Source organism: Paracoccus tegillarcae (genome assembly GCF_002847305.1).
GTDB classification, from domain to species: domain Bacteria; phylum Pseudomonadota; class Alphaproteobacteria; order Rhodobacterales; family Rhodobacteraceae; genus Paracoccus; species Paracoccus tegillarcae.
On the sequence record NZ_CP025408.1, the window covers coordinates 928290 to 1040615 of the forward strand.

Annotated in this window: 112 protein-coding genes and 1 tRNA gene (2 of these 113 running past the window's edge); 66 read left to right on the forward strand and 47 right to left on the reverse strand. The window is 62.9% G+C overall.

Translation table 11 applies throughout. The features are described from left to right. Nucleotides 1-736, forward strand: partial view of an L-threonylcarbamoyladenylate synthase gene (locus tag CUV01_RS04680; RefSeq protein WP_101459443.1) — the 3' portion only. The gene continues 215 nt to the left of window position 1, outside the view; 736 of the gene's 951 nt are visible here — the last part of the coding sequence; its start codon lies beyond the left edge, outside the window; its stop codon occupies nt 734-736. A gap of 81 nt (nt 737-817) precedes the next feature. Here CUV01_RS04680 and gltB read toward each other — a convergent pair whose 3' ends face one another. The 7 genes from gltB to CUV01_RS04715 form a co-directional block, all read right to left on the reverse strand. Beyond that, a complete protein-coding gene (gene gltB / locus CUV01_RS04685) occupies nt 818-5365 on the reverse strand; it encodes a glutamate synthase large subunit (RefSeq protein ID WP_101459444.1) in 4548 nt (1515 codons plus the stop codon). After that, a complete protein-coding gene (locus tag CUV01_RS04690) occupies nt 5362-5841 on the reverse strand; it encodes a GFA family protein (RefSeq protein ID WP_101459445.1) in 480 nt (159 codons plus the stop codon). Before CUV01_RS04690 ends, gltB begins: the two co-directional genes overlap by 4 nt. Next, a complete protein-coding gene (locus CUV01_RS04695) occupies nt 5838-6593 on the reverse strand; it encodes a hypothetical protein (RefSeq protein ID WP_232962521.1) in 756 nt (251 codons plus the stop codon). Before CUV01_RS04695 ends, CUV01_RS04690 begins: the two co-directional genes overlap by 4 nt. 8 nt (nt 6594-6601) lie before the next feature. Beyond that, on the reverse strand, nt 6602-8086 hold the full coding sequence (locus CUV01_RS04700) for an NAD(P)-dependent oxidoreductase (protein WP_101459446.1): 1485 nt from the start codon (nt 8084-8086) through the stop codon (nt 6602-6604). Between the two features lie 151 nt (nt 8087-8237). Continuing rightward, a complete protein-coding gene (locus tag CUV01_RS04705) occupies nt 8238-9041 on the reverse strand; it encodes an undecaprenyl-diphosphate phosphatase (RefSeq protein ID WP_101459447.1) in 804 nt (267 codons plus the stop codon). Continuing rightward, complete coding sequence (locus CUV01_RS04710; RefSeq protein WP_101459448.1) at nt 9041-10027, reverse strand: complex I NDUFA9 subunit family protein; 987 nt, start codon at nt 10025-10027, stop codon at nt 9041-9043. Before CUV01_RS04710 ends, CUV01_RS04705 begins: the two co-directional genes overlap by 1 nt. Nucleotides 10028-10128: 101 nt before the next feature. Further along, on the reverse strand, nt 10129-11634 hold the full coding sequence (locus tag CUV01_RS04715; RefSeq protein WP_338418338.1) for a GMC oxidoreductase: 1506 nt from the start codon (nt 11632-11634) through the stop codon (nt 10129-10131). Nucleotides 11635-11916: 282 nt separating this feature from the next. Here CUV01_RS04715 and CUV01_RS04720 point away from each other — a divergent pair. The 9 genes from CUV01_RS04720 (at nt 11917) to CUV01_RS04760 (ending at nt 17264) form a co-directional block, all read left to right on the forward strand. Then, nucleotides 11917-12001 (forward strand) — tRNA-Leu (locus tag CUV01_RS04720). Nucleotides 12002-12261: 260 nt separating this feature from the next. Continuing rightward, nucleotides 12262-12876, forward strand: coding sequence for a ribonuclease D (locus tag CUV01_RS04725; RefSeq protein ID WP_101459450.1), 615 nt, complete (start codon nt 12262-12264; stop codon nt 12874-12876). 73 nt (nt 12877-12949) lie between these two features. Beyond that, nucleotides 12950-13894: a KpsF/GutQ family sugar-phosphate isomerase gene (locus CUV01_RS04730; RefSeq protein WP_101459451.1), complete on the forward strand. Its 945-nt coding sequence runs from the start codon at nt 12950-12952 to the stop codon at nt 13892-13894. Between the two features lie 3 nt (nt 13895-13897). After that, nucleotides 13898-14470, forward strand: coding sequence for a hypothetical protein (locus CUV01_RS04735; RefSeq protein ID WP_101459452.1), 573 nt, complete (start codon nt 13898-13900; stop codon nt 14468-14470). Nucleotides 14471-14491: 21 nt separating this feature from the next. After that, nucleotides 14492-14974, forward strand: coding sequence for a lipopolysaccharide transport periplasmic protein LptA (gene lptA / locus CUV01_RS04740; RefSeq protein ID WP_101459453.1), 483 nt, complete (start codon nt 14492-14494; stop codon nt 14972-14974). Next, nucleotides 14974-15726: an LPS export ABC transporter ATP-binding protein gene (lptB, locus tag CUV01_RS04745; RefSeq protein WP_101459454.1), complete on the forward strand. Its 753-nt coding sequence runs from the start codon at nt 14974-14976 to the stop codon at nt 15724-15726. Before lptA ends, lptB begins: the two co-directional genes overlap by 1 nt. Nucleotides 15727-15889: 163 nt before the next feature. Then, nucleotides 15890-16465, forward strand: a complete 576-nt coding sequence (gene hpf, locus CUV01_RS04750) for a ribosome hibernation-promoting factor, HPF/YfiA family (RefSeq protein ID WP_101459455.1) — start codon at nt 15890-15892, stop codon at nt 16463-16465. Between the two features lie 81 nt (nt 16466-16546). Further along, complete coding sequence (locus CUV01_RS04755; RefSeq protein WP_101459456.1) at nt 16547-17011, forward strand: PTS sugar transporter subunit IIA; 465 nt, start codon at nt 16547-16549, stop codon at nt 17009-17011. A 64-nt stretch (nt 17012-17075) separates the two neighbouring features. Beyond that, nucleotides 17076-17264 (forward strand): hypothetical protein, encoded by a 189-nt coding sequence (locus CUV01_RS04760; RefSeq protein WP_101459457.1) that lies wholly within the window; start codon nt 17076-17078, stop codon nt 17262-17264. A 99-nt stretch (nt 17265-17363) separates the two neighbouring features. Here CUV01_RS04760 and CUV01_RS04765 read toward each other — a convergent pair whose 3' ends face one another. Both CUV01_RS04765 and CUV01_RS04770 read right to left on the reverse strand, forming a co-directional pair. Further along, nucleotides 17364-17753 (reverse strand): VOC family protein, encoded by a 390-nt coding sequence (locus CUV01_RS04765; protein ID WP_101459458.1) that lies wholly within the window; start codon nt 17751-17753, stop codon nt 17364-17366. Continuing rightward, nucleotides 17750-18619 (reverse strand): branched-chain amino acid aminotransferase, encoded by an 870-nt coding sequence (locus CUV01_RS04770; RefSeq protein WP_101459459.1) that lies wholly within the window; start codon nt 18617-18619, stop codon nt 17750-17752. Before CUV01_RS04770 ends, CUV01_RS04765 begins: the two co-directional genes overlap by 4 nt. A gap of 144 nt (nt 18620-18763) precedes the next feature. Between CUV01_RS04770 and CUV01_RS04775 the strand changes: the two genes are divergently transcribed. The 5 genes from CUV01_RS04775 to CUV01_RS04795 are packed head-to-tail and all read left to right on the forward strand — an operon-like array spanning nt 18764 to nt 25670. Further along, nucleotides 18764-19285 carry a MarR family winged helix-turn-helix transcriptional regulator gene (locus tag CUV01_RS04775; protein WP_101461873.1) on the forward strand — a complete coding sequence of 174 codons (522 nt, stop codon included), beginning with the start codon at nt 18764-18766 and terminating at the stop codon, nt 19283-19285. Further along, nucleotides 19282-20001, forward strand: a complete 720-nt coding sequence (locus CUV01_RS04780) for a response regulator (protein WP_101459460.1) — start codon at nt 19282-19284, stop codon at nt 19999-20001. The genes CUV01_RS04775 and CUV01_RS04780 overlap by 4 nt, the downstream gene beginning before the upstream one ends. A 24-nt stretch (nt 20002-20025) precedes the next feature. Then, nucleotides 20026-20886 carry a uracil-DNA glycosylase gene (locus CUV01_RS04785; protein WP_101459461.1) on the forward strand — a complete coding sequence of 287 codons (861 nt, stop codon included), beginning with the start codon at nt 20026-20028 and terminating at the stop codon, nt 20884-20886. 52 nt (nt 20887-20938) lie between these two features. Then, nucleotides 20939-22288 (forward strand): efflux RND transporter periplasmic adaptor subunit, encoded by a 1350-nt coding sequence (locus tag CUV01_RS04790; RefSeq protein ID WP_101459462.1) that lies wholly within the window; start codon nt 20939-20941, stop codon nt 22286-22288. Beyond that, nucleotides 22281-25670 carry an efflux RND transporter permease subunit gene (locus tag CUV01_RS04795; RefSeq protein ID WP_101459463.1) on the forward strand — a complete coding sequence of 1130 codons (3390 nt, stop codon included), beginning with the start codon at nt 22281-22283 and terminating at the stop codon, nt 25668-25670. The genes CUV01_RS04790 and CUV01_RS04795 overlap by 8 nt, the downstream gene beginning before the upstream one ends. Here the strand turns inward: CUV01_RS04795 and CUV01_RS04800 are convergent. After that, nucleotides 25615-26394 (reverse strand): protein-disulfide reductase DsbD domain-containing protein, encoded by a 780-nt coding sequence (locus tag CUV01_RS04800; RefSeq protein ID WP_101459464.1) that lies wholly within the window; start codon nt 26392-26394, stop codon nt 25615-25617. The two genes, CUV01_RS04795 and CUV01_RS04800, sit on opposite strands and share 56 nt — an antisense overlap. Nucleotides 26395-26499: 105 nt before the next feature. Between CUV01_RS04800 and CUV01_RS04805 the strand changes: the two genes are divergently transcribed. From CUV01_RS04805 to CUV01_RS04830, 7 genes are all read left to right on the forward strand, one after another. Beyond that, nucleotides 26500-27075 carry a YqgE/AlgH family protein gene (locus tag CUV01_RS04805; RefSeq protein WP_101459465.1) on the forward strand — a complete coding sequence of 192 codons (576 nt, stop codon included), beginning with the start codon at nt 26500-26502 and terminating at the stop codon, nt 27073-27075. Between the two features lie 81 nt (nt 27076-27156). After that, nucleotides 27157-27318 carry a hypothetical protein gene (locus CUV01_RS20015; RefSeq protein WP_232962523.1) on the forward strand — a complete coding sequence of 54 codons (162 nt, stop codon included), beginning with the start codon at nt 27157-27159 and terminating at the stop codon, nt 27316-27318. A 14-nt stretch (nt 27319-27332) separates the two neighbouring features. Further along, nucleotides 27333-27677, forward strand: coding sequence for a DUF1269 domain-containing protein (locus CUV01_RS04810; RefSeq protein WP_232962525.1), 345 nt, complete (start codon nt 27333-27335; stop codon nt 27675-27677). Nucleotides 27678-27779: 102 nt separating this feature from the next. Further along, the gene (mtgA, locus tag CUV01_RS04815; RefSeq protein ID WP_422385863.1) at nt 27780-28409 is read left to right on the forward strand and encodes a monofunctional biosynthetic peptidoglycan transglycosylase; all 630 of its coding nucleotides are present in this window, start codon (nt 27780-27782) and stop codon (nt 28407-28409) included. Nucleotides 28410-28478: 69 nt separating this feature from the next. Beyond that, entirely contained in the window at nt 28479-29165 is a 687-nt protein-coding gene (fzlA, locus tag CUV01_RS04820; RefSeq protein WP_101459467.1) for an FtsZ-binding protein FzlA, read from the forward strand. Between the two features lie 94 nt (nt 29166-29259). Then, nucleotides 29260-30234, forward strand: coding sequence for a tRNA epoxyqueuosine(34) reductase QueG (gene queG, locus CUV01_RS04825; protein ID WP_232962689.1), 975 nt, complete (start codon nt 29260-29262; stop codon nt 30232-30234). After that, nucleotides 30231-31151: a DMT family transporter gene (locus tag CUV01_RS04830; RefSeq protein WP_101459469.1), complete on the forward strand. Its 921-nt coding sequence runs from the start codon at nt 30231-30233 to the stop codon at nt 31149-31151. Before queG ends, CUV01_RS04830 begins: the two co-directional genes overlap by 4 nt. A gap of 9 nt (nt 31152-31160) precedes the next feature. Here the strand turns inward: CUV01_RS04830 and CUV01_RS04835 are convergent, their stop codons facing one another. The 3 genes from CUV01_RS04835 to CUV01_RS04845 form a co-directional block, all read right to left on the reverse strand. Continuing rightward, on the reverse strand, nt 31161-34193 hold the full coding sequence (locus CUV01_RS04835; RefSeq protein WP_232962527.1) for a M10 family metallopeptidase C-terminal domain-containing protein: 3033 nt from the start codon (nt 34191-34193) through the stop codon (nt 31161-31163). A 141-nt stretch (nt 34194-34334) separates the two neighbouring features. Continuing rightward, the gene (cobA, locus tag CUV01_RS04840; RefSeq protein WP_101459470.1) at nt 34335-35078 is read right to left on the reverse strand and encodes a uroporphyrinogen-III C-methyltransferase; all 744 of its coding nucleotides are present in this window, start codon (nt 35076-35078) and stop codon (nt 34335-34337) included. Nucleotides 35079-35154: 76 nt separating this feature from the next. Beyond that, nucleotides 35155-36795: an MFS transporter gene (locus tag CUV01_RS04845; RefSeq protein WP_101461875.1), complete on the reverse strand. Its 1641-nt coding sequence runs from the start codon at nt 36793-36795 to the stop codon at nt 35155-35157. A gap of 539 nt (nt 36796-37334) precedes the next feature. Here CUV01_RS04845 and CUV01_RS04850 point away from each other — a divergent pair. From CUV01_RS04850 to CUV01_RS04860, 3 genes are all read left to right on the forward strand, one after another. After that, nucleotides 37335-38192: a L,D-transpeptidase gene (locus CUV01_RS04850; RefSeq protein ID WP_101459471.1), complete on the forward strand. Its 858-nt coding sequence runs from the start codon at nt 37335-37337 to the stop codon at nt 38190-38192. A gap of 119 nt (nt 38193-38311) precedes the next feature. Beyond that, nucleotides 38312-39115, forward strand: coding sequence for a hypothetical protein (locus CUV01_RS04855; protein ID WP_101459472.1), 804 nt, complete (start codon nt 38312-38314; stop codon nt 39113-39115). A gap of 84 nt (nt 39116-39199) precedes the next feature. Further along, nucleotides 39200-40120, forward strand: coding sequence for a lytic transglycosylase domain-containing protein (locus CUV01_RS04860; protein WP_101459473.1), 921 nt, complete (start codon nt 39200-39202; stop codon nt 40118-40120). A gap of 18 nt (nt 40121-40138) precedes the next feature. Here the strand turns inward: CUV01_RS04860 and CUV01_RS04865 are convergent, their stop codons facing one another. Continuing rightward, nucleotides 40139-42355 carry a primosomal protein N' gene (locus tag CUV01_RS04865; protein ID WP_198731877.1) on the reverse strand — a complete coding sequence of 739 codons (2217 nt, stop codon included), beginning with the start codon at nt 42353-42355 and terminating at the stop codon, nt 40139-40141. Nucleotides 42356-42540: 185 nt separating this feature from the next. Between CUV01_RS04865 and fsa the strand changes: the two genes are divergently transcribed. From fsa to CUV01_RS04890, 5 genes are all read left to right on the forward strand, one after another. Next, nucleotides 42541-43194: a fructose-6-phosphate aldolase gene (fsa, locus tag CUV01_RS04870; RefSeq protein ID WP_101459474.1), complete on the forward strand. Its 654-nt coding sequence runs from the start codon at nt 42541-42543 to the stop codon at nt 43192-43194. A 44-nt stretch (nt 43195-43238) separates the two neighbouring features. Next, nucleotides 43239-43922 (forward strand): DUF484 family protein, encoded by a 684-nt coding sequence (locus CUV01_RS04875; RefSeq protein WP_101459475.1) that lies wholly within the window; start codon nt 43239-43241, stop codon nt 43920-43922. Then, on the forward strand, nt 43919-44854 hold the full coding sequence (locus CUV01_RS04880) for a tyrosine recombinase XerC (RefSeq protein WP_101459476.1): 936 nt from the start codon (nt 43919-43921) through the stop codon (nt 44852-44854). The genes CUV01_RS04875 and CUV01_RS04880 overlap by 4 nt, the downstream gene beginning before the upstream one ends. 144 nt (nt 44855-44998) lie before the next feature. Then, nucleotides 44999-45574, forward strand: coding sequence for a peptide-methionine (S)-S-oxide reductase MsrA (gene msrA, locus CUV01_RS04885; RefSeq protein WP_101459477.1), 576 nt, complete (start codon nt 44999-45001; stop codon nt 45572-45574). Further along, on the forward strand, nt 45574-46446 hold the full coding sequence (locus tag CUV01_RS04890; protein ID WP_101459478.1) for a 50S ribosomal protein L11 methyltransferase: 873 nt from the start codon (nt 45574-45576) through the stop codon (nt 46444-46446). The genes msrA and CUV01_RS04890 overlap by 1 nt, the downstream gene beginning before the upstream one ends. A gap of 105 nt (nt 46447-46551) precedes the next feature. On the opposite strand, the gene CUV01_RS04895 is transcribed toward CUV01_RS04890, so the two are convergent. Next, nucleotides 46552-46746: a DUF1127 domain-containing protein gene (locus CUV01_RS04895; RefSeq protein WP_101461877.1), complete on the reverse strand. Its 195-nt coding sequence runs from the start codon at nt 46744-46746 to the stop codon at nt 46552-46554. 436 nt (nt 46747-47182) lie between these two features. On the opposite strand from CUV01_RS04895, the gene CUV01_RS04900 reads away from it, so the two are divergent. The 4 genes from CUV01_RS04900 (at nt 47183) to CUV01_RS04915 (ending at nt 52780) form a co-directional block, all read left to right on the forward strand. After that, nucleotides 47183-48457: a nickel pincer cofactor-dependent isomerase, group 22 gene (locus tag CUV01_RS04900; protein WP_101459479.1), complete on the forward strand. Its 1275-nt coding sequence runs from the start codon at nt 47183-47185 to the stop codon at nt 48455-48457. A gap of 10 nt (nt 48458-48467) precedes the next feature. Continuing rightward, nucleotides 48468-49700 carry a nickel pincer cofactor biosynthesis protein LarC gene (gene larC / locus CUV01_RS04905; RefSeq protein WP_157994774.1) on the forward strand — a complete coding sequence of 411 codons (1233 nt, stop codon included), beginning with the start codon at nt 48468-48470 and terminating at the stop codon, nt 49698-49700. 184 nt (nt 49701-49884) lie between these two features. Then, nucleotides 49885-50814, forward strand: coding sequence for a TAXI family TRAP transporter solute-binding subunit (locus CUV01_RS04910; RefSeq protein WP_101459481.1), 930 nt, complete (start codon nt 49885-49887; stop codon nt 50812-50814). A gap of 58 nt (nt 50815-50872) precedes the next feature. Further along, on the forward strand, nt 50873-52780 hold the full coding sequence (locus CUV01_RS04915; RefSeq protein ID WP_101459482.1) for a TRAP transporter permease: 1908 nt from the start codon (nt 50873-50875) through the stop codon (nt 52778-52780). A gap of 7 nt (nt 52781-52787) precedes the next feature. Here CUV01_RS04915 and CUV01_RS04920 read toward each other — a convergent pair whose 3' ends face one another. After that, entirely contained in the window at nt 52788-53510 is a 723-nt protein-coding gene (locus CUV01_RS04920) for a FadR/GntR family transcriptional regulator (RefSeq protein WP_101459483.1), read from the reverse strand. Nucleotides 53511-53622: 112 nt separating this feature from the next. On the opposite strand from CUV01_RS04920, the gene CUV01_RS04925 reads away from it, so the two are divergent. From CUV01_RS04925 to CUV01_RS04935, 3 genes are read left to right on the forward strand one after another with little or no spacing between them, the layout of a single operon-like run. Next, a complete protein-coding gene (locus CUV01_RS04925; protein WP_101459484.1) occupies nt 53623-55314 on the forward strand; it encodes a thiamine pyrophosphate-binding protein in 1692 nt (563 codons plus the stop codon). Beyond that, nucleotides 55311-56735 (forward strand): FAD-binding oxidoreductase, encoded by a 1425-nt coding sequence (locus tag CUV01_RS04930; RefSeq protein WP_101459485.1) that lies wholly within the window; start codon nt 55311-55313, stop codon nt 56733-56735. Before CUV01_RS04925 ends, CUV01_RS04930 begins: the two co-directional genes overlap by 4 nt. Then, on the forward strand, nt 56732-57358 hold the full coding sequence (locus CUV01_RS04935) for a glutathione S-transferase family protein (RefSeq protein ID WP_101459486.1): 627 nt from the start codon (nt 56732-56734) through the stop codon (nt 57356-57358). The genes CUV01_RS04930 and CUV01_RS04935 overlap by 4 nt, the downstream gene beginning before the upstream one ends. An 8-nt stretch (nt 57359-57366) precedes the next feature. Here CUV01_RS04935 and CUV01_RS04940 read toward each other — a convergent pair whose 3' ends face one another. The 5 genes from CUV01_RS04940 to CUV01_RS04960 all read right to left on the reverse strand — a co-directional run bounded on the left by CUV01_RS04940 (nt 57367) and on the right by CUV01_RS04960 (nt 60324). Further along, entirely contained in the window at nt 57367-58257 is an 891-nt protein-coding gene (locus CUV01_RS04940) for an energy transducer TonB family protein (RefSeq protein ID WP_157994775.1), read from the reverse strand. Further along, complete coding sequence (locus tag CUV01_RS04945) at nt 58254-58655, reverse strand: ExbD/TolR family protein (RefSeq protein ID WP_101459488.1); 402 nt, start codon at nt 58653-58655, stop codon at nt 58254-58256. The genes CUV01_RS04940 and CUV01_RS04945 overlap by 4 nt, the downstream gene beginning before the upstream one ends. Next, nucleotides 58652-59050 carry an ExbD/TolR family protein gene (locus tag CUV01_RS04950; RefSeq protein ID WP_101459489.1) on the reverse strand — a complete coding sequence of 133 codons (399 nt, stop codon included), beginning with the start codon at nt 59048-59050 and terminating at the stop codon, nt 58652-58654. The genes CUV01_RS04945 and CUV01_RS04950 overlap by 4 nt, the downstream gene beginning before the upstream one ends. Further along, nucleotides 59047-59727, reverse strand: coding sequence for a MotA/TolQ/ExbB proton channel family protein (locus CUV01_RS04955; protein ID WP_101459490.1), 681 nt, complete (start codon nt 59725-59727; stop codon nt 59047-59049). Before CUV01_RS04955 ends, CUV01_RS04950 begins: the two co-directional genes overlap by 4 nt. Before the next feature lie 114 nt (nt 59728-59841). Next, a complete protein-coding gene (locus CUV01_RS04960; RefSeq protein WP_101459491.1) occupies nt 59842-60324 on the reverse strand; it encodes an SAM-dependent methyltransferase in 483 nt (160 codons plus the stop codon). Nucleotides 60325-60475: 151 nt separating this feature from the next. Between CUV01_RS04960 and CUV01_RS04965 the strand changes: the two genes are divergently transcribed. The 6 genes from CUV01_RS04965 to CUV01_RS04990 all read left to right on the forward strand — a co-directional run bounded on the left by CUV01_RS04965 (nt 60476) and on the right by CUV01_RS04990 (nt 65257). Further along, complete coding sequence (locus CUV01_RS04965) at nt 60476-61183, forward strand: ABC transporter permease (RefSeq protein ID WP_101459492.1); 708 nt, start codon at nt 60476-60478, stop codon at nt 61181-61183. Further along, nucleotides 61176-61940, forward strand: coding sequence for an ATP-binding cassette domain-containing protein (locus tag CUV01_RS04970; RefSeq protein ID WP_101459493.1), 765 nt, complete (start codon nt 61176-61178; stop codon nt 61938-61940). The genes CUV01_RS04965 and CUV01_RS04970 overlap by 8 nt, the downstream gene beginning before the upstream one ends. Nucleotides 61941-61992: 52 nt before the next feature. Continuing rightward, nucleotides 61993-62802, forward strand: coding sequence for an ABC transporter substrate-binding protein (locus CUV01_RS04975; protein ID WP_232962691.1), 810 nt, complete (start codon nt 61993-61995; stop codon nt 62800-62802). Nucleotides 62803-62849: 47 nt separating this feature from the next. Next, nucleotides 62850-63737: a helix-turn-helix transcriptional regulator gene (locus CUV01_RS04980; protein ID WP_101459495.1), complete on the forward strand. Its 888-nt coding sequence runs from the start codon at nt 62850-62852 to the stop codon at nt 63735-63737. Nucleotides 63738-64028: 291 nt separating this feature from the next. Beyond that, the gene (locus CUV01_RS04985) at nt 64029-65078 is read left to right on the forward strand and encodes a TIGR04086 family membrane protein (RefSeq protein WP_157994776.1); all 1050 of its coding nucleotides are present in this window, start codon (nt 64029-64031) and stop codon (nt 65076-65078) included. A 20-nt stretch (nt 65079-65098) separates the two neighbouring features. Continuing rightward, complete coding sequence (locus CUV01_RS04990) at nt 65099-65257, forward strand: YqaE/Pmp3 family membrane protein (RefSeq protein WP_101459497.1); 159 nt, start codon at nt 65099-65101, stop codon at nt 65255-65257. A gap of 87 nt (nt 65258-65344) precedes the next feature. Here CUV01_RS04990 and rplP read toward each other — a convergent pair whose 3' ends face one another. The 11 genes from rplP to tuf all read right to left on the reverse strand — a co-directional run bounded on the left by rplP (nt 65345) and on the right by tuf (nt 72506). Continuing rightward, nucleotides 65345-65758 carry a 50S ribosomal protein L16 gene (gene rplP, locus CUV01_RS04995; protein ID WP_101459498.1) on the reverse strand — a complete coding sequence of 138 codons (414 nt, stop codon included), beginning with the start codon at nt 65756-65758 and terminating at the stop codon, nt 65345-65347. Between the two features lie 12 nt (nt 65759-65770). Further along, nucleotides 65771-66481, reverse strand: coding sequence for a 30S ribosomal protein S3 (gene rpsC, locus CUV01_RS05000; RefSeq protein WP_101459499.1), 711 nt, complete (start codon nt 66479-66481; stop codon nt 65771-65773). Then, complete coding sequence (gene rplV / locus CUV01_RS05005; protein WP_101459500.1) at nt 66481-66861, reverse strand: 50S ribosomal protein L22; 381 nt, start codon at nt 66859-66861, stop codon at nt 66481-66483. Before rplV ends, rpsC begins: the two co-directional genes overlap by 1 nt. A gap of 5 nt (nt 66862-66866) precedes the next feature. Continuing rightward, nucleotides 66867-67145, reverse strand: coding sequence for a 30S ribosomal protein S19 (gene rpsS / locus CUV01_RS05010; RefSeq protein WP_101459501.1), 279 nt, complete (start codon nt 67143-67145; stop codon nt 66867-66869). A 3-nt stretch (nt 67146-67148) separates the two neighbouring features. Continuing rightward, nucleotides 67149-67988, reverse strand: coding sequence for a 50S ribosomal protein L2 (rplB, locus tag CUV01_RS05015; RefSeq protein ID WP_101459502.1), 840 nt, complete (start codon nt 67986-67988; stop codon nt 67149-67151). A gap of 115 nt (nt 67989-68103) precedes the next feature. Then, nucleotides 68104-68400 carry a 50S ribosomal protein L23 gene (locus tag CUV01_RS05020; RefSeq protein ID WP_101459503.1) on the reverse strand — a complete coding sequence of 99 codons (297 nt, stop codon included), beginning with the start codon at nt 68398-68400 and terminating at the stop codon, nt 68104-68106. Continuing rightward, nucleotides 68397-69017, reverse strand: coding sequence for a 50S ribosomal protein L4 (rplD, locus tag CUV01_RS05025; protein WP_101459504.1), 621 nt, complete (start codon nt 69015-69017; stop codon nt 68397-68399). The genes CUV01_RS05020 and rplD overlap by 4 nt, the downstream gene beginning before the upstream one ends. Beyond that, entirely contained in the window at nt 69014-69931 is a 918-nt protein-coding gene (gene rplC, locus CUV01_RS05030; RefSeq protein ID WP_101459505.1) for a 50S ribosomal protein L3, read from the reverse strand. The genes rplD and rplC overlap by 4 nt, the downstream gene beginning before the upstream one ends. A 12-nt stretch (nt 69932-69943) precedes the next feature. After that, complete coding sequence (rpsJ, locus tag CUV01_RS05035; protein ID WP_101459506.1) at nt 69944-70252, reverse strand: 30S ribosomal protein S10; 309 nt, start codon at nt 70250-70252, stop codon at nt 69944-69946. 215 nt (nt 70253-70467) lie between these two features. After that, nucleotides 70468-71238 carry a uracil-DNA glycosylase family protein gene (locus tag CUV01_RS05040; protein ID WP_157994777.1) on the reverse strand — a complete coding sequence of 257 codons (771 nt, stop codon included), beginning with the start codon at nt 71236-71238 and terminating at the stop codon, nt 70468-70470. Between the two features lie 92 nt (nt 71239-71330). Continuing rightward, nucleotides 71331-72506, reverse strand: coding sequence for an elongation factor Tu (gene tuf, locus CUV01_RS05045; protein ID WP_101459508.1), 1176 nt, complete (start codon nt 72504-72506; stop codon nt 71331-71333). A gap of 205 nt (nt 72507-72711) precedes the next feature. On the opposite strand from tuf, the gene CUV01_RS05050 reads away from it, so the two are divergent. The 4 genes from CUV01_RS05050 (at nt 72712) to CUV01_RS05065 (ending at nt 76297) form a co-directional block, all read left to right on the forward strand. Continuing rightward, nucleotides 72712-73671, forward strand: coding sequence for a tellurite resistance TerB family protein (locus tag CUV01_RS05050; protein WP_101459509.1), 960 nt, complete (start codon nt 72712-72714; stop codon nt 73669-73671). A 115-nt stretch (nt 73672-73786) separates the two neighbouring features. Next, nucleotides 73787-75154, forward strand: a complete 1368-nt coding sequence (locus tag CUV01_RS05055) for an NAD(P)H-dependent oxidoreductase (RefSeq protein WP_101459510.1) — start codon at nt 73787-73789, stop codon at nt 75152-75154. A gap of 149 nt (nt 75155-75303) precedes the next feature. After that, a complete protein-coding gene (locus CUV01_RS05060; RefSeq protein WP_232962529.1) occupies nt 75304-75708 on the forward strand; it encodes a c-type cytochrome in 405 nt (134 codons plus the stop codon). Then, entirely contained in the window at nt 75698-76297 is a 600-nt protein-coding gene (locus CUV01_RS05065; protein WP_101459512.1) for a cytochrome b/b6 domain-containing protein, read from the forward strand. Before CUV01_RS05060 ends, CUV01_RS05065 begins: the two co-directional genes overlap by 11 nt. An 18-nt stretch (nt 76298-76315) precedes the next feature. Here CUV01_RS05065 and CUV01_RS05070 read toward each other — a convergent pair whose 3' ends face one another. From CUV01_RS05070 to CUV01_RS05095, 6 genes are all read right to left on the reverse strand, one after another. Further along, nucleotides 76316-76726, reverse strand: a complete 411-nt coding sequence (locus tag CUV01_RS05070) for a PaaI family thioesterase (protein WP_101459513.1) — start codon at nt 76724-76726, stop codon at nt 76316-76318. Further along, complete coding sequence (gene ruvB / locus CUV01_RS05075) at nt 76719-77750, reverse strand: Holliday junction branch migration DNA helicase RuvB (protein WP_101459514.1); 1032 nt, start codon at nt 77748-77750, stop codon at nt 76719-76721. The genes CUV01_RS05070 and ruvB overlap by 8 nt, the downstream gene beginning before the upstream one ends. Next, on the reverse strand, nt 77747-78583 hold the full coding sequence (locus CUV01_RS05080) for a M48 family metalloprotease (RefSeq protein ID WP_101459515.1): 837 nt from the start codon (nt 78581-78583) through the stop codon (nt 77747-77749). Before CUV01_RS05080 ends, ruvB begins: the two co-directional genes overlap by 4 nt. A gap of 3 nt (nt 78584-78586) precedes the next feature. Next, nucleotides 78587-79291 carry a Holliday junction branch migration protein RuvA gene (gene ruvA / locus CUV01_RS05085; RefSeq protein ID WP_101459516.1) on the reverse strand — a complete coding sequence of 235 codons (705 nt, stop codon included), beginning with the start codon at nt 79289-79291 and terminating at the stop codon, nt 78587-78589. Continuing rightward, on the reverse strand, nt 79288-79776 hold the full coding sequence (gene ruvC / locus CUV01_RS05090) for a crossover junction endodeoxyribonuclease RuvC (RefSeq protein ID WP_101459517.1): 489 nt from the start codon (nt 79774-79776) through the stop codon (nt 79288-79290). The genes ruvA and ruvC overlap by 4 nt, the downstream gene beginning before the upstream one ends. Nucleotides 79777-79914: 138 nt before the next feature. Further along, nucleotides 79915-81081, reverse strand: coding sequence for a Hint domain-containing protein (locus tag CUV01_RS05095; RefSeq protein WP_101459518.1), 1167 nt, complete (start codon nt 81079-81081; stop codon nt 79915-79917). Nucleotides 81082-81382: 301 nt separating this feature from the next. Between CUV01_RS05095 and CUV01_RS05100 the strand changes: the two genes are divergently transcribed. The 6 genes from CUV01_RS05100 to CUV01_RS05125 are packed head-to-tail and all read left to right on the forward strand — an operon-like array spanning nt 81383 to nt 87424. Next, nucleotides 81383-84229 carry a monovalent cation/H+ antiporter subunit A gene (locus CUV01_RS05100; protein WP_101459519.1) on the forward strand — a complete coding sequence of 949 codons (2847 nt, stop codon included), beginning with the start codon at nt 81383-81385 and terminating at the stop codon, nt 84227-84229. Further along, nucleotides 84229-84663 carry a Na+/H+ antiporter subunit C gene (locus CUV01_RS05105; RefSeq protein ID WP_101461878.1) on the forward strand — a complete coding sequence of 145 codons (435 nt, stop codon included), beginning with the start codon at nt 84229-84231 and terminating at the stop codon, nt 84661-84663. The genes CUV01_RS05100 and CUV01_RS05105 overlap by 1 nt, the downstream gene beginning before the upstream one ends. Then, nucleotides 84660-86258, forward strand: a complete 1599-nt coding sequence (locus CUV01_RS05110; RefSeq protein WP_101459520.1) for a monovalent cation/H+ antiporter subunit D — start codon at nt 84660-84662, stop codon at nt 86256-86258. Before CUV01_RS05105 ends, CUV01_RS05110 begins: the two co-directional genes overlap by 4 nt. Then, nucleotides 86255-86746: a Na+/H+ antiporter subunit E gene (locus tag CUV01_RS05115; RefSeq protein ID WP_101459521.1), complete on the forward strand. Its 492-nt coding sequence runs from the start codon at nt 86255-86257 to the stop codon at nt 86744-86746. Before CUV01_RS05110 ends, CUV01_RS05115 begins: the two co-directional genes overlap by 4 nt. Then, nucleotides 86743-87012 carry a K+/H+ antiporter subunit F gene (locus CUV01_RS05120; RefSeq protein ID WP_101459522.1) on the forward strand — a complete coding sequence of 90 codons (270 nt, stop codon included), beginning with the start codon at nt 86743-86745 and terminating at the stop codon, nt 87010-87012. The genes CUV01_RS05115 and CUV01_RS05120 overlap by 4 nt, the downstream gene beginning before the upstream one ends. A 19-nt stretch (nt 87013-87031) precedes the next feature. Continuing rightward, complete coding sequence (locus CUV01_RS05125) at nt 87032-87424, forward strand: Na+/H+ antiporter subunit G (RefSeq protein ID WP_101459523.1); 393 nt, start codon at nt 87032-87034, stop codon at nt 87422-87424. A 13-nt stretch (nt 87425-87437) separates the two neighbouring features. Here CUV01_RS05125 and CUV01_RS05130 read toward each other — a convergent pair whose 3' ends face one another. Both CUV01_RS05130 and dnaE read right to left on the reverse strand, forming a co-directional pair. Further along, on the reverse strand, nt 87438-88487 hold the full coding sequence (locus CUV01_RS05130; protein ID WP_101459524.1) for a hypothetical protein: 1050 nt from the start codon (nt 88485-88487) through the stop codon (nt 87438-87440). A gap of 66 nt (nt 88488-88553) precedes the next feature. Beyond that, nucleotides 88554-92024: a DNA polymerase III subunit alpha gene (dnaE, locus tag CUV01_RS05135; RefSeq protein WP_101459525.1), complete on the reverse strand. Its 3471-nt coding sequence runs from the start codon at nt 92022-92024 to the stop codon at nt 88554-88556. Between the two features lie 94 nt (nt 92025-92118). Between dnaE and CUV01_RS05140 the strand changes: the two genes are divergently transcribed. The 9 genes from CUV01_RS05140 to lpxK all read left to right on the forward strand — a co-directional run bounded on the left by CUV01_RS05140 (nt 92119) and on the right by lpxK (nt 102363). After that, nucleotides 92119-93639 (forward strand): ABC transporter ATP-binding protein, encoded by a 1521-nt coding sequence (locus tag CUV01_RS05140; RefSeq protein WP_101459526.1) that lies wholly within the window; start codon nt 92119-92121, stop codon nt 93637-93639. Next, nucleotides 93636-94712 (forward strand): ABC transporter permease, encoded by a 1077-nt coding sequence (locus CUV01_RS05145; protein ID WP_101459527.1) that lies wholly within the window; start codon nt 93636-93638, stop codon nt 94710-94712. Before CUV01_RS05140 ends, CUV01_RS05145 begins: the two co-directional genes overlap by 4 nt. After that, nucleotides 94709-95068, forward strand: a complete 360-nt coding sequence (locus CUV01_RS05150; RefSeq protein WP_101459528.1) for a hypothetical protein — start codon at nt 94709-94711, stop codon at nt 95066-95068. Before CUV01_RS05145 ends, CUV01_RS05150 begins: the two co-directional genes overlap by 4 nt. Then, the gene (locus tag CUV01_RS05155; protein ID WP_198731878.1) at nt 95065-95952 is read left to right on the forward strand and encodes an ABC transporter permease; all 888 of its coding nucleotides are present in this window, start codon (nt 95065-95067) and stop codon (nt 95950-95952) included. Before CUV01_RS05150 ends, CUV01_RS05155 begins: the two co-directional genes overlap by 4 nt. Nucleotides 95953-95977: 25 nt before the next feature. Next, a complete protein-coding gene (locus CUV01_RS05160) occupies nt 95978-97057 on the forward strand; it encodes a BMP family ABC transporter substrate-binding protein (protein ID WP_101459529.1) in 1080 nt (359 codons plus the stop codon). Nucleotides 97058-97344: 287 nt separating this feature from the next. After that, the gene (locus tag CUV01_RS05165) at nt 97345-99294 is read left to right on the forward strand and encodes a Hint domain-containing protein (protein ID WP_101459530.1); all 1950 of its coding nucleotides are present in this window, start codon (nt 97345-97347) and stop codon (nt 99292-99294) included. 671 nt (nt 99295-99965) lie between these two features. Next, nucleotides 99966-100211 carry a DUF4170 domain-containing protein gene (locus CUV01_RS05170; protein WP_101459531.1) on the forward strand — a complete coding sequence of 82 codons (246 nt, stop codon included), beginning with the start codon at nt 99966-99968 and terminating at the stop codon, nt 100209-100211. Further along, the gene (locus CUV01_RS05175) at nt 100211-101386 is read left to right on the forward strand and encodes a 3-deoxy-D-manno-octulosonic acid transferase (protein WP_101459532.1); all 1176 of its coding nucleotides are present in this window, start codon (nt 100211-100213) and stop codon (nt 101384-101386) included. The genes CUV01_RS05170 and CUV01_RS05175 overlap by 1 nt, the downstream gene beginning before the upstream one ends. After that, nucleotides 101383-102363, forward strand: a complete 981-nt coding sequence (lpxK, locus tag CUV01_RS05180; protein WP_101459533.1) for a tetraacyldisaccharide 4'-kinase — start codon at nt 101383-101385, stop codon at nt 102361-102363. The genes CUV01_RS05175 and lpxK overlap by 4 nt, the downstream gene beginning before the upstream one ends. Nucleotides 102364-102419: 56 nt before the next feature. Here the strand turns inward: lpxK and pheT are convergent, their stop codons facing one another. Next, nucleotides 102420-104807: a phenylalanine--tRNA ligase subunit beta gene (pheT, locus tag CUV01_RS05185; protein WP_101459534.1), complete on the reverse strand. Its 2388-nt coding sequence runs from the start codon at nt 104805-104807 to the stop codon at nt 102420-102422. 224 nt (nt 104808-105031) lie between these two features. Here pheT and CUV01_RS05190 point away from each other — a divergent pair, with 224 nt between their 5' ends. After that, nucleotides 105032-105349 carry a TM2 domain-containing protein gene (locus tag CUV01_RS05190; RefSeq protein ID WP_101459535.1) on the forward strand — a complete coding sequence of 106 codons (318 nt, stop codon included), beginning with the start codon at nt 105032-105034 and terminating at the stop codon, nt 105347-105349. A 7-nt stretch (nt 105350-105356) separates the two neighbouring features. Here the strand turns inward: CUV01_RS05190 and CUV01_RS05195 are convergent, their stop codons facing one another. Next, complete coding sequence (locus CUV01_RS05195) at nt 105357-106529, reverse strand: pyridoxal-phosphate-dependent aminotransferase family protein (RefSeq protein WP_101459536.1); 1173 nt, start codon at nt 106527-106529, stop codon at nt 105357-105359. A gap of 132 nt (nt 106530-106661) precedes the next feature. On the opposite strand from CUV01_RS05195, the gene CUV01_RS05200 reads away from it, so the two are divergent. Continuing rightward, entirely contained in the window at nt 106662-108404 is a 1743-nt protein-coding gene (locus CUV01_RS05200) for an ABC transporter ATP-binding protein (RefSeq protein ID WP_101459537.1), read from the forward strand. 3 nt (nt 108405-108407) lie between these two features. After that, a complete protein-coding gene (ygfZ, locus tag CUV01_RS05205; RefSeq protein WP_101459538.1) occupies nt 108408-109136 on the forward strand; it encodes a CAF17-like 4Fe-4S cluster assembly/insertion protein YgfZ in 729 nt (242 codons plus the stop codon). Between the two features lie 111 nt (nt 109137-109247). Here ygfZ and CUV01_RS05210 read toward each other — a convergent pair whose 3' ends face one another. The 5 genes from CUV01_RS05210 to CUV01_RS05230 all read right to left on the reverse strand — a co-directional run bounded on the left by CUV01_RS05210 (nt 109248) and on the right by CUV01_RS05230 (nt 111887). Next, entirely contained in the window at nt 109248-109802 is a 555-nt protein-coding gene (locus CUV01_RS05210; protein WP_101459539.1) for a F0F1 ATP synthase subunit B, read from the reverse strand. Then, complete coding sequence (locus CUV01_RS05215; RefSeq protein ID WP_101459540.1) at nt 109799-110377, reverse strand: F0F1 ATP synthase subunit B'; 579 nt, start codon at nt 110375-110377, stop codon at nt 109799-109801. The genes CUV01_RS05210 and CUV01_RS05215 overlap by 4 nt, the downstream gene beginning before the upstream one ends. An 80-nt stretch (nt 110378-110457) precedes the next feature. Beyond that, on the reverse strand, nt 110458-110694 hold the full coding sequence (locus CUV01_RS05220) for a F0F1 ATP synthase subunit C (protein WP_101459541.1): 237 nt from the start codon (nt 110692-110694) through the stop codon (nt 110458-110460). 58 nt (nt 110695-110752) lie between these two features. Next, nucleotides 110753-111508, reverse strand: coding sequence for a F0F1 ATP synthase subunit A (locus CUV01_RS05225; protein WP_198731879.1), 756 nt, complete (start codon nt 111506-111508; stop codon nt 110753-110755). Between the two features lies 1 nt (nt 111509). Next, nucleotides 111510-111887, reverse strand: a complete 378-nt coding sequence (locus tag CUV01_RS05230) for an AtpZ/AtpI family protein (RefSeq protein WP_101459542.1) — start codon at nt 111885-111887, stop codon at nt 111510-111512. Between the two features lie 184 nt (nt 111888-112071). On the opposite strand from CUV01_RS05230, the gene CUV01_RS05235 reads away from it, so the two are divergent. Continuing rightward, nucleotides 112072-112326 carry the 5' portion of an ArsR/SmtB family transcription factor gene (locus tag CUV01_RS05235; RefSeq protein ID WP_101459543.1) on the forward strand. The gene runs 108 nt beyond the window's last position, so the window shows 255 of its 363 coding nt (coding positions 1-255); the start codon lies at nt 112072-112074; its stop codon lies beyond the right edge, outside the window.

A 112326-nucleotide genomic window follows, 5' to 3' on the forward strand; every position in this document is an offset into this window, starting at 1 on the left:
CACCATTGCCGATCTGCCGCCCGCCGCGTTGGAACTGGCGCAGGCCTTCTGGCCCGGCGCGCTGACGCTGGTGCTGCCCTTGCGCGCGGATGCTGGCATCGCCTCGCTGGTGACGGCGGGGCTGGATACGGTGGCAATCAGGGTGCCCGCCGCGCCGGTGGCACAGGCGCTGCTGGCCCAGTTCGACGGGCCGCTGGCCGCACCGTCTGCCAATGCTTCGGGGCGGATCAGCCCGACAACGGCGCAGCATGTGCTGGACCCGGATGGCGGGCTGGATGGCCGTATTGCTGCTGTGCTGGACGCGGGCCCCTGCCCCGTCGGGATCGAGTCGACGATCATCGGCTGGCCGCATGGCCGCGCCGCGCTGCTGCGACCGGGCGGCTTGCCCGCCGAGGCGATAGAGGCCGCGATTGGCGGAGCTCTGCTGCGCCCAGAGGCCGATCCCGATGCGCCCACCGCACCCGGCCAGTTGACCAGCCATTATGCGCCAAACGCCGCATTGCGCCTGTCCGCCGAGGTGCCCCGCGCCGGCGAAACCTATATCGATTTTGCCCGCGCCGGCGAGTTTACGCTGTCGGCCACAGGCGATTTGACCGAGGCCGCCGCAAGACTGTTCGACACGCTGCGCCGTGCGGACAGTATGGGCCAGCCCATCGCCGTGGCCCCGATCCCCGATCACGGCTTGGGTGCGGCAATCAATGACCGCCTGCGCCGCGCGGCTGCACCGAGGGGTTAGGCGGCAACATAAGCGGCGCGCAGTACGAAAAACGCGGCCCCCGGATCGAGGGCCGCGTTTTCATGTCATCAGGCCTGCGCCTTATTCTGCCGGCACAGCGTCCAGATCGCCGGTTTCAGACAGCGGATGCGGCAGATGTGCCAGCATCTCTTTCGGCGTGACCTGCAGGAAGTTCGGCAGTTCCTCATCCCAATTCTGCAAGATTTCTTCGGCCCGGCGCGATTGGGTTTCCTTGAGATGACGTTCGATCAGTTCCTTCAGCTCGGCCTCCCAATGAGCCTGGCCGACAGGGTTCATCACCAGCGATTCGGGGTTGATATAGGCACGCGCCAGCCCTTCAGGATCGTACAGATAGGCCATCCCGCCCGTCATACCGGCCCCGAAATTGGTGCCGATCCGGCCAAGAATGACAGCAACGCCGCCAGTCATGTATTCGCAGCCATTGGTGCCACAACCCTCGACAACGACGGTCGCGCCGCTGTTGCGCACCGCAAAACGTTCGCCCGCGCGACCTGCGGCAAAGAGTTGACCAGCCGTCGCCCCGTAAAGCACCGTGTTGCCGATGATGACATTTTCCGCCGCGTTCAGCGGGCTGATCATCGGCGGACGCACGGTGATGGTGCCCCCCGACAGACCCTTGCCGACATAGTCATTGGCATCGCCGCTGACCTCGAGTTTCAGGCCCGGCGCGGCAAACGCCCCCAGTGACTGGCCGGCACTGCCGGTCAGCCGCACGGTCAGGTGGTCGGGCTGCAGTTTGTTGCGCATCCCGAAGGTCTGCACGATCATGCTGGATGTGCGCGTGCCGATGGTCCGGTGCGTGTTCCGCACGGCATAGCTAAGCTGCATCTTTTCGCCGTCGCTGAAAAAGCGTTCCGCGTCGCGAATGATCTCGGCGTCCAGCGTGTCGGGCACCGCATTGCGCGGCTTGCTGCGGTCATAAACGATCTTGTCGCTGCCATCGACGGTGATCAGCAGTGGGTTAAGGTCCAGATCATCCAGATGCGCGGCACCGCGGCTGACCTGCGTCAGCAGATCAGCACGACCTATCACCTCGTCCAGCGAGCGTGCACCGATCTCGGCCAGAATTTCCCGCACTTCCTGCGCGTAGAAGGTGATCAGGTTGACCACCTTGTCGGCGCTGCCGTTGAACATCGCGCGCAGTTTTTCGTCCTGCGTGCAGACGCCCACCGGGCAGGTATTCGACTGGCACTGACGCACCATGATGCAGCCCATCGCGATCAGCGCGGCGGTGCCGATGCCGTATTCCTCGGCGCCCATCATCGCCGCCATGACGATGTCACGGCCGGTCCGCAAACCGCCATCGGTGCGCAGCGTGATACGGTCGCGCAGCCGGTTCATGGCCAGAACCTGATGTGCCTCGGTCAGACCCATTTCCCATGGCAGACCCGCGAACTTGATCGAGGTTGCGGGCGACGCACCCGTACCGCCGTTGTGACCCGAGATCAGGATCACATCGGCCTTGGCCTTGGCCACGCCCGCCGCAATCGTGCCAACGCCGCTGGAGGCCACCAGCTTGACGGTGATCTTGGCGCGCGGGTTGATCTGTTTCAGGTCATAGATCAGCTGCGCCAGATCCTCGATGCTGTAGATATCGTGGTGCGGCGGCGGTGAAATCAGCGTCACACCCGGCGTCGAGTGGCGCAGGCGCGCGATCAGCGCGGTGACCTTCATGCCGGGCAACTGTCCGCCCTCGCCGGGCTTGGCGCCCTGAGCGACCTTGATCTCCAACTCCTCGCAGGCGTTCAGATACTCTGCGGTCACGCCAAAGCGACCCGATGCAACCTGTTTGATCTTGGCCGACGGATTATCGCCATTGGGCAGCGGCGTGTGATGCGCCGGATCTTCGCCACCTTCGCCGCTGTCGGATTTAGCACCGATGCGGTTCATGGCGATGTTCAGCGTCATATGCGCCTCGGGCGACAGCGCGCCCAGGGACATGCCCGGCGTCACGAACCGCTTGCGGATCGAGGTGATGCTTTCGACCTCTTCGATGGGCACGGGTTTGCCAAACGGCTTGATGTCCAGCAGATCGCGGATGTGGATCGGCGGGTTGGCCCGCATGGTTTTGCTGAACTGTTTCCACGTGTCGTAGGACGCCCTTTCGCAGGCCACCTGCAACAGCTTCATGGTGTTGGCTTCCCAGGCGTGTTTTTCGCCGCTGCGACGCAGCTTGTAGAAGCCGCCAACGGGCAACAGATCCACGTTCTCGGTGTGGAAGCCTTTGTTGTGGATGTCCTCAAGCTTGGCCTGCAAACCGTGCAGACCGATGCCGGAAATGCGCGAATGCATACCGGGGAAATATTCCGCCACCATCGCACGGGACAGGCCCACGGCCTCGAAGTTCAGACCACCGCGATAAGAGGACAGGACCGAGATGCCCATCTTGGCCATGATCTTCAGCAGGCCCGCATCGACGGCGTCGCGATAGCGGCGCATATTGTCGATCAGGCTGCCAGCCAGCAGGCCACGGTCGATCCGATCCTGGATCGAATCCTGTGCCAGATAGGGGCTGACTGTGGTGGCACCGCCCCCGATCAGCACCGCGAAATAATGCGGATCGATACATTCGGCGCTGCGCACGTTGATCGAACAGAACGTCCGCAAGCCCTTGCGCGTCAGCCAACTATGCACGGCGCTGGTCGCAAGGATCATCGGCATGCCGATGCGGTCCGTCCCCTGCTCTTCGTCGGTCAGCACGATGTGACCGGCACCTGAACGCACGGCGTCCTCGGCCTCGGCGCGGATGCGCGCAAGCCCCTCGCCCAGAGCATCCTGGCCGGCACCGTCAGAGAAGGTACAGTCGATCACGGTGACCGAACTGTCGAACATCTTCATCATCTCGTCGAATTCGCCATTGGCGACGAACGGCGTCTCGAGCAGCAGGATCTCGGTCTGGCTGCTGCTTTCATCCAGCACGTTCTTGAGGTTTCCGAACCGGGTCTTGAGGCTCATGACGCGTTGTTCGCGCAAGCTGTCGATGGGCGGGTTGGTGACCTGGCTGAAATTTTGCCGGAAGAAATGCGACAGCGGCCGGTATTCTTTCGACAGGACCGCCGCGGGCGTGTCATCGCCCATCGAAGCCAGCGACTCCTTGCCATCCTCTGCCATGGGCGACAGGACGTGTTCCAGTTCTTCCATGGTGTAGCCGGCAGCGGTCTGACGGCGACGCAGTTCTTCGCCTGAATAGCGCGAAACCTCGGGCAGATCGCGCATTATGTCGTTCAACTGCACGACCTTTTCGATCCACTCGCCAAAGGGCTGGCTTTGGGCAAGCCGGTCCTTGATCTCGGAATCGCTGTAAAGCTTGCCGTCCCACATATCGACGGCGATCATCTGGCCCGGGCCAAGCGCGCCTTTTTCGCGCACCGCCGCCTCGTCGGATGGCACCATGCCGACCTCGGACCCGGCGATCAGCATGTTGTCGCCGGTAACCACATACCGCATGGGTCGCAAGCCATTGCGATCAAGACCACCACAGACCCAACGGCCATCGGTCATGGCCAACGCGGCAGGGCCGTCCCACGGCTCCATCACAGAGTTGCAATAGGCGTACATATCCGCCCAGGCGCGGGGCATATCGGTCGTCGCCTTGGACCAGGTTTCCGGGATCAGCATGGTCTTGGTCATCGGCGCACTGCGCCCCGAGCGAACCATCACCTCGAACACCGCATCCAGCGCCGCGCTGTCTGACGACCCGCCCGGCACGATCGGCTTGATATCTTCGGCCATCTCGCCAAATGCACCGCTGGCCATGCGAATTTCGTGGCTGCGCATCCAGTTCAGGTTGCCCTTCAGCGTGTTGATCTCGCCGTTATGGGCCAGCATGCGGAAGGGCTGGGCCAGCCACCATTGCGGGAAGGTGTTGGTCGAATAGCGCTGGTGATAGATGGCGAAGGCGCTTTCGAAACGCTCATCCTTGAGGTCGGGATAAAACTCCGCGACCTGCTCGGCCAGCATCATACCCTTGTAGATGATGCTGCGGCATGAGAGCGAACAGAAATAGAGGCTGCCCATCTGTCCGGCCAGTGCGGCCTTTTCGATGCGGCGGCGGATGATATACAACTCTCGCTCGAACTGGACATGGTCGATGTCCTTTTCGCAGCGGATCAGGATCTGTTCGATTTCCGGACGCGTGGAGTTGGCCTTTTCACCCAGCACCGCCGTGTTCACCGGCACATGCCGCCAGCCATAGATATAATGACCCATCCGCAGCACTTCGGATTCCACGATGGTCCGGCAGCGTTCCTGCGCGCCGAAGTCGGTGCGCGGCAAAAAGACCTGACCAACGGCGATCAGCTTGTCATTGTCGGGCTCGTGCCCGGTGCGACGGATCTGGTCATAGAAAAACGGCACCGGGATCTGCACATGGATGCCCGCGCCGTCGCCGGTCTTGCCATCAGCATCCACCGCGCCGCGATGCCAGATCGCCTTGAGCGCGTCGATGCCGTTCTGCACGACCTTGCGGCTTGGCTTGCCCTCGATATCGACCACAAAGCCGACGCCGCAGGACGAATGCTCGTCCTCGGTGCGATAAAGGCTGTTTTCGGCCATGAAATCGCGGCGGGCTTCTTCGTCGGCGACCCAATTTTCGTCAAACGCAGTCATGGCTTGCTCCTGTCTTGATCGCTGTCCAGCAGCGGAAATTTGGCGACGCAGTCGGCGCGCGTCAGCTGACGGCGCCCGGGCGCGCCTGCATAGGCAAAGCTGTCGGGCTTATGGTCGATATAGATTTCGCTGCTCAGCACAAATCCATTGGGATCATCGAACAACCCGAGCGGGATCGAATACTTGCCGCCGAATTCGCTGTCTCCCGTCATCCGGAAATACAGGTTCGAGCCGCAATCGGCGCACCACGTTCGTTCGGCCCAGTCACTGCTTTGTCGCCGGGCGATATGGTCCTGCCCCTGCCAATCGACCTGACCCTCCGGCACATCGACCTCCAGCAGGGCAGAGCCCATCCAGCGGCGACAAGTTTCGCAATGACAGACGCCAAGCGTCAGCGGGACATCACGCGCCGCAAACCGGACGGCCCCGCACGCGCAGCCACCCGTTGCTTTGGCCCGGACCTGCGCCGCGCTCACGCGTCGCCCCCGCGAACGGCCCGCGCCATCATCATGTCGCAGTCATATTTCGGCTCTGTCTCGCCAAAGCCCGGCTGCCCCGGAAAGCTGAAATCGACCGGGCTGTCATTCGTCGTGCCGGAATCACCGGTCCAGTCGCTGAACTGCTCGACCCCGCCATAAAACCGGCCATTGGCACGGCTGATGAACTGCTGGCCGCTGCGCTGGATCAGCACCTCGCCATTGCCGTCATAGGTGTTCAGTTCAAAGCGGGTCGTTTCAAGCTCGATCCCGTCGATCACAACCGTCTCTCCGATCAGGCGGTCATGCCCGACATGGCGCAGCCGTTCGCCGGTATTCGATTCGGTCCAAAAGTCGAAATCGTCGCGCCCCGTCGCCAGCAGTTCTGAGAAACTGGCATGGTCGTTGGCCTGCTCGACCAACGTGTCAACCACGCCGGTTTGCGGATTGCTGCTTTCGATCCAGCGCGTCTCGGCGTCTATGGTGGACATATGGATCATGCCGTCCTGCCCGAATATCGCCGAATGCTGTATGCCCGCGGGATCAGCCTCGCAGCGATAGATCTGGCTGACCGTGCAGCCCCGGTTCTGGATCGACATTTCCAGACGGCAGCCCTGCGGCGCGGTAAAGGTCGCGGCGCCGGCCTGCGACGCGAACAGATACGCCGTCAGCAGTCCCGCCCCAAGCGCGACTGCCGCCGCGCGGTTCCCGGATATGACTTGCGCCAATGCTGTGTTCTTGCGGTGCAACATGATCACCCCTATTCCGCAGCGACGCGGGCCTCGCCCGTCAAGAATGTCTCGATGGCATCGGCGGCCTCGCGGCCATCACGGATGGCCCATACAACCAGCGAGGCACCGCGCACGATATCGCCAACCGCATAGACGCCGGGAAGGCTGGTCCGGTGCGTGCTGAAATCGGCCTTGATCGTGCCCCAGCGTGTGACGTCCAACCCGTCGGTGCCCCACAGCTTGGGCAGATCCTCGGGTTCAAAGCCCAGCGCCTTGATGACCAGTTCGGCGGGCTCGTCATAATCGGCGCCTTCGATCAGTTCGGGGCTTTGGCGGCCACTCACGTCGGGCGCGCCAAGCCGCATCTTCTGAATGCGGACGCTGGCGATTTGGGCCACGTCATCGACATCGCGTTCCTGCGCCTCGGCGGCAACGCCGGTCACATGGCCGGTAAAGGCACCGGGTGCGGACAGCCAGACGAATTCCACGCCCTCTTCTTCAGCGTTCTGCACTTCGCGCTGCGAACCGGGCATGTTCGTGCGGTCGCGGCGATAGAGGCATTTCACCGATTGCGCACCCTGACGGATCGCGGTGCGGACGCAATCCATCGCCGTGTCACCGCCGCCGATCACGACGACGCGCTTGCCGTTGGCGTCCAGTTCACCATCCGCAAAATCCGGCACGTCATCGCCGAAATCCACCTTGTTGCTGGCAGTCAGATAGTCGATGGCACGCACGACACCGCCGGCCTCGGCATTGTCGATGTCCAGATCGCGGGTCTTGTAGACACCCGTCGCAATCAGCACCGCGTCATGCTTGCCACGGATCGCGTCAAAGCTGATATCCTCGCCAACATTGCAGTTCAGCACGAACTCGACGCCGCCATCCTCCAGCAGCTTGTTGCGGCGCAGAACGATGTCCTTTTCCAGCTTGAAGCCGGGAATGCCGTAGGTCATCAGGCCGCCCGCGCGGTCATAGCGGTCATAGATCGTGACCTGAAAACCCTTGCGCCGCAGCGAATCCGCCGCCGCCAGCCCGCCCGGCCCCGCACCGATGATGCCGATGCTTTCGGTCCGTTCGTGACGCGGTGAAACGGCCTTTACCCAGCCTTCTTCCCAGGCGGTATCGGTGATGTATTTCTCGATGGCGCCGATGGTCACGGTGCCGTGGCCGGACTGTTCGATGACGCAATTGCCTTCGCACAGACGGTCCTGCGGACAGATACGGCCACAGATTTCCGGGAACGTATTGGTGGACTGGCTGACATGGTAAGCCTCTTCCAGCCGGCCCTCGGCGGTCAGACGCAACCAGTCGGGAATATTGTTGTGCAGGGGGCAATGCGACTGGCAATAGGGCACGCCACACTGGCTGCAACGGCCCGCCTGCTCGGCCGCCTTGGCCGCCGCATATTCCTGATAGATCTCGTGGAAATCCTCGCTGCGCTCAGCCGCGTCCCGCTTTGCCGGCATTTCACGCTCGGTCGAGACAAACTTCAGCATTTTCTGCGTGGCCATGGCTGCGCACCTTCTTTTCCGGAAATCCCCACGGATCGGAATAAATCAGCCTGTCAGAGATTAAAAGTCAGTACTACTTACCTAAATGCAAGATATTCGCCTTGCCGGAGGAAAAAATTGCCACGCCGCAGCAAAATTAGGTCAGTACAAGTTACATACCCGCCGCCAAGGCCAGCAATGCAAGGCTGCCGACAATGATTCGCCACCACGCAAACAGTCGATAGCCATGCTGCGAGACATAGCCAAGCAGCCAGCGAACGACCAGAATCGCCGTCAGGAACGCGCAAACAAAACCCACGGCGATGTCACCCAGAGCCGCCGCGTCCAGCACGTCGCGATTCTTGTAGAAATCATAGACAAAGGCCCCCAGCATGGTGGGCATCGACAAGAAGAACGAGAATTCAGCAGCCGAGCGTTTGTCGGCGCCCATCAGCAAGGCGCCAACAATGGTCGCACCGGACCGAGAGACGCCGGGGATCATGGCAAGGCACTGGATCAGGCCGATCTTGAAGGCCATGGGCAGCGGGAATTCCTCTGCCTGATGATAGCGCGGATCGGTTGCCATCCGGTCGACGAACAGCAGCACGATCCCGCCCAGTATCAGCATCACGGCAATCAGCATCGGCGTCTCGAACAGCACCGTCTTGATGATGTCATGCGCCATCACCCCAATGACAGCCGCCGGCAGAAAGGCCAGCAGCACAGCCATGATGAACCGGCGCGCACGCGGATCATGCGGCGCGCTGCTGAAGATCCGCCATAGCCGCGTGGCATAGACGCCGAGGATCGCCAGGATCGCGCCCAGTTGGATCATCACCTCAAAGGCATTGCCGGGCGAGTCGAATCCAAGGAAATGGCCGGCCAGCAGGACATGGCCCGTCGATGAGACAGGAATAAACTCGGTCAGCCCTTCGAGCAGACCAAGGGCGGCGGCAACAATGGTATCGTGATTCATCAGTTTTGACGCATATTCTTCGCAGAGGCCTTGATCGCGTCATACTGACCCGAAGGCCGGAAGCGCCACAGATAGCTGTCGATCACAGCCGCGGGGGCAATCGGTTCGATCCCCAGATCGTCAAAGCCGGCAGCATCATCTGAGACGACGTTATCCTTGCGCAGCAAATGCAACTGGTCCCGCGTGATCAGCTTGTTCTTGAAAAGGCCGAAGGTAACGAATTGCAGGATATCCAGAATGCCCGCGCCAATACCCGCCAGCCAGAAGGGCAGGTTCACGATGGCCCGGCGGCGATCGACGGCCTTGACCGTCATCTGCATCAATTCGCGAACGGTCAGGATATCAGGGCCGCCCAGTTCATAGATGCCCGGCGCCGCCTCGCCATTCAGGCCCTTGGCGGCGGCTTCGGCCACGTCCTCGACATAGACCGGCTGCATGCGGCTATTCCCGCCGGCGATATTCACCACGGGACCAAAGCGGGTCATCCCGGCGAACTGGTTGAACAGTTCATCCTCGGGCCCAAAGATCACAGAGGGGCGCAGAACCACGGCATCGGGGCGATGTTCCAGCACCGCGTCCTCGCCGCGCGCCTTGGCGGCAACGTATTTGCTGTCGGACTCGGCATCGACGCCAATACCCGAAATATGCACCATCCGCGGCACGTTCATCTCGGCCGAGATCCGCGCGATGTTCTCTGCCCCCTCGACCAGAACATTCTCAAGGGTGCTTTTGCCCTGTTTCTCGGTCAGGTTGACGCAGTTGATGACGGCATCTGCTTCCTGCATCGCCAGTCGAACTGAATCCGCATCGCGAATATTGCAGAGCACAGGAACGACCTGACCAACGGCACCATAGGTGCGGGTGAACAATGCCTCGTCCGGGCGGCGGACCGCGATACGAACGCGCCAGCCCTGATGTGCCATCAATTGCGCGACATAGCGCCCGACAAAGCCCGACCCGCCATAGATCGTCACCAGTTTCGCCATGCCCTCGCCCCTTTTGCTGTCGTGCGGTGCTATTGGTTCAATACCCAAGGCCGGGGGGCGCGACAAGTCGGGTAGCCCCTTGAGCAGCAGAGAAACCGATATCAGCCGGTCTCAGTTGCGCGCTTATGCACCAGATCCGCCACGCGATAGGCGTTCGCAGCAATGGTCAGGCTGGGATTGCTGCCATTCGACGTCGGCATGAATGACGAATCAGTGACATAGAGATTGTCGATGCCGTGAACCCGGCAATCAGGGTTCAGCACGCTGGTCCGGGGATCAGTGCCAAAGCGCAGGGTGCCGCAGGGATGCGCAAAGTTCAGCACCGGGGCCTGATACAGAAACATCGTGCGATGCTTTGAAAAGGCCTTTTTCATGGCCTTGCGGAACGCCGCGCGGCGGCCAAGCAGTTCTTCGTTGAAACTGTACCTGATGCCGATACGGTCGGGGTCGGCAGGGTCGGCAATGATCCGGTTGTCGGCATATGGCAGGTCCTCCATCACGCCGACGAAAACCTTGGCCGGACCAAGCCCGCGCATGACCCACCAGGGCGCAAGACGTAGCAAGGGCCGCATCGGCTTTGCCCGGCGCAGCCGCGAGGCATCAAAGCGCTGGCGCAATGCATGCAGGATCAAGCCATAATCCGAATCTACGCCCATGGACTGGATCAAGCCGAAACGATTGCCGTCCTGGAAATACAGATCGCGCAGGCTGATCGCGCGGCTCGGTCCGGTCGAACGGACGCCGTCATTCGGCCAGATCGCAATCAGTTCACTGAGATGAAACATCAGGTGGCGGCCAACCAGATCATGCGCGTTGCCCAGGCCATCCGGCCAATCCACGCTGGTCGATCTCAGCATCAGCAGTGGCGACGCCGCCCCACCCGCCGCGAGAATGTAAAAGCGGGCGCTTAGCGAAAAGTCATGCCCGTCCCGCCGGCAGTGAACGCGCTGAACCTGCTGACCGGCCTCTATCCGCGTGACATCGCAGCGGTCCAGCAGTTCTGCCCGGCCGGTTGCAAGCGCGGGCGCCACCCCGGCCGAACGACCGTCCATCTTGCAGTTGCGCGGACAGGGATATCCAAAGCACTGAAGGCAATCTTCGCGAAACTCCGCCGCGATATGGGTCTGATACGGGTGCAGGCCCCCGGCGCGAAAAGACGTCGCCAGCGCCTGATCGATAGCCGTCGGCGCGCGCGGTGAACGCAGCATAGGTGCCGCGATGGTGCTCAGCGGGTCCGTCTCGCCGCTGATCAGAAAATTCCGCTCGGCGATGTCGAAATAGGGCTGCATTTCGCTATAGCCGACGGGCCACCCGTGGGTCGGGTGCGGGCGCTCTTGCGAATCGTCCAGATCATGCGGCTCGGGCCGTTCCAGCGTCGCGGCATAGGCCCGCGAGGTGCCGCCGACGCATGCCGACATGATGTTGTCCAGTTCCATCGCGCGGCCATCAACCACCGCCCGGACCGGCAGCGGCCAACGGCCAGCCGACAGGCGATCGTGTGGATCGGCCAGTTCGACGTCACTGGACACATGCGGCTGCCCATCGAGGTCTGGGCCCTTTTCCAGCATCAGCACCGACAGGCCGGCCTCGGCCAATCTGCGAGACACACTGCCGCCCCCGATACCTGTTCCGATAACGATGACATCCCAGTGCCGGGACGATATTTCGTCAAGCTTCACTTGGGCAGTCATTCCACTTCCAATCGGATACGCACGGATAGCCAGGCCCCATCACGGATCAAGAGGAACCATTTTCAAACCGTTCTGTCATCTGCATATTTAGTCAGGTTTACGGTCGCGCAAACAGGATGTGCAGATCTTTGCGAGTTTTCCTTGATCGACCATTGACACCCCCCAAGAGTAACCGTAATCACCGCCCTCACGCGACCTGCCCAGGTGGCGGAATTGGTAGACGCGCACGGTTCAGGTCCGTGTGCCGCAAGGCGTGGAGGTTCGAGTCCTCTCCTGGGCACCAAAAAACCCGCAACGCATTGTCGTTGCGGGTTTTTGCTTTTTTGGCGTGATCGCACGCCATCGCCCTGCCCCTCCCCTTCGATGCCTGCCGATGGCAGGCGAAGGCCGCTGGTCCAGCAGGGTTTGTCGTTGCGGTTTCGCGCATTAGGGCACGCGGGTTCCGCCTGCCCTCAACTGATCGCGAATTGCTCGAACAGACTGGATTTGCGTGAGCATTCGGGCCATAGGGGGCGCAACGCGACCAAGACGAGCAGAGAAAAGATGAGTATCCACCTGTACCAGAACGACCTGCCAGACGGCCTGGACCTTGGCCCGGTCGTGGCGATCGACACGGAAACCATGGGGCTGGATCCCCGCCGCGACCGCCTTTGCCTGGTTCAGATGTCCTCGGGCGATGGCGATGCGCATCTGGTCCAGATCGAGCGCGGCCAGACCGAGGCCCCCAATCTGGTGGCCCTGCTGATCGACCCCAAGGTGCAGAAACTGTTCCATTTCGGCCGCTTCGACATTGCCGCGCTGGAAAACGCCTTTGGCGTGGTGACCGCGCCGGTCTGGTGCACCAAGATCGCCTCCAAGCTGATCCGGACCTTTACGGATCGTCATGGTCTGAAATACCTGCTGAACGAGTTGGTCGGCGTCGATGTCAGCAAGCAGCAGCAGACCAGCGATTGGGGCGCGCCCGAACTGACGGATGCGCAGCTGGAATATGCGGCATCCGACGTGCTGTACCTGCACAAGCTGAAAGAGGCGCTGGAAGAACGGCTGAAGCGCGAAGGCCGGATGCGGCTGGCGCAGGCCTGTTTCGATTTCCTGCCCGCGCGGGCGCATCTGGACCTGCTGGGCTGGGGGGATGAAAAGGACATCTTTCATCACTAGATGACGGATCGGACCAGCGGCGCTTTGCCCCGGTCCGCAGAGAATATTCAAAGACCAAAGCAGGGGCCGCGACTTGGCTGACTATATCGAAACCGCCCGCAGGGTGATTGACACAGAGGCCGATGGGCTGGCGCAATTGTCCGCCGGCCTCGGCCCGGATTTTTCGCGCGCGGTCGAGGTCATTCTGGCGGCGCGCGGCCGGGTGATCGTTTCGGGCATGGGCAAGTCGGGCCATATCGGGCGCAAGCTGGCGGCGACGCTAGCCAGCACCGGAACGCCCGCGCAATTCGTTCATCCCGCTGAGGCGAGCCATGGCGATCTGGGCATGGTGACGCGCGATGATGTTGCGGTGGTTCTGTCCAATAGCGGCGAGACGCCCGAACTGGCCGATCTGATCGCGCATACGCGGCGCTTTTCGATCCCGCTGATCGGCGTCGCGGCCCGGCGCGATTCGACCTTGTTGCGGCAGTCCGATGTGGCCCTCGTGCTGCCTGCGGCAACCGAGGCCTGCGGCACGGGGATCGTGCCCACCACCTCGACCACGATGACGCTGGCGCTTGGTGATGCGCTGGCCATCGCGCTGATGGAGCATCGTGAATTCACCCCCGAGCATTTTCGCACCTTCCATCCCGGCGGCAAACTGGGGTCACGATTGGCCAAAGTCGGCGATCTGATGCACCCGGACGAGCCGCTGGTCGATGAGAATGCGGCGATGACCGATACTTTGCTGGTCATGAGCCAAAAGGGCTATGGCGTCACCGGCGTCACCGATGCGGGCGGGCGCTTGACTGGCATTATCACCGATGGTGACTTGCGGCGGCACATGGACGGGCTGCTGAACCACAGCGCCGCCGAAGTGATGACCCGCAATCCGCGCACCATCGAGCCGGACGCATTGGCCGAGGCCGCGCTGGCCGAGATGCAATCGCGCATGATCACCAGCCTTTTCGTGGTCGAGGACGGCCGGCCCATTGGCATTCTGCACATCCATGACTGCCTGCGGGCAGGCATCGTCTAGGTCATGACGCGCACCCGCATCGTTCGCTGGTTGCGCGTGCTGTTGCCGCTGATCGCGCTGGCGATCCTGTCGACATTGTTCCTGTTGTCCAAGGAACCCGACGAAGACCCGACCATTCCCTATGCCGATGTGGATGCCGCCGATATGGCGCGCGACCCGCGCATGACCTCACCGGACTATGCCGGTGTCACTGCCGATGGTGCCGCGATTACGCTGCGCGCCAACGAGTTGCGCAATGGCGACGGTGGCCAGGGCAGCGCCGATGGGTTGCGGATGACCCTGCGCGCCGCCGATGGGCTGGCGGCGGACCTGACCGCACCCGACGCCATGATCGAGGACGGCATGATCCGGCTGAGTGGCGGGGTACGGATGACCACTTCGACGGGTTGGGCGGTGACCACACCCAATATCGACAGCGCGACCGACCGCGCGCTGATCGAGGCCCCCGCCGAGGTGAACGCCTTTGCCCCGTTTGGACAACTCTCCGCTGGCGCGATGCAACTGACGCGCGACGCGCCAGATGGTGATCACGTCTTGAATTTCACCGATGGCGTCAATCTGATATACCAGCCCTGACCTGCCGAAAGGAACCAGCCGATGCTTCGCCCTGCCCTGATCGCCTGCATGCTGATGACCACCGCCCTGCCCGGCGCGGCGCAGAACGTCGCCTTTGGCGGAATTCAGGCCGATACCAGCGCGCCGGTCGAGATGTCGGCCGACAACCTGACCGTCAATCAGGCCGATGGCAGCGCCGTTTTCACCGGCAATGTGATTATCGCGCAGGGCGAGATGAAGCTGCAGGCGGGCGAGGTCACCGTGATTTATGCCGAGGGCGGCCAGCAGCGCATCGAATCGCTCAAGGCAACCGGCGGCGTGACACTGGCCAGCGGAACAGATGCCGCCGAGGCGCAAGAGGCGCTGTATGAAGTGGAAACCGGGATGATCGACCTGACCGGTGATGTGATCATGACCCAGGGCCAGAATGTTCTGACCGGCGACAAGATGCGCGTCAACCTGGCGGACGGGACGGCGCAGGCGCAGGGCCGCGTGCGCACCGTGTTGCAGCCGGGCGGGAACTGATGGCGCCGTCCGAGAGTACACCGCAGAGAAACGGCTTGCATGTCAGGGGCCTGCGCAAATCCTATCGCAACCGACCCGTGATCCGCGATGTCTCGATCGATCTGGCGCGCGGCGAGGTCGTGGCGCTGCTGGGGCCGAACGGCTCGGGCAAGACGACATGTTTCTATTGCATCGCCGGGTTGGTGACGCCCGACGCGGGCGAGGTCATCATTGACCAGCAGGATGCGACGGGCCTGCCCATGTTCCGCCGCGCCCGCATGGGCATAGGCTATCTGCCGCAGGAAATGTCGATCTTTCGCGGCCTCAGCGTCGAACAGAACATCATGGCCGTGCTCGAGGTGGTCGAGCGCGACGTCCATCAGCGCCGGATGCGGCTAGAGGAACTGCTGGGCGATTTCTCGATCGGGCATTTGCGCGGCGCGCCCGCCTTGGCGCTGTCGGGCGGCGAACGCCGGCGGGTGGAAATCGCGCGGTGCCTTGCCTCCAGCCCCAGCTTTCTGCTGCTGGACGAGCCCTTCGCCGGCGTCGATCCGATTGCCGTGGGCGAGATCAGGTTGCTGGTCCATGACCTCAAGTCACGCGGCATCGGCGTGCTGATCACCGACCACAACGTACGCGAGACGCTAGGGATCGTTGACCGGGCCTATATTTTGCATGACGGACATGTGCTTATGTCGGGCACCACCGAAGAGATCGTCCGCGATCCACGTGTCCGCGAGGTCTATCTGGGCGACAGTTTCAGCATGGCATGACGCGCCGGGGTCGGCACCGATGAAATCCCGTCTGACCGTTGACAGGTGCGCTGGACTGTCACCAAATGAGGGTAAGGGCGGTTGCGTTCCGTCCTCACTCGCGCCGTGTGGTTGCGTCACCCATGATGCCCCCTGCGGCCGGGCAACCGGAAAGGAAAAATAAATGCGCTATACGATCAGCGGAAAACATATCGACGTGGGCGAGGCGCTGACCTCGCATGTCAAGGAAGAGTTGGGCGAGGTGCTGGAAAAATACTCGCAGCGACCAACGGACGCGACGATCACCTTTTCCCGCGATGCGCATCAATTCCTGTGCGACTCGGTCGTGCACCTCTCGACCGGCCTGACCGTTCAGGCCAAAGGCACCGCCAACGAGATCTATGCCGCATTCGACGCCTGCCGAGAGCGCATGGACAAGCAGCTACGCCGCTACAAGCGGCGGCTGAAAGATCACCACAAGGACCGGAGTGGACCTGTTGAATTCGGAGAGGCGGGCATGTATGTGCTGGCCGCCGATGAGGATGAATGGGAATCGCAGGAAAGTGGCCTGCAACCGATCATCATCGCCGAGATGGAATCGCGGGTGCCAACCCTTTCTGTTGGCGACGCGGTGATGCAGATGGAACTGGCCGGGGCACCCCTGCTTGTCTTCCGCAACGAGAAACATGGGGGCGTCAATGTCGTCCACCGCCGCGACGACGGAAATGTAGGCTGGATCGACCCTCGCAGCAGCAAATAGTGCTGAACTGAACGACGCGCACCCTTTGCCCGCCAGAGCCATTCGGTCTCGGGCGGGCAATTCGCCCGAAAGGCAGACCCAATGCAACTTGGCGATATTCTGGAACAGGGGGCCGTACGGTCCCTGTCGCAGGTCACGTCGAAAAAGCGGCTTTTCCATGAATTGTCGGAACTGGCGCACACGGTTTACAAACTGCCAGCCTCTGAAGTTCTGGACGCTCTGCAGGAACGTGAAAGCCTGGGTCCGACCGGCGTCGGCCATGGCGTCGCGCTGCCGCACGCGCGCCTGCATGGGCTGGACAAGGTGGCCGGCCTGTTTATCCGGCTGGACAAGCCGCTGGATTTCGACGCCGTGGATCGCCAGCCGGTCGACCTGATTTTTGCGCTTCTGGCGCCCAAAAACGCGGGCGTCGATCACCTCAAGGCGCTGGCCCTGGTGTCACGAACCCTGCGCGATGCCGATCTGAGGGCCAAGCTGCGGGCCAATGACGATGCAACGACGCTGCACGCCGTTCTGGCCGCCGCTCAGGGCATCAAGGCCGCATGAGGGTTTGGCGCTAGCCCGATTCGGCCTTATATTGGGATCATCACGGCCTTGAGGAGGACCGAAGATGAGCAAGCATATCAACGACCAACCTCGCGAACAGGGTAATGCGCGACTGCGTGAATTCACCCGGCAAGAGCGTGAAACCGGCACCCACCCGGCGATCGACGCGCTGCGCCATCGTCCTAAGGATCGTGACGGCGACAGCAGAAAGACCGCTGAATACGCCCGGATCGAGCGCGGCCATACCGCCTGAGCAGCACCGTTGGGCAGCGTAGCCACAACCTTTAAGACATGCTCTGTTGCTGTTGCCCTGCGGCCTATCCCCGAATGACCTGATCACGCCGACGGCCCATCAGGGCCGCTGAATCAGATCCCAGAGATTTCCCCAGGGATCGGCGAACACCGCGACGCGGCCGTAATCCGCTGTTTTCGGCTCGCGCACAATGCGCGTTCCCGCCTCGCGCAACCGCGCGAGATCCGCGTCAAGATCATCCGTATCCAGAAACAGGAACACGCGGCCGCCGGTCTGGTTGCCGACGGCCGCGCGTTGGATGTCGTTGCTGGCGCGCGCCAGCAGGATCGAGGCACCGCCGCCCGCAGGCTGGACCAGCACCCAACGCTTGTCCTGTTCGGGCTGGTATTCGTCCTGGATCAGCCGAAAACCGACCACATCCACATAAAAGCGGATCGCGTCATCGTAATCGGGGACTACCAGTGCGATATGGGCCAGCCTCTGGCTCATGCACGGACGAGTTTTTCGTAATCCTCGGCGACCTCGCGGGTGATGCTGCCAACCTGGAAATTATAGTCGCCGATCTGGCCCACAGGCGTCACCTCGGCGGCTGTGCCGGTCAGCCAGCATTCCTGGAAATCGGCCATTTCCTCGGGCTTGATGCGCCGCTCGTGCACGGTCAGGCCCTTGTCCTTCAGCATCTGAATGACGGTCTGCCGGGTGATGCCGTTCAGAAAACGGTCGGCCAGCGGGGTATGGACCTCGCCATCCTTGACGAAAAAGATATTGGCACCGGTCGCCTCGGCGACAAAGCCCTCCCAATCCATGAACAGCGCGTCCGAGCAGCCTTTGTCCTCGGCGACGTGCTTGGACATGGTGCAGATCATGTACAGGCCGGCGGCCTTGGCGGCTGTCGGGATCGTTTCGGGGCTGGGGCGTTTCCATTTGGCAATGTCCAGCTTGGCGCCCTGCCATTTGGCATCGCCGTAATAGCTGCCCCATTCCCAGGCGGCGATTGCCATGCGGACCGGGTTCCGCCGTGCAGAAACGCCCATATCCTCGCCCGAGCCGCGCCACATCACCGCGCGCACATAGGCATCGGTAAAGCCACTGGCATCCAGCACCTCTGCCTTGGCGGCGTCGATCTGCTCGGCCGTATAGGGCGATTTCATATCCAGCAGCCGCGCCGATTCGATCAGCCGCAGCGAATGCTCGTGGCCCTTGAAAATCTTGCCGGAGTAGCAGCGCTCGCCCTCGAAAACCGAGCTGGCATAATGCAGCGCGTGGCTGAGGATATGCACATTCGCATCCCGCCACTCTACCAGTTTGCCGTCCATCCAGATCTTGCCGTCGCGATCGTCGTAAGCGCCCGCCATGTCACACCCCATCCCAAGCTTTGCGAATCTTGCGTATAATTTACAATCTTTTCAGATTAATTGCGCAAGACGGCTTGACGGCTAACAATGGAATCTTGGAAAGTCAACAAGACTGACATATCGCGGAAAGACGAAGGAACGATCATGCAGGAAAAGCTGCGAACAAGCGGACTTGGCGGCGAGAACCTGCTGTTTCTGACCGACGATCAGTTGCGTCGCGGCATCGAAGCGATGTTCTTTGCCTATCGCGCCTTCACCGCCGACCCTGATCTGATTCTCGCGGATATGGATTACGGTCGCGCCCATCACCGCGCCCTGCATTTCATCAATCGCGACCGGGGTCTGACCGTGACCGCCCTGCTGGATGTGCTGGGCGTGACCAAGCAATCGCTGAACCGGGTGCTGCGCACGCTGATCACCGACGGGCTGGTCGAAAGCCGCGTAGGCCGCCGCGACCGCCGTGAACGCCAGCTTTACCTGACCGACACCGGCACCGCGCTGGAACGCCGGTTGTCCGAGGCTCAGCGCGCGCGGATGCGGGCGGCCTATCGCAATGCCGGCCCGCAAGCGGTGGCAGGTTTCCGGGAGGTCCTGGAAGCAATGATGGACCCCGAGACGCGCTCGCAGTATCAGGCACTGAAAGAACTGCCTGATCCGCGGAAATGACCAGCATACCCGATACTCATATCCTGATCGTCGACGATGACGAACGTATCCGGGCGCTCTTGCGGCGTTTTCTGGAAAAGAACGGCTTTTTCGTCAGTCAGGCCCGCGACGCCCAGCAGGCGCGGCGGTTGCTGGGCGGGTTGGAATTCGATCTGATCGTTCTGGATGTGATGATGCCGGGCGAGGACGGCTTTGCGCTGACGCGCGACCTGCGCAAGACCATCGACACGCCAATCCTGCTGCTGACCGCCATGGGCGATACCGAAGACCGGATCACCGGGCTGGAAAGCGGCGCCGACGATTACCTGCCCAAACCCTTCGAGCCGCGAGAACTGCTGCTGCGCATCGCCGCCATCTTGCGCCGCATGCCGACAGTAGAGGCTGCGACGCCGAAATTCCTCAGCCTTGGCACCCTGCGCTACGATACCGAAAAGGGCGAATTGTGGCAGGGCGAAACCCCGCTGCGCCTGACCGGCACCGAACAGGCCTTGCTGCGGCGCCTGGCTGCCAGCCGGGGTCAGCCCGTCAGCCGCGCCGATCTGATCGATGATCTGGGCCGCGGCGGCGGAAACGGCAATGGTGAAGAGGCCGATAACAGCGAACGCGCCATTGATGTGCAGATCACCCGCCTGCGCCGCAAGATCGAGGCCGACCCGCGCGAGCCGCGTTTTCTGCAGACTGTGCGTGGCACCGGCTATATGCTGGTCGCTGATTAGGGGCTGCGCTAGATTAGCACTCGCATGGACGCGAATCCCACATATCACGGCCAGCCGGTAACGGCTGAAATCGCTTTGGCGCTGCTGCAATGGCAGGCCGAGATGGGCGCGGATGAGCCGATTCTGGACGCGCCGCTGGATCGCTTTGATCTGCCCGCAGCCAGCGAAACGCGCGCTGCGCCGCCGATAATGACCGCTGCACCCTCGCTGCCCGGCATTGACGCGCCCGCCACGGCGCCGGTGGCCCCGCGCCCCGCCGATGGCCCCGATATCGCAGCCCTTGTGGCGCAGGCGCAGGCACTGGCCGAAGGTGCCGATACGCTCGATGCGCTGGCCGCCGCGCAAGAGGGATTTGACGGGATCGAACTCAAGAAAGGCGCGCGCAATTTCGCCTTTGCCGATGGCAACCGCGATGCGCGCGTGCTGATCCTGGGTGAGGCCCCGGGTGACGAAGAAGACCGGCAGGGCCGCCCCTTTGTGGGCCGCGCGGGTCAGTTTCTGGATCGCATGTTCGCGGCCATCGGACTGGCGCGTGATGCCGTGGATGCGGAAAAATCGCTCTATATCACCAATGTTTTACCATGGCGTCCCCCGGGCAATCGCGACCCTTCGCCCGATGAAATGGCGATGATGCTTCCCTTTGTCCGGCGGCATATCGCATTGATGGATCCGCAGTTCATCGTGCTGATGGGCAACACGCCATGTCAGGCTGCACTGGGCAGAAGGGGCATTTTGCGCCTGCGTGGCACCTGGACCCAGGCCTTTGACAAGCCCGCCCTGCCGATGACCCATCCGGCCTATCTGCTGCGCAACCCGGTGGCCAAACGCGAGGCCTGGGCCGATCTGCTATCGCTTGCAGAAAGGCTGGACGCAGCCACCGTTTAGGGTTCATTTCCTATAGATGGGTTAGTCCCGTGCAAAACGGGCAGGTTCAAACATGCGCTTCTTGCTACGCAGCCTTGGCGGGCTGTTCATCACTGCCGTGACCTTCGGGCTGCTGTTTCTGGCGGCCTTTCAGGTGTGGCTGGCGCTGGAACAGTCGCGCACCGGCGGCGCCCGCGGGCCCGACGCGCAAGAACAGGCCTTTACCGTCCAGCTGCTGACGCTGGAGGCTGCCTCGATAAACCCGGTGATGCAGGTCTTTGGCACGGTCGAATCGCGCCGTCGTCTGGAACTGCGCGCAGGCGCATCCGGGCGGATCACCTATCTGGACCCGAACCTGCACGAAGGCGGCGCGGTTCAGGCCGGCCAACGGCTGGTACAGACAGATCCGTCGGCGGCGCAGGCGGCGTTGGATACGCTGTTGGCCGCCGAGGCCGAAGGCCAGGCTGCGCTGCAAGACGCCCGCCGCGCCGTGACGATTGCCACCGACGATCTGGCCGCCGCGCGCAATCAGGCAGACCTGCGGCGCGCCGCCGTCGACCGCCAACGCAACCTTGCTGATCGCGGGCTTGGGACCAGCGCCGATCGCGAGGCGGCGGAACTGGCTGCCTCCAGCGCGGATCAGGCGGTGCTATCGCGCCAATCCGCCCTGGCCGAGGCCGAAAGCGCCGTCTCGACCGCCGAACTGGCATTGCGCCGCAACATGATCGACCTGACAGAGGCGCGCCGGTCGCTGCAACTGACACAGGTTCAGGCCAGCTTTGACGGGCGTGTTACCTCGGTCACGGCGGTCGAGGGCGGTCTGGTCAGCCAGAACGAACAACTGGCCGAGATCATCGACCCCGACGCGCTGGAAGTGCAAATTCCGCTGTCGCTGCAACAGTATTCACGGCTGATCGCACGTGATCAGGGGCTGGACGGCACGCCGGTTCGGGTGGTGCTGGACGGATCTGCCGGGCGGATCACGGCGCCGGCCCATCTGGACCGGGCGGCGGCCTCGGTCGCCGAAGGTGCGGCGGGCCGCACCGTATTTGCGCGGCTGGACGAACCCGATGCGCGCCTGCGTCCCGGCGATTTCGTCACCGTCGAGATCGACGAACCACCGCTGCAACCGGCAGCCCTGATCCCGGCGGCTGCGGTCGGGCCCGACGGCGCGGTGCTGGTGGCCGATGAGGAAAACCGGTTGCGCGCCCACCCGGTCAGCGTGTTGCGCCGGCAGGGTGACCAGGTGGTGATTGCGGTGCCCGATGAACTGGCCGGCGCACGCATCGTGGCCGAACGCGCGCCGCAACTGGGCACAGGCATCCTGATCCGCGACGCCGCTGCGCCGGCAGAGAACGGCACGGTTGCCGGACCGGGCGACCAGCAGCAGGCACGCCGGCAGGGCGCACAGGCCGATGGCTGAGGGACGCGGCCTCCTGTCGCTGTTTGCGCGACACGCCACGCTGGCCAATCTGGTGCTTGCTGTCATGGTCATCGGCGGGCTGGTTGCCGCGCCCCGCATGCGCGCGCAGTTCTTTCCCGACACGGTGATCGAGCAGATCAATATCTCGATCCGGTGGGATGGCGCGGGCGCCGAGGATGTCGACCGTTCGGTCATCGCGGTGCTGGAACCCGCCTTGCTGGCCGTCGAAGGCGTCACCGAAGAGGAATCGCGCGCCACCCAGGGCTCTGGCCGGATCGAGTTGGAATTCGAGCCGGGCTGGGACATGTCTCGCGCCGTCTCTGATGTGGAAACAGCGCTGGCCACCGTCGACACCCTGCCCGAAGGCGCAGAGGAACCCGAGGTGTCGCGCGGCGCATGGCGCGACCGGGTGGCCGATGTGGTGATCTCGGGGCCGGTCGGCGTCGATCAGTTGAGCAGGCTGTCTGATGACCTGCTGAACCGGCTCTATGCCCGCGGCATCACACGGGCCACCGTATCGGGTCTGGCCGCGCCCGAGGTCGTGATCGAGGTCAGCATGGCGGATCTGGTCCGCTATGACCTGACCATGGATGCGATCGCCCAGACCGTCGCCGCGGCAGCCACCGCGCAGCCGGCGGGCGATGTTGCCTCGGGTGCGGCACGGGTGCGCACCGGATCAGAAGCGCGTGATCCGGCCGCGGTCGCCGCGCTGCCGCTGCGGCTGGGGGCTGACGGCTCCGAATTGACCATTGGCGATGTGGCAAGCGTCACCGCGACCAGCATGGACAGCGACGAGGCCTTTTATGTCGGACGCGATCCGGCAGTGGTGATCCAGGTCCAGCGCGCCGCCGCCGGCGACGCCATCGGCATGCAGCGCGAGGTCGAGGCCGCTGCCGAGGCGATGCGCCCCAGTCTGCCTGACGGCGTCCAGATCGAGCTGGTACGCGCACGCGCCGAAATGATCTCGGGGCGTCTGCAACTGCTGATCGACAATGCGATCCTAGGTCTGGGGCTGGTGGTCTGCCTGCTGTTTCTGTTCCTCAACGCCCGCACCGCGCTGTGGGTGGCGGCGGGGATCCCGGCCTCGCTGCTGGCGGCAATCGGGCTGATGTATATGTTTGGCATGACGCTGAACATGATCTCGCTTTTCGCGCTTATCCTGACACTTGGCATTATCGTCGACGACGCCATCGTGGTTGGCGAACACGCCGATTATCGTGCCCGCAAACTGCGAGAACCAGCGGTGGTCGCGGCGGAACGTGCAGCGCAGCGGATGGCCGCGCCGGTCGTGTCCTCGACCCTGACCACGATCATTGCCTTCGGCGGGTTGATGGCCATCGGCGGACGTTTCGGCAATCTGATCCTCGATATCCCGATGACGGTGATCATGGTGCTGGCGGCCTCGCTGATGGAGTGCTTTCTGGTCCTGCCCAACCACATGTCCCACGCCCTGACCCGCGCCGCCCGCAACCACTGGTATGACCGGCCCTCGCAATTCGTGAACAAGGGGCTGGACTGGATCACCCTGCATGCGGTGAGACCGGGCATGGGCTGGCTGATCCGGCTGCGCTATCCGGTCTTGGCCGCGACGATTGCCCTGTTTGGCTGGTCTGCCGCCTCTTTGATCACCGGCAAGGTGCCCTGGCGTTTCTTTGATTCGCCCGAACAAGGCAGCGTCGCGGGCAATTTCGCCATGCTGCCCGGCTCGACCCGCGATGATACGCTGCGCGTGCTGGGACTGATGCAAGATGCGGTCGCGGGCGTCGCCGCCGAGTATGAGGCCGAATACGGCGCCAACCCGGTTACCCATGCGATGGCTCAGATCGGCGGCAATTCAGGCCGCCCCCTGCCCGGCGCCGACACCAAGGACGCCGATCTGCTGGGCTCGATCCAGATCGAGTTGATCGACGCAGATTTGCGGCCCTATTCCAGCTTTGAACTGGTTGGCGATCTGCAGGCGGCCATGCCGAACGATCCGCGACTTGAAACGATCAGCTTTCGCGGATTTCGCGGCGGGCCGGGGGGGGATGCGATCTCGGTGCGCATGTCGGGCGCCGAGGCGCAGCGCCTGAAAGAGGCCGCCGAGGCACTGAAGACGCGGCTGTCCGCCCTGCCCGAGGTTTCGGCGCTGGAAGACAGCATGTCCTACGACAAAGAGGAACTGGCGCTGGAACTGACCGCGCAGGGTCGCGCGCTTGGCTTTACCACCGAGGGTCTGGCGCGCGAATTGCGGCAGCGCCTTGGCGGGATAGAGGCGGCGACCTTTCCCGTGGGCATTCGCAGCGGCGCAATCCAGGTCGAACTGCCCGAGACCGAACGGCGCGGCGACTTTCTGGACCGCATGATGATGCGCTCGACCTCGGGGCGGTGGGTGCCACTGGCCGATATCGTGACCGTTGGCAGCCGGGCGGGCTTTTCCACCATCCGACGCGAGAACGGCGTCCGAATGATCTCGGTCACCGGCGACATATCCGACGACAACCCCGCCCGCGCAGCCGAGATCACGGCGGATCTGCAAAACCTGATCCTGCCGCAGATCGCATCGGAATATGGCATCGATTTCGAGGCCACCGGGCTGGCGGAACAAGAGCGTGACTTTCTGGGCGACGCCATGCTGGGCTTTGCGCTGGCGCTGCTGGGCATCTACATGGTGCTGGCCTGGATCTTTGCCTCGTGGACACGCCCGCTGGTGGTGATGGCAGTCATTCCATTCGGGCTGATCGGCGCGGTTTGGGGGCATTCGATCTGGGGGCTGCCCATGTCGATGTTCTCGATTGTCGGGTTGATCGGCATGTCGGGCATCGTCATCAACGACTCGATCGTGCTGATCTCGACCGTGGACGAATATGCCAAGAATCGCGCCACGCGGCCCGCGATCATCGACGCGGTTTGCAACCGCCTGCGTCCTGTCCTGCTGACCACACTGACCACGGTTCTGGGACTGGCGCCGCTGCTGTATGAACGGTCTTCACAGGCGCTGTTTCTGAAACCGACCGTGGTCACGCTGGCTTATGGGCTGGGCTTTGGGATGATCGTCGTGTTGCTGGTCGTGCCGGCCGCACTTGGCATCGGCGAGGACATCGCCCATGCCCGCCGCGGCTTTCGGCGCGGTCTGCGTGCAGGGCCGCTGCGGATGCCGCTGCTGACGGGGTCGCTGGTGGCGGCACTGGGCTTTGTCGCGCTGCTGGTGCCGGTCACGCTGGTCCCGGCATTCGGCCTGTCGCTGCCCGAGTGGTGGCCGGTCGCCGGTTCGGCAAGTCAGGCGATGATGTGGTATCTGGCGGCTGTCCTGCTGGCGGTTCTGATCGCCGCCGTGACCCTGCTGGTCAGGTCGCGGCGCAGCCCTGCATCTGCACCGCCGGCCGATCCCCGATCAGCGTAAAGACCAGACCGTCCGTATCCAGATCGAAACGCGCGCCGTCCGGCTGCACCAGATCGGCGCTGGCCGTCAGTCCTGCTTCGCCATCCGGCGACAGTTCGGGAACCGATATCCATACCTCTGGCCGCGCCGGCAGTTCGACCGCGATGGCGCGAACCCAGCCCGCATCCGCCAGCGTCAGGTCCAGCCGCAGGCCGTCATCGATCCCGCTGACCCGACACTGCGGCTGATCGGCACTGCCCGAGGGCTGCTGGTTCAGCGCCGTCTGGATAACCGGGTCGGGCTGGTTCGCAGCAGGCGGTGCATCAAGGGTCAGATGCGCCGGCACGCAGATATTCTCGCACAATCCGAAATCCACGACGGTGGCCAGGTCAATCGGCTGGCCGGGCGTTTTCGGCACGATGCTGAACGGCAGCACCAGCCTGTCATGAAAGCCAAAGCTCAGTGAGCCACCCGAATCGATCAGCTCCGGCGCGGGCCATTGCACGGTGAGTTCACCAATGTTTTGCGAGGCGCCCCAGTCAAAGCTGGGCGGAATGCCGCTATCGCCGGGACTGCGCCAATAGGTTTTCCACCCCGGCTGCAAGCGCAGCTCTAACGCCGCGATCCGGTTGCCCTGTTCATCGGTCCAACCCGGCAGCAGCCGCGCATCAGTCAGGCCGGGCGGCAGATCTTGCGCATGGGCAGCAACCGCTGACAGCGCGAAAGCAAGGGCAAAAAGTTTCATGGGTCCAGCCTCTAAGGCGAGAACTGGCCGCCGAAAAGTCACAAAACCGCGTGGGGCTTGCAAGCGCGCGCCGCAATGTCGATCTTGTTAGCAACAGGAGTTTGCATGACCGACCACACTGATCTGACAGGAAAGATCCTGATTGCCATGCCAGGCATGCTTGATCCGCGCTTTGAACGCTCGGTCGTGCTGATCTGCGCGCATTCCGATGAAGGGGCGATGGGACTGGTCCTGAACCGCCCGCTGCCCGAGATCGAGTTCAACGACCTGCTGGGACAGTTGGGCATAGATGCGGACGACCAGACCCAGCAAATCGAGGTCCGCTTTGGCGGTCCGGTCGAACCGGGGCGCGGTTTCGTGCTGCATCACGCCGACCGCATCGAGGACGACGAGGCCGAAGGCATGATGCGCATCGGCACCGATCTGGCGATGACCTCGACACGCGACATTCTGGAAGATCTGGCCCATGGCAGCGGCCCCGGTCAGGCCGTTCTGGCGCTTGGCTATGCCGGCTGGGGGCCGGGCCAACTGGAGGACGAAATGCTGGCAAATGGCTGGCTGACGGGCGAAACCGGTGAGGATCTGATCTTCAGCACCGACAATGAGGCCAAGTGGGGCGCCGCGCTGCGGGCGCAGGGCGTGGATCCCTCGCTGCTGTCCGCCGCCGCAGGAAGGGCTTGATAAAAAACGATAAAACAGTTACAAAGACGCCTTCAAGCAGTCGAATAGCGAGCCTTCATCCATCAACGAAAGAGGTACATCATGTCGGAACTGATTGTCCTGGCCTTCGATAGCGAGCCTGCGGGCTTCGATCTGCGGACCGAATTGGTCAAGATGCAGAAAGATTATCTGGTCGAAATGGAGGACGTCGTCGTTGTCACGCGCGAAAGCGAAGAGGACATCAAACTGCATCAGGCCGTCTGACCGCTGCAGGGGCAGTGGGCGGCGGTTTCTGGGGAACGTTCATCGGCCTGCTGTTCCTCAATCCGCTGCTGGGGGCGGCCGTCGGCGCCGCATCGGGCGCGCTGGCCGGTCGGTTCTCCGATATCGGGATCGACGACAAGTTCATGAAGGAAGTGGCCCATGCCGTGCCACCCGGTGGCTCGGCCGTGTTTGTGTTGCTGCGCAAGATGACGGCCGACAAGATGCTCGAGCGTCTGACCGAGGTCGGACATGGCGGCCGCGTCCTGCGGACTTCGCTGTCGAACGAGCAGGAACAACAGCTGCGCGACGCACTGTCTGGCAGCGGCGAGGCCCCAGCACCGCCGCCGCCCTCTGCATAAGGCCGCTTGACGCGATGCCGGGCCGCGTGACAAACGCGGCCCATGGCCGATAACGCCCCAGCCACCCACAATCGACGTCAACGCCGCAGGCGGCGTTGGTCGGTGTGGCGGGCCCTGCGCTGGTTTGGCTTGCGCGTCCTGCTGCTGATGGTCGCACTGGTCGGGTTGTACGGCCTGCTCAATCCGCCAACCACATGGACCATCGCGCGCGAGGCGACCTATCCCCGTCAATGGGCCGATCTTGACCAGATCGCACCTGTAATGCCACGTTCGGTCGTCGCCGCCGAGGATGCGAATTTCTGTGCGCATTGGGGCTTTGACATGGCAGAAATCCGCAAGGTCATCGCCTCGGGCAGCAATCGCGGCGCCTCGACGCTGACGCAACAGACGGCGAAAAACGTCTATCTCTGGCAAAACCGCAGTTGGCCGCGCAAATTGCTAGAGACCGCCTTTACCCCGATGATCGAGGCGCTTTGGACCAAACGCCGCATTCTTGAGGTTTACCTGAACGTGGCCGAGTTCGGGCCCGGCGTCTTTGGCGTCCATGCCGCTGCCGAGTATCATTTTTCCACCACGCCCGACCGTCTCACGGCTGCTCAGGCCGCGCGGCTGGCCGCGATCCTGCCCGCCCCCAAACAGCGCGGCACCAGCCAAGGCAGCGCGCGCAGCCGGTCGATCGCCGATGGCGCGGCCACCATCGCGCGGGACGGACGAGCGGGTTGTTTCCAATAGCCCGGCCTTGCGGTTGAATCGCCCGCGTCGCAGGCGTATCAACCGGGAACCAAGCGACAAGAGCGACCCATGACGAGTTCCACCCAGACAACGCGCCTATATCACACGCCTCTATCCCCCTTTTCCCGCAAGGTACGACTGGTGCTGGCCGAAAAGCGGATCGAGGTCGAATTGGTCGAGGAACGCTATTGGGAAAACAATTCCGAGTTGCTGCGCCGCAATCCCGCCGGCATGGTGCCGGTGCTGCGCCATGACGGGCGGATGCTGTCCGAAAGCCAGGCGATTTGCGAATACCTGGATGAAACAAACCCCCAGCCCCCGCTGATGCCCAACAGCCCGGCCGAGCGCTACGAGGTTCGTCGCCTTTGCGCCTGGTTCGACGACAAGTTCAACCGCGAGGTTACGCGGCCAATCCTGGAACAGAGGGTCTGGAAGAAAGTCACGCGAACGGGATACCCTGACAGCCGCGAGGTCAAGGCGGGGCTGAAGGCGATCAAAGAGCACATCGATTATCTGACCGGGCTTTTGGAAACGCGACGCTGGCTGGCGGGCAACGCACTGAGCCTTGCCGATTTCGCCGCTGCTGCGCATTTCTCCTGTCTGGATTACATTTCGGACGTGGACTGGGACCGCTCGGAAATGCTGATGAACTGGTACGCAACGATCAAGTCGCGCCCGGCCTTTCGTGGGGTGCTGGCCGACCAGATTCCGGGCATCCATCCCGCCGCACATTATGCCGAGCTCGACTTCGGCTAAGGCCGGGGGCGCTTCGCCCCCCGGCCCCCCCGAGGATATTGTCCTGAAGAAGAAAGCACTGGCCGCACAAGCCCGCGCCGAGGGCTTTGCCAAGATGGGGGTGACGCGCCCCGATGCGGTGCCCGAGTTGGCCGGACGGCTGGCGGATTTTCTGGCAGCCGGGCGTCATGGACAGATGGGCTGGATGGCAGAGCGCACAGGCTGGCGCGGCGATCCGGCGGCGCTTTGGCCCGAGGCGCGGTCGGTGGTGATGCTGGCCGAGGTCTATTCGCCCGAGCATGATCCTCTGGCCGTTCTGGAACATGGCGAACGCGCGGCGATCAGCGTTTATGCGCAGGGCAAGGATTACCACGACATCGTCAAGAAGCGGCTGAAACGGCTGGGGCGCTGGTTGATCAAAACCTATGGCGGCGACATCAAGGTTTTCGTCGACACCGCCCCGGTGATGGAAAAGCCGCTGGCGCAGGCCGCCGGGCTGGGCTGGCAGGGCAAGCACACCAATCTGCTGGCGCGCGATCTGGGCAGTTGGTTCTTTCTGGGCGCCATCTTTACCACGCTGGAACTGCCGCCTGACGCGCCGGAGGTGGATCACTGCGGCACCTGCACTGCCTGTCTGGATATTTGTCCGACCAGTGCTTTTCCCGCCCCTTTTCAACTGGATGCGCGGCGCTGCATTTCCTATCTGACGATCGAGCATAAAGGTCCCGTCGATGTGGGCTTGCGCGGGTTGATGGGAAACCGGATCTATGGCTGCGATGATTGTCTGGCCGTCTGTCCCTGGAACAAATTTGCCCAGGCCGCCAGCGAGATGCGCTATCGCGGCATAATCGACGCGCCGCCCTTGGCAGATCTGGCGGTACTGGACGATGCCGGGTTTCGGTCACGATTTTCCGGCAGCCCGATCAAGCGGATCGGGCGGGACCGGTTCGTGCGCAATGTACTGTATGCGATCGGCAACTCTGCGCAGCCCGCCCTGCGCGGCGTGGCGCAGGTTTTGACCGAGGACGCCGATCCCGCCGTTGCCGATGCCGCGCGTTGGGCCGCCTTGCGGTTGGGGCGTGCGACATGAACCCGCTGCGCGGCATCCTGCTAAAGCTGGGAAGCGTGACAATCTTTGTCATCATGGCCTCGCTGATCAAGGCCACGGCGGATGAGGTGCCGCCGGGCGAGCAGGTCTTTTTTCGATCCTTCTTTGCGATTCCCGTAATCCTTGTCTGGCTCATGCGGCGGGGCGAACTGTCCTCGGGGCTGCGCACCGCGCGGCCGATGGGGCATGTCTTTCGCGGGTTGATGGGCACCGCCGCCATGGGGCTGGGCTTTGCCGGTCTGGGCCTGCTGCCCCTGCCCGAGGTCACCGCGATCGGCTTTGCCACGCCACTGCTGACGGTGATCTTCGCGGCGATGTTTCTGGGCGAAGAGGTCCGCACCTTCCGGCTGGCAACCGTCGCATTGGGATTGATCGGGGTGCTGGTCGTTCTGTCGCCGCGCGTCGGTGATGTCGGGGATGGGCTGTCCAGCGCGCAGACACTGGGCGCGGTGATCACGCTGATGGGCGCCATGTGCGCGGCGCTGGCGCAAATCTTTGTGCGCAAGATGGTGCATGACGAATCCACGGCAGCCATCGTGTTCTGGTTCTCGATAACCGCCAGCACGCTGGCCCTGTTCACCTTGCCCTTTGGCTGGACGGTGCCGTCGCCGGGCACGGCCGCGCTGCCTGTTCTGGCGGGATTGCTGGGCGGGGTGGGTCAGATCATGTTGACCTCTGCCTATCGCTTTGCCGATGCCTCGCTGGTGGCGCCCTTCGACTATGCCGCGATGCTGCTGGCGCTGATCATCGGCTATGGCGTGTTCCGCGAGGTGCCCACCGCGACCATGCTGACCGGCGCGGCCATCGTGATCGCCGCTGGTTTCCTGATCATCTGGCGTGAGCACCGATTGGGGCTGGAGCGGAACCGGCAGCGCAAGGCCATGACACCGCAGGGCTGAGGCGAACGGCTAAAGCAGCAGATCCGCGGCCCCAATGGCCTGAAGGCTGTCGATGCGGATGACCATATCGGCCTGACCGTCGCCGTCCAGATCCGCCTGCAGCAGTTGGTGGTCGTCCATCATGGACACACGCAACTGGCCCGCGCCCGAAAACGCCTGCTCACCGACCAATACGAGGTCAAGCGCGGACAGATCGATCAGATCGGCGCCGTGTTCGAAATCGGTGATGAAGTCCATCTGGAACTCGGTCGAGTCCGAGGCCGCCATAAAGACAAAGCGATCCGCCCCCTCGCCGCCCCACAACAGATCGGCACCTTCGCCGCCCATCAGCACATCATTGCCGTCTCCGCCGCGCAAATGGTCGTCGCCGGCCTGCCCTTGCAACGTGTCAGCGCCATCGCCCCCCATCAGCAGGTCGCGACCCGCATCTCCGCGCAAGTCGTCGTTGCCCGCGCCGCCGAACAGCATGTCGTCGCCTTCGCCACCATGCATGATATCGGCGCCGTCGTGGCCGAACAGCGTATCCCGGCCGCCGTCACCCCACAGCGTATCGGCCAGGCCATCGCCCTGCAGCAGGTCATCATCGTCGCCACCGGACAGCTGATTGCTGCCGCCCCCGCCGATCAGCGTGTCATGGCCCGCGCCCCCGGTGACCGTATCATTGCCCGAGCCGGCATAGATCAGATCGTCGCCACTGCCGCCCGAGATCCAGTCATTGCCGGTGCCGGCGTAGATGGTGTCGTCGTCGAAATCGCCATGGATCACATCATGGCCATCGTCGCCATAAAGCGTGTCGCTGCCAAATCCGCCTTGGATCGTGTCGTCGCCCGCATCGCCGCGCATCAGATCATCGCCGGCCCCGCCATGCAGGTCATCATTGCCGTCGCCGCCCATGACCTGATCGTCGCCTGAGCCTGCCAATACATGATCGTCTCCGGCGCCACCGAAGATCGTGTCATTGCCGCCGCCGGCCGTCAGCAGGTCAGCCCCGGCGCCGCCGTTGAGCAGGTCATTGCCATCGCCCGCTTGCAGACTGTCATTGCCATCGCCGCCGGACATGATGTTGTCGCCGGACAGATCGTAGAGCCAGTCGTCACCCGCGCCGCCCGAGATCGAGTCGTTGCCGGCGTTTCCGTTCAGCCAATCGTCGCCCGCGTCACCTGACAGATAATCGTCCCCGTTCGAGCCATGCAGGCTGTCATTCCCTGCGCTGCCAAACAGGGTGTCGTTGCCGCCGCCGCCATGCAGCTCGTCGTCACCCTCGTCACCGATCAGCATGTCGTGCCCGTCATCACCCTGCAGCAGGTCGTGACCGCTGCCGCCGCGCAGGCGATCATTGCCCGAACCGCCGGAAAGAGTGTCATCGCCATCGCCGCCCGAGATCGTGTCATTGCCGGCTTCGCCGATCAACAGATCCTCGACCAACCCGCCCAGCAGCACGTCATTGCCTGCGCGGCCGTAGATCTCAGAGCCGCCCTGTCCGGCATGGATCAGATCGTCGCGAACCGAACCGACGATGATGCTTTCGACCTGCGGCGGTGTGTAATGAGTGACCGCGAACATCTCGTTGGTGAACTGGTCAGCCGATAGCGGCCCGCCATTGGCTGAATGGATCTCGATCAGGGTATCGCCGAACCGGATGCGGATGCCTTTGGAAAAGGGCGAGAAACGCAGTTGTTCGACGCTGCGAATCATGCCCAGTTGCGTCAGATCCAGCCGGTCTTCGTCTGGATTGTAGTCCCAGATCAGGATGCGCCCGTCGATCGGCGTCGCAACGAACACGTCCCGGCCCGCGCCACCCCACAGCATGATGTCTTCGCGAAAGGTGATCAGCACGTCATCGCCGGCGCCACCACGCAGATGCGTCGTGCCGCGGCCCGCGCGCAGCATATCGTCGCGCTCGCTGCCCTCGACCGAACCGGGCTGCACCGCGCGATCGGTCAGGCCGATCAGACCGGGATCGACCGCAATCTGAGTGATCCCGGCTTCGGTTGCGCTGGACACGAACAGGACGATTTCTCCGTCCACCTCGGTTGCGGTGATGGCGCTGACATTGTCCAGCGTCATCGCGTCATCATCGACCAGCGTGCCCATATGCATCAGCCGCCCATCCGGCAGCAGCGAGAACATGGTGATCCCGTCATCCGTGCCACCGACAAAGACAAAGGCGCGACCGTCAATCTCGACCGTGGCAAGGGCGGTCGCGCCCTGGAACCGCGTGGTCAGTTCGTCGACGACGTGATCGACGGCGATCATGCTGCCATCCGGCAAAAGGCGCAGCGTCGTCAGCGAGGACGAGCGGTTCGACGTCACGATCAGATAGACCTGCCCGGCCACCGTCACGGCGGCCACATCATCTGGCACGTTGAACCCTGTGCCGTCGCCCACCTTCAGATAATCGGAACGAACGATCTGCCCTTGTGCATCAATCCGCTGCGTCGACAGGAAATTGCCTTGCCCCGATATGGCGACCAGCACAGTCTGTCCGCCCTGCGCAACGCTGATTATCTTGTCCAGCGAGGCGTCGGGCATTGTCGCAGCCCCCGGCATCACCGAGCGATCCGTCAACGTCAGCCCGCCACCCGGGCCCTCGCGATAAAGGTCAAACGATACCTCGCCCTGACGTGCGGCGTAGACATAGGTCTGGCCGCCCATCTCGAACTGGCCAAGCTGGGTCAGATCATGTGGCAGGCGATCATCTGCATAAAGCGATGTCAGCGCGCCGAAGCTGCCGTCGCCCGCCAGCGGCAGGATGTAATGCGCCGCGTTGCTGAGGCCCACCAATGTCAGGCCCGTTTCGCCCCCGACCGACAAACGCACAAGTTCCGGGTCGCGCATGTGACCGAAGGTCTCCGCATAGGTCCAACTGGCCTGCGGGCTGACGGGCAGATCGGCATCGGTGATCGCAAAGGTTGCCAGTCCGCCGGTGTTATAGGTCGCGCTGACCAGAACCGGCGTCCCGTTGATGTCGATCACCTCAAGATCAGTGATGCGAACGAGATGCGGGGATTGCCCGGAATGAATCGTCGTGACGTAACGCATGATGCAATTGCTTTGCCCCTGGAACAACATGTTGCTGGATCAATTCCCAGCACGCTCAGGATAGAGCAGACTTCGCGATTTCAGCCGCCTTATCTATTTTGCATTTTATGCAAGATCGCCTGAAATCCGCCGCGTCTCTGGCTAGTCGTCCTTGCCATGCGCAAGTGGGCCGTAAAGGATCAGCGCAGGCTGACTGATCGGTGCATCGGCCAGCATCGCGGCAAGCTTTTCAACCGTCGTGCGGATAAGGCGCTGATGCGGATGGCTGACGGCCTCGGCAAACAGGGCGGGCGTATCGCCGGGCAAGCCATGGTCAATGAGGCCCTGTGCCAGCTTGGGAAAGCTACGCTGCCCCATGAAAACTACGGTGGTCACGGCGGGATCTGCGATAGCGGCCCAGTTGATATCGGCGGGCAGCGCGCCTGTGACATCCGCGCCGGTCAGGAATTGCAGCCGCCGCGCAGTCAACCGACGCGTCAAAGGGATCTGAGCCGCCGCCGCCGCCGCGACGGCCGAGGGAACCCCGGGCACGATCTCGAAACCGATCCCCGCCTCGCGCAAGGCGATGATCTCTTCTTCCAGACGGCCAAAGATGCCCGCATCGCCGGATTTCAGCCGCACGACACGATGGCCCGCCCGTGCATGTTCGATCAGCAGCGCATTCACATGTTCCTGCCTGGCCGATGGTCTGCCAGCGCGCTTGCCGACGGCAATCAGTTCGGCCTGCGGGCCCGCCTGATCAAGTATCGGCCCCGAGGACAGATCGTCATAAAGGATCACATCGGCGTCGCGCAGCCTTGCCGCCGCCCGGATGGTCAGCAGTTCGGGATCGCCCGGCCCGGAAGAAACCAGCGATACAAAACCCGATCCACTGTTTACTGACATATCCCGGCCCTGTCTGTTCGCGCCTCTCTTTCCGGCATCCACCAAGGAAACGCAACTGCACGCTGGCGGCGCCGGATCAGGGCACTTCGATCTTGCCGACCAGCGGCTTGTCGTCATGCGGGCTGACGGTGTGCCGCTCGATCATGCGATGGACCACCGGGTCCGCGTCACCGCGGTTCAGCCGGTGCAGCGCGGTCGTCACCTCGGCATCCGAAGTGGTGCGGCGCATATTGTGGCGGACATAGTCGTCCCAGGTGGCGATGTGATAGGTTTCGGACCAGATCTCGGGATGCTCCAGATCACGCAGCAGCCGCCACCCGCGCGCGCCATCACGGCGCCGGATCACCCGGCGCTGGCGCATCAGGGCCACGAATTCCGGCACATCCTGTTGCGCGATCTGGTAATCCACCATGATCTTGATCGGACCCGACCGTCCACGCAGATCCAGGGCCAGCGACGGCTCGCGAAACCGGTTCACCGGGTCCAGATTGCGGTCTCCGAACTCGGGCGCCGGAAAGGCCAGCCCTATCAACAGACCAACCCCCATGACGACACCCGCGCAGACAAAGGCCGTGTCCAGACCATACGCCCCGGCGGTACTGCCCCAGATCCATGACCCGGCGGCCATGCCACCGAATGTCGCCGTCTGATACAGCGCCAGCGCCCGAGCCACGACCCAACGCGGCGTCGACAACTGCACGGTTACATTGAACAGCGACAGCGCCAGCACCCATGATGCACCAGCGGGCAACATGGCGAGCGCTTGCAACCAGATGCGATCCGTCAGCCCCAGAATCAGCGTGGCCGCGGCAAAACCGACGAAAGCCAGCCGGATGACATGCTCATTGTCCATCCTGGACCGGATACGGGGGTTCAGCATCGCACCTGCAATTGCACCAACGCCAAAGCAGCCCAGCAGCGCCCCGAACAATGTCGAGCCACCTTCGGGATGCGCCTTGGCGACCAGCGGCAGCAGCGCCAATATCGAAACCGCGCCAAAGCCGAACATCGCCGCCCGCAGGATCACCCGCAGCAGGTTGGGCGACAGCGCAACATAGCGCAGACCCGCACCGACCGCGCCGAAAAACGCCTCGCGACCATGCGTGGCGGGCCGGGGCGGCGGGTTCCAGCGCTGCAGGGCCGCCAGCAGCGGGATATAACTGAATGCGTTGACGGCAAAGGCCGCCGCCGCGCCAAAGCCCGCCACGATCAGCCCGCCCACGGCCGGGCCGACGCTGCGCATCAGATTGAACCCGACCGAGTTCAGCGTGACCGCCGCCGGCAGGTCCTCTCGTGGGACCAGATCGCCCATGCTGGCCTGCCAGGGCGGGTTGTAGAGCGCCTGCCCCGAACCGATCAGAAAGGTAAATCCCAACAGCAGCCAGGGCGTCAGCAATCCCTGCCATGCCACCACGGCCAGCAGCACGGACACCACCGCCATCAGACACTGCGCGCCCATCAGCAGGGCCTTGCGGGGGAACATGTCGGCCAATGCACCCGAGGCCAATGCCAGCAGCATGATCGGCAAGGTGTTCGAGGCTGCCACCAGCGCGATCAGGGTCGCGCTGTCGGTCAGCTGCGTCATCATCCAGGCCGCACCAACCTGCTGCACCAACCCGCCAAAATTCGACACCAGAGTCGCCGCCCACAGGGTACGGAAATCAGCGTGGCGAAACGGCGCAAGGGCAGAGGGCTGAGCAGAAGACAAGGCAGGCACCACGGTTCAATCTGGATGGTCACATTAGGCGGATGCCGGGCGGTGGGCAATGCAACAGCGACGGGGCGACACCGCTGATCCAGCGCCTTCGAGGCTCGGCCTGATAGCCGCAGCCCAGGCCCCGACAATTGCAGCCCCGGCTGACAGGTATCGCGCTTCATCGTCCAATTCCGACCCAAAGCTGTCACGATTTCGCCATTCACCCCGCCGCGCACGGCGTCGATCAGCCACAAAACGCGAAAAGCGGCTGGCCCACCGTCTCGTCGACACGGGCGTCCCCGGCCAACTGCGCCAACAATCGCTGGGGATGACGGCCTACGCGGCAATTGGCATCCGTACCCCAGCCGTTAAAGGACCCGATAGCCACAGTCTTTCAAGTATTTCCACGGTTTTCCGGTGCAAGCCTTGACGCAGATGGCCCCCAACTGGCTGATAAATGCCAGATCGAATCGTGCTGGCTCTGCCGTCAGCCGAATCGGACCTCGTATCCCTGCCAGGGGCCGGCCACGGCGCGGCCCACTGTTACAAAGGAAGATATTATGCGTTTCGCAGTCACTGCCGCTGCGCTGGCCCTTGGATTGGCCGCCTGCGCCCCTGAAACCCAGGAATCGACCGTCACTCCGACGCAAAGCCAGTCCCCGCTTGCGCCCGGCGCGTCCCCGGCAAGCGAAAGCCAGGTTTACGGCCCGCGTCTGGACCTGCTGCCCGGTGGCGAAACCTACACCATCCCCGCCGTCCGCCAGGCCTACCTGACCGAGCGCAATCGCCGTCAGCGTGTGGCCTATAACGGCTCGGAAAGCGCCGGGACGCTGGTCGTCGACCCCTTCGCCCGCGTGCTGTATCACGTGCTGGGCGGCGGCGAAGCAATGCGCTTTGGCATCGCAGTCGGGCGTCAGGGCAAGGGCTTTAGCGGCAATGCAACCGTGCAGCGCAAGCAGGCATGGCCCAGCTGGACGCCGACAGCCAACATGATCCGCACCGAACCGCAGCTTTACGCCGAATTCGCCGGGGGCGTTTCGGGCGGTCCGGACAACCCGCTCGGGTCGCGCGCGCTGTATCTCTATCGCGGTGGTCGCGATACCTATTACCGGATTCACGGCACCATGGACCCCTCGTCCATCGGCAAGGCAACCTCGGCCGGCTGTATCCGCCTGTTCAACCAGGACGTGATGGATCTGTTTGATGAAATGGCGATCGGCGCCCGCGTCCATGTGCGCGATCAGGCGGAAAGCGTGCGGCTGGAAGGCCCGATGATCAACACGCCCGAAGGCTATGTCGTCCCCGCCCGCGAGGCACAGGCCGCGACAGCCGCAGTCCCCGTCACGACGGTCTCAGCCCCTGTCGGGCAGGTTTCGGCCCCCGTCAGCCCGGTCGAAAGCGCCGTCCCGTCGCGCTGAGCGTGATGATGGTGGTAACCTTGAAAGGCTCCGGTATCACACCGGAGCCTTCTTAATTGCGAAGTCGTTAATTCTGGGCAAATATACCCCGTCGCCCCAGCCTTCCCAACGAGGAACCGATGCCAAATTTCGCCCAACAGGCCCAAGACGTCCTGACCAAAGACCAACTTGAGCTGGATCAACGCGCGCGCAAGCCTGCCATCACGGCCCTGTCCGACAGCGAAGTGATGGACCTTTTGGCCCATCTGGACACCGCCCATAGCGAGGCGAAATCGACGCCTGCCGCAGGCGCCGCGACCGGCAATGCAACAAGAATCAAGATCCTGAACGCCGCCTTGCAGCGCGCGCATGTCGAACGCCGCAGCCGCGGTCTGTCACCGTCAGGCTCAAAGGCTCGCACCGCGCCCGGCGGCAAGCCCAAGGCCTCTGCAACTGCAACTGCGGCCAAGGCGGCGCGACCACGGGCCGTCGGGACAAGCAAAACCGGCGCGCAGGCCAGCCCGCGCACGGCAGGGCGCAAGGCAGGGGCCGCGAAACCCGACACACGCACCAGCGCGCGTCGTGTCGTCAAGGCCATCGCCAAGCCTGCGATCGCTGCCTCTGAAGTCGCAGCCCAACCTCGCAAGACAAATCCCCCCGCAGCCGCCGAACCCGATGCCAAGGCCCTGAAACGGGCGGAGAAGGCAAAGGAAAAGGCGCGCGAGAAAGCCGCCATCAAGGCGAAGAAGCAGGCTGAAAAAGACGCGAAGAAAACCAGGAAAGAGGCAGACAAGGCCAAGATCGCCCGCAAGAAAGATGCGCAGAAGGCCGCCAAAAAGGCCGAAAAGCTTGCCCGGAAGAAGGCTGAAAAGAAGGCCGCTGAAAAGGCAAAGAAGAAGAAGGCCAAGGGCAAGGCCAAGAAAAAGTCCGGCAAGAAGGGCTGAACTTACGCCGCTGCGCCCCTTTAATGGCGTTTTCACGACCGCCACCGAATGGTAGTCAGCCACACGTCTATCTATCCGGGTCCAATGCGCCGTTTTGTTGTCACATGTTTCATTTTTCTGCTTGCCGCTCAGTCCGCGCTGGCGCGTCCGGCGGTTGACGCATATGTCGGCTATCCCCCGATCCGGGATCGCGAAGATCAGCGCTGCACAGATGACGGTCGCGATTGCATCAGGCTGGATCACTACGTCGACGATGTCTGCAAACTGATCGAACGGAATGCATCGCAGAACGATCTGAACCCGAATTTCCTGGCCCGCCTGCTATGGAAGGAAAGCCGGTTCGAACCCAGCGCAGTCAGCCCCGCCGGCGCGATCGGGATCGCGCAATTCATTCCTTCGACGGCAGAGCTTTACGACCTGCACGATCCTTTCAACCCCGCGCAGGCGATTTCAAGATCTGCCTGGTATCTGCGCTATCTGGCCAACCAGACCGGCAATATCGGGCTGGCGGCGGTTGCTTATAACGGTGGCGAAAATCGCGCCGCGCGTTTCATGGCGGGGCAGACGGTGCTGCCCTATGAGACGCAGGATTACGTTGAATCGATCACCGGGCATAACGCCTGGCGCTGGCGTGACAATCCGCCAATCGTGCCCGAACTGGACCTTGCGCTGGATGCCAAGAAACCCTTTCGCGCGGCCTGTGTCGAGATGGCCGGCAATCGCTCGCTGCGCGAATTCACGGTGGAGCCCCGCGTCTTTCCATGGGGCGTGATTCTGGCCAGCCATCCCAGCCGGTCAGGCGCGCAGCAGCAGGTGACGCGACTGAACCGGGCATTGCGCCCGATCCTTCAAGGCAAGCAGATCGGCTATGTGCGCAAACGCATGAGCGGGTCGGCACGCCTGCTTTATACGGCGCAGGTCGGCTATGATTCACGTGGCGAGGCCAACGCATTTTGCGTCCAGCTGAAACGGGTTGGCGGGCGTTGTATCGTGCTCAAGAACTGACGGGCGCGGCCACGTCGCCTAATAGAAACTTTGCGGATCGATATCGACGGACAGGCGCAAGTTCGTCGGCGGCTTATGCGGTGCCAGCCAATCGGCAATCGCGGACTGTATAGGTGCCTGACGTGCCGCCCGGATCAGCATACGGATGCGATGGCGGCCACGGATGCGGGCGATCGGCGCGGGCGCGGGCCCCCATAATTCGGCCCCGACTTCGTGCAGCGGGCCTGCATGGCGCGACAGCATCTGCGCGAAATCGGCCACGACGCTTGGATCAGGATGCGACAGGATGATGCCGGCCAACCGACCATAGGGAGGCATTCCCGCCGCCTGTCGTCCGCTGGCTTCGGCATCCCAAAAGCTTTCGTCCTCGCCCGAAAGGATCGCGCGGATCACCGGATGGTCGGGCTGATGGGTTTGCAGCAAGGCCTGCCCCGGCGCATCCCCCGGCTGCCGCCCGGCGCGGCCTGCCACCTGCCGCATCAGTTGAAAGGACCGCTCGGCGGCGCGCATATCCGCGCCTTGCAGCCCCAGATCGGCATCGATCACGCCGACCAGTGTCAGCCGGGGAAAGTTATGCCCCTTGGCCACCAATTGTGTGCCGATGATGATATCGGTATCGCCGTGCGCGATCTCGGCGATGGTTTCCTTGAGCGCGCGTGCCGAATGGAACAGATCGGACGACAGCACCGTCGCCTTGGCATCGGGAAAGCACGCCGCGACCTCTTCGGCCAGACGTTCGACGCCGGGGCCAACCGGCGCCATGCGATCCGCCACGCCGCATTCCGGGCAGGTGGTGGGAACGGGTTTGGTCTCACCGCATTGATGGCAGACCAGCCGGTTCTGAAACCGGTGTTCGACCATCCGCGCATCGCATTGATCACAGCCCGCTTGCTGCCCGCAGGCCCGGCAGACGGTCACCGGCGCATAGCCCCGACGGTTCAGGAACAGCAGCGACTGTTCCCCCTTGGCCAGCCGCGCCTGAACCGCGCGGACAAGGCTGGGCGAGATCCAGCGGCTGCCCGGCAAATTCTCGGCGCGCAGATCGATCGCAGCCATGTCGGGCAGTTCCGCCTCGCCATAGCGCGATCGCAGATCCAGCCGCTGATATTTGCCCTGCGCCGCGTTCACCCAGCTTTCCAGCGAGGGCGTGGCCGAGGCCAGCACGACCTGTGCCTCGGACATCGAGGCCCGCAGCACCGCCATATCGCGCGCGCTGTAAAAGACGACGTCTTCCTGTTTGTAGCTGTTGTCATGTTCCTCATCGACGACGATCAGGCCCAGATCGCGGAAGGGCAGGAACAGCGCCGAGCGCGCCCCGACCACCAGCCCGACCTCGCCGCGGCCCGCCATATGCCACAGTCGCCGACGCTCGGTCCGGGTGATGCCGCTGTGCCATTCGCCGGGCTGCGCACCGAACCGCGCCTCTACCCGATCCAGAAACTCGGCCGACAGCGCAATCTCGGGCAAAAGCACCAGTGCCTGACGGCCCTTTGCCAGACATTCGGCGACGGCCTCCAGATAGACCTCGGTCTTGCCCGATCCGGTGACGCCGCGCAGCAGCGTGGTGCCGTAGCGGCCGGCACGGATGGCGCCGCGCAGGTGATCAGCTGCCGTTTGCTGATCGACCGCCAGCGGTTTGCCGGGCAGGCTGGGATCCAGCCGGGGATAGGGCAGATCGCGCGGCGCGGCCATTTCCGCCAATGTGCCAGCGGCGACCAGTCCCTTGACGACCGAGGTTCCCACGCCCGCCAGTTGCGCCAGTTCCGAGGGCGCAAACCCCGCGCCTGCATGATCGGCGATGACCTGCATGACACGGGCGCGGGCCTCGGTCATGCGGGTGGGCGGGTCGCCTGACGGGGTGATCACGCGCCGCGCCGCCGGGGGTTTGTCCAGATCGGGCGCACGCGTCGCCATGCGCAACATCAACGGCATCGGCGTCAGGGTATATTCGGCGGCCCGCGCCAGAAACTCCAGAAAATCGGGGGGCAGAGGCTCGGCATCGATGCGGCGCTGGACAGGACGCAGCTTGGCCGCGTCGAAACCGCCCAGCCCCTCACCCCAGACGGCGCCGATGATGCGGCGAGGACCCAAGGGGCAAATGACCAGTTGACCGGTTGCGACACCGCCTTCGGGCGCCAGATAATCCAGCATGCCGACAGGCTCTGTCGTCAGCACCGCAATGCGGTGTCCGGCCGGGAAAAAGCCAGGATCGGGGATCAGCGGGCGGGTCGTCATGCGGTGCTATAAGGGGGTGCGCGGGCGGTAAATTCAAGGGCGGTTTCCACACGACAAGGGGCGCGCCACGATAATTCCGAGGCAAGCCACCCACTGCGCAATCAAGCCTCGGGGCACCCGCACCCTTCCCGCCAGCGCGCATCTGCGCTATCACCCGCACAACCATTTGGATCAGGGGAACTGCCATGAAATTCTTCGTCGATACCGCCGACACCGCCGCCATCAAGGAACTGAACGATCTGGGCATGGTGGATGGTGTCACAACCAACCCCTCGCTGATCCTGAAATCCGGCCGTGACATTGTCGAAGTCACCAAGGAAATCTGCGACATGGTCGAAGGCCCTGTCAGCGCCGAGGTCGTCGCCGAAAAGGCCGATGACATGATCCGCGAAGGCAAGAAACTGGCCGAAATCGCGCCGAATATCGCGATCAAGGTGCCGCTGACCTGGGACGGCCTGAAAGCCTGCCGCGCCTTTGCCGATGATGGGCATATGGTCAACGTGACGCTGTGTTTCAGTGCAGCGCAAGCCATTCTGGCGGCCAAGGCTGGCGCGACCTTTATCAGCCCGTTCATCGGACGGCTGGACGACATCCACCTGGACGGGATGGACCTGATCGCCGATATCCGCGAGATCTATGACAATTACGGCTATGAGACGCAGATCCTTGCGGCCTCGATCCGTTCGGTCAACCATATCATCGAGGCGGCGCGCATCGGGGCTGACGTAATTACCTCACCTCCGAACGTAATCAAGTCGATGGCCAGCCATCCCTTGACCGACAAGGGTCTAGCGCAGTTCAATGCCGATTGGGCAAAGACCGGTCAGAAGATCGGCTAACGACCGCGCGAATAAGCGCGGCGTAATCGGCAAAGGGCAGTGACATGGAAGCAGTTCTGGACGAAACGACGCGCGAAAAATTGCTGGCGGACCCGTCGGCAATCCTGGGTGATCGCGACCTGATGCGGGCGCTGGTCGCCGCGCGCGAGTCCGAAATCGGCCATAACGTGATCGACATTCGCGGTCGCGCGATGGAGGCATTGGAAACCCGGCTGGACCGTCTGGAAACCGCGCATGAAAGCGTGATCTCGGCGGCCTATGACAACCAGTCGGGCATGGCGGTGGTGCACCGCGCGGTTCTGGCGCTGCTGGAACCGCAGGATGCCGCCGGTTTCGTCGAAAACCTGCAGGCCGAGGTCGCGCCCTTGTTGCGCGTCGATACGCTGCGGCTGATCTTCGAGGCCAAAGAGGCACGCCCCGGGCTGCCCGATCAGATCCTGCTGGTGCCTCAGGGCACGGTCGGACGCGCGCTTGCCGGTGGGCGGCGCACGCCGCGCGGCGATGATATCATCCTGCGCAAGGTGGCCGAGGTCTCGCGCCCGTTGCATGCAACCGACGTGGCATCCGAGGCGCTGATCCCGCTGGATCTGGGCCCGGGCCACGCGCCGGCCCTGCTGCTGATGGGCAGCGCCGAAGTCGGGCGTTTCTCGGCCGCGCATGGCACGGATCTGCTGCGCTTCTTTGGGCAGGCATTCCGGCTGGCCCTGCTGGGCTGGCTGCGCGAATGACGGCGAACGGTCCGTTGGCCCTTGCGCCCGCAATGTCGGACGCTCTGGCCCGCTGGCTGGAAGTCGAGGCCGGAACGCGCGACCGATCCCCGCATACGATAAAGGCATATCGCGACGATCTGCTGGCCTTTCTGGGGTTTCTGGGCGGCTATCACGGCTGCCCTGCCCTGCCCGGCACTTTGGCGGAATTGAAGCAATCCGATATGCGCGCCTTTGCCGCGGCCGAGCGCGCGCGAGACTTGTCTCCGCGATCACTCGCGCGTCGGCAGTCGGCGGTGCGATCATTCTTGCGCTGGATGGCCGATCGCGAGGGCTTCGACGCCTCGCTGGCGCTGTCCACCCGCAGCCCAAAATATCAACGTTCGCTGCCCCGGCCACTGGCCCCCGATCAGGCGCGGCAGATGCTGGATATGGCCGGCGACGGCCATGACACGCCCTGGATTGCCGCGCGCGATCTGGCGGTGCTGACCTTGCTTTACGGCTGCGGGCTGCGGATTTCAGAGGCGCTTGGCCTTGATGGCCGCGCCTGGCCCTTTCGCGAGGCGCTGACCGTTCGCGGCAAGGGCGGACGCGAACGTCAGGTGCCGGTATTGCCGGTCACCCATCAGGCCGTGGCCGAATATCTGCGGCTGGCGCCCTATCCCCTGACCCCGGATCAACCGCTGTTTCGGGGCGCGCGTGGCGGGCGGCTAAGCCCCGGCATCGTCGCCACGACGATGCGACAGGCGCGGCAGGCACTGGGTTTGCCGCCCACGGCCACACCGCACGCCCTGCGCCACAGCTTTGCCACGCATCTGCTGTCGGCAGGCGGCGATCTGCGGACGATTCAGGAACTGCTGGGCCATGCCAGCCTGTCCACGACACAGGTCTATACCGGGGTGGACGACGCGCATCTGCTATCGGTGTATCGTGCCGCGCATCCGCGCGGCTAGCGCCCTGTCGACGTGATGCCTCTGGCAATTTGCGCATCGCACCGCCACATAGGCATCAACACATTGTCGCGGCGTGCCGAACCCGACGGGATGGCGGCGCGTTGACGGCTGAACCAATGAAGAGATCAATGGAAAGGATGCCTGATGACCGAGCATGCGATCTTTAACCGACCGATGGATGCGCCGATCCCGGCTGGCTATGACGAGGCGATCTTTGGCATGGGCTGCTATTGGGGGATCGAGCGACTTTTCTGGAAGCAGGAAGGCGTCTGGATGACCGAGGTCGGCTTTGCCGGCGGTCATACCGAAAACCCGACCTATCGCGAGACCTGCCAGGGCGACACCGGCCATGCCGAGGTTGTGCGCGTGGTCTTTGACAGCAGCCGCGTCAGCTATGACCATCTGTTGCAACTGTTCTGGGAAAACCATGACCCGACGCAGGGTAACCGGCAGGGGAATGACATGGGCAGCCAGTATCGCAGCCTGATCGTCGCGATGAATGACAGCCAGCGCGCCGCCGCCGAGGCTTCCAGGATCGACTATGGCAACCGGCTGGCGGTCGAAGGCTATGGCAAGGTCACGACCGAGATCACCGACAACGTTCCCTTCTGGCCCGCCGAAGAGGCACATCAGCAATATCTGCACAAGAATCCGGGCGGGTATTGTGCGATGAAGGGCACCGGCGTCGAATGTGCACTGCCAAATCCGGACCCCATCTGATGCCCACATGGACCGCCCTGACCCATACGGCGGGTCAAGCGCGCGCCGAAGCTTTGGCGCTTGCATGTGAAGAGGTACTGGAACCCGAACCCGTCGGCACCGGGGTTTTCGAGATCGAAGACGGCAAGGATCGGTGGGAGGTGGGGATCTATTTCACCGATCCCCCTGATGAGGTCGCGCTGGCATTGCTGGCCGCGGCCCATGAGGCAGAGCCGTTCGTGACCTCGGAATTGCCCGAGGTCGATTGGGTGTCGAAGGTTCGGCGCGAATTGACGCCGGTCCGGGCCGGGCGGTTCTATGTGCATGGCAGCCACGACGCAGACACCATCCCCGATGGCGTCGAGCCGCTGTGGATCGAGGCCGCAATGGCATTCGGCACCGGGCATCACGGCACCACCAAGGGCTGTCTCGAGGCCGCAGACCGGCTGGCTGTAGAGGGCTTTCAGCCGCATCGCATCGCCGATATCGGCTGTGGCACGGCGGTGCTGGCGATGGGCGCGGCGCGGCTGTGGCCGGTCACCGTGCTGGCCAGCGATATCGACGAGGTCGCGGTTGATACGGCGGCCGCCAATGTCATCGCCAACGGTCTGGACGGGCGCGTGATCTGCATGCAGGCGATGGGTTTCGATCATCCGACGCTGGACGAGGCCGCACCCTTTGATCTGGTCTTTGCCAATATCCTCAAGCAGCCACTGATCGACCTGGCCCCGGACATGGCGCGGCATGTGACGCCGGGCGGACGGATCATCTTGTCGGGACTGTTGACGGATCAGGCCGATGAGGTCGTGGCAGCCTATGCCGCACAGGATTTCGAGTTGCAGCGCCGCGACGATCTGGGCGAGTGGTCAACGCTGACCATGCGCAGGCAATAGCCGCAAACCCTGCGCGCCACTGAAAACCAGACATGCAAAAACCCCCGCTGCTACCGCATTCGGGGGTTTTACATTGGCCTCGCGCTGCGGGCCGTTCGGGCGCGTTCAGAACCGGCGTGCAATCCGTTCGATATCGCCGCGATCCAGACCGATATCATCCAACTCGCGATCAGACAGCTGGCTGAGCGTGTTGCGCGTGACGCGGGTATCGTTCCACGCGGTCAGCATGGCCAGCAGCCGGCCCAGCAGGCCGGATGATTGCGGATTGGAGCCAAGACGATTGATGTCAATCGCAGACATGATGTCACCTGTTTGATATAGCTTGCCCTGCATTCGGGCGGTTTCGGAATAATGCAGCAGCTACCCGTCGCACCCGCCGAAAGCCACGGATGATTGCGTATTCCCGTTATGCATCTGGCGCATAAGCCACTCTCATCGCTAAATTTTTACTGACACGCAGGCGCCGGAACCGGACGGCAAAGGGTCTGAAAAACGCGCGGCAGCTCAGGCAATTCGCCCGGTTTTTCGTCATTTTGACCGAGGCCCCCAAGTGGCAGTGCAGCGAACGGAATATGCGTGGTATTTGACCGATCCGACCGCTGACCCTTGGTCAAGCTGACCGACCGCTGACTTGCCCGAGAATCACCCCGGTGGTGGAGGTGTCTGGAACAAGAATTGGACATTCGCCGGGGCAGACGGCACTCTGCCACCGACAGCGGTGAGGGAACGAACGGCCATGGGCATTATCGGCAAACTGACGGCAGATGTGGCGATCCCTCCGATGCTGACCATCCGCCAGATCTTTGATGACAGCACGATCACCGACCTGCCCGCCGCCGTTCGGGCAGAGTTCGACCGTGCCGGTGCGGCACATGGCCTGCGCCCCGGCATGAGCATCGCTGTCGGGGTGGGCAGCCGCGGCGTGGCCGAACTGCCGGTCATCGTGCGCGCCACCATCGACGCGATCAAGGCACAGGGGGCGCTGCCCTTTATCGTGCCGGCCATGGGCAGTCATGGCGGCGCGACCGCTGAGGGGCAGGAAAAGCTGCTGGCCGGGCTGGGCGTCACCGCCGACAGTATGGGCTGCGAGTTGAGATCCTCGATGGAGGTCGACCAGATCGGCACCCTGCCCAACGGGCTGCCGGTTTTTATGGACCGGATCGCGCGGCAGGCTGACGGGATTGTCGTCATCAACCGGATCAAGCCGCATACGAGTTTCTCGGCGGAACTGGAAAGTGGGCTGTGCAAGATGATCACCATCGGGCTGGGCAAGCAGCGCGGCGCCGAAAGCTGCCATGCGATGGGCATGGGGCTGATGGGCCAGAACGTCCGCGACATGGCGGCGCTGAGCCTGAGCCGCGAAAAGGTGCTGTTCGGCATCGCCACGGTCGAAAACGCCTATGATCGCCCCTGCCATATCGAACTGGTGCCCGCCGATCACCTGCTGACACGCGAACCGGAATTGCTGGACATCGCGCGCAAGCGGATGCCGCGCATCCTGCTGAACCCGCTGGATGTGCTGCTGATCGAGCGGATGGGAAAGGAATATTCCGGCACCGGCATGGACCCGAACATCACCGGCCGCGCCAGCACGCCGCATATGCGCACCTCGCAGGTGGTTGGCAAACTGGCCGTGCTGGAACTGACCGGCAAAAGCGGTGGCAATGCCAATGGCGTCGGGCTGGCCGATGTCTGCACACAGCGGCTGTTCGACAAGATCGACTATGACGCGACCTATGCCAATTGCATCACCTCGACCATCCTGGCCAGCGCGCGCATCCCGGTGATCGCCGCAACGGACCGCGAGGCCCTGCAACTGGCGATCAAGACCTGCAACGCCGCCGATCCCGCAGCGCCACGCATCGCCTGGCTGACTGACACGCTGCATCTGGAAACCATCCGCGTTTCGCCCGCGCTGCTGCCAGAGGCCAGGGAAAACCCGCAGATCGAGGTGCTGGGCGACCCCAGCCCGCCCGCCTTTGACGACCACGGCAACCTGCGCATCGGCTGACGACATCACCATGCACGACCATCACGATCACCACGAAACCGCGATTCCGCAGCCCGAGGTTACGGATCGACCCCGGCCTGCAGGGCGTGCGCATCTGCATCTGGACCCGCTTGGCGGCATCGCAGGCGACATGTTCATCGCGGCCATGCTGGACGCTGCACCCGATCTGATCCCAGAGGCGCAGGATCTGGCCGCTCGGATCGGTCCCGGCATTGGGCTGAAGGCCCAGCAGCAGCGCGATAGTGGAATGCGCGGTCTGCATCTGGCGCTGACCCTGCCCGACAGTCAGCGCGGGCCACACCACTATGCCGACTATCGCGATCTGTTGGCCAAGCTTGCCCCCGACGCAGGCATCAGGGCGCGGGCGCTGGATATCTTGCTGAGGCTGGGTCAGACCGAGGCCTCGGTCCATGGCGTGACGCTTGAGCAGGTGCATTTCCACGAAATCTCGGACTGGGATTCGATTGCCGATATCCTGCTGGCCGCGCTGTGTCTGGAACGGCTGCAGGTCGGCTCCGCCAGTACCGCCCCGCTGCCCCTTGGCGGTGGGCGCATCCAGACCGAGCACGGGCAGATGCCGGTGCCGGCCCCCGCCACGCTGATGCTGATGCGCGGGCTGCCTGTGATCGACGACGGCATTCCGGGCGAGCGAGTGACACCGACCGGCGCCGCGATCATGGCGCATCTGGCCCCGGCGCTTGCCCTGCCCGACGGCGCCTTGCGGCTGGATCAGGTCGGGCACGGGCTGGGCACCCGCAGGATGCAGGGCATCGCCAACCTGTTGCGCGTGGGTCTGTGGCGCAAGGCGGATGCCGAGGCCTCTGCGCAGGACGTCGTTGGCGTCATCGCCTTTCACATCGACGACCAGACGCCCGAGGATCTGGCCGTCGGCCTTGACCGGCTGCGGGCCATGCCCGAGGTGCTGGACGTGCTGCAAGTGCCCGCAATTGGCAAAAAGGGGCGCATGATCACCCGGATCGAGGTGATCTGCCGCCGCGACGCCATCGACCTGGTCGCACGCGCCGCCCTGTCCGAGACGACGACCATCGGTCTGCGAATGCGCCAAGAGACGCGGATGATCCTGCCGCGCACCCAGGACACGGGCACGGGCGGCGTCGGGACCAAGACCCTGACCCGCCCCGACGGTACCCGCAGCATCAAGGCCGAGATGGACGATCTGGGTCAGGCAGGGGATCACGCGGCACGCCAACGCGCGAGGCGGCAGGCAGAGACACCCGATTGAAATGGCACGCCATCTTGTAAAGAAAGTTGACATGTCGGGGTCGATCTGTTGTCATTTCCTGACCGGCGCCGCCTTGGGAGGGATGCGGCTCTGGTCGGGCTGGCGCGTATCGTTGGCCGGCTGCCCGAAGCGTCAGCCATCAGGATAGCGACGCAAAAAAATCGACATCGCAGGGAGAGAAGACATGCGTATTCTTATCGCAACCGGCCTGTTCGCCATGGCGACGACCGGGATGGCACAGGCTCAGCAACTCAAGCTGATGACCGGACCGCAAGGCGGTTCGTGGTATCCGCTTGGCGGGGCGATACAGTCGATGGTGTCCGACGACGGCATCGGCATACAGGTTCTGCCCGGTGGCGGCGTCGCCAATGTGCAGGGCGTTCAGGGCGGTCAGGCCGATCTGGGGTTTGGCAACTCGATCTCGGTCGTTGATGCGATCGAGGGACGCGAGCCGTTTGAAGGCAAGGCCGATAACGTCTGCAATCTGGCCACGCTTTATCCGCAGTATTTCCACATCGTCGCGACGGCAGCCAGCGAGATCGCCTCGCCCGCGGATCTGGCCGGCAAGCGGCTGGTGACGCAGCCAGTGGGCAACACCGCCGAACAGGTGACCCGCGCGGTTCTGGAAACCGCCGGCAGCAGCTATGACGATATGCGCAGCGTCGATTATGTCTCGTATTCCGATGGCGTATCGCTGCTGCAGGATGGCAATGCCGATTACTTCACGCTTGGCACGACCGTGCCCGCCTCGGCGGTCATGGATCTGGCCAACTCCACCGACATCACCGTGGTCCCGCTAGAGCAAAGCTTCATCGACGACATGAAGGCAAACCTCAATCCGGGCTATGCAGCGCTGACCATCCCGGCGGGCAGCTATCCAGGTCAGGACGAGGACGTGCTGGCCGTTGGTTATGCCACGCAGGTCATTGCCCGTTGCGATCTGGAAAACGAGGTCGTCAAGACGATCCTGACCCGCATGTGGGAGAACCGCAACGATATGGTCGCGATCAGTGCGGCCATGGCAAACACGACGCTGGAATCGATGCAGGAAGATACCGGCGTGCCGCTGCATCCCGGCGCGACCGAGTTCTATGCCGAGCAAACGGGCGGCTAAGCACGGACATCTAGGCGGGGCCAAGACGGCCCCGTCTCTTTAGGGTGGAGATGCGGCCATGTTCGCCAACAAGACCTGGTTTCTGCGGCTGACGATGGCACTGGCCGTCGCCATGAGCCTGTTTCACCTTTATATCGCCTGGTTCGGGCCGCCCAACGCGTTTACCCTGCGCGCCACGCATCTGGGCTTTGCACTGGCGCTGGCCTATATGACCTTGCCGATCACGGCCGCGCGCAAGGATCGTTCGCCCAATCTGCTGGATATCGCCTTGCTGGTGGCCGCAATAGCCGCGACGGCTTATCCGATCATCAACCTTCAGTATTTCTCGACGCGCATGGCGTATGTTGGCCCCGTGTCGCTGGCCGATCAGGCCTTTGCGGTCGTAGCGATCGTGACCGTGCTCGAGGCCACGCGCCGCGCCGTCGGTCCGATCCTGCCAATCACCGCGCTGTTCTTTCTGGGATATCAGATCTTTTTTACAGACGCCGACATCACCCGGCTGCTGGAATATCAATACATGACAACCGATGCGCTGTGGGGCGTGCCTCTGCAGGTCTCGGCGACCTATGTGGTGCTGTTCGTGATTTTTGGCGCCATGGCCGAACGGTTCGGTATCGGCAAGCTGTTCATGGATTTCGCGCTGGCGCTGACCGGGCATACGGCCGGTGGCCCGGCCAAGGTGGCGGTGGTCACCTCTGGGCTGTTCGGGTCGGTGTCCGGCTCGGCAGTGGCGAATGTCATGACCACCGGCACATTCACCATCCCGCTGATGAAACGCATCGGCTATCCCGCCCCTTTCGCGGGCGCGGTCGAGGCCGTGGCGTCTACCGGCGGACAGATCATGCCGCCGATCATGGGGGCCGCCGCCTTTGTCATGGCCGAATTCATGGGCGTGGGCTACCTGACAGTCGCCGCCTATGCGCTGCTGCCCGCGCTGCTTTATTATCTGGCGGTGTTCCTTGCCGTGCATTTCGAGGCCCGCAAGCAAGGCATGAAGGGGCTGCCGCGCGCCGATCTGCCGCGCGTGGGCAAGGTCCTGAAGGACGAAGGCCACCTGTTCCTGCCGCTAGTCATCATCATCGCCACGCTGATGTCGGGCTATTCGGCCCCGTTCTCGGCACTGGCAGGCATTCTGTCCATCGTCCCGGTTGTGCTGCTGCGCAAGACGACGCGCAAGGAATTCACCTTCAGAAAGCTGATCGAGGCGCTGGAATCGGGTGCACTGAATTCGGTTATCGTGGCCATGGCCTGTGCAACAGCCGGCATCGTGATCGGGGTGATCGCGCAGACCGGGCTGGGGCTGACCTTCACCGGTTTGGTCAAGGCCGCCGCGCAGGACATGCTGCTGCCCGCGCTGATTCTGACGATGATGGCGGGGATCGTTCTGGGCATGGGGATGCCCACGACACCGGCCTATATCGTGCAGGTCGCGCTGCTGGTGCCAGCGCTCGTCAATCTGGGCGTCTCGATCCCGGCGGCACATATGTTTGTCTTTTACTTTGCCATCCTCTCGGCCATCACGCCGCCGGTTGCCATCGCCGTTTATGCGGCCTGCGGGGTTGCGCGAAGTCCGGTGGTGCCGACCTCGATTGCCGCCGTCAGGCTGGGGCTGACCGGCTATATCATCCCCTTCATGTTCGTCTTTGGCCCCTCGCTGCTGCTGATCGGCGAATGGCCCAAGGTGGTGATGACCGCCATCACCGCCTCGCTTGGCGTCACCTTTCTGTCGGCGGGGCTTGCGGGATATCTGTTTCGTCCGGCGGGCTTGCTGGTGCGCATCCTGCTGATCGCGGCGGCCTTTACGCTGATCAAGCCGGGCCTGCTGACCGATGCGATTGGATTGGGGCTGGGTGTGCTGGGCGTGCTGCTGAACCGGCGCGAGCCCGACCCCGATCACACCGCAGAGGTGGATCTGTCGGGCGACGAGCATGTCAAGATGAGTGACCTTGAAACCGGCGAGAACTGACCTGCCGCTAGACCTCTCGCCGTTGGTCGGTCACCCTCTGGCGGGCCTGCACCAGATGATAGCTCATCAGCAGCGCGGCACCGTCACCGTCGCGGGCGCGAATGGCCTCGGCGATCTGGCGATGTTCGGCGATGACGGCCTCGATCCGTCCATCTGATCCGTCGCAGGTCAGCGATTGCGCCACCGCAATGGCATTTTCCATCAAGCTGCGCGTGGTGGTCAGCATCTGCGCAAATATCTCGTTTCCGCTGGCCGTCGCGATGGCCAGATGAAAGGCAAAATCTGCATCCGGCTGCGCCTGGCGGCTGCGCATTTCGGTTTGCAGGCGATCCAGTGCCTCGTCGATCAGGGTCAGGTCGCCGGGACTGGCGCGCAGGGCGGCAAAGCGGGCGGCGGCGGGCTCGATCGCCAGTCGCGCCTCCATGCAGCGCATCAGCCCCGCCACATCATCCGCACCCGCAAAATCGATCAGGCCCTGCGGCGGGCGGCGACGCACAAAGCTGCCGATCCCGTGCCGCGCCACGATGATCCCATCATCGCGCAGCCGTGCCAACGCCTCGCGCACGACGGGCCGCGACACCGCAAAACGTTCGCTGATCTGATGTTCCGATGGCAGCTTGTCGCCCTCGGCCATCTGCCCCGAAGCGATCAGTTCCAGCACCCGACCATAGATCTGGTCGGCCAGCGACTCTCGCTTGCGGATCGGTTGTTTCAGCAAAGGATCGTTCATCGCCCCGTCGCCATCGCCATAAATTCGCCGGTTGGGCAATCAGTTACTTGTAAGCTTTGTTGACAAGCCTGTCCAGCTTGGGACATGACAAGGCGACTTAGGAGGATCGCACATGCCTGACAGCACCCCCCTGCAACCTCGCACCGCCGGCAAGGTCGTGGTCGATCAACTGCTGATCCACGGTGCGACCTGCGCCTTTTGCGTGCCTGGCGAAAGCTATCTTGAGGTGCTGGACGCAATCCACGATGTCAGCGACCGCTTTTCCCTTTACAACGCCCGCCACGAGGCCGGAGCCGCCGATATGGCCGAAGCCTATGGCAAGCTGACCGGCCAGCCCGGCATCTGCATGGTGACGCGCGGGCCAGGTGCCTGTCATGCATCCATCGGCGTTCACATCGCCCAGCAGGACAGCACCCCGATGATCCTGCTGATCGGTCAGGTCGGCCGCGACATGATGGATCGCGAGGCCTTCCAGGAGGTCGATTACCGCCAGATGTTCGGCCCGCTGGCCAAATGGGTGGCGCAGATAGACTGCGCCGAGCGGGTGCCGGAATACTTGGCCCGCGCCTTTCGCGTGGCCACCTCTGGGCGACCCGGTCCGGTGGTGCTGGCGCTGCCCGAAGACATGCTGACCGAAACCGTAACCGTTCCCGACGCCCGGCCCTATCAGGCAACGCAAGCGGCAGCGACCGAGGCCGATATCGACGCAATCTGCGCCCTGCTGGCCAAGGCCGAACGCCCGCTGGTGATGCTGGGCGGCTCGGGCTGGAGCGACCAATCCGCCAGGGATATCCAGCGCTTTGCCGAGGCGAACGGGCTGCCGGTTTGCACCTCTTTCCGCCGTCAGGACGCCATCGACAACCTTTCGTCCGCCTATGTCGGCGAATTCGGCACCGCCGTCAGCCCGACCATCGTCAAGCGCATCACTGATGCCGATATGCTGCTGGTTCTGGGCGCCCGTCTGGGTGAGATGACAACACGCGGCTATACCACACTGACACCACCGCAATCACAGCAGCGGCTGATCCATGTGCTGCCTGACGCCGACGAAATCGGCCGCGTCTATGGCCCCGATCTGGGTGTCTGCGCCGATATGGACAGCGTCGCGGCGGGGCTGGCCACGCGCGATCTGGGGCGCAAGCAGGCATGGGCTGAACGGGCCAGCGCCATGCGCGATGAATATCTGGCCGATACCGAACCGCCGGGCGACAACCAGTGGCAATTGGATATGGGCCGCGCCTTCTGCGCCATTCGCGACGATCTGCCCAAGGACATGATCATCACACTGGATGCCGGCAACCATACCGGATGGGCGCAGCGTTTCCTGCGCTTTGGCCGCCCCGGACGCGAGGTCGGATCGACCTGTGGGGCGATGGGCTATGCCGTGCCCGCCGCCGTGGCCGCATCGTTGCAGCACCCCGACCGGTTGGTGCTGGGGATGGTCGGCGATGGCGGCTTTCAGATGAGCGGCATGGAACTGGCAATGGCCGCCCAATATGGCGCGACGCCGATCATTCTGCTGTTCAACAACGGCATTTACGGCACTATCCGCATGCATCAGGAACGCGATCATCCGCGCCGCTTGTCGGGCACAACGCTGATCAATCAGGATTTCTGCCGCCTGGCCGAGGGCATGGGCTGCCACGCCGAGCGTGTGACCCGCACCGACGAGTTTGCCCCGGCGCTGGAACGCGCGCGCGCTTCGGGCAAGCCAGCGGTGATCGAGTTGGTAACCGATCCCGAACAGATTTCCAGTCGCACGACGATCACCAAACTGCGCGAACAGGCGGAAAAGCGGCGATGAACGACGCCCTGATAACCGATCTTCGCGCGGCGGTTGGTGACGCATATGTCTGGACCGAACCGGAACAGATGGCCCCGCATCTGCACGAAGATCGCGGCCGCTGGACCGGCACCGCCATCGCTGTGGCGCATCCCGGATCAACGGATGAGGTGGCAGCCTGTGTCCGCGCCTGCGCACAGGCTGGCGTGGCCATCTGCCCTCAGGGCGGCAATACCGGTCTGGTCGGCGGCGGCATGCCCGATGGCGGCGTGGTCATCGCGACCGGCCGCCTGAACCGCATCCGCAACGTCGACCCGCTGAACGCGACGATCACGGTCGAGGCCGGTTGCACCCTTGCCGCCGTACAACAGGCGGCTGACGAGGCGGGGCGTCTGTTTCCGCTGTCTCTGGCCTCGGAAGGCAGCTGCCAGATCGGCGGCAACCTGTCGACGAATGCCGGCGGCACTGCGGTCCTGCGCTATGGAAATACCCGCGATCTGGCGCTTGGGGTCGAGGTCGTCCTGCCCGACGGTCAGGTGCTGAACGCGTTGTCGGCGCTGCGCAAGGACAACACCGGATACGATCTGCGCGACCTGTTCATCGGGGCCGAGGGCACGTTGGGGATCATCACCGCTGCCGTGCTGAAGCTGTTTCCGAAACCTGCCGCCCGCGTCACCGCATTTGCGGGCTGTGCCGGCCCGGCGGACGCCCTGGCGATCTTCGACATTCTGCGCGCACGCGCAGGCGACAGCCTGACGGCATTTGAATATCTGGAACGCTTCGGCGTCGAGATGGTCCTGACTCACGCCCGGGGCGCCCGCGATCCGATGTCAGCGCCGCATCCCGCCTATTGCCTGATCGAGTTGTCCTCCCCCGACCCCGATGCCGATCTGGAGGCACGGATGGAAAACGCGCTGGCCGAGGCGATAGAGGCAGGGCTGGTCACAGATGCGGTCATCGGTGCGTCCGAGGCCCAGAACAACGCGCTATGGGCGTTGCGCGAGAACATGTCGGAAATGCAAAAGCACTATGGCGCGTCGATCAAGCATGACGTGGCCGTGCCGGTCGGACGTGTGGCCGAATTCATCACTCAGGGCGTCGCGGCCTGTCTGGATTACATGCCGACCATGCGCCCTTGCCCCTTTGGTCATTTCGGCGATGGCAATATCCATTTCAACCTGACCCGCCCCGAAGACATGAGCGACAAGGATTTCCTGTCGCATTACAGCGCCTTCAATCGGATCGTGCATGATCTGGTGGTCTCGATGGGTGGCTCGATCTCTGCCGAACACGGGATCGGGCTGGCCAAGCGCGAAGAATTGCTGCGTTATAAGGACCCGGTCGCGATGGCGCTGTTTCACAAGATCAAGCAGGCTATCGACCCACAGGGCCTGATGAACCCCGGCAAGGTGATCGCGCCGGAAAGCAAGGAACAGCCATGATCGACCTTTACACCTGGACCACGCCGAACGGGCGCAAGATTTCCATCCTGTTGGAAGAGCTGGGGCTGCCCTATGCCGTGCACGCCGTCGATATCGGCAAGGAACAGCAATTCGACCCGGATTTCCTGAAGGTCTCGCCCAATAACAAGATCCCGGCGATTGTGGATGACGGGTTGGCCGTCTTTGAATCCGGCGCGATCATGATCCATCTGGCCGAACGCGAGGGACGCTTTTTGCCGACCGACCCCAAGGCGCGTGCGGATGTGATGCAATGGCTGATGTGGCAAATGGGCGGCTTTGGCCCGATGCTGGGCCAGGCGCATGTCTTTATCAAGAACAATAAGGGGCTGGCCCCCGCCGCCGAAGAACGCTTCGCCAAAGAGGCACTGCGGCTTTACGGCGTGCTGGACCGCCAGCTTGAGGGGCAGGATTTCGTCGCAGGCGACTATTCCATCGCCGACATGGCGATCTTTCCCTGGGCGGCACGGCATGATTGGCATGAGGTCGATCTGCGCCAGTTCCCGAATGTGCTGCGCTGGTATCGTGCGCTGGCCGAACGTCCGGCGGTGCAAAAGGGGTATCAGGTGCCAAAGGATGTCGGCCCGATCCCGATGCCGGAATAGCCTCTGCCTCAGCGCAGATTGATCGGCAGCTGAAACGGATAGCTTGCCGCGTCCAGCCCGCGCGGCGCGGCCTGACAACGGCCCACACGGCTGGCAATCGTCACCGCCGCCTGATCCAGCGCCGGATTGCCCGAAGACCGCGCGACGCTTACGCCCTGAATGGCACCATTGCGTCCGATTTGCAGGTTCAGGATGACCTGACCGCCGCCGCGCACCGATGCGGGCGCGCGCGCCCGGCGGTTCAGGCAGGACGACAACTGCCGCGCCCATTGAGACATTAGCTGTCCGGTATTCACCCGCTGTGCGCGCTGAGGCGCGGGCTGTTGTGCGCCGCCCCCGCCCGACGCACCCTGCTGAGGTGCCGGTGCGGCAGGCTGCGATTGTTGCTGACGCGGGGCTGCCGCCTGCGGTGCGGCTTGCCGGCGCGGCTGTGGTGCGGGTCGTGCAGCCCGGGGGACAGGTCGTTCCGATTGCCGCAACGATAATGCCGACGGGATTTCAGGCGCAGCGGTCGGCAGAGCCAGCGCCTGTGCCATCGCAGGCCGCAAGGGCGGCAGCGCGATCTGCGGCGCGGCCTCGGCAGGCATCGGTTCGGGTGGCTTCACCTGCGGCTGCGGAATTGCGGGCGGCTGAACCGGCTCGATCTGGGGCGCCTCTGGCGGGATGGGATTTTCGGATTGTAGGGCCGCCAGTTCCTGCGGCTCTGTTAGGGCTGCGGGCGGTGCCTCCCAGCTTTTGATGGTCTCGGACATGGCGTCAGATGCCAGACCGATGGGTTGCCGGGATGGCGCGGCCTGTTCCGCGCCCAGTGCCCCGTTGTCGAGCAACACGACCGATGCAGCGAACAGCAATGCCCCCGATATGACGACATAGCACGCGATTTCGAGGGCGCGGTTCACGGCTGGCCCTCGCGCGGCTGGACCACCAGGGCCACTGCCGCATCCGTGGTCACGGCAACCTGTGACAGGATCGCGGCCAGTTCAGTAGCCGGCAGCGCCCCGTCTGCACGGATCGGCAATTCATTCTGCGCGTCGCGTCGGGCCAGCAGCGGCCAGATACCATCGCCCTGCGCATCGGCATAGGCCAGCCGCCCATCCGCTGCGATCAACAGAGGCGCGGTGATGTCCTCGGGCGTGTCAGCCTGCGCATTGGGGGGATCGACCTCCAATGCCTCTGGCGGGGTGATCGAGGCGCTGAGCAGAAAGAAGATCAGCAGCAGAAAGACCACGTTGATCATCGGGATGATCGGCTCTCTTCTGCCACGTCCTGGCTGCTGGGCGGGACCAAAGCGCATCATTCGGCCAGGACGGGCAGGCCAAGCTGCTGGGTTTTCATCAGATCGATCACATCGACCAGACGCTGCACATCCGCGCCGTCCTGCGCGCGCAATATCACCAGCGCGTCGGGATGGGGCAACAGCGGACGCAGGGCAGTGGCAAGATCCGCGTCGGCCATCTGCGCACCGTTCAAGGCCACACCCTCGGGCCCGACATCGATCAGGCGCGGCGCGCCCTGCCATTCGCTTGCCGCACCACCGCCCGTCCCCGTGACGATCGGCAGGACCGCATCGGCACCAAAGCGTGATGCCAGCATGAAAAAGATCAGCAGCAGGAAAACAACGTCGATCATGGCCGTAAGCGACATCCGGCGTGGATGGCGTCGCACGCCCAGATCAAAGCCCTGCGGGGTCATTCAGCAGCTCTGAGCCGCTGCATGGCGCCGGGTTGGGGGGCTGCAATAAAGATGCGAGTGGCCAGATCCTCAAGGTCGGTCTGCAGCCGGTCGGAAACCGATTCAAACCAGCTCAGCGCGACGCTGGCCGGGATCGCGACCGCCATGCCCGCCGCGGTTGTCAGCAATGCCTCCCAGATGCCGCCTGCCAGCGCGGTCGGATCGGCGCGGCTGCCCGATTGTTGCAGCACCTGAAAGGCCGCGATCATGCCCAGAACGGTGCCCAGCAAACCCAACAGCGGCGCGATGGTCGCGATCAGTTCCAGTGCCCGCAACCCGCCCCGGCTGCGCGACAGGGCCATACGGGCCACACGCTGCGTTTCCTCGCGCGCACCCTCATCGTCAAACCGCCCGTCGATCTGCGTGGCCATCGCCGCATAGGCGACGCGGGCGCGGACCGAGGGCCGTCCGGAAACCTCGGCCAATGCGGCACGCGGTTGCCCCTGACGCCACGATTCAAGTGCGCGGGCGGAATGCACACCGCCCCAGGCGCCCATGCCCCACAGCGCGACAATGCGCCAAAGAATGACCGCAAGCGTCGCCAGTGCCAGGACCGCGATCAGCCACATGGTCCAGCCGCCATCGCGCAAAAGCACCATGACGGGCAGCGAGGCAAAGGCCTGCGTGAGATCGGTCATTTTGGTCTCCGTCTGATGACGCGGTCGCCTTGACGACAGGATAGGCCAGCAGAAGCCAGCAGAACAGGGGCTCGCTAAAATACCTTAGTTATTTTGTCAAGCAATGAGGTTGCTTCAGTCGACGCCCGGCTTCGGCGGTGCCTTGGGGGTAAAGCTGCGGCGGTCGGGTTTGATGTCCAGCAGCGGCGTGCCGTCCAGACAATCCATACCGCGAACGATCACCTCGCGCCCCTCTATACACATCAGCCGCACGATCGAGGTCCCGATCGGGTTTGGCCTGACGGGTGAGCGCAGGGCAAAGGTGCCAATGATCCTGCCATCGCCCTTTGGGCTTTGCACGATCAGGTCACGGCGGCTGCGATCCAGCCAATACAGGACTTCGATCAGGGGGTAATCGATCAACCCTTCCAGCGCGGGCTGCCAGATCGGATCCAGTACCAACCGGCAATCCGGGCCATCATGCGATCCCTGACGCGGACAAAGCGCACGGTCCGACCACGGGGTACGGATCTCGCCAATAAAGCGCAGGCTTGCATCGGCGGCCGGGCGCAACGCAGCCACACGTTCGTTAGGCCTGACTGGTTTGTCCTCGCTCACAGATCACCTTGGAAAATTTGCACCACCTTGAATGCAGCGCCCGGCACATCAGCATTATTCGCCTTGTTTTACCGGAAAATCCAGACTTGAACTCTGCCATGCTGTCGGAATACGCTTTTTCCTGACGTAATTTACGATCTCGGGGGAATTTGTGCAAAATGTTGGCGAAGCTTTGGGGCTTGCCTGGCAGTTGGTGCTGTCCGGTGACGCCGATCTGGTCGAGATCGTCGCCCTGTCGCTGCGCGTCAGCCTGAGCGCGACGGCGCTTGCCTGCCTCATCGGCCTGCCCATTGGCGCACTGGTCGCCATCACCCGCTTTCCCGGACGCAACGCGGTGCTGATCCTGATGAACGCTCTGATGGGTCTGCCACCAGTGGTGATCGGGCTGCTGGTCTATCTGTATCTGTCGCGGTCGGGGCCGTTTGGGTTTCTGGGCCTGCTGTATACGCCCACCGCGATGATCATCGCCCAGACCATTCTGGTCACACCGATTGTCGCGGCCCTGTCGCGGCAGGTGCTGGAGGACCTGCACAAGGAATATGACGAACAGTTTCGATCCCTGTGCCTGAGCCGCAGCCAGATCATCGGCGCGTTGCTGTGGGACGGGCGTTATTCACTGCTGACCGTCGGGCTGGCGGGTTTCGGGCGCGCCGTGGCAGAGGTCGGCGCGGTGATGATCGTGGGCGGTAATATCGACCATCTGACACGGGTGATGACCACCGCCATCGCGCTGGAAACCTCCAAGGGCGACCTGCCTCTGGCCCTGGCGCTTGGGATCGTGCTGCTGGTGCTGGCGCTTGGCGTCAACGCGTCAGTGCAGGCGGTGCGGATGACGGCGGCGAGGCAGGCTTATGTCTGATCTGGGCGGCACATTGGCACATCGGCTGCCGGTTCTGTCGGCGGCGCAGGCGCGCGCCCCGATCCTGCCACTGAGCTTGCGGGGCGTCGCGCTGCAACGCGGAGGCCAGACGATCCTCGACAATGTTGATCTGACGCTCGGTCCACAGGGCTGCACCGTCATCATGGGACCGAACGGCGCTGGCAAAAGCATGCTGCTGAAGCTGCTGAATGGATTGATCGCGCCGACATCGGGCAGGATCAGCTGGGCCGGACTGTCGCCCGCACAGGCAATATCGCGGCAATCGCTGGTGTTCCAGAAACCGCTGCTGTTGCGCCGTTCGGTGGTGGCCAATCTGGACTTCGTCCTGCGCTCACGCGGCAAGGATCGCAGCCGCCGCGATGCCCTGCTGGATCATGTCGGGCTGCTGCACAAATCCGCCCAACCCGCCCGCCTGCTGTCAGGCGGAGAGGCACAGCGGCTGGCCATGGCCCGCGCATTGGCCACCGACCCCGAGGTCTTGTTGCTGGACGAACCGACTGCCAGCCTCGATCCGGCCTCGGTGCTGGCGATAGAAGAAATCGTGCGACAGGCACGCGACTGCGCGATCCGGGTGATCCTGGTGACCCATGACGTCGGTCAGGCCCGCCGGCTGGCAGATGACGTGGTGTTCCTGCATCGCGGCCGCGTCGCAGAACACGGTCCCTCGACCGACTTTTTCGCAGGCGCCGGCACCGGCGCAGCGCAGGCATTTCTGGACGGCAAAGTCGTCGTCTGACCGAACCCGAAAAACCGATCACACCTGAAGGAATGACACCATGACCAAACGAATGCTTGCCAGTGCTGCCGTGGCACTTCTTGGGCTGACCGGCGCAGGCTGGGCGCAGGATCAGTCGATCATCGTGCAATCGACGACCTCGACGGCGAATTCGGGCCTTTATGACTACCTGCTGCCGATCTTTACCGACGAATCCGGCATTACCGTGAACGTGGTCGCGGTGGGCACCGGGCAAGCGATCAAGAACGCCGAGAATTGCGACGGCGACGTGCTGCTGGTCCACGCAAAACCGTCCGAAGAACAATTCATCGCCGACGGCTTTGGCACCGAGCGCACCGACCTGATGTATAATGACTTCGTCATCGTCGGCCCCGAGGCAGATCCGGCCGGCATTGGCGGCATGACGGATGTCGAGGGCGCACTGGCCAAGATCGCCGAGGCGGCAGCCCCCTTTGCATCGCGCGGCGACGATTCCGGTACGCATCAGAAAGAGGTCGCCCTGTGGGAAGCATCGGGCGTCGATCCGATGGCCGCATCGGGCGAATGGTATCGTGAAACCGGCTCTGGCATGGGCGCCACGCTGAACGCGGGCATCGGCATGGGGGCCTATGTCCTGACCGACCGCGCCACCTGGATCAGTTTCGAGAACAAGCAGGACTACGCCGTTCAGGTCGAAGGCGACGACGATCTCTTCAACCAATATGGCGTCATCCCGGTCAGCGCCGACAAATGTCCTTCGGTCAAATCCGATGCCGCGCAGGCCTTTGCCGACTGGCTGATCTCGGAGGCGGGCCAAGAGGCGATCGCGGGCTACAAGGTCGATGATCAACAGCTGTTCTTCCCGAACGCACCCGATCAGTGATAGATTTGGCGGGCCGTCAACTCCGCGCGGCCCGCCAGACTGGACCCATGACCGAATCTGCCACCGCGACCCACGAATTCCTGACTGTCCGCGAACTGGCCGAGTTGCTGCGGATAAAAGAGCGCAAGGTCTATGATCTGGCCGCCTCTGGTCAGGTGCCCTGTTCAAAGGCGACGGGCAAGCTGCTGTTTCCGGAACGCGAGGTGCGCGATTGGATCGCCCGCAGCGGTTCGCGCGCAGACACCGCGCAGGCCGCGCGCCCGCCAATCGTGCTGGGCAGCCATGACCCATTGCTGGACTGGTCGATCCGACAGTCGCAATCCGGTCTGGCGACGTTCTTTGACGGATCGACAGACGGGCTGCAGCGTTTTGCCAAGGGCGAGGGCATTGCCGCCGGCATCCATATCTATGACGCCAAATCGGCCAGTTGGAACGTCGCGGCGGCAACGGCTGCGGCACGCGACCTCAATGCTGTGCTGATCAGCTTTGCCCGGCGCCGGCGTGGGCTGGTCATTGCCGAGGGTTTGGACCAGCCCGACGGTCTTGCCGATCTGGCTGGCCTGCGCTTTGCGCCCAGACAGGCCGAATCCGGCACAGCGATCCTGTTTCGCGAACTGGCCACGCAGGCCAGTCTGGATCCGGCCACCGTCACCATGACCGAAATGGCACGCACCGAAGATGAGGCCGTCGAGGCCGTGCGCCGCGGGTCAGCCGACGCCACATTCGGACTGGAATCCGTGGCGATCGGCTTTGGCCTGCGCTTTGTCCCGGTGATCGAAGAAAGCTTTGCCCTGCTTGTCGACCGAAAGGCATGGTTCGAACCTGCCTTTCAAAGCTTTATGGCCTTTTGCCGGCAGGACAGCTTTGCCAACCGTGCCAAGACGCTTGGCGGTTATGACATCTCTGACAGCGGCCAGGTGATCTGGAACGCTTGATCGGCGGTACATCAGGTCCGCACCTAGCGCGCTGGATGACACGGCTCTTGACCAGCAGCTTGATGGCGCCCGAAGGCACAATGCTGCGCGCGCAATGGCGTCGTTCACGCCGCCGATCCCCGACATGATCCGGCCTTGACGCCTTATGCCGGCAGTGATGATGCGGCCGGCTGCGAGAACGTATCAACCTGTGGTCACTGCTTTTTGTTGTATCGGAGACCACTTGACCGTTTCGGCATTTTTTTTGAGGGTATTCAGTAAAATCCAACAACCCAAAGAGGAGGATGACAGATGGTCGGCAGGGTAGCACAAACAGAAGAACGGCTTCACACGAGTCGCGTGTCATGGGGGGCGATCTTTGCAGGGGCTGCCTGTGCAATCGCGTTGCAGGCCGTTTTCCTGCTGTTTGCGGTCGCGATGGGTCTTGAAATTGTGGATGACGGCGACCTGACAGGATTTGGTGTGGGAACCGGCCTGTTCATCCTTATCACCAGCATCATGTGCCTGTTTGCCGGCGGCTCGGTCGCCGGGCGTTTATCGGGCGAGCCGTTTCTGCCTGCCGCCGTCCTGCACGGTGCGGTGGTTTGGGCGCTGGTGACCATCGTCGGCATCTACGCCGCAAGCGCCGTGACCTCCAAGATTGCCTCGGCGGCCGGTGCAACGCTGCAGACAGCAGGTTCCGCCGTGGGCGGCATCGCCAGTGGTGCCGGTCAGGCCGTGCAGGCGGTTGTTCCGGACCTGAGCGAAATGGACTTTCCTTCGGCGGGTCAGATCCTGCCGCCGTCCATGGAACAGGATCTCCAGCAACTTCTGCAGCGCGAAGGCATGACGCCAGAGCAACTGCGCCAAGAGGTCACGGCGATTACTGAGAACGTCTTTGACGAGCAGGACGCCAATCAGATCCGCTCGATTGCGACAACCGCAGGTCGCCGGATTCTGCAGAACCCCCAGAACACCGAGGAAATCGTTACCGCCGCGATCAATCGTCTGACCGACGGGGACAACGCCCCTCTTGGCGATCAGAAGATCGACAGACTTGCAGGCGTCTTGCAGCAACGCACCGGCATTTCCGAAACCGAAGCGCAGCAGCAGGTCGACAAGTGGCTGGGCGAATTTCAACAGGCGCGGGAAGAAGCCATCAGCACCTACAGAAATACGGTCGATGATCTCTCGCAAGAGCTGAACAACGCACGGCAACAGGTCGAAGAACAGGCGATGCAGGCCGCTGACGCCGCCTCCAGCTTTGCCTTCTGGAGCGCGATCGCCCTGATCTTCGGTCTTGGCGCTGCCTGCGTGGGTGCGGCTGTGGCCAATCCCGAAGAATTCGACAGATTGTCCTGAGCGCAGAAAGGAGCCAGACCATGAAACTCATCGAAGTGATCGTCGCCATCTTGCTGCCGCCCTTGGGCGTCTTCCTGAAGGTCGGCATCGGCAAGCAGTTCTGGATCAACCTGCTTTTGACGTTCCTGGGCTTTATCCCCGGCGTCATCCATGCGCTGTTTGTCATCATGTCGGACTGAAACGGACATAAGCCGACACAACAGAAAAGCCCCGCCGGATGAACCGGCGGGGCTTATTTCTTTTGCCTGTCTGTCAGCCCAAAGGGCTTACCAGTCAGCGCGCTCGATGATGCGGGTCTTGATCGGCAGCTTCATCGCGCCAAGGCGCAGGGCCTCGCGTGCGATGGCGTCGTTCACGCCGTCGATTTCGAACATGATCCGGCCCGGATGGACGCGGGCAGCCCAGAAATCGACAGAGCCCTTACCTTTACCCATCCGCACTTCGGTCGGCTTCGAGGAAACCGGCACGTCCGGGAAAATCCGGATCCAGACCCGGCCCTGACGCTTCATGTGACGGGTGATCGCGCGGCGGGCCGCTTCGATCTGACGGGCGGTGACACGCTCGGGCTCGGTCGCCTTCAGCGCATAAGAGCCGAAGTTGATGTCAAAGCCGCCCTTGGCTTCGCCGTGGATCCGGCCCTTGTGCTGTTTGCGGAACTTGGTCCGTTTCGGTTGCAGCATTGTTTCTACTCCTTACCGGCTATCGCGGCGCGGGCCACGAGATGCCGGGCCTTCTTGAGCCTCGGCAGCTTTGCGGTCGCGGGCCTGCGGATCATGTTCCATGATCTCGCCTTTGAAGATCCACACCTTGATGCCGATGATCCCGTAGGGGGTCATTGCCTCGGACAGCGCGTAATCGATATCGGCACGCAGGGTATGCAGCGGCACACGGCCTTCGCGATACCATTCGGTCCGTGCGATTTCAGCACCACCCAGACGGCCAGCAACGTTCACGCGGATACCCAGGGCACCCATGCGCATGGCGTTCTGAACCGAGCGCTTCATGGCGCGGCGGAACGAAACCCGACGTTCCAGCTGCTGCGCGATCGATTCCGCGACCAGCTGTGCGTCCAGTTCCGGCTTGCGAACCTCGACGATGTTCAGGTGCAGCTCGCTATCGGTGAACTTCGCAAGTTTCTTGCGCAGCGTTTCGATATCGGCGCCCTTTTTGCCGATGATGACACCCGGACGTGCAGCGTGAATGGTCACACGGCATTTCTTGTGCGGGCGTTCGATGATGACGCGGCTGATGCCGGCCTGCTTGGCCTCTTTGTGGATGAAGTCCCGGATCTTCAGGTCTTCAAGCAGCAGATCGCCATAGTCCTTGTCGTCCGCATACCAGCGGCTGTCCCAGGTGCGGTTGACCTGGAGACGCATCCCAATGGGGTTAACCTTCTGACCCATTACGCTTGCTCCTCAACTTGACGCACCTTGATGGTGATTTCCGAAAACGGCTTCATGATCTTGCCATAGCGGCCACGTGCCCGCGGACGGCCACGCTTCATCACCAGGTTCTTGCCGACCCAGGCTTCGGCGACGATCAGGCTGTCGACGTCAAGGCCGTGGTTGTTCTCGGCATTCGCGATAGCCGATTGCAGGCATTTCTTCACGTCGCCGGCGATGCGCTTGTGCGAGAAGGTCAGATCGGCCAGAGCCTTGTCGACCTTCTTGCCACGGATCAATTGCGCGACAAGGTTCAGCTTTTGCGGCGAGGTGCGAAGCATCTTGGTTTTTGCGAACGCTTCGTTCTCCGCCACGCGGCGCGGATTGTTTTCCTTACCCATGACGATTACTTCCTCTTCGCTTTCTTGTCGGCCGCGTGACCATAATAGGTGCGCGTCGGCGAATATTCACCGAACTTCTGGCCAATCATGTCTTCGCTGACATTCACCGGGATATGCTTGTGCCCGTTGTAAACGCCAAAGGTCAGACCCACGAATTGCGGCAGGATCGTCGAGCGGCGCGACCAGATCTTGATCACATCCGAGCGACCGGAATCCCGTGCTTTTTCGGCCTTCTTGAGCACATAAGCGTCAACGAACGGCCCTTTCCAAACAGAACGTGCCATAGATTAACGCCCCTTCTTCTTCGCGTGGCGCGACCGCAAGATATACTTGTCAGTCGTTTTATTGTTGCGAGTCTTCTTGCCCTTGGTGTCCTTACCCCAGGGCGTAACCGGCGTACGGCCACCCGAAGTACGACCCTCACCACCACCATGCGGGTGGTCGATCGGGTTCATTGCGACACCGCGAACCGAGGGACGGATGCCCTTGTGGCGGTTACGACCTGCTTTACCCAGGTTCTGGTTCGAGTGGTCGGCATTCGACACGGCACCGATAGTGGCCATGCACTCCTGACGGACCAGACGCAGTTCGCCCGAGCTGAGGCGGATCTGGGCGTAGCCACCGTCGCGGCCCACGAACTGGGCATAGGTGCCAGCCGAGCGTGCGATCTGGCCACCCTTGCCGGGCTTCAGCTCGACGTTGTGGACGATCGTGCCGATCGGCATGCCGCTGAAGGGCATGGCGTTGCCGGGCTTGACGTCGACCTTCTGGCCGGCGATCACGCGGTCCGTCACAGCCAGACGCTGAGGGGCCAGGATATAGGCCTGCTCGCCGTCTTCGTACTGGATCAGCGCGATGAAAGCAGTCCGGTTCGGGTCATATTCGATCCGGACGACGACGCCCGAGACGTCGAATTTGTTACGCTTGAAATCGACGATGCGATACAGGCGCTTTGCCCCGCCGCCCTGGCGGCGCATGGTGATCCGTCCGGTATTGTTCCGACCGCCCTTTTTGGTCAAACCCTCGGTGAGGGACTTGACCGGACGACCTTTCCAAAGCTCCGAACGGTCGATCAGAACCAGCCCGCGCTGGCCAGGCGTCGTCGGCTTATACGACTTCAATGCCATCTTTCTGTCTTCCGTTGCTTTGGTCCCCGGCCCTTCAGATGAAGGCAGTGGGGTCCGTTTCAGTAAATGCGCGCGGCCCCCACCAAGGCGGGGGCCGCAGAGTCGCGGCTAACTATCAGAGGCCAGTGCTGACGTCGATAGTGTTGCCTTCTTCCAGCGTCACATAGGCTTTCTTCACATCGCTGCGACGACCCATGATTCCGCGGAAACGCTTGGTCTTGCCTTTGGTGATGGTGGTGTTGACCGCCTTCACCTTCACACCGAACAGCGCCTCGACAGCATCCTTGATCTGCGGCTTGCTGGCATCTTTGGCGACCTGGAAAACAACCCCGTTGTTTTCCGAAGTCATGGTGGCTTTCTCGGTGATGATCGGCTTGACGATCACGTCGTAATGTTCAGCTTTCGCGCTCATTTCAAACGAGCCTCCAGAGCTTCGACACCAGCACGCGTGATCACCAGCGTGTCGCGCTTGAGGATGTCATAAACGTTGGCGCCCATCGATGGCAGGATATCCAGACCTTCGACATTGCGCGCGGCAAGGGCGAAACCTTGGTTCACCTCGGCGCCGTCGATCACCAGAACCCGCTTCCAGCCGTTTTCCTTGACCGCTTTTGCAACGGCCGAGGTCTTGGCGTCTTTCAGATCCAGGTTGTCAACGATCACCAGTTCGCCTGCGGTGGCTTTGGCCGACAGCGCGTGCTTCAGACCCAATGCCCGAACCTTCTTGGGAAGGTCAAAGGCGTGGCTGCGCGGGGTCGGACCCTTGTAGATACCACCACTGCGGAAGATCGGCGCCTTGCGGGAACCGTGACGTGCGCCACCGGTGCCCTTCTGGCGATAGATCTTCTTGGTCGAGTAGCTGACTTCCGAACGACCCAGAACCGAGTGCGTCCCGGCCTGCGCCTTGGCGCGCTGCCAGCGCACGACGCGCTGCAGAATGTCGCCGCGCGGCTCCAGACCAAAGATGTCATCGGCCAGGTCGATCGAACCGGCCTTGCCGGATTCCAGCTTGATTACATCAAGTTTCATTTGTCCTCTCCTTTCGGAGCGTCATCTTCTTTCGGAGCGTCAGCTTCGACGGCCTCGTCAATCACGCTGCCAGCCTGATCGTCTTCGGCCTTGTCGGCTTCGATCGATGCTTCGGCTTCGGCCAGTGCAGCAGCTTCCTGCTCGGCGGCCAGACGTGCGGCCTCCTCACGGGCTGCTTCTTCCTCGGCAGCAGCAGCGGCAGCGGCTTCTTCGGCCAGACGCTCTGCTTCCTTGGCAGCCGAACGCAGGGCGGCCGGATAGATCACGTTCTCGGGCGTGGCTTTCTTGACCGCGTCCTTGACGGTAACCCAGCCACCCTTGGAACCCGGAACCGAACCCTTGACCATGATCAGACCACGGTCGGCATCGGTGCGGATGACCTGCAGGTTCTGGGTGGTGACGCGCACGGCACCCATGTGACCAGCCATCTTCTTGCCTTTGAAGACCTTGCCCGGATCCTGACACTGACCCGTCGAGCCGTGCGAGCGGTGGCTGACCGACACACCGTGGCTGGCCCGCAGACCGCCAAAGTTGTGACGCTTCATCGCACCTGCAAAACCCTTACCGATCGAGGTGCCCGCGATATCCACGAACTGACCTTCGAAGTAATGGTTGGCGGTGATTTCTTCACCGACATTGATCAGGTTTTCTTCGGCCACGCGGAATTCCGCGATCTTGCGCTTGGGCGCAACCGATGCCTTGGCAAAGTGACCGCGCAGGGCCGCAGTGGTCCGCTTGGCTTTTGCTTCACCAGCGCCCAGCTGAACGGCGGTATAACCGTCACGCTCGGTGGTGCGCTGATCCACGACCTGCAGGCCGTCCAGTTGAAGAACGGTGACAGGAACCTGCCGACCGTCATCCATGAACAAGCGGGTCATGCCGACTTTCTTGGCGATAATACCAGTACGCAACATGGTTCTACCCCCTTAGACCTTGATCTCGACATCCACGCCGGCGGCGAGGTCGAGCTTCATCAGGGCGTCAACAGTCTGCGGGGTCGGATCGACGATATCCAGCAGACGCTTGTGGGTACGGATTTCCCACTGGTCGCGGCTTTTCTTGTCGATATGCGGGCCACGCAGAACGGTGAATTTCTCGATTTTGTTCGGCAGCGGAATCGGGCCGCGAACGGTTGCGCCGGTGCGCTTGGCGGTATTCAGGATTTCCTGGGTGCTGGCGTCCAGCACGCGGTAATCGAACGCCTTGAGCCGGATACGAATGGTCTGGCTTTGCATAAGTCATCCCTCTGATGGGGAGTTCCAGTTGAGAGGCTGACGACACACCACGCGGCGCCAGCTTCGAACCGTATAAAAAAGTGCAAGGCCGCCCCCATAGCGGGCGACCTTGGCAATGGCAACCGATTCCTGTGCAAAAGTCGCGGATTCGGATGCGATGGCGCTATTTGCACCAGGCACTGTAAAAGGTCAAGCAGCACTGCACCTGAAAGTGCTTACTCGGTAGCCGGGAAGATTGCGCGCCAATACCGGTCTACGCGAGCTTGCAGACGACCATCTGGATTGGCTTCATACTCCCTTTCGGCACCCTCCAGAACCCAACTCCGCTTATATCGCGCAGCGGGGTGCAGCACATGAACAATTGTTCTCGCTTCGCCATGATCGGCCAGTGCCCGCTTGGCGCGATCGCCGAAGGCGACGATTCGGACAGGCTGCACCTTGGCGATTTCTTTCGAAAGAACATCCGCGCAGATATCGTTCAATTCTGGCCCAATCCCACCATTCCGCGCAAAAAGCTTCACTGCATCAGTCAGCCAGACGGAGTACCCTTGATCCACACATCGCCTGACCAAATTCCACACAACACCGTAATGCCGCCTTGAATGCCTTAGCCGTTCGGAGTCGACGCCGAAAAATGTTCCCACCGTGAGCCCCGGTTCTGTCCCGTTTCGCAATGGGTCTTGGGCGCAGAACATGATTGTCCCCTTCGCGCTTTTTTCCTGCTTCGCGCTTTTTTCCTGCGAGATAAGGCACGGGAGGTCGTAGCCGGACGGTAAGTCGAAAAGTGGCGCCAGCAGTGGGGTCGATGCTTCCTCCCTTGGGATGTGAGGCATTCCGCGTCCTGGCTTGTGCCCTTCGTGGAAATCCCGCCGCAACCCATCAGACAGCCGTCGAAGTTCCGACATCGAAAAGAGGGGTGCTTGGGATTCGATCCAATTCTCCCAGGCACCTTCATTAAAAGACAGATCACCATCCAGCATTGTCAATTTTTCGTTCCCCTCCGAAAAAAAGGCCGCCCCTTGGGGCGGCCCTTCTGTCTTGTGCGGTGTGGTGGGGGCTGGCCCCACCGGCACCAGCCTTAAGCGATGATCTTCGAGACCACGCCGGCGCCGACGGTGCGGCCGCCTTCGCGGATGGCAAAGCGCAGGCCCTGCTCCATGGCGATCGGTGCGATCAGTTCAACTTCGAACTTCAGGTTGTCGCCGGGCATCACCATTTCCGTGCCCTCGGGCAGGTTCACGGTGCCGGTCACGTCCGTCGTGCGGAAGTAGAACTGCGGGCGGTAGTTCGCGAAGAACGGCGTGTGACGGCCACCCTCTTCCTTGGTCAGGATGTAGGCTTCTGCCTCGAACTTGGTGTGCGGGTTGACCGATTTCGGCTTGCACAGCACCTGGCCACGCTCGACGCCGTCACGTTCAATACCGCGCAGCAGAACGCCGACATTGTCGCCGGCTTCCCCACGATCCAGCAGTTTGCGGAACATTTCCACGCCCGTGCAGGTGGTTTTCTTGGTGTCGCGGATGCCCACGATTTCCAGTTCGTCGCCGACGTTCACAGCGCCGCGCTCGATCCGGCCGGTCACAACCGTACCACGGCCCGAAATCGAGAACACGTCCTCGATGGGCAGCAGGAACGGCTGGTCAACGGCGCGCTCGGGCGTCGGGATATAGGCGTCGACTTCCTTGAGCAGTTCGCGGATCGAGTTCTCGCCGATTTCCGGATCACGGCCTTCCAGCGCGGCCAGAGCCGAGCCTTTGATGATCGGAATATCGTCGCCCGGATAGTCGTAGCTGGACAGCAGCTCGCGGACTTCCATTTCGACCAGTTCCAGCAGTTCTTCATCATCCACCTGGTCGACCTTGTTCAGGTAGACGACCATGTAGGGGATGCCGACCTGGCGGCCCAGCAGGATGTGCTCGCGGGTCTGCGGCATCGGGCCGTCAGCTGCGTTCACAACCAGGATCGCGCCGTCCATCTGCGCCGCACCGGTGATCATGTTCTTCACATAATCGGCGTGGCCGGGGCAGTCGACATGCGCATAGTGGCGGTCGTCGGATTCATACTCGACATGAGCCGTCGAGATGGTGATCCCGCGGGCCTTTTCTTCCGGCGCGCCGTCGATCTGGTCATAGGCCTTGAAATCGCCGAAATATTTCGTGATCGCAGCCGTCAGCGTCGTCTTGCCATGGTCAACGTGACCAATGGTCCCGATGTTGACGTGCGGCTTGTTACGTTCAAACTTTGCCTTTGCCATGTTGGCCTCCTATCGCGGGGCGTCGGCGATCTCCGCCCCGGTTAAAACATCCGCCGCGATGTATAAGCACCGAGGGGAAAAATCAAGGGCAGGCGGCGTGCAGCCCGCGTCTCTTGCGCTTTGGAACCACAGCGGGCTGAATCGCGTTCAAATTCCAATAGATGCCGTCTGCAAAAGGCAAGACGGCACAATCCAGGAGGAAGCGATGAGCTTGATGAAAACCCTAGCCCGTGTGGCAGCCGGCGTGATGCTTGCAAAGGGAATCGGCACGGTGATGAAAAACGCGCAGGGCGGGACCACCAGCACCACAAACCGCAGCCAATCCAGCCGTCAGACCGGCGGTGGGATCCTGGGCGACCTGCTGGGCAATAATACGCCCGAAGGCGGCGGCTCCGGCGGCGGCCTCAGCGATATGCTGGGCAAGGTTCTGGGCGGCGGATCGCGCAGCGCGGGTCGCGGCCAGTCCTATGGCGGCCCGAATTCCACCGGCGCGCAAGGCGGGCTGGGCGGCATGCTGGACAATCTGACCAATCAGGCCCGCAACAGCCGCAGCGGCAGCAGTTCCGGCGGTGGACTGGGCGGCATTCTGGACCAGCTTTCGGGCGGCACCAAATCGTCGCGCAGCGGCAGCAGCTCCGGCGGCGGATTGGGCGACATTCTGGGCGCAGTGCTGGGCGGTGCGGCAGGCGGTGCAGCGGCCGGCAAGCTGGCTGAAAAAGGATCGCAATCTCAGAACGATGCCAGCTTTGGCGAGTTGTTCAACGACACGCTGTCGACCGGCGAGGAGCCCGAGGTCGCACCCACGCCCGAGCAGAACGCGGTGGCCGGCCTGATGCTGCGCGCCATGATCCAGGCTGCGAAATCCGACGGCAAGATCGATGATGCCGAAAAGCAGCGCCTGACCAGCGAGTTGGGCGAGATGGACGACGAAGAGCGTCAGTTCATCCGCGAGCAGATGGCGGCTCCGGTCGATCCGGAGGGTCTGGCCCGCGAGGTGCCCTCGGGTCTGGAGGGGCAGGTCTATCTGATGTCGCTGATGGCCATCGACTTCGACAGCAAGGCCGAGGCCGAATATCTGCACGCTTTGGCGCAGGGGCTTGGCCTGAACCAGCAGGTCGTCAACCAGATCCACGAACAGGTCGGGGTCCAGAACCTTTACGCCTGACGGTTGACCCAGCTTTGCCAAACGTGCCGCGCAGGGTTTGCCTTGCGCGGCATTTTCATTTTGCGCGGGGGGCAGCCGCCGCCGCGCGGACACGCAAACAGAAAAGAGGCCCGCAATGAACCTGTATCCAAAGCTGATGACACGCCAGCAAGAGGGCCGGCCGGTTCGTGTGGGTCTGATTGGCGCGGGCAAGTTCGGCTCGATGTTCCTGGCGCAGGTCCGGCACGTCCCGGGAATGCATCTGATGGGGCTGGCCGATCTGTCGCCCGAACGCGCCCGCGCGGCGTTGACCGCGACGGGCTGGGACACAGAGGCCGCCACGACAACGGATTTCAGCCAGGCCTTGCGTGACGGCACCATCTGCATCACCGACGACCCCGAGGCGCTGATCCGCGCCGATGGGGTGGACGTCGTGATCGACGCCACCGGCATTCCGGCCGCCGGCATCCGCCACGCCCTGCTGGCCGCCGAACAAGGTCGCCATATGGTCATGGTCAATGTCGAGGCCGATGTGCTTGCAGGTCCCTATCTGGCGCGGCAGTTTGCGCAGGCCGGTTTGGTGTATTCCATGGCCTATGGCGACCAGCCCGCACTGGTTTGCGAGATGATTGACTGGGCCCGCACCTGCGGATTCCGTGTCGTTGCGGCAGGGAAAGGCACGAAATATCTGCCCTCTTATGCAGGATCGACGCCCGACACGGTCTGGGATCACTATGGCCTGACAGCGGCCGAGGCCGAGGCCGGCGGGATGAACCCGCAGATGTTCAACTCTTTCCTGGACGGCACGAAATCTGCGCTTGAGATGGCGGCGATTGCGAACGCATCGGGGTTGGATGCGCCCCGCGACGGGTTGACCTTTCCTGCTGCAGGCACGGATCAACTGGCTGATATGTTGAAACCGCGTCGCGACGGCGGTTTGCTGGAGCAGGCCGGCCTGGTCGAGGTCGTGTCTTGCCTCAACCGTGATGGATCACCTGTCACCAATGACCTGCGTTGGGGGGTCTATGTCACCTTCGAGGCTGGCGATGATGCTGGGCCGGGTGCCGACTATGTGCGCCGTTGCTTTCGCGAATATCAGGTGGCGACAGATGCCACCGGTCGCTATGCCTCGCTGTTTCGTCCGTCGCATCTGATCGGGTTGGAACTGCCGGTCAGTGTCGCCAGCGCCGCCTTGCGCGGTGAACCCACCGGGGCGACACAAGCGTTCAAGGCCGATGTGGTTGCCGTCGCCAAACGTGACTTGCGCGCGGGCGAGCGGCTGGACGGCGAAGGTGGCTATACCGTCTGGGGCAAACTGATGCCGGCTCCGGCCTCGCTGGCTGCAGGCGCCCTGCCCGTTGGCCTGGCCCATGGCGTCACGCTGCGCCGCGATGTTGCCGCCGACCAGACGCTGGCCTGGGATGATATCGACGCCCCCGAAGAACAGGCGTTCAGCATTCGACGCCTCATGGAGCAGCAGGCACGGGCCGAGATTGCAGGTTAAAAGCGCAATCTCTGTCACAATTTCGCGTGCGATCACCTTGTAGTTGATCGATGCCCGCGCGGCTGCCACACTGATCCAGCGGCCTTGGGCCGCCCAGCAGGAGGTACCACATGAGACTGATTTTAGCCGCCGCAATCGCTGCACTGCCAATGATCGCCCATGCCGATGCCGCCGAAGACGCGCTGGAGGCGCGCCAAGGCTTCATGAAAATGCTTTCCATCAACATGGGCACGCTATCGGGTATGGCGAAAGGCGACATTGCCTATGACGAAGCCGCCGCAACCACCGCCGGCAACAATCTGGAGGCGCTGACCGGCTATGCCGTACCCGCGTTGTTCATCGAAGGCACATCCACGGATGACGGCGTCGAAACCGAGGCGCTGCCGGCGATCTGGGAAAACAGTGAGGACTTTGCCAGCAAGTTTTCCGGACTGCAGGAAGCCGCCGCCGGTGCTGGCGCCGCTGTAGCGGGCGGTCAGGAGAGCATCGGCCCGGTCCTTCAGCAGCTTGGCGGGGCCTGCAAAGACTGTCACGACGATTATCGTGAAGACTAGGCCGCAAGCACAGGGCCAGCCGGAAAAGGTCAAGCTGTGGGACCCGCTGCTGCGGCTGTTCCACTGGCTGCTGGCAGCACTGGTCATAGCGAACTGGCTTTTGGGCCAGTTCGGACCGACCGATATGTCGCTGCATTTCTGGTTCGGCTATGCCATTCTGGCGCTGCTCATTTTCCGGATTGTCTGGGGCTTCGTCGGGCCCGAGCCAGCGCGGTTTTCCAACTTTTTGCGTGGCTTTGGTACGATCCGGGACTATGCGCGCGGCATGTTTCGTCGTGAACCCAGCCTCTGGCCCGGCCACAACCCGCTTGGCGCGCTTGCGGTCGTGGCGATGATCCTCGCGCTGCTGTTTCAGGTTGTCACCGGCCTGATCTCGGACCCTGAGGACTTCATCAATGTCGGACCTCTGGCCGGCGCGGTTGGCAGCGATATCGCGACCGAAGCCCCGGGCTGGCACGCGTTCGGCGCCAATATCATCCTGATCCTGGTGCTGCTGCACATCTCGATCATCCTGTTCTACCGCGTCTGGAAGAACGAGGATCTGATCCGCCCGATGATCACCGGCTGGAAATGGGTGCAGCGGCGCTAAGCCGCCCCGCCCGACTGATCAGACCGGGATCATCGTGCCTTGCAAGATGGCGACATGTTTGCGCACACCATTCACCTCGGCCCAGACATCGGCCGACACGACGGTCAGCCGCCGGCCAGCGCGGATCACACGCCCCTCTGCCACCAGCCGATCACCCACGGCGGGCGACATCAGGTTGATCTTCATCTCGACCGTCATCACCTCGGCCCCGGGCGGCATCAGCGTCAGCGCGGAATAGCCAGCAGCCGAGTCCCCGATGCTAAAGGTCAGCCCGGCATGCCCCGCACCATGCTGTTGCTGCGATGCCGCCAAAATCGGCGCGACGATCACCACCCGCCCCTTGCTGACCTCAACCAGTTCCGCCCCAAGCGTCTGCATCATCGTCTGCCGCGCAAAACTGTCGCGGATGCGGGTTGCCACCTCAGTCATCGAGCAGGCTGCCCTGCCCTGCGGGTTGGGGCGCGTCCAGCCCCAAATGCCGCCAGGCGCGGGCGGCCAGTTGGCGGCCGCGAGGGGTTCGGGCGATCAGGCCCTGTTGCAGCAGATAGGGCTCGATGACCTCCTCGATGGCATCGCGGCTTTCGGACAGGGCGGCGGACAGGGTTTCAACGCCCACCGGGCCACCGCCGTAATGTTCGGCCATCAGCGCCAGGTATCGCCGGTCGGCACCATCCAGCCCCAGATCGTCGACACCAAGCCGGGTCAGCGCGTTATCTGCGATGGCGCGGGTCAGGCGGCCATCGCCTTCGACCAGTGCAAAATCGATGACCCGTCGCAACAGGCGACCGGCGATGCGGGGCGTTCCGCGCGCGCGCCGAGCGATCTCCATGGTGCCCTCGGGTTCGGCGTCGATGTTCAGTTTGGCCGCACCGCGCCTGACGATCTGGTTCAACTCGTCGATGGAATAGAACTGCAGCCGCGTGGGGATGCCGAAACGGTCACGCAGCGGGGTGGTCAGCAGCCCCAGCCGTGTGGTTGCGCCGACCAGTGTAAAGGGCTGCAACTCGATCCGAACTGTGCGGGCTGCGGGGCCCTCACCGATGACAAGATCAAGTTCGAAATCCTCCAGCGCAGGGTACAGCACCTCTTCCACCGCCGGATTCATGCGGTGAATTTCGTCAATGAACAGCACGTCGCGGGCTTCCAGATTGGTCAGGATCGCAGCCAGATCACCGGCACGGGCCAGCACCGGTCCCGAGGTCATGCGAAAGTTCACCCCCAGTTCGCGCGCCATGATCTGCGCCAGCGTGGTCTTGCCCAGACCGGGAGGTCCGTGAAACAGCGTATGGTCCATCGCCTGACCGCGCATGCGGGCGCTGTCGATAAAGACGCGCAGATTGGCCCGCAATTCGGCCTGCCCGATAAAATCGGTCAGGACTTGCGGACGAAGCGCGCGATCCTCGCTTTCACCCTCCAGCGGTTCGGGGCGCAAGGTGGGGTCGGGCTGCGTCATCCGCGCGCCATCGCCTGCAGGCGGGCGATGCGGTCTTCGGTTGGTGGATGGGTGGCAAACAGCTTGTCGGCGCGCAGGGCGTGCAGCGGGTTGATGATGAACATGGCCGCCGAGGCGGGGTTGCGCTCGGCCGGGACGTTGACGCTGCGGCCGGCCATTTGTGCGATCCGTGCCAGCGCATCGGCCAGCGCCGCCGGCTGGCCGCTGATCTCGGCACCCTCGCGATCGGCCTCGAATTCGCGTGTGCGCGACACGGCCATCTGCACCAGTCCGGCAGCCAGCGGGGCGACGATCATCGCGATAATGGCGCCGATGCCACCACCGCGTCCCTCGCGGCCGCCGCTGAAGATCAGCATATTGCCCATCATCGCGATTGCCCCGGCCAGCGTCGCCGTGACCGTCATGGTCAAGGTATCGCGGTTGCGGATATGGGCCAGTTCATGCGCGATGACGCCTGCCAGTTCGTCGCGCGGCATCGCCTGCAATAGACCCTGCGTGACGGCAACCGCCGCATTCTGCGGGTTGCGACCGGTGGCAAATGCATTGGGCTGTTCGGTCTGCAGGACGTAGACAGCGGGTGTCGGCAGATTGGCGCGTTGGGCCAGGGTTTCAACCATATCGACCAGTTCGGGCGCGGATGCTCGGTCCACGCGAACGGCGTTCTGCTGGCGCAACATGGCCTTGTCGCTGTTCCACCAGGCCCAGAGATTGGTACCGCCGGCAAACAGCAGTGCCAGAATCGCGCCGCCGCGACCGCCAAGCATCCAGCCCAGCCCGACCACCAAAGCGGTCATGACCGCCATCAGAACGAATGTGCGTGCATTTCCTGCCATCTTTTATCCTTTCGGTGCCAGGCTTTTCAGTGCTGCACGGATCAACGCAGAGGTTGTGGCATCGGGTTCCGAAGCCTGCGATTGCGCGACGGCGGCCGCGGCCTCGGAGGGAGCATAGCCCAGATTGGTCAGCGCCGATAACGCGTCAGCCGCAGCCTGCGCGGGTTGGGCTGTCGGTGCCGCCGGGCGGCGTGCCTCTGCTTCGGCCATCGAGGCCGGAGCAGAGGCAGCGGACGCGTCGGCCTCGATGGCCGGCTCGTCCGCACCCCCGGCCTCAACCGTCAGATCACCGCCGATCGCCATCACTGCGGGTGCTTTATCCTTCAACTCCAGCACCACGCGCTGCGCCAGTTTCGGGCCGACGCCTTGCGCCTTGCGCACTGCAGACCAATCGCCAAGCGTGATCGCCCGCGCCAGCCCATCAGGGCCAAGCGTCCCGAGGATCGCCAGCGACACCTTGGCGCCAACACCTTGCACACTGGTCAGCAGGCGGTGCCACTCTTTTTCCAGCATCGTCGGAAAACCGAACAGCTGCAGCAAATCCTCACGAACCAGAAGATCCGTATAGAGCGCCACGGCCTGACCCGCCGGGGGCAGACCAGCCGCCGTACGTTCGCTCACATGCACGATATATCCCACGCCGCGCACGTCGATCAGCACGTGATCGCGGGCGCGGTGCAGGATCACACCGGCAATGCGCCCGATCACGCGACCACCTTGACGTTGCGGCCCTGCATATGCCGGGAATGGCAAATCGCGATCGCCAGCGCATCAGCCGCATCCGGCCCTTCGAACTGAACACCGGGCAATTGCACCCGGACCATATGCTGCACCTGTTCCTTTGCAGCATGGCCTACGCCCACCACGGTTTTTTTCACCGCGTTCGGGGCGTATTCGCCAATGCTCAGCCCGGCCTCGGCGGGTGCCAGCAGTGCAATCCCACGCGCCTGGCCCAGTTTCAGCGTGCCGACTGCATCCTTGTTCACAAAGGTCTGCTCGACCGCGGCCGTGTCCGGGGAATGGGCCGCGATCACGGCACAGAGCCCCCGATACAGCGCGGCCAGCCTGACGCCCAATTCGCCGGTTTCAGAATGGATCACGCCATTTGCCACATGCCGCAGACGCGATCCATCCACCTCGATGACGCCCCAGCCCATGTTTCGCAAACCGGGATCGATGCCCAGAACCCGCATGCCTGCCCCTTTCGTTTTTCAACGAACTAGCACGAAACACGAACATCGACCAGAGGCTTTCCCAGCGGAAAACACGAATGCCGAAACCGCCCCAAGCGATTTCGGCATCCGCAAAGCCGCAATTGACCGGAACTTTGCTCAGCTATGTTGCAGGATGATCTGGTTCTGCAGGTGGCGCATGACCAGCTTGCGCCCCTTGCGCCCCGACGCCAGAAGACGCGCCGGAGCCGGTGCATCATCGCTGTGCAGTTCCGGGAAGATCGTGAACAACTCTTCTCTGGCGTTCTGGCTGATGGATTTCAGCGCCTCGGCGCCCGCATAAAGCGTTTCGGTCTCGGCACCGTTTGAATAGACGACATCATGCTGGTCGGTCATGAAGTGATAATAGGTCACGCCCTCGCTGGCCTGATCAATGTCGACGCCGTCGATCATCAGCAACTGCCTGGCGCCAACCAGAACCTCATCCGTCCCGAACATCCGCTGCGCGATACGCGACCGCACCAACACGCGATGCTGTGGCGATACCAGCAGATCGTTGGCGGGGGTGTTTTTCCCCAATGCACCAGCCGCAATGCGGATCGGGCGTAGCTTGGGCTGTGCGGCCAGCGCATCGCTGCTGAAATGCCGCGAACCGATCCAACGGATGGGCTGATGCCCATTGTCGCGGGTCCGGACCAGATCACCGACTTGCAGATCCTGAACCGGGATCATGCCTCCGTTGGTCTCAATCAGAGTATCTTGCGCGAAACACACGACTGTTTCGATATCGATGACTTCGCGGTTGTAGAACAAACCTGCAAACGTAGCGCCACCATTTGGCAGCGATGGACTTACAGGGGCGACCTGATTCAACGAAATGGACTGGATCGGCTGGTTATCAAGCGCTGCGGCACTTGCAGAATAACTGCTGGGCGGCGCCACCCACGTATTGCCGTCGGTGTCCTGCACGATGATCAACTGGACATTCTCGGTTGTGCCGTTCGCATAGGTGATTGTCGCATTGTAGAGTGCGGTCGCATCGAATGTATGTGCCGTCTGCCCACCGGCACTATCCGTTATCCGGAACGTGTCATTTCCAAAGCTATTGTTTTGATTATAGGTTTGAAATCTCGTCGATGATTGCGAAGAACTGCCGTCGCTACTGCTATAGCTGATAGGACTGAATTGTTCGACACTGTCGGGCGTGAAATTGTCATAGGTTCCAATAATTTGGCTCGCGGATTCCGCTGTACCATTGCCTTCCTGCGGATCGATAACAGTCAACTGGCCGAGATAAATGACATTGAACGTACTATTTGTGGGCATACCACTCTCCGAAATACAGACGCTGAAAACAAGTCGTCGACGCGGGCGTGACCCGCTCGTGCAATAAAAATCCTCTTCGCACAGGACGGCATCATGATCAATATGTCCGCAATGTTCTCTGAGCAGATTTTGTCAGCAGGCGCTGATCAAAAGGCCGATCTGGCGAACACATCAAGCAAGTGGATTTACTGCAGGGCGTTGCCCGAATGCCGCAGTGTCGGGTTGACACCCCTCGTCCCTTCTGGCCACAAAAAAGGTTAAGAAAAAACGTCACAAGAAACAACCTCGGGGATAGGCTCGCATGTCACCAGCTTTGATCGCCATGCTACCGTTCCTTGGCGCGTTGTTGCCCGGTCTGTTGATCCGTTCAGGGCGCAATGTCGCGGCGATCAGTTGTGGCACGACGACGACCGTGGCCTTGATCGGGCTGTTGCTGCACATCCCGGCAATCATGCGTGGCGAGGTGATCACCACCAGTTTTTCGTGGCTGCCGCAGATCGGGTTGTCCGCCAGTTTCCGCATTGATGGCCTGGGGCTGCTGTTCGGTATCCTGATCCTGGGGATCGGGCTGCTGATCATCACCTATGCGCGTTTCTACCTGTCGCGGCAGGACCCGGTGGGCAAGTTCTATACTTACCTGATGCTCTTTCAGGGCGCGATGATGGGCATCGTGCTATCCGACAACATCCTGTTGCTGCTGGTTTTCTGGGAGCTGACTTCGCTGTCGTCGTTCCTGCTGATCGGCTATTGGCGCCACCTTCCCGAGGGGCGTCAGGGCGCGCGAATGGCATTGACCGTCACCGGCGGCGGCGGGTTGGCGATGATCGCCGGGATGATGATCCTGGGCAATATCGCCGGCAGCTATGAGATCAGCGATATCCTTCTGGCCAAGGACGCGATCCAGTCCAGCCAGTGGTACGTGCCGGCGCTGATCCTGATCCTGCTGGGCGCCTTTACCAAATCGGCGCAATTCCCGTTCCATTTCTGGCTGCCCCACGCCATGTCGGCACCCACCCCCGTTTCGGCCTATCTGCACAGCGCCACCATGGTAAAGGCGGGTCTGTTCCTGATGGCGCGGATGTGGCCGGTGCTGTCGGGGACGCCGGAATGGTTCTGGATCGTGTCGACCGCCGGGCTGGTCACCATGCTGATCGGCGCGTTCATCGCGGTGTTCAAGGATGACCTGAAAGCCGTGTTGGCCTTTTCGACGGTCAGCCATCTGGGTTTGATCACCATGCTGCTTGGCTTTGGCACGCCCGAAGCCGCCATCGCCGCCGTCTTTCACATCATCAACCATGCGACCTTCAAGGCCGCGCTGTTCATGACCGCCGGCATTGTCGATCACGAGGCACATACCCGGTCCATCAAACGGCTGGGCGGGCTGCGCAAGCTGATGCCGATCACGTTCGCCATCGGCACCATCGCGGCCCTGTCCATGGCAGGCATCCCGCCGCTGAACGGCTTTTTGTCGAAAGAGATGATGCTCTACGAGGTCGACCATCTCAGCCGTGCGCGCGAGGTGTTCATGGTGCTGTCAACCATCGCGGCGCTGTTCTCGGTTGCTTATTCGCTGCGCTTCATCGTGCATGTCTTCCTGGGCCCAGAGCGCGATGACTATCCGCATCATCCGCATGATCCCGGACTGGGCATGTGGATCGGACCGGCGTTTCTGGCCACACTGGTCGTGTTGATCGGGCTGTTTCCCAATACCATGGCGGGCTGGCTGGTCGATGCCTCGGCCACGGCGGTCACGGGCGAGGTGCAACATTCGCATATCTACCTGTGGCACGGGGTCAATAACGCGCTGATCATGTCGATCATTGCCATCGCCGGCGGCGCTTTCCTGCTGTCGCTCTACAAGCCCGCCTATGCGATCTGGCGGGCGGGGCCACATCCCGACGCCAAGACCATCTTTCATACCCTGATCCGCTGGTCGGTCAGCGCCGCGCGATCGCTGACCAATGCGATCACGGATGGCTCGATGCCGCGCGCACTGGCGGCCTTTACTCTGGCTGCGGTGTTCTGTGGTGCGCTGGCCTGGTCAACGGGGGCAATCGGTCAGGCCACGCGCCCCTTGCTGGAATTCGAACTGGTGCCGATTATCGGCTGGACCATGCTGATGGTCGCCACCGGCTGCATGGTAGCGTTCCACCGCTATCGCCTGCTGGCACTGGTGCTGGTGGGCATTGTCGGGTTGATCGTGTCGGTCGGTTTCGCCTATTTCTCGGCACCGGACCTGGCGCTGACCCAGCTGTCGGTTGAGATCGTCACCGTCATTCTGCTGCTGCTGGCGCTGAACTTCCTGCCCAAGAAAACCGCCGTCGAATCATCCAATCGCCGCCGTGGCACCGACGCCTTCATCGCGACCATTGCAGGCGTCGGTTTCGGCGGGTTGGCCTATGCAATGATGCGCCGCGACTTCGCCTTTGACAGCATCTCGGGCTATATGCTGGAAAACAGCTACAAGAAGGGCGGCGGCGACAATGTCGTCAACGTCATCCTGGTGGACTTTCGTGGCTATGATACCTTCGGTGAGATCACCGTTCTGGGGATCGCCGCGCTGGTCATCTTTGCCCTGACGGAAACGCTGCTGCAGGGCAAATCATCGCGCCGCCTGCGCAACTGGGTGCATGATTACCGCCGCGCCGGCGACCGCCACCCGCTGATGCTGGTGGTGGGCACGCGGATGCTGCTGCCGATCTCGCTGATGGTGGGCGTCTACATCTTCCTGCGTGGCCATAACGAGCCGGGCGGCGGTTTCATCGCCGGTCTGGTCGTCGCCATCGCCCTGCTGATGCAATACATGGCCTCGGGCTTTGTCTGGGCGCAGGACCGCCAAAAGATCCCCTATCACGCGATGATCGGCGTGGGCGTTGTTGCCGCCGCGCTGACCGGCGTCGGGGCGTGGTTCAACGGGATGCCCTTCCTGACCTCGGCTTACGGCTATTTCAAGCTGCCCTTCCTTGAAGAGTTCGAGCTTGCAACCGCCATGGGCTTTGATCTGGGCGTATTCCTGTGCGTCGTCGGCGCGGTGATGCTGGCACTGAACTCGCTGTCGCGGATCGCGCGCCATGCGGGCGGCACCGTGAACGTTGCGCCAATGGATAATATCGACCCCAACGATGTCAAAACGATGGAGGCCGATTGATGGAAATCCTTGTCGCCACCGCAATTGGCGCGCTGACCACAGCCGGCGTCTATCTGATCCTGAGGCTGCGCAGCTTTGCGGTCGTGCTGGGCATGACCATGCTGACCTATGCGATCAACGTCTTTTTGTTCGTATCGGGCAGGCTGGTGGTGAATCAGCCGCCGATCCTGCGCGATCATTCGGGCGCGATCACCGGCTATACCGACCCGCTGCCACAGGCGCTGGTCCTCACCGCCATCGTTATCTCGTTCGGGATGACGGCAGTCGTCGTGATGATGGCACTGGGCGCGTTCATCGAAGGCGGAGACGATTACATCAACATGCCCGAAGACGATCGCAAGATGCCACCGCTGCAAACCCTTGAGAACCAATCAGAGCCATCCCCGGACGAGCCGACCGGCCCCCGAACTGAAGACAAGGGGCGCGACGCATGAACCATTGGATTCTCGCCCCGGTTCTGCTGCCCGCTCTGTTCGGCGCGCTGATCATCCTGTGGATGCGGCACGACATGTTGCTGCAACGGACCTTCGGGATCATGGGTACGGTCTTTCTGCTGGGGGTAGCGCTCTATCTGAACATCCTCGCCGCCGACGGAGAGGTCCATGTCTATCGCCTTGGCAACTGGTCGGCGCCTTTCGGCATCGTCCTGATGCTGGACCGGCTGGCGGCAATGATGCTGCTGCTGGCGGGCTTTCTGGCGCTTGCGGTGCAGCTTTATGCCTTTGGATCTGGCTGGGACCGCAAGGGCTGGCATTTCCATGCGCTGTGGATGTTCCAGATGATGGGCCTGAACGGCGCCTTTCTGACCGGCGACGCCTTCAACCTGTTCGTGTTCTTCGAGGTGCTGCTGATCGCCAGCTACGGGCTGATGATCCATGGCGGCGGCCCGATGCGTCTGCGCGCGGGCGTTCAGTACATCAGCTATAATCTCGCCGGCTCAACCCTGTTTCTGGCGGCGCTTGGCTGCATCTACGCGGCCACCGGCACGCTGAACATGGCCGATCTGGCCGTTCGCGTGGCCGACATGCCGCCCGATGACACGGCGTTGTTGCGTGTGGGTGCGGTGCTGCTGCTGATCGTCTTTTCGGTCAAGGCGGCGCTGGTGCCGCTGCATTTCTGGCTGCCCTCGACCTATGCCAACGCACCGGGTCCATCGGCTGCGCTGTTCGCGATCATGTCCAAGGTCGGCATCTATGCGATCATCCGCTTTTTCACGCTGGTCTTTCCCAGCGACACGGTGATCGAAACCATTGCCACCGACCTGCTGCTGCCCGCCGCACTGGCGACGCTGGCGCTTGGGCAGTTGGGGGTGTTGGGAACGCGCAGTCTCACGCGATTGGCGGCCTATGCGGCCATCGGCTCTATCGGGACGCTGACCATCGCGATTGCGCGCTTTGATCAAATCGGCCTGACCGCTGGCATGTACTACCTGATCCACTCGACACTGGCTGCCGGCGCACTGTTTCTGGTGGTCGACCTGATTGCCGCGCGGCGCGGCGGCGATGTCTGGCTGCGCCTGCGGCCCGCGATCCGCAATACCGGCATCGTCTCGGCGCTGTTCTTTGCAACGGCCATCGCCATCGTCGGCCTGCCCCCGCTGTCGGGCTTTATCGGCAAGCTGCTGATCCTTGACGCCACCCGCGACGACCCGTGGATGGTCGCCATCTGGGCCACCATCCTGGTCACCTCTCTGGTCGTGCTGGTGGGTTTTGGCCGCGCAGGCTCGATCCTGTTCTGGAAGGCGCACGAACTGGACCCAGAGCCGGGCAATGACACCGATGAAGGCGCGCGGCCCAAGAAGGGACCGATCCCGCATGAGCTGGACACTGACGAGCAAATTCAGGACGTAGGCGACAGCGCCTCGCCCGCGCTGGCCTTTTGCTCGGTTGGGCTGCTGTTGACCGGGCTGGCGGCGCTGACGATCTTTGCCGGGCCGGTGACTGGATATCTGGCCGATACCGCAGCGCAGTTGCATGACCCGAACAGCTATATCCAGCCGGTTCTGCAAATGCAGGAGGGCACGAAATGATCCGCCGCCTGTTCCCTCACCCGCTGCTGTCGATCCTGCTGATCCTTGTCTGGATGATGCTGGCCAACAGCTTTGCCTGGGGATCGCTGGTTTTTGCCGTCATCATGTCGATCATCATCCCGGCGATGATCGCCCCCTATTGGCCCGACCGGCCCCGCATCCACCGGCCATTCAAGTTCCTGCGCTATGGAATTCTGGTCGTCTGGGATATCATCGTGGCCAATATCGAGGTCGCCAAGATCGTGCTGTTCAAACCCAACCGCGATCTGAAACCGGCCTGGATCAACGTGCCGCTGGAACTGACCTCGCCCGAGGCCATCGCAGTGCTGGGCGGGACGATCACCCTGACCCCGGGCACCGTCACCTGCGATGTGTCCGAAGAGGGCAACGCGCTGCTGGTCCATTGTCTGCACGCCCCTGACCCCGATGCGATACGCGACGAGATCAAGGCGCGGTATGAGAACCGGCTGAAGGAGATCTTCGAATGATCGGTTATGCTCTGTATTTCGCCTTTGCCTGCTTTGGCATTTCGCAACTGTTCTGCCTTTATCGGGTGGTCTTTTCACCCGGCGTCAGCGACCGCGTGCTGGCGCTGGATACGATGACGATCAACATGATCGCGCTGATCACCCTGTTCGGCATCCTGCACGGCACCGCCATGTATTTCGAGGCGACGCTGCTATTTGCCATGGTCGGATTTGTCTCGACCGTGGCCTACGCCAAATTCATCCTGCGCGGCGACGTGATCGAATAAGAGAGAGGGCGAGCACAGCATGGAACAGATTGCGGAAATCCTGATCTCGGCGCTGCTGGTGATTGGCGGCGTGTTCGGTATTGTCGGCGGCTATGGACTGGTCAAGCTGCCCGATCCGATGACCCGGCTGCACGCACCGACCAAGGCCGCCACGCTTGGCGTGGGCAGCGTGCTGTGCGGATCGGTCCTGTGGTCGCTGGTCTTCGGCGAACATGGCAGCTGGCACGAATTCCTGATCATCCTGTTCATCTTTCTGACCGCGCCGATTACCGGGCTGATGATCGCCAAGTCGCATATCCACCGCAGCTGGCAGTGGAACGAACTGCCCTCGGCCGAGCCCGACGAGAACTGGGCAACCTGCGCGCCCGACCGGGCAGAACCCGACGCCACGACCAAACGCGAGCCGGGCTGACGCAGGCCCCTGGTCAGGCGGCTTTCAGACGGTCGATCGCCGCGCGTTCATCCCCAAAGGTCACGCCGCTTTTCAGCAGACTGATCAGCAGGTCGATAAAGGCCGGATCGTGCTGTTTCAGTCTGGCGATCCGCGCATCGCTGAGCAGTCGCACATATTCCAGCGCCACATCGTCGCTGTCGGTCGGATGCGCCTTCTTGAGCCGCTCGAAGATGGCGTTCAGCCGCCGCGTGTTGTCGCCCTGCTCGACGCAGAACCGCGCCAGCGCCTTTTCATTCAGACTGAAGGTCATGCCCCAGCCGCCCCAGCGGAACCGGTTGACCACGAATTCGCCATCATGCCTGGCATATTCCATGAAACCATGCGCGGCCTTGAAGCCGACCTTGCTGCTGGTCAGGTCCATGCGCAGATCGAGAAAGCTGACCCCGTCAAAAGTAAAGGCGTTGTTCACCCGCGCGATGCCCGGCGGCCAATAGCGGCAGGGCGAGCCAAAGCTGTTCACCTGCATCCCCGCAATCACATGCTTGCCCTGCGCCAGCGCAGCCGCTGTCAGCGCGTTCGAGGTGATCAGATTGCCCTGACTGTGGCAGTAGATCTCGACCCTGGTGCCGGTGCCGCCCTGCCCGACCAGCAGCGCATAAAGGGCATGGGTTGCCTTGTTGCCGGCGATCAGTTGGCCGACGAAATCGACCTTGTCCAATCCGGGCTTGCGTTGCCGTTCCACCCGATAGGCGGCATCGACGACCATATTCCAGTCTTCAAAGCTGATCATGGACTGGCTTTGCACCGTGCTGAGCGTCAGTTTGTCCTTGATACACTGGCCCAGATCCGACCAGAAACCGCTGGTATTGTTAAAGACACCCAACACGGTCGCGCCGGTCATCAGCGACAGTTCATTGCAGCTTTCGACATGGTTCTCGCCGGAATTGCCCATGCCGTTGACGAAGATGATGCGACGGGTCGGGTTGTACCAGCCCTTGTTCAGAACCTCTGGCGCGACGAACCGCGTCACATCACCATCATGTGCCGGCGTGCCGCCCTGCCGAATAGTCGGAGCCCTCATTTCGTCCCTCGCATCAACTGGTTAAGCTGACGGCACCCTAGACCGGCGACGGGACGCGACCAAGCCCTATTCCTCTATCACGTCCAGCACGCCGGGTACGGCACGCAGGGCCTGACGCGCCGGCGTATTGACCGGCACATCATCGGCGATCTGGATCTCTACCTGACGCTGCCCGTCCCTGACCCGCAGCCGGATCGCGCCGCGTGACCGCGACCCGACCTTGATCTCGTCCTGGATCCGCGCCAGCGTCTCGGCGACGCGGGCTGCCGCTTCGGCCTCGGCCAGTTCAACGGCAAGGCATCCCGCCCCAGCGTCGGCGACGGCATCGTCAAGCCGCATCACCGAATTGGCCAGCATCTTGACCTGATCGCCCTGCGGCTCGACCTTGACCTGCAAGACGACATTCTCGCCCGGTTCCAGCAAATCGCGCGCGCTGGAGAGCAGATCAGAGAACAGCGTCACCTCGTAAAGGCCGGTCGGATCCGACAGGCCGACAAAGGCAAAGGGCGTGCCCTTGGCCGATTTGCGTTCCTGCCGCGAGGCGACGGTGCCGGCAATCATCGCCACCATCGGGCCGCGCTCGGACTCGGCGGTGATCTCGGCCAGCGTCTGCACCTTCTTGCGCCGCAGGGCGGGCAGGTAATCGTCCAGCGGATGGCCCGACAGGTAAAAGCCGATGGCCTTGTGTTCCTCGCCCAGCTTTTCGGTGGGCAGCCAGACCTGCGCGATGGCCGGGCGCGGTGGAGGCAGATCCTCGCCGCCGCCAAAGAGCGATGACTGCGACGAGGCCGCCTGTTCCTGCACGGCTGCCGACCACGCCACCAGCGTATCCAGCGATTTCAGAACCCTTGCGCGATTGTCATCCAGCGCGTCGAACGCACCTGCGCGCGCCAGCATCTCCAAGGGACGTTTGCCCACGCGCTTCATATCCACACGCCGGGCAAAGTCGTGGATATCGGCAAAGGGCTGATCGCCGCGGGCTTCGTCGATCAGACGCATCGCCTCGATCCCCACGCCCTTGAGCGCACCAAGCGCATAGTGGATACGCCCCTTTTTCACGGTAAAGCGCGGCGCCGACTGGTTGACGCAGGGCGCGATCGTCTCGATCCCCATCCGGTCGGCCTCGCGTTTGTAGATCGCCAGCTTGTCGGTCAGGTGGATATCGCAGTTCATCACAGCGGCCATGAACTCGACCGGATGGTTGGCCTTGAGCCAGGCGGTCTGATAGCTGACCACCGCATAGGCCGCCGCGTGGGATTTGTTGAATCCGTAATTGGCGAATTTCTCCAACAGGTCAAAGACCTCGCCGGCCTTTTTCTTGTCTACGCCATTTGCAATCGCGCCATCGACGAATTTGGGCCGCTCCTTGGCCATCTCTTCGGCGATCTTCTTGCCCATCGCGCGACGCAACAGGTCGGCACCGCCAAGGCTGTAGCCCGCCATGACCTGCGCGATCTGCATCACCTGTTCCTGATAGACGATGATGCCCTGCGTTTCGGCCAGAATATGGTCGATGGTCGGATGGATGGATTCCAGATCGCGGACGCCGTTCTTGACTTCGCAATAGGTCGGGATGTTCTCCATCGGGCCGGGACGATACAGCGCGACCAGCGCCACGATATCCTCGATGCAGGTCGGACGCATCCGGCGCAGCGCGTCCATCATGCCGCTGGATTCCACCTGAAACACGGCGACCGTGCGCGCGCTGGCGAACAGGTCATAGCTGGCCTTGTCCTCCAGCGGGATGGCGTTGATCTGGTTCTCGGCGCCCTCGGGCGGATCGTAAAGCTGTGTCCCGTCCGCGCCGATATGCAGAGGACGCCCGCCCTCGTTGATCAAATCGACGGCGTTTTGGATCACCGTCAGGGTTTTCAGGCCCAGAAAGTCGAACTTGACCAGCCCCGCCTGTTCGACCCATTTCATGTTGAACTGCGTGGCCGGCATGTCCGAACCCGGATCACGATACAGCGGCACCAGCCGGTCCAGCGGACGATCCCCGATCACCACACCGGCGGCATGCGTGGATGCGTTGCGATAGAGGCCCTCCAGCTTTTCGGCATAGTCCAGCAGGCGGCCAATCACCTCTTCCTTGGCGGCTTCGCGCAGGCGCGGCTCATCGGCGCGGGCCTTGGTGATGCTGACGGGCTTGACGCCCTCGACCGGGATCATCTTGGACAGCCGATCCACCTGCCCATAGGGCAGTTGCAGCACCCGGCCCACATCGCGCACGGCGGCCTTGGACAAAAGCGCACCGAAGGTAATGATCTGGCCCACCTTGTCGGCCCCGTATTTGTCCTGCACGTAACGGATCACCTCTTCCCGGCGATCCATGCAGAAGTCGATGTCAAAGTCCGGCATGCTGACGCGTTCGGGGTTCAGGAACCGCTCGAACAGCAGGTTATAGCGCAGCGGGTCAAGGTCGGTGATGGTCAGCGCATAGGCCACCAGCGACCCCGCGCCCGACCCACGGCCCGGCCCGACGGGAATGTCGTGATCCTTGGCCCATTTGATGAAATCGGCGACGATCAGGAAATAACCGGGAAAGCCCATCTGTTCGATGATGTTCAACTCGAAATCCAGCCGCGCGTCGTAATCCGCGACGCTGACGGCATGGGGGATCACCTTCAGGCGTTCGGCCAGCCCGGCCTTGGCCTGACGGCGCAGTTCCTCGACTTCGTCATCGGCGAATTTGGGCAGGATCGGGGCATGCCGTGAGACGGCAAAGGCGCAACGCCGCGCGATCTCGACGGTGTTTTCCAGCGCCTCGGGCAGATCGGCGAACAGCACGGCCATTTCCTCGGCAGATTTGAAATAATGCTGCGGCGTCAGCCGGCGACGCGGCTGTTGCTGATCGACATAGGCCTTTTCCGAAATGCAGATCAGCGCGTCATGCGCCTCGTACATGTCGGGCTTGGGGAAATAGACATCGTTCGTGGCCACCAGCGGCAACGCCTTGTCATAGGCCATCTGGATCAACCCGGCCTCAGAGGCAGCCTCGGCGGCCATCAACTGACCGTTTTCGGACGGATGACGCTGCAATTCGACGTAAAGCCGCGTGTCAAAGGCCTTTGCCAAGCGCTCGACCAGCACCTCTGCATCGGCCTGCTTGCCCTGCGCGATCAACTGGCCCATCGGTCCGGTCGCACCGCCCGTCAGCAGGATCAGTCCTTCGGCGCGTTCGCACAACTCGTCCAGCGTCACATGCGGCAGGCCGCCATCGCGGCGAAGATAGAGGCACGAGGCCAGGGCCATCAGGTTCAGCCAGCCAGCCTGATCTTGCGCCAATGCGACGACCGGGCCGGTGGCCTCGGCGGCAAGCGTCAACTGGCAGCCAATGATCGGCTGCACCCCCGCATCCATCGCCTTGACGCTGAATTCCAGCGCCGCGAACATGGCGTTGGTGTCGGTCAGCGCCACCGCCGGCATGCCTGCCCCTGCCGCCAGTTTCGCCAGCTTGGCCACGGGTATCGCGCCCTCCAGCAAAGAGTGCTCGGAATGTGTGCGAAGATGGATGAATCGGGGTGATTTATCGGGCATGGGCAGACAGTATCCCCGACCTGTCGAACTGTGCAATTGCCTGATCGGGGATTTCCGCGCTATTCAGGTATGGATTTGACCACGGGGACAAAATTTGGGCGCGACGGAGGTCTTTCAGGCCGAGGGCATCGGCAAGTCATATCCAGGCGTTCGCGCCAATGATGACGTGTCCTTCACGGTCACCGAGGGCGAGATCCATGCCCTGCTGGGTGAAAACGGTGCCGGAAAATCCACGCTGGTCAAGATGATCTACGGGCTGGTGCGGCCCGATGATGGCCGCATGAGCCTGCTGGGCAAACCGCATGAACCCTCCGATCCGCGTGCGGCCCGTGCCGCCGGTGTCGCGATGGTGTTTCAGCATTTCTCGCTGTTCGATGCCTTGACCGTCGCAGAGAACATCGCTTTGGGAATGGAAAACCCGCCGCTCCGGCGCGAGTTGTCGGCGCGGATCACCGATGTCAGCAACGAATTCGGCCTGCCTCTCAATCCCGCACGACGCATCGCCACGCTGTCGGCAGGCGAACGCCAACGCGTGGAAATCATTCGCTGCCTGCTGCAAAACCCGCGCCTGCTGATCATGGACGAACCGACCAGTGTTCTGACACCGCAAGAGGCGGAATTGCTGTTTGCCACGCTGCGCAAACTGGCGGCACAGGGCACGTCGATCCTGTATATCAGTCACAAACTGGAAGAAATCAGGACCCATTGCGACCGCGCCACGATCCTGCGCGGCGGCAAGGTGGTCGACAGCTGCGATCCGCGCGCCCATTCCGCGCGCGAACTGGCGGCGATGATGGTCGGCGGCGAGATGCGCGATATCGACCGATCTGGCCGTCAGGCAGGCGAGGTTCTGCTGGAACTGAAAGACCTTTCCATGGCGCCAGCCAGCGTCGAAGGCACCGCGTTGAAGGCGGTCTCGTTGCAGGTGCGCGCAGGTGAAATCCTGGGCATCGGCGGCGTGGCCGGCAACGGGCAAGAGGAACTGCTGGCTGCCCTGTCTGGCGAGGTCCGCAATATGCCGGGCACCGTGGTGCTGGACGGGAATGACCTGTCGGCGACAGGTCCCGATCAGCGGCGCCTGGCTGGGTTGCTGGCCGCGCCCGAGGACCGCTTGGGCCATGCCGCCGTGCCCGATTTCAGCCTGACTGACAACACCCTGCTGACCGCTGGCACGCGCAAGGGGTTGGTCCGGCGCGGGATGATCGATCACAGCGCCGCACGCGCCTATGCCGAAGAGGTCATCGCCAGTTTCGATGTGCGCACCCCCGGCCCCGGCACCGCCGCACGCGCGCTGTCGGGCGGCAACCTGCAGAAATTCGTCATCGGGCGCGAGGTGCTGCAGGCGCCGCGCGTGCTCGTCGTGAACCAGCCGACCTGGGGCGTCGATGCCGCCGCCGCTGCCGCCGTCCGCCAGTCACTGCTGAACCTTGCTCGTGACGGGGCAGGCGTGATCGTCATCTCTCAGGATCTGGACGAATTGATGGAGCTATCCGACCGTTTCTGCGCCCTGAACGAAGGCCGCCTGTCCCCCCCGCGCCCAACCGAGGACCTGACCCTCGATGAAATCGGGCTGATGCTGGGCGGCGCGCATGGCATGGCCGAGGCGGCGATATGATCCGGCTGGTCCCCCGAACCGAGATCTCGAACGGTTGGCAAATCGCGACGCCGCTGCTGGCCGTGCTGGCCACGATGATCGCGGGCGGTCTGCTGTTCGCGATCATGGGCTACGATCCGCTGGCGGCCATCCGCACCATTTTTTGGGACCCGCTCTTCGGGCAGGCGGCGGCCTATTCGCGACCGCAGTTGCTGGTCAAGGCTGCGCCGCTGATCCTGATCGCCTCGGGCCTTGCCGTGGGTTTTCGCGCGGGCATCTGGAACATCGGCGCCGAGGGGCAGTACATCATCGGCGGCATCTGCGGCGCGGCGGTGGCGCTGGCCGCCTATCCGGGCGAACATTGGTGGCTGTTCCCGGCCATGGTCGCGGCAGGCGCGTTTGGCGGATGGGCCTGGGCGATGATCCCCGCAACGCTGCGCAACTGGTTCGGCGCCTCGGAAATACTTGTGTCGCTGATGCTGGTCTATGTCGCGCAAAATGTTGCCGCCTGGGTCGCATTCGGCCCGCTGAAGAACCCGGAGGGCTTTGGCTTTCCCGGTTCGCGGAACCTGCAGCAATACCCGTCAGCCGCGAACCCCGAATTGATCGCCGGCACCGGCGCGCATTGGGGCGTTGTTGCCGCAGCCATCGCGGTGCTTGCGATCTGGGTGCTGATGAGCCGCCATATCCGCGGCTTTCAAATCCGCGCCGCAGGTCTTGCGCCACGCGCGGCGCGCTTTGCCGGGGTGCGCCCTGAAACGCTGGTCGCGTTCTGCCTTGGCCTGTCGGGTGCGCTGGCCGGCATGGCCGGGCTGTTCGAGGCTGCAGGCCCCGCAGGCCAGATCACCGACAGCTTTGGGTCTGGCTATGGCTTTACCGCGATCATCGTTGCGTTTCTGGGGCGGCTGAACCCGTTCGGCATCCTGCTGGCGGGGCTGCTGCTGGCGCTGACCTATATCGGCGGCGAACTGGCGCAACTGACCCTGCAACTGCCCGCCGCAACGGTGCAGGTGTTCCAAGGGATGCTGCTGTTCTTTCTGCTTGGGTTTGACCTGTTGACGCGGTTTCGCATTGTCCGAAGGGTGGCCGCATGACCGGCACGACCTCGACTACGACGAGATCCGGCGTTCTTTTTGCCGCAGCCGGTTTTGCTCTGGGCATGATTATCGGCTGGTTTGCGTTGAACAGCTGGCTCGGCTTCGGCTTTCTCATCATCCTGGTGCTGATCTTTGTCGGCGCTATGGCGGACCTGGATTTCCTGGTAGATATCGCTGCAGCGATCAGCGAGCCGGTCTGGAAGATGATAGCGCGCGCAGGCGGAGACTGGGCAGGACTTGACCCGAGGAAGCCAGTCCCGATCTCGCAGCAGTTGATCTATGCGCTGGCCTTCCTGATTGGGCTGGCCACCATGTTATTGATCGAATTACCGTGGCTGTGGGGTGGCGAATGATCGACCTGACGACCCTGATCCCTGCCCTGCTGGTCGCGGCGACGCCGATCCTGTTCGCGGCGCTTGGCGAGTTGATCGTTGAAAAATCGGGCGTGCTGAACCTTGGCGTCGAAGGGATGATGATCACCGGCGCGCTGGCCGGCTTTGCAGCCGCCGTGGCGACAGGCAGCCCGATGATGGGCTTTGTCGCGGCCGCCTTGGCCGGGGCCGCGATCGCCATGCTGTTCGCGCTGCTGACGCAATATCTGCTGGCCAATCAGGTGGCCTCCGGGCTGGCGCTGACGCTGTTCGGGCTGGGCTTGGCCGCGCTGTTCGGCAAACCTTATGAGGGGATCAAGGCACCCGCGATGACATCCGGCCCCTTGGGCCTGAACTGGATGATCTGGGTCGGCATCGCCATGGTGCCGGTGATCTGGTGGTTCCTGAACCGCACACGGGGCGGGTTGATCCTGCGCGGGGTGGGTGAAAACCACGATGCCGCGCATGGCTTGGGTCACCCGGTGCGGCGTGTGCGCATCGCGGCGATTGGCTTTGGCGGCGCGATGGCGGGGATGGGCGGTGCCTTCATCTCCATCGCCATCGTGCTGCAATGGACCGAGGGCATGACGGCGGGCGCTGGCTGGATCGCGCTGGCCATCGTGGTATTTTCCAACTGGACCGCGCCGGGCGTGCTGGCTGGCGCCTGCCTGTTTGGCGGCGTCACGGCGCTGCAACTGCGCCTGCAGGCGGCGGGTGTGGCGGTGCCGGTGCAATTGCTGTCCATGGCGCCTTACCTTGCCACCATCGCGGTCCTTGTGCTGATATCGGCGCGACAGAAATTCAGCCGTCGCGCCGGCACGGGCGCGCCCGGATCACTGGGCCAGAATTTTCACGCACTGCGCTAAGACGCAGGCTCAACAGGAGAAGACAATGAACCGCAGACAATTGCTGGCCAGCGTGGCCGCTCTGACAACCATTTCGCTAAGCGTGCCCGCATGGGCGCAGAATGAACCGCTGAAGGTCGGCTTTATCTATGTCGGTCCCGTGGGCGATGGCGGCTGGACCTATCAGCACGATCAGGGCCGTCAGGCGATCGAGGCCGAGTTCGGCGACCGGGTCGAGACCACATTCATCGAAAGCGTACCCGAGGGTGCCGATGCCGAGCGTGCGATCACCCAGCTTGCGCTGGCCGGAAACAAGCTGATCTTTACCACCAGCTTTGGCTTTATGGACGCAACGATCAACGTGGCGCAGAAATTCCCGGACGTGAAATTCGAACACGCCACCGGTTACAAACGCGCCGACAACGTCGCCACCTATGACGCGCGTTTCTACGAAGGCCGCGCGGTGATGGGCACGATCGCGGGCCATATGACTGAATCGAACAAGATCGGCTATATCGGCAGCTTTCCGATCCCCGAGGTCATTCAGGGCATCAACAGCAGCTATATCCACGCCAAGAAGGTGAACCCGGATGTCGAGATCCGCGTGGTCTGGGCCTATAGCTGGTTCGACCCGGCAAAAGAGGCCGACGCCGCCGCCGCCCTGATCGCCGAGGGCGTCGACGTGATCTTGCAGCACACCGATTCGACCGCACCGCTGGCCAAGGCACAAGAGGCCGGCGCCATCGGCTTTGGTCAGGCCAGCGACATGTCGAATTTCGCGCCCAACCCGCGCGTCTCGTCAATCATCGACAACTGGGCACCCTATTACCTCGATCGCGTCGGCGCGGTGCTGGATGGAACCTGGGAATCAAAGGCGACCTGGGCCGGGATTGGCGATGGCGAGGTCGAGATCGGCGAAATCACCGATGCCGTTCCCGCCGAGGTCAAAGAGGCCGCACTGGCGCTGAAAGATCAGATCGGATCGGGCGAATACCATCCCTTTACCGGGCCGCTGAACAAGGCCGACGGCAGCGAATGGCTGGCCGAAGGTCAGGTGGCGACCGATGAGGAACTGTCGGGCATGAACTTCTTTGTCGAAGGTATCACCGCGCAGATTCCGGAATAAATCCGTGTCTGCCTGGAATTGACGCCCCGCCCGGTCTGGCGGGGCGTTTTCGTTTCATACAACCCAAACGCAAGCGCCGGGGTTTCTCTGCCGCCGGCGACTTGAAGCGTTTTGCCAGCCGGGCCAAGGCCTTCCCGCCACGGCTCGTTGTGCAAATTCAATCTGAGGTCGCGGGCTCTGGTCTATCCTCACAATCGCCCACCCAATTCTCACTAAGAGATTGTAATTACTTGCTTCATAACGTAGCTATGAACTTAAGCGTTTAATTCCGCCCTGCCAATATCCCCATGGAAGTGCTGGCCATGCCACTTAATGAAATAGACGACGCGACCTATACGACACAGACCGAGTCTAACCTGTTTTATTCGAACCACTCGTCTACGTTCTACATCGGGAACCAGCCCTATGTGGCGACGGCTCTGCAGGGTTCGGACGGCGGTTTGTACGTTTACCGCGTTGATCTGGATGCCAACAACGAGCCGAACTACGTCCTGACCGGCAGCATGCAAATGGACGACGGCAACAGCCGGGTTGTCGTGCTGGGTCCGACGAATGGTGGCGGCGAAATATACCTGAACGGCGTCCAAACTGACGTTTCGTCGACCATTTTGGCAGACACCCAAAATTACCAGGGGACTGACTCGACGATTTTCGGGGTGAGCGATGCGGCCCTTTACGGCGGCGGCGCACAGTATATCGAGCCGGTTGATATCAACGGCACGCAATTTCTGTTCGTGAACTCACAGAATGGTGCGGGCATTCACGTCTGGAGCGTCAACGACGATGGCGAATTGGCGCATGTCGGCGGGATGGATCTTGGCAATGGCCAGAACAGAACGGTCTACGGCATGGAGGTCTATACCGACACGCAGGGCACGACCCATGTCTATGTGGCTGAAACTGAACTAGGGGGGGCAACTGGAACGTTCGGACAGACGACCCAATATACGTTCGACCCAGCGACCGGCGATTTCTCGGACAAAACCAATGTGCTGACTTTGCCCGGCAACGCAAACGCGATGTTTGATACCGAAATCTATCATACCGCAGAGGGCGAGACATATCTTGTCGCCATCGGCCGGCATGGCATTACGTATAGGTTGATGGATCCGGCGACTGGCGAGGTTACAGGCCCCTCGAACAGCATCCTTCGCAGCGACATCTCTTCTGAGGACACCGGTGGACTAGGAACGATAACCGTCATGACCGACGAAGACGGTCTCGAGCATCTGGTCTATGGATCATACAACGATGACAAGGTTTTTTCGCTGACGCTGACGACCGACCCCACCACGCCCGGCACTCCGACATTGACGTTGGGGGATACGATTGACGCCAATGTCCTTCTTGATTTCGATACCCATACGTTCGACGACGGAACCGGTCCGCGAGAGGTTGTTCTAGTCAATACCGTTGACGCCAATGGGGTCAATAACGGCACCGCGATGTTTTATATGAATGCTGACGGAACATTTGATCTGTTCGACAGCACGACGATATTGACTGATGATACCGCGCCGGTTCTGATCCAGACGACGGATGGGACCTACTGGATTTCTGATCCCGACACGCAAAACAGTACAGGTGGTCCGCAGAAGTCGGTTTCCATTGTTTGCTTTACCGCTGAGACGAAAATTTTGACCCAGAATGGCGAAATCAGGGCGACTGATCTGCAAGTCGGCGACATGGTTCTGACCGAGGACAGGGGCTATCAGCCGCTGCGCTGGATCGGCAGGAAAACGATTGACCGCGCCCGTTTGCGCAGGGACCCCAGCCTGCTGCCGGTAACGATCGAGGCCGGCGCGCTTGGCCCCCATTTGCCGCGCGAGCGCTTGACCGTTTCAAGGCAGCACCGGATTCTGGTTCAAAGCGCCATCGTCAAGCGCACGTTCGGCGAAGATTCCGTCCTGATACCCGCGATCAAGCTGGCGGAATTGCCCGGCGTCTACGTCGACGAGAACGTCGAAGCGGTCGAGTATGTCCATATCCTTTTCGACAACCATGAGATCGTCACGGCAAATGGGGCGCGGGCGGAAAGTCTGTATCTGGCTGCCACGGCCCGAGACCAGCTAGGCGACGCGTCCATGCAGGAAATATACAACATTTTCCCTGAATTCCGTCAGCCAGAGAATTTGCCATCTTCTTGCCGGACAATAGTCGAACGCAAGAAGCTGACATCAAACCTGATCCGGCGGCATGTGAAAAACAACAAAGATCTCGTTCATACCGCGACTTGACCACGCTTATGACCCGACAGCTGTGACCAGCGTCGGGTCAATGATCCGTGCGGAGCGGACCCAGTCGGCAATCGCTGCGAATGCGATCCCGGCGGCGCCGCGTTCGTGATCGAGACAATCGACCAATGCGCTTTGAAAATCCATGAACAGCAGCCCAATGCAGGAAAGGGCGGTTCTCGATACAGCCCGAACAGCGACCACGCGTCGGAACCGAACCGCTGAAGTTTGCGCCCCGGCTTTTTTAGACCTCAGATCCGAAGATATTTTAGGGCGCCACAGTGCCCACCCGGCCATCAGCCAAAGCTCTGGGTTAGAAGGCCCCAAGCGCCGCGCCCCAAACCGCTGGCGAAGTACCTAAAAACTCGCTTGATGCAGAACCGGCGCGTATCGTCGGTCAGTCCCGCCGCCCCCTGAGACCACATGCAGAAAACAAAAGGGTTCCGGCCCACCCCAGTCAGCCGGAACCCTCCCCTTACACGCCCCAAGTCCACCGCGCGTATCCAATTCAGGGATCGAATTTCTCGGGCTGACCTTCTGGTCGCCGTGGGATCAGACATAGCGCGAACCGCGATTCCACGCAAATTCAAAGCCCTTAGGATTTTAGACGATCACGCTAGAGTTCGGCCTTTGTGCGGGTTAGGTTCGGCCTCAATCAAAGCACAGGAGTTTTCATGACCCAGCGTCTGCATCTTGTCTTCGGCGGCGAACTTGTCGACCCGCAGCGAACCGAGTTTCAGGATACCAAGGATATCCATGTCGTCGGTATCTTTCCCGATTATGCCAAGGCCTATGACGCCTGGAAGGCCGAGGCGCATCGCACGGTGGACAGCGCCCAGACGCGGTATTTCATCGCTCACCTGCATCGCCTGCGCGACGAGGAAACCGAGGTCAGCCCGACCGAGGAACTGGGTGCCTGATGGCCAGTTCTAGCCTGGGTTCGCTTGGGCTCTGGCTGGAACTGCGGCGCAAGCGTGGCGGGCGGCTGCATAACCTGCGCCTGCCGCCGGGCGACGGCCCGCTGCTGATCTTGCGCGCGACGCCCGAGGCACGGATAGCGGCCGGTCAGGTCCTTGAGGTCCTGACCCATGCCGTGCCGGCACTGAGGGTGCTGACCCTGGGTGACGGCGGGATGCCGGATGTCTCAGATGACCCGACTGCCGCGCCGCAACTGCTGGCCGAAGCGCAAGCCCAGACGATTTTGCTGCTGGGCGACGAGTTGCCTGTGGCGCTGATCCATGCTGCCCAAGAGGCCGGAACGCCCGTCATTCTGGGACAGTCCATGATCCGCGAGAAACGTGCCTGGGGTCTGGATCGAACCGTTCAGGCGCGCCTGCTGGCCGTGCCCGATGTTATCTGCGTGACCGACGCGGCCAGCCGCGAGGCAGCCCTGGGGCTTGGCATTGCAGCGGATCGTGTGCGGATGACCGGCCCGGTCACCGAGATCCGCGAACCCCTGCCCGGCTTCGAGGCAGAGCGCGCCATTCTGGCGAAGATGATGCGGGGCCGGCATGTCTGGCTTGCGACCGCCGTTCCATCCGCCGAGGAAGAGGCGGTCTTTCAGGCACATCTGGCCGCGCTGCGCCATTCACATCGCGCGCTGCTGATCATCAACCCCGCCGATCCTGCGCAGGCCAATGACATGGCGGATCGCTTTGAGGCCGGTGGGCTGGTCGTGGCCCGTCGCAGCGCGGACGAAGAACCCACCGACGAGGTGCAGGTTCAGTTCGCCGATGACCCGCAAGAGCTGGGGCTGTGGTATCGTCTGGCGCCACTGTGTTTCATGGGCGGCACATTGTCAGGCGATGATGACGCGGCGCGCCATCCCTTCGAGCCTGCGGCACTGGGTGCGGCGATCATTCACGGGCCCAACAGCGCCCGCCATCAGACCGAATGGCAACAACTGTCCGGTGCTTCGGCATCGCGGCAAGTGCGCGACGCCGACGAATTGGCCAATGCGGTGACACAGCTTTCGCAACCACAACAGGTCGCGACCCTTGCCGCCAATGCCTGGGCGGTCAGCACCGGCGGCGCGGGTGTCGCCCTGGACATCGCCCGGCCCGTCGCGGAACGACTGAAAAGGGTTCCCGCATGAGCCGGGCTCCCGCCTTTTGGTTTCACCGACCGCTTGCATTGACGGCGCGTGTGCTGGCCCCGCTTGGCGCGATCTACGCATGGGCGACGGCGCGGCGGCTTGCATCCGGCAAACGAGACGGTGTCGGTGTACCGGTGCTCTGCATCGGCAACCTGAATGCGGGCGGGACCGGAAAGACCCCCACAGTGATCCATATCCTGCAGGCCTTGCAGGCGCGCGGCGTGGACGCGCATGTCGTCTCGCGCGGCTATGGCGGTTCGGCCGAGGGGCCGTTGCGTGTGGATGAACGTCGCCATGACGCCGCGCTGACCGGGGATGAGCCGCTGCTGGTTGCAGCCTTCGGTCCGGTCTGGGTCGCCAAGGACCGGCTGTCGGGCGCGCGCGCCGCGGTTGCAGCGGGGGCGCAGGCGATCCTGCTGGACGATGGGTTTCAGGACCCTGTACTGGCCCATGATCTATCCGTGATCGTGGTCGATGCAGCCAAGGGGTTTGGCAACGGGCTTTGCCTGCCCGCCGGACCGCTGCGCGAACCTGTGGCAGTGGGACTGGCACGCGCCGATCTGCTGCTGTCGATCGGGCCTGCGGCGACGCAGGCGGGCTTTGACGCGCCCGCCGGTGTGCCGCATCTGCGGGGCGCATTGGAGCCGTTGCAGACCGGGATCGACTGGCAGGGCCATCGTGTGCTGGCCTTTGCCGGGATCGGTCACCCCGAGAAGTTCTTTGCCACACTGACCGGGCTGGGCGCCGATCTGGCGCGGGCCGAAGCGTTGGACGATCATCAGCCCTTTACGCCCGCACTGCTGAACCGGCTTGAGACCGAGGCACGGGCCGTGAACGCGCAGATGGTCACCACCGAAAAGGACGCCGTGCGCCTGCCGCGCGATTTTCGCCCCAAGGTCCTGGCCTTGCCGGTGCGCCTGCAGATCGAGGATCCCGCGGCGTTGAATGCGAGGCTGGATCGCTTGTTTCCGGCCTAGCGCCGGGGGCTTCGCGCCCCCGGACCCCCGCGGGATATTTGTATGAAGAAGAAAGCTCAGGCCCGCAGCGTTCCCCCGGTGGCCTTTTGCACCTTTTCGATGATCTTCTGGCTGACCGCTTCGATCTCGGCATCTGTCAGCGTCTTGTCGCGCGGTTGCAGGCGGGCCGTGATGGCAATCGATTTCTTGCCATCATCCAGTCCGGTGAACTGGTCAAAGACAGTGACGCGCTCGATCAGCGCCTTGTCGGCACCTTGCGCCGCGTTCACCAGAGCCAGTGCCTCGATCTGCCCGTCAACGACAAAGGCGAAGTCGCGTTCAACGGCCTGCAGCCCCGAGGCTTGCAGCGCGGGTCGGGTTGGCATTTTGGACTTGGGGAAGGGCACGCTGGCAATGTGGATCGTAAAGCCGACGGCAGGACCTTTGACGTCCATTTCGCGCAGGACCTTGGGGTGGATTTCCCCGAAAGTCGCCAGCACATTGGGACCAAGCGCGATGTTGCCCGCACGGCCCGGATGCCACCAGCCGTCGAGCTTGCGGTTGATCTGCGCCTTGGCGGGTGCGCCGATGGTTTGCAGGATCGCCTCGGCATCGGCCTTGGCGTCATACAGATCGACCTTGCGGCGGCTGGCAAAGGGATCACGCGGCGCGGTCGCACCGACCAGCAATCCGCTGAGTTGGATCGCCTGATCACCCGGCTCGCCGCCACTGAAGACCGGGCCAATCTCAAAGAGCGCCAGATCGCTGAAACCACGCGCCTGGTTGCGCGCGGCAGCGGCCAGCAGGCCCGGCAGCAGATCGGGGCGCAGATGGGTCATCTCGCTGCTGATCGGGTTATCGACCTTGACGGCGTCACTGCCTCCACCGAACAGTGCCGCTGCTGGCTGATCGATGAAGCTGTAGGTCACACATTCGTTGTAGCCAAGCGAGGCGGCCATCCGGCGCGCGGTCTTTTCACGAACCTGCAGCGGCGTCAGCACAGGCAGTGGAACACCTGCCTGCGGGCGCGGCAGGGGTTTGCCCTGCAGCTTGGTCAGGCTGGCGATCCGGGCGATTTCCTCGACCAGATCGGCCTCGCCCAGCACATCGGGGCGCCAGCTGGGCGGGTGGGCCATATTGCCGTCCAGCCGGAAACCCAGAGCCTCCAGCGTGGCGCGCTGCGTGGCCTCCGGGATGTCCAGCCCGACCAGACTGGTGGTGCGGGCCGGGTCCAGCCGGTAGGCCCGATCGGTGTCGGGGATGGTGCCTGCGGTGACCACCTCGGACGGCTCACCGCCGCAGAGATCGATCACCATCTGCGTTGCCAGATCAAGGCCCTGAAGGGTGAATTCCGGGTCTATGCCGCGCTCAAAGCGATAGCGGGCGTCCGAGTTGATGCGCAGCGCGCGCCCTGTTGTGGCGGTGCTGATCGGATCGAAATAAGCGGCCTCGATGAAGACGTCGGTGGTGTCATCCTGCGATCCGGACGCCGCGCCGCCCATCACGCCTGCGATACTTTCGGGGCCGTTATCGTCACAGATGACCACCGCGCCTGCGGGCATGGTATAGGTCTTGTCATCCAGCGCGGTTATTTCTTCGCCCTCAGCCGCCGCGCGCAGGCGCAGATCGCCATGGACCTTGGCCGCGTCAAAGACATGCAGCGGGCGGTTCAGGTCGATGGTGAAGAAATTGGTCATATCGACCAATGCGCTGATCGGGCGCAGACCGATCGCACGCAGACGCTTTTGCAGCCATTCGGGCGACGGGCCATTCTTGACCCCGCGCACGACACGTCCACTGAAGAACGGGGCCTTGCCTGCGATGTCCTCGTCGATGGTCACGCCGATGGGCGACGGAAACTTGCCCTCGATGCCAGCCGCCTTGAGCGGTTTGAGAACACCCAGCCCCCGCGCGGCAAGATCGCGGGCAATGCCGTGAACGCCAAGCGCGTCGGGACGGTTTGGCGTGATCTTGATATAGATCATCGGGTCGATCTTTTCCGGCGCATTCGCCGCCAGCCAGTCGGTGAACGGCTGGCCGACCTCGCCCGAGGGCAGTTCGATAATGCCGTCATGTTCCTCTGACAGTTCCAACTCGCGTTCGGAGGCCATCATGCCATGGCTTTCGACGCCGCGGATCTTGCCGACACTCAAGGTCACGTCGATGCCCGGTACGTAATCGCCCGGTTTCGCCAGAACACCGATCAGCCCTGCTCGCGCATTCGGGGCGCCGCAAACGATCTGCTTTTCGCCCTCATCCGTGGCGACCTTCAACACCCGCAGCCGGTCTGCATCGGGGTGCTGAACGGCATCCAGCACCTTGGCGATGGTGAATTGCTTCAGCTTTGCCGCAGGATCGGTGAGTTCCTCGACCTCCAGTCCAAGATCGGTCAGCGCCTCGAGGATCTGATCAAGGGTCGCGGTGGTATCGAGATGCTCTTTGAGCCAGGAGAGGGTGAATTTCATTGTGCTTACCGTCGCTGCCGGCCAGGGCCGTGTCTGCTTTGGCGCGGGTCTAGCGCAAGCGCGCGGGGATTGGTAGGGCGCAAGGGACATGGACGCGGCAAGCCGCGCGGACAAGACCAGGCAGCAGAGCGGAATCCACGATGCGGTTCTTGTCTGCCGCCGAAGATTTCCTATGTGATGCTCATCAACTTTCCTGACTGGTCGATGAAAGGACCCCAAGGCTGATGACCGTGCAAGAGCAATTGCTGATCGAGCAACGCGTGACGAATGAGGCGAAATCCTCGATCGTCGCCTATCTTCTGCTGATCTTTCTGTGGGGTTGCGGCGTGCACCGGATGTATCTGGGCCGGTGGGTCAGCGGCTTTGTCATGCTGGCGCTGTGGGGTCTGGGCTGGCTGACAGCGCCGATCCTGATCGGATGGCTGCCGATTGCCTTTGTCACGCTTTGGGTGGTGGTGGACCTGTTCCTGATCCCCAGCATGATCCGCGAGGACAACGCCGTGAACCGTCAGCGCATTGCAACCGAGTTGGCGCGGTACTAACGCAGCCTCAGGCGGTTTCCGCAATCACCTGGGCCGCGGCATCCACGCCGCCCTTGCCGTGATCGATGTTCAGCGCAATCATGCCCGCCTGCATCGCCGATAGCGTGCCCAGCAGCATCGGCGCATTGCAATAACCCATATGCGCCACCCGCAAGGCATTGGCGGGATCGGCGGCACCCAGTCCGATGCCAAGGGTCACGCCCAGCCGTTGCGACAACCAGCCACGCAGCTTTTCGGCGCCCGGCAGAGCCGCCGCCGTGACCGAGGACGCGCGGCGATCGGGGTCGCGCACCAGCAGCCGGATCGCGGGGTTACCTGCGCCCCAGGCATCAAAGGCCGCCCAGGTGGCCTGCGCCAAGGCACGGTGGCGTGCCCATGCGGCCTCTAGCCCCTCATCCTCGAGCAGCATCTTCAACGCTTCGTCGAGGCCATAGACCAGTTGCACCGGCGGGGTCCCGCCCCAGAACTGCCATGATGCCTCGGCGCGGGCGCGCGGATGCCAGTCCCAATAGGGCGTGGTCAATCCGGTCGGGCCGCGCTGCGCCACCCGGTCCGAAAACCATGCGAAACAGGCTCCGGGCGGGCACATCAGCCCCTTTTGGCTGGCCGCAATCAACACGTCGATGGCCCAATCGTCCATCTTGATCGGCGCGCAGCCAAGCGAGGCGATGGCATCGACCACCAGCAGCGCCGGATGATCGCCCATCGCGGCGCGGATCGCCGGAATATCGGCCTGCGCCGAACTGGCCGTGTCGATATGGCAGATGCAGACGGCCTTGATATCCTTTGCATCGGGGCGTGCCAGACGCTGTGCCAGCCGCTCGGGATCGGCGGGCGCCAACCCGAAATCCATTGCTTCGACCGCCACACCCATGCGTGACATGATGTCCGTCCAACTGCGACCGAAATGGCCTGACTGAAGGACCAGCACGTGATCGCCGCGCTCAAAAAGGTTCGCCGTCACCGCCTCCCAGCCCGCATGACCGTTGCCGATATAGGGCGCCACATGCCCGCTGGTGCCGGCGACACGGCGCAAGCCGTTCATGACATTCTGGATGACCGCCAGGATGGCGCCGTCATAGATGTCAGGCGATGTGCGGTGCATAGCGCGCAGCACCCGATCAGGCGAGGGCGACGGTCCGGGAATGGCGATCAGGGGATGTCCGGTGGCAAGCGACATAAGAACCTCGGCAGCAATACCGAAACCGCTAATCCGCTTGCGCTGCGCCGTCAACGGAGGACGCCAAACAAGAGCGCCTTGCCGCCATGCCTCGGCTTGGGATAACACAGGTCAGGTTTACAGCGGACAGGCATGAGCAACTCTGACACCAAGACACCCGGCCTGTTCTCCCGGATGTGGCGCGACTATTTGCGCCAATACTGGCCAACAATGAGTGTGGCCTTCTTTTTCATGATGATCGAAGGCTCGACGCTGGCGGTGCTGTCATGGATGCTCAAGCCGCTTTTTGACCGTGTATTCGTCGGCGGCGATACCGGCGCGATCTGGTGGGTCGGCGGCATCATCTTTGCCCTGTTCTGCACCCGCGCCATGACGCTGATCATCAACCGGACGCTGTTGACGCGGGTCTCTCTGTCGGTCTCGACCGCGATGCAGACCGACCTGCTGCGCCATATCCTGACACTGGATTCGCGCTTCTTTCAGGAAAATCCGCCCGGCGCCCTGATCGAGCGTGTGCAGGGCGATACCATCGCCGTCCAGGGACTGTGGTCCACGCTGATCGCGGGGGCGGGGCGTGATCTGGTGGCGCTGGTGTCGCTGTTTACAGTGGCGCTGCTCATCGACCCGTGGTGGACGCTGGCGGCCCTGATCGGCGCGCCGATCCTGATCGCGCCGATGCTGCTGGTGCAGCGCTATATCCGGCGCAAGATGCGGCAGACGCGGGAACAGGCCAGCGCGCGGGCCACCCGGCTGGACGAAGTGCTGCACGGCATCCGTGCGATCCGGCTGAACCGGATGGAGGATACGCAGGTCAGCCGCTTTGCCCGGATCGTCGGGCGGATCCGCAACGCCGAGGTCAAGATGGCCACGACCGGCGCGACCATCCCGGCTCTGATCGACGTGGTGACCGGGCTGGGCTTTGTCGGCGTGCTGGCTCTTGGCGGGGCCGAGGTCACGCGCGGTGAGCGGACGGTGGGCGATTTCATGTCCTTCTTCACGGCCATGTCACTGGCCTTCCAGCCGCTGCGCCGGCTTGGCCTGCTGGCCGGCACTTGGCAGATGGCCGCCGCCAGCCTCGAACGGATCTACCAACTCTTTGATACCAAACCGACCGTCTTTTCGGGACCACGAACAGAGCCACCCGGCGATACGACGATCCGTCTGGACGATGTCTGGCTGTCCTTTGATGGCCACCCTGTGTTGCAGGGCCTTGGCTTTACCGCCGAGGCCGGGCAGACCACCGCGCTTGTCGGGCCCTCGGGCGCAGGCAAGTCGACCGTGTTTAACCTGATCACCCGAATGATCGACCCCGACCGCGGCGAGGTCACCATCGGCGGGGTGCCGGTGCAGGACTTTACCCTGCCGGCGTTGCGCGATCAGTTCTCGACGGTGGCGCAAGAGGCAGCCCTGTTCGACGAAACGCTGCGCGAAAATATCCTGATGGGTCGGCCGGATGCCGATGCGCCCACCTTGACCCGCGCCGTCAAGGCAGCCCATGTCGCTGAATTCACCGACGGGTTGCCCCTGGGGCTGGATAGCCCGGCGGGACCACGCGGTTCGAACCTGTCGGGCGGTCAACGTCAGCGCGTGGCGATCGCGCGCGCGGTGCTGCGCGATGCGCCGGTGTCGCTGCTGGACGAGGCGACCAGCGCATTGGATACGGCCAGCGAACGCATGGTGCAGGATGCGCTGGACACGCTGTCCTCCGGGCGCACGACGCTGGTCATTGCGCACCGGCTGTCCACGATCCGTCAGGCCGACAAGATCGTGGTGATCGAGGCCGGACGGGTTGTCGAAGAGGGAACGCATGACCAATTGACAGCCATGGGCGGCGTTTACGCGCGTCTGGTTCAGCTGCAATTCGGGGAAAACTGATCAATGGATCGCACGATTATCCGCGTCACGGGCGATGACCGCCTGCCCTTTCTGCAAAACCTCGTCACCAATGAGGTGGCTCGCGGGCCGGCCTGGTCGGCGCTGCTGACGCCGCAGGGCAAATATCTGGTCGATTTCCTGACCGTGCCGGATGGCGACGGCATCCTGCTGGATGTCGACGCCCGTCTGGGCGATGACCTGTTGCGCCGGCTGACCATGTACAAGCTGCGCGCCAAGGTCGCACTGGAAGCCAGTGATCTGGGCGTCACGCGGGGCACGGGCGACGCACCGGCTGGCGCCATCGCGGACCCGCGCCACGCGGCGCTTGGCTGGCGGCTATATGGTGACAAGACGGGTGACAGCGATGACGGCAGCGATTGGGATGCGATCCGGGTGGAACACATCATTCCCGAAACCCTGATCGAGCTGATCCCAAACGACACCTACCCGCTTGAGGCTGGCTTCGATCGCCTGCACGGCGTCGATTTTCGCAAGGGCTGCTATGTCGGCCAAGAGGTCACCGCGCGGATGAAGCACAAGACCCAGTTGCGCAAGGGCCTGCGCCGCCTGCGGATCGAGGGTGCCGCGCCGATAGGAACCAGCATCACCCGCGAGGGCCGCGAGGTTGGCACGCTTTTCACGCAATCGGGCGGGCACTGTATCGCGCATGTCCGGTTCGACCGTCTCGGCGACGATATGCAAGCGGACGAGGCGCGGCTGTTCGACGTTTAGTCACTGTCCGTTCAGCGCGACTGCAGACAATCGCAACCCCCGGCAGCAGCCAATGAAAAACCCCGGCCATCGCTGGCCGGGGTCAAGGTCACTGTCCCGTCGTTCAAGACGTCAGTTCAAACGGCGCGCCACATCTTCGATGGCTTCGTCGATCCCTGCTGACCGCTGACCCGAGCCGACCTGTTTGCCCAGGATCTCGGATGCGGCGGCGATGGCTGTCTGCACCGCACGGTCGCGCACTGCCTTGACGGCATCGCTTTCGGCGCTGCTGATCTGGTCCTCGGCAGCCTTGAGGCGGCGCGCGATGGACTGTTTCAGGTCTTCACGGGCCTTGGCGGCTTGTGCCTCGGCCTCGCGTTTGGCGTTCGCTACGATCTCGTCAGCCTGGGTTTTCACCTCACGCTGGCGACGCTCGTAGCTGGCATAGATTTCCTGCGCCTCTTCGCGCAGGCGCCGGGCTTCGTCCAGATCAGCGCGAATGCCTTCGGCACGCTTGTCCAGCAAACCGCCAATGATCGACGGGATCTTGAAATAGATCAGGATGCCGACAAAGATCAGAAAGGCGATGGTGACGATAAAGTCGGTGTTCCGCAGCGAAAAGAACGGACCCGTCGCGGCAAAGGCCGGGCTGGCAGTCAATGCCAGCAGAGCGATCAGCTTTTTCATTGCAGGCCCCCTTTCAGACGGCTTTCAACGGCACTGTCGACCTGACCCTGATCGGCATTGCCACCAAAGGCGCGCACCAGTTCCGCGGTGACGTCCTTGGCAACAGTCTGCGCGTCGGTCTGCGCGGAAGAGCGGATCTCACCGATGCGCTTTTCCGATTCGACGGTCCGCGCGGCGATCTCTGAATCGGCCTCGACGATGGCAGCATCCAGTTGCTTCTGGATTTCCTGCTTGTTCGCAGCGACGATCTTTTGCGCCTCGGTGCGGGCCTCGGCCAGTGCCGCGTCATAGGCAGCCTCGGCCTCTTTGGCCTTTTGCTTGAATTCCTCGGCGGCCATCAGGTCGCCAGTCATCGCGCCCTGCCGGTCGGACAGAACGGCGGCGATGCGCGGCAAAGCGATCCGCGACAGCACCCAATACAAAACCAGCATCGTGACCACGAGCCAGAAGATCTGGTTCGGGAACGTGCTGAAATCGAGCTGCGGCATACCCGGTGCGCTTTCGGCACCGTGTTCGACGATCTCTTCGCTATGTTCGGCCGCGGTCGTGGCGGCCTCTTGCAACAGGCTGAACATATCCTACCCCTTGGCCTTTCAGGACACGATGGGGTGGCGACGCTGAACGCGCCCCACCCCGCCGCAAGGATGGGGCTGGATCAGACCGCGAACATCAGCAGAAGCGATACGAGGAATGCAAAGATCCCCAGAGCTTCTGCGAAGGCGATGCCGATGAACAGCGTCGCGGTCTGGCCGGCAGCAGCCGACGGGTTGCGCAGCGCACCAGCGAGGAAGTTGCCGGCAACGTGGCCCACACCGATGGCAGCTGCGCCCGAACCGATAGCGGCCAGACCTGCACCGATGTACTGCCCCAGTTCTGCGATATTCCCTTCCATGAGTGTCTCTCCTTGCGGTTGGAAGTTGTAGATTGATGATCCCGTCTGCGACGGGCCGTTAGTGGCCCGGATGCAGCGCGTCTTTCAGATAGACGCAAGTCAGGATGGTAAAGACGTATGCCTGGATAAAGGCGACCAGCACCTCCAGCCCGTACATGGCGACGACGGCGGCGATCGACAGCGGCGATACCAGCGCGATGGCGGCGAAGCCGGCAAAGACCTTGATCACGGCGTGACCGGCCATCAGGTTGCCGGCAAGACGAATCGAATGGCTGACCGGGCGCACGAAATAGCTGATCACCTCGATCACAGCCAGGATCGGCCGCAGCGCCAGCGGCGCGGACTTGACCCAGAACAGACCCAGGAAATGCGTGCCGTTCTTGACGAAGCCAAGCACCGTGACGCTAAGGAAAACGGCCATCGCCAGAACGCCCGTGACGGCGATATGCGAGGTGACGGTAAAGGCTTTGGGCAGCAGGCCCAGCATGTTCGCGAAGACGATGAACAGGAACAGGCACATGATATAGGGGAAATATTTCAGGCCATCCTTGCCCGCCACATCCTCGACCATCTTGTGCACCATGCCGTAACCCAGTTCGGCGATCGACTGGACCCGGTTGGGAACGATGGCGCGGCCGCGCGTGCCCATGACGAACAAGCCGACGACGCATAGCAGGATGATGCCCATCCACAGCGTTACGTTCGTGGGGGTATACCAATGCACCGCACCGTCACCGAACAACGGCTTGACGATGAACTGATCCATCGGGTGGAATTCCAGACCCGTGCTTTCGCCATGCGCTTCGGTCGCCACGTCAGCCCCTCTCGTCCTTCTCGGCCGTCTTGGCCGGTTGTGCCGTATCGTCGGCTGTCTTGCCCGACGTTTCGTTCAGTTCGGCCGCGGTGCGCATCATCGTCTTGATGCCGGCCGCGAAGCCGAGAAAAATAAACAGGATCAGCATGACCGGCATGGTGCCGAGCAGCAGGTCCAACCCGTAGCCGATGCCAAAGCCGATCCCCAGCCCCGCCACCAATTCGATCACCATGCGCCAGGCGATATGCGCCTGATCATGTGTCGCCATTGGCTTTGGCCCGTCACCGACCCGCGTCTTGCGTGTCAGCCGGTCCTCAAGATCGCGCAGACGGGCAGCATCTTTCGCCCTTTCTGCATTCTCCAAAGGCCCTTCGGCCATCTCTCACGCCCTCGTTACAGGTTGGCCGGGTGATAGGCTGGCAGGCACGCCGAGTCAAGCAACGCCACGAAAATATCAACCCATTGTTTTAAAATGACTAATTTAATCGCCCCGCGACACTTGATCTGCTTGCATTCGCAATCCTGCCCGGCGATAGTCAACCGCCCGGTTGACTATTAATCCCATGAACCACACAGAAAACGCACGCCTCGACCAGATTTTCGCAGCCCTTGCCGACCCGACGCGGCGCAGGGTGCTGTCGATGTTGCTGGAAGACGACATGGCCGTCAGCGATGTGGCCGAGCCGTTCGAGATGAGCCTGGCCGCCGTGTCCAAGCATCTGGGCATCCTTGCCGCAGCCGGTCTGATCCGTCAGGAACGGCACGGGCGGATCAACTGGTGCAAGCTGGAACCGACCGGGATGCGGGCGGCCACGGTC

Excerpts from the sequence above, each read along its gene's own strand:
- gltB (WP_101459444.1), bottom strand. The coding sequence starts at position 5,365 with ATGACTGCGTTTGACGAAAATTGGGTCGCCGACGAAGAAGCCCGCCGC.
- CUV01_RS04695 (WP_232962521.1), bottom strand. The coding sequence starts at position 6,593 with ATGTTGCACCGCAAGAACACAGCATTGGCGCAAGTCATATCCGGGAAC.
- CUV01_RS04700 (WP_101459446.1), bottom strand. The coding sequence starts at position 8,086 with ATGGCCACGCAGAAAATGCTGAAGTTTGTCTCGACCGAGCGTGAAATG.
- CUV01_RS04705 (WP_101459447.1), bottom strand. The coding sequence starts at position 9,041 with ATGAATCACGATACCATTGTTGCCGCCGCCCTTGGTCTGCTCGAAGGG.
- CUV01_RS04710 (WP_101459448.1), bottom strand. The coding sequence starts at position 10,027 with ATGGCGAAACTGGTGACGATCTATGGCGGGTCGGGCTTTGTCGGGCGC.
- CUV01_RS04725 (WP_101459450.1), top strand. The coding sequence starts at position 12,262 with ATGAGTATCCACCTGTACCAGAACGACCTGCCAGACGGCCTGGACCTT.
- CUV01_RS04735 (WP_101459452.1), top strand. The coding sequence starts at position 13,898 with ATGACGCGCACCCGCATCGTTCGCTGGTTGCGCGTGCTGTTGCCGCTG.
- lptA (WP_101459453.1), top strand. The coding sequence starts at position 14,492 with ATGCTTCGCCCTGCCCTGATCGCCTGCATGCTGATGACCACCGCCCTG.
- lptB (WP_101459454.1), top strand. The coding sequence starts at position 14,974 with ATGGCGCCGTCCGAGAGTACACCGCAGAGAAACGGCTTGCATGTCAGG.
- hpf (WP_101459455.1), top strand. The coding sequence starts at position 15,890 with ATGCGCTATACGATCAGCGGAAAACATATCGACGTGGGCGAGGCGCTG.
- CUV01_RS04755 (WP_101459456.1), top strand. The coding sequence starts at position 16,547 with ATGCAACTTGGCGATATTCTGGAACAGGGGGCCGTACGGTCCCTGTCG.
- CUV01_RS04760 (WP_101459457.1), top strand. The coding sequence starts at position 17,076 with ATGAGCAAGCATATCAACGACCAACCTCGCGAACAGGGTAATGCGCGA.
- CUV01_RS04765 (WP_101459458.1), bottom strand. The coding sequence starts at position 17,753 with ATGAGCCAGAGGCTGGCCCATATCGCACTGGTAGTCCCCGATTACGAT.
- CUV01_RS04770 (WP_101459459.1), bottom strand. The coding sequence starts at position 18,619 with ATGGCGGGCGCTTACGACGATCGCGACGGCAAGATCTGGATGGACGGC.
- CUV01_RS04775 (WP_101461873.1), top strand. The coding sequence starts at position 18,764 with ATGCAGGAAAAGCTGCGAACAAGCGGACTTGGCGGCGAGAACCTGCTG.
- CUV01_RS04780 (WP_101459460.1), top strand. The coding sequence starts at position 19,282 with ATGACCAGCATACCCGATACTCATATCCTGATCGTCGACGATGACGAA.
- CUV01_RS04785 (WP_101459461.1), top strand. The coding sequence starts at position 20,026 with ATGGACGCGAATCCCACATATCACGGCCAGCCGGTAACGGCTGAAATC.
- CUV01_RS04790 (WP_101459462.1), top strand. The coding sequence starts at position 20,939 with ATGCGCTTCTTGCTACGCAGCCTTGGCGGGCTGTTCATCACTGCCGTG.
- CUV01_RS04795 (WP_101459463.1), top strand. The coding sequence starts at position 22,281 with ATGGCTGAGGGACGCGGCCTCCTGTCGCTGTTTGCGCGACACGCCACG.
- CUV01_RS04800 (WP_101459464.1), bottom strand. The coding sequence starts at position 26,394 with ATGAAACTTTTTGCCCTTGCTTTCGCGCTGTCAGCGGTTGCTGCCCAT.
- CUV01_RS04805 (WP_101459465.1), top strand. The coding sequence starts at position 26,500 with ATGACCGACCACACTGATCTGACAGGAAAGATCCTGATTGCCATGCCA.
- CUV01_RS20015 (WP_232962523.1), top strand. The coding sequence starts at position 27,157 with ATGTCGGAACTGATTGTCCTGGCCTTCGATAGCGAGCCTGCGGGCTTC.
- fzlA (WP_101459467.1), top strand. The coding sequence starts at position 28,479 with ATGACGAGTTCCACCCAGACAACGCGCCTATATCACACGCCTCTATCC.
- queG (WP_232962689.1), top strand. The coding sequence starts at position 29,260 with ATGGGGGTGACGCGCCCCGATGCGGTGCCCGAGTTGGCCGGACGGCTG.
- CUV01_RS04830 (WP_101459469.1), top strand. The coding sequence starts at position 30,231 with ATGAACCCGCTGCGCGGCATCCTGCTAAAGCTGGGAAGCGTGACAATC.
- CUV01_RS04835 (WP_232962527.1), bottom strand. The coding sequence starts at position 34,193 with ATGCGTTACGTCACGACGATTCATTCCGGGCAATCCCCGCATCTCGTT.
- cobA (WP_101459470.1), bottom strand. The coding sequence starts at position 35,078 with ATGTCAGTAAACAGTGGATCGGGTTTTGTATCGCTGGTTTCTTCCGGG.
- CUV01_RS04850 (WP_101459471.1), top strand. The coding sequence starts at position 37,335 with ATGCGTTTCGCAGTCACTGCCGCTGCGCTGGCCCTTGGATTGGCCGCC.
- CUV01_RS04855 (WP_101459472.1), top strand. The coding sequence starts at position 38,312 with ATGCCAAATTTCGCCCAACAGGCCCAAGACGTCCTGACCAAAGACCAA.
- CUV01_RS04860 (WP_101459473.1), top strand. The coding sequence starts at position 39,200 with ATGCGCCGTTTTGTTGTCACATGTTTCATTTTTCTGCTTGCCGCTCAG.
- CUV01_RS04865 (WP_198731877.1), bottom strand. The coding sequence starts at position 42,355 with ATGACGACCCGCCCGCTGATCCCCGATCCTGGCTTTTTCCCGGCCGGA.
- fsa (WP_101459474.1), top strand. The coding sequence starts at position 42,541 with ATGAAATTCTTCGTCGATACCGCCGACACCGCCGCCATCAAGGAACTG.
- CUV01_RS04875 (WP_101459475.1), top strand. The coding sequence starts at position 43,239 with ATGGAAGCAGTTCTGGACGAAACGACGCGCGAAAAATTGCTGGCGGAC.
- CUV01_RS04880 (WP_101459476.1), top strand. The coding sequence starts at position 43,919 with ATGACGGCGAACGGTCCGTTGGCCCTTGCGCCCGCAATGTCGGACGCT.
- msrA (WP_101459477.1), top strand. The coding sequence starts at position 44,999 with ATGACCGAGCATGCGATCTTTAACCGACCGATGGATGCGCCGATCCCG.
- CUV01_RS04890 (WP_101459478.1), top strand. The coding sequence starts at position 45,574 with ATGCCCACATGGACCGCCCTGACCCATACGGCGGGTCAAGCGCGCGCC.
- CUV01_RS04895 (WP_101461877.1), bottom strand. The coding sequence starts at position 46,746 with ATGTCTGCGATTGACATCAATCGTCTTGGCTCCAATCCGCAATCATCC.
- CUV01_RS04900 (WP_101459479.1), top strand. The coding sequence starts at position 47,183 with ATGGGCATTATCGGCAAACTGACGGCAGATGTGGCGATCCCTCCGATG.
- larC (WP_157994774.1), top strand. The coding sequence starts at position 48,468 with ATGCACGACCATCACGATCACCACGAAACCGCGATTCCGCAGCCCGAG.
- CUV01_RS04910 (WP_101459481.1), top strand. The coding sequence starts at position 49,885 with ATGCGTATTCTTATCGCAACCGGCCTGTTCGCCATGGCGACGACCGGG.
- CUV01_RS04915 (WP_101459482.1), top strand. The coding sequence starts at position 50,873 with ATGTTCGCCAACAAGACCTGGTTTCTGCGGCTGACGATGGCACTGGCC.
- CUV01_RS04920 (WP_101459483.1), bottom strand. The coding sequence starts at position 53,510 with ATGAACGATCCTTTGCTGAAACAACCGATCCGCAAGCGAGAGTCGCTG.
- CUV01_RS04925 (WP_101459484.1), top strand. The coding sequence starts at position 53,623 with ATGCCTGACAGCACCCCCCTGCAACCTCGCACCGCCGGCAAGGTCGTG.
- CUV01_RS04930 (WP_101459485.1), top strand. The coding sequence starts at position 55,311 with ATGAACGACGCCCTGATAACCGATCTTCGCGCGGCGGTTGGTGACGCA.
- CUV01_RS04935 (WP_101459486.1), top strand. The coding sequence starts at position 56,732 with ATGATCGACCTTTACACCTGGACCACGCCGAACGGGCGCAAGATTTCC.
- CUV01_RS04945 (WP_101459488.1), bottom strand. The coding sequence starts at position 58,655 with ATGATGCGCTTTGGTCCCGCCCAGCAGCCAGGACGTGGCAGAAGAGAG.
- CUV01_RS04950 (WP_101459489.1), bottom strand. The coding sequence starts at position 59,050 with ATGACCCCGCAGGGCTTTGATCTGGGCGTGCGACGCCATCCACGCCGG.
- CUV01_RS04955 (WP_101459490.1), bottom strand. The coding sequence starts at position 59,727 with ATGACCGATCTCACGCAGGCCTTTGCCTCGCTGCCCGTCATGGTGCTT.
- CUV01_RS04970 (WP_101459493.1), top strand. The coding sequence starts at position 61,176 with ATGTCTGATCTGGGCGGCACATTGGCACATCGGCTGCCGGTTCTGTCG.
- CUV01_RS04975 (WP_232962691.1), top strand. The coding sequence starts at position 61,993 with ATGCTTGCCAGTGCTGCCGTGGCACTTCTTGGGCTGACCGGCGCAGGC.
- CUV01_RS04980 (WP_101459495.1), top strand. The coding sequence starts at position 62,850 with ATGACCGAATCTGCCACCGCGACCCACGAATTCCTGACTGTCCGCGAA.
- CUV01_RS04985 (WP_157994776.1), top strand. The coding sequence starts at position 64,029 with ATGGTCGGCAGGGTAGCACAAACAGAAGAACGGCTTCACACGAGTCGC.
- CUV01_RS04990 (WP_101459497.1), top strand. The coding sequence starts at position 65,099 with ATGAAACTCATCGAAGTGATCGTCGCCATCTTGCTGCCGCCCTTGGGC.
- rplP (WP_101459498.1), bottom strand. The coding sequence starts at position 65,758 with ATGCTGCAACCGAAACGGACCAAGTTCCGCAAACAGCACAAGGGCCGG.
- rpsC (WP_101459499.1), bottom strand. The coding sequence starts at position 66,481 with ATGGGTCAGAAGGTTAACCCCATTGGGATGCGTCTCCAGGTCAACCGC.
- rplV (WP_101459500.1), bottom strand. The coding sequence starts at position 66,861 with ATGGGTAAGGAAAACAATCCGCGCCGCGTGGCGGAGAACGAAGCGTTC.
- rpsS (WP_101459501.1), bottom strand. The coding sequence starts at position 67,145 with ATGGCACGTTCTGTTTGGAAAGGGCCGTTCGTTGACGCTTATGTGCTC.
- rplB (WP_101459502.1), bottom strand. The coding sequence starts at position 67,988 with ATGGCATTGAAGTCGTATAAGCCGACGACGCCTGGCCAGCGCGGGCTG.
- CUV01_RS05020 (WP_101459503.1), bottom strand. The coding sequence starts at position 68,400 with ATGAGCGCGAAAGCTGAACATTACGACGTGATCGTCAAGCCGATCATC.
- rplD (WP_101459504.1), bottom strand. The coding sequence starts at position 69,017 with ATGAAACTTGATGTAATCAAGCTGGAATCCGGCAAGGCCGGTTCGATC.
- rplC (WP_101459505.1), bottom strand. The coding sequence starts at position 69,931 with ATGTTGCGTACTGGTATTATCGCCAAGAAAGTCGGCATGACCCGCTTG.
- rpsJ (WP_101459506.1), bottom strand. The coding sequence starts at position 70,252 with ATGCAAAGCCAGACCATTCGTATCCGGCTCAAGGCGTTCGATTACCGC.
- tuf (WP_101459508.1), bottom strand. The coding sequence starts at position 72,506 with ATGGCAAAGGCAAAGTTTGAACGTAACAAGCCGCACGTCAACATCGGG.
- CUV01_RS05050 (WP_101459509.1), top strand. The coding sequence starts at position 72,712 with ATGAGCTTGATGAAAACCCTAGCCCGTGTGGCAGCCGGCGTGATGCTT.
- CUV01_RS05055 (WP_101459510.1), top strand. The coding sequence starts at position 73,787 with ATGAACCTGTATCCAAAGCTGATGACACGCCAGCAAGAGGGCCGGCCG.
- CUV01_RS05060 (WP_232962529.1), top strand. The coding sequence starts at position 75,304 with ATGATCGCCCATGCCGATGCCGCCGAAGACGCGCTGGAGGCGCGCCAA.
- CUV01_RS05070 (WP_101459513.1), bottom strand. The coding sequence starts at position 76,726 with ATGACTGAGGTGGCAACCCGCATCCGCGACAGTTTTGCGCGGCAGACG.
- ruvB (WP_101459514.1), bottom strand. The coding sequence starts at position 77,750 with ATGACGCAGCCCGACCCCACCTTGCGCCCCGAACCGCTGGAGGGTGAA.
- CUV01_RS05080 (WP_101459515.1), bottom strand. The coding sequence starts at position 78,583 with ATGGCAGGAAATGCACGCACATTCGTTCTGATGGCGGTCATGACCGCT.
- ruvC (WP_101459517.1), bottom strand. The coding sequence starts at position 79,776 with ATGCGGGTTCTGGGCATCGATCCCGGTTTGCGAAACATGGGCTGGGGC.
- CUV01_RS05095 (WP_101459518.1), bottom strand. The coding sequence starts at position 81,081 with ATGCCCACAAATAGTACGTTCAATGTCATTTATCTCGGCCAGTTGACT.
- CUV01_RS05100 (WP_101459519.1), top strand. The coding sequence starts at position 81,383 with ATGTCACCAGCTTTGATCGCCATGCTACCGTTCCTTGGCGCGTTGTTG.
- CUV01_RS05105 (WP_101461878.1), top strand. The coding sequence starts at position 84,229 with ATGGAAATCCTTGTCGCCACCGCAATTGGCGCGCTGACCACAGCCGGC.
- CUV01_RS05110 (WP_101459520.1), top strand. The coding sequence starts at position 84,660 with ATGAACCATTGGATTCTCGCCCCGGTTCTGCTGCCCGCTCTGTTCGGC.
- CUV01_RS05115 (WP_101459521.1), top strand. The coding sequence starts at position 86,255 with ATGATCCGCCGCCTGTTCCCTCACCCGCTGCTGTCGATCCTGCTGATC.
- CUV01_RS05120 (WP_101459522.1), top strand. The coding sequence starts at position 86,743 with ATGATCGGTTATGCTCTGTATTTCGCCTTTGCCTGCTTTGGCATTTCG.
- CUV01_RS05125 (WP_101459523.1), top strand. The coding sequence starts at position 87,032 with ATGGAACAGATTGCGGAAATCCTGATCTCGGCGCTGCTGGTGATTGGC.
- CUV01_RS05130 (WP_101459524.1), bottom strand. The coding sequence starts at position 88,487 with ATGAGGGCTCCGACTATTCGGCAGGGCGGCACGCCGGCACATGATGGT.
- dnaE (WP_101459525.1), bottom strand. The coding sequence starts at position 92,024 with ATGCCCGATAAATCACCCCGATTCATCCATCTTCGCACACATTCCGAG.
- CUV01_RS05145 (WP_101459527.1), top strand. The coding sequence starts at position 93,636 with ATGATCCGGCTGGTCCCCCGAACCGAGATCTCGAACGGTTGGCAAATC.
- CUV01_RS05150 (WP_101459528.1), top strand. The coding sequence starts at position 94,709 with ATGACCGGCACGACCTCGACTACGACGAGATCCGGCGTTCTTTTTGCC.
- CUV01_RS05155 (WP_198731878.1), top strand. The coding sequence starts at position 95,065 with ATGATCGACCTGACGACCCTGATCCCTGCCCTGCTGGTCGCGGCGACG.
- CUV01_RS05160 (WP_101459529.1), top strand. The coding sequence starts at position 95,978 with ATGAACCGCAGACAATTGCTGGCCAGCGTGGCCGCTCTGACAACCATT.
- CUV01_RS05165 (WP_101459530.1), top strand. The coding sequence starts at position 97,345 with ATGGAAGTGCTGGCCATGCCACTTAATGAAATAGACGACGCGACCTAT.
- CUV01_RS05170 (WP_101459531.1), top strand. The coding sequence starts at position 99,966 with ATGACCCAGCGTCTGCATCTTGTCTTCGGCGGCGAACTTGTCGACCCG.
- CUV01_RS05175 (WP_101459532.1), top strand. The coding sequence starts at position 100,211 with ATGGCCAGTTCTAGCCTGGGTTCGCTTGGGCTCTGGCTGGAACTGCGG.
- lpxK (WP_101459533.1), top strand. The coding sequence starts at position 101,383 with ATGAGCCGGGCTCCCGCCTTTTGGTTTCACCGACCGCTTGCATTGACG.
- pheT (WP_101459534.1), bottom strand. The coding sequence starts at position 104,807 with ATGAAATTCACCCTCTCCTGGCTCAAAGAGCATCTCGATACCACCGCG.
- CUV01_RS05190 (WP_101459535.1), top strand. The coding sequence starts at position 105,032 with ATGACCGTGCAAGAGCAATTGCTGATCGAGCAACGCGTGACGAATGAG.
- CUV01_RS05195 (WP_101459536.1), bottom strand. The coding sequence starts at position 106,529 with ATGTCGCTTGCCACCGGACATCCCCTGATCGCCATTCCCGGACCGTCG.
- CUV01_RS05200 (WP_101459537.1), top strand. The coding sequence starts at position 106,662 with ATGAGCAACTCTGACACCAAGACACCCGGCCTGTTCTCCCGGATGTGG.
- ygfZ (WP_101459538.1), top strand. The coding sequence starts at position 108,408 with ATGGATCGCACGATTATCCGCGTCACGGGCGATGACCGCCTGCCCTTT.
- CUV01_RS05210 (WP_101459539.1), bottom strand. The coding sequence starts at position 109,802 with ATGAAAAAGCTGATCGCTCTGCTGGCATTGACTGCCAGCCCGGCCTTT.
- CUV01_RS05215 (WP_101459540.1), bottom strand. The coding sequence starts at position 110,377 with ATGTTCAGCCTGTTGCAAGAGGCCGCCACGACCGCGGCCGAACATAGC.
- CUV01_RS05220 (WP_101459541.1), bottom strand. The coding sequence starts at position 110,694 with ATGGAAGGGAATATCGCAGAACTGGGGCAGTACATCGGTGCAGGTCTG.
- CUV01_RS05230 (WP_101459542.1), bottom strand. The coding sequence starts at position 111,887 with ATGGCCGAAGGGCCTTTGGAGAATGCAGAAAGGGCGAAAGATGCTGCC.